The 111,679-nt window shown below is 66.1% G+C and carries 112 protein-coding genes and 2 tRNA genes (2 of these 114 only partly in view); 48 read left to right on the top strand and 66 right to left on the bottom strand.

The genetic code is table 11. From position 1 onward, the window contains the following. Together DT069_RS12055 and DT069_RS12060 are read left to right on the top strand one after the other, a co-directional pair. Positions 1–14 carry the 3' end of a porin gene (locus DT069_RS12055; protein WP_119460555.1) on the top strand. It extends 1,057 nt beyond the left edge of the window, so 14 of the gene's 1,071 nt are visible here — the last part of the coding sequence; its start codon lies beyond the left edge, outside the window; its stop codon occupies positions 12–14. A gap of 115 nt (positions 15–129) precedes the next feature. After that, positions 130–825, top strand: coding sequence for a YggS family pyridoxal phosphate-dependent enzyme (locus tag DT069_RS12060; RefSeq protein ID WP_119460556.1), 696 nt, complete (start codon positions 130–132; stop codon positions 823–825). Between the two features lie 46 nt (positions 826–871). On the opposite strand, the gene DT069_RS12065 is transcribed toward DT069_RS12060, so the two are convergent. Next, positions 872–1,390, bottom strand: coding sequence for a L,D-transpeptidase family protein (locus DT069_RS12065; protein WP_119460557.1), 519 nt, complete (start codon positions 1,388–1,390; stop codon positions 872–874). A gap of 12 nt (positions 1,391–1,402) precedes the next feature. Continuing rightward, a complete protein-coding gene (gene ribA / locus DT069_RS12070; protein WP_425450181.1) occupies positions 1,403–2,515 on the bottom strand; it encodes a GTP cyclohydrolase II in 1,113 nt (370 codons plus the stop codon). Between the two features lie 332 nt (positions 2,516–2,847). On the opposite strand from ribA, the gene DT069_RS12075 reads away from it, so the two are divergent. Further along, positions 2,848–3,537 (top strand): response regulator transcription factor, encoded by a 690-nt coding sequence (locus tag DT069_RS12075; protein ID WP_119460559.1) that lies wholly within the window; start codon positions 2,848–2,850, stop codon positions 3,535–3,537. Here DT069_RS12075 and DT069_RS12080 read toward each other — a convergent pair. Further along, entirely contained in the window at positions 3,519–4,736 is a 1,218-nt protein-coding gene (locus DT069_RS12080) for an MFS transporter (protein WP_119460560.1), read from the bottom strand. The genes DT069_RS12075 and DT069_RS12080 overlap by 19 nt on opposite strands. Positions 4,737–4,871: 135 nt before the next feature. Between DT069_RS12080 and DT069_RS12085 the strand changes: the two genes are divergently transcribed. Together DT069_RS12085 and DT069_RS12090 are read left to right on the top strand one after the other, a co-directional pair. Continuing rightward, positions 4,872–5,705, top strand: coding sequence for an MBL fold metallo-hydrolase (locus DT069_RS12085; protein WP_425450182.1), 834 nt, complete (start codon positions 4,872–4,874; stop codon positions 5,703–5,705). A gap of 122 nt (positions 5,706–5,827) precedes the next feature. Continuing rightward, positions 5,828–7,189: an adenylate/guanylate cyclase domain-containing protein gene (locus DT069_RS12090; RefSeq protein WP_425450183.1), complete on the top strand. Its 1,362-nt coding sequence runs from the start codon at positions 5,828–5,830 to the stop codon at positions 7,187–7,189. 37 nt (positions 7,190–7,226) lie between these two features. Here DT069_RS12090 and DT069_RS12095 read toward each other — a convergent pair whose 3' ends face one another. From DT069_RS12095 to DT069_RS12150, 12 genes are all read right to left on the bottom strand, one after another. Beyond that, on the bottom strand, positions 7,227–7,799 hold the full coding sequence (locus tag DT069_RS12095) for a hypothetical protein (protein ID WP_162913156.1): 573 nt from the start codon (positions 7,797–7,799) through the stop codon (positions 7,227–7,229). A gap of 234 nt (positions 7,800–8,033) precedes the next feature. Beyond that, a complete protein-coding gene (locus DT069_RS12100) occupies positions 8,034–9,221 on the bottom strand; it encodes an ABC transporter permease (RefSeq protein ID WP_119460563.1) in 1,188 nt (395 codons plus the stop codon). Continuing rightward, a complete protein-coding gene (locus tag DT069_RS12105; RefSeq protein WP_119460564.1) occupies positions 9,221–10,219 on the bottom strand; it encodes an ABC transporter permease in 999 nt (332 codons plus the stop codon). Before DT069_RS12105 ends, DT069_RS12100 begins: the two co-directional genes overlap by 1 nt. A 55-nt stretch (positions 10,220–10,274) precedes the next feature. Beyond that, a complete protein-coding gene (locus DT069_RS12110) occupies positions 10,275–12,269 on the bottom strand; it encodes an ABC transporter substrate-binding protein (protein ID WP_425450184.1) in 1,995 nt (664 codons plus the stop codon). After that, positions 12,266–14,155 carry an ABC transporter ATP-binding protein gene (locus tag DT069_RS12115; protein WP_119460755.1) on the bottom strand — a complete coding sequence of 630 codons (1,890 nt, stop codon included), beginning with the start codon at positions 14,153–14,155 and terminating at the stop codon, positions 12,266–12,268. The genes DT069_RS12110 and DT069_RS12115 overlap by 4 nt, the downstream gene beginning before the upstream one ends. After that, a complete protein-coding gene (locus tag DT069_RS12120; protein WP_119460566.1) occupies positions 14,152–14,697 on the bottom strand; it encodes a hypothetical protein in 546 nt (181 codons plus the stop codon). Before DT069_RS12120 ends, DT069_RS12115 begins: the two co-directional genes overlap by 4 nt. Continuing rightward, positions 14,694–15,515 carry a polysaccharide deacetylase family protein gene (locus DT069_RS12125; RefSeq protein WP_425450185.1) on the bottom strand — a complete coding sequence of 274 codons (822 nt, stop codon included), beginning with the start codon at positions 15,513–15,515 and terminating at the stop codon, positions 14,694–14,696. The genes DT069_RS12120 and DT069_RS12125 overlap by 4 nt, the downstream gene beginning before the upstream one ends. Beyond that, a complete protein-coding gene (locus DT069_RS12130; RefSeq protein ID WP_119460567.1) occupies positions 15,512–16,744 on the bottom strand; it encodes a glycosyltransferase family protein in 1,233 nt (410 codons plus the stop codon). The genes DT069_RS12125 and DT069_RS12130 overlap by 4 nt, the downstream gene beginning before the upstream one ends. Further along, entirely contained in the window at positions 16,741–17,364 is a 624-nt protein-coding gene (locus DT069_RS12135) for a histidine phosphatase family protein (RefSeq protein WP_119460568.1), read from the bottom strand. Before DT069_RS12135 ends, DT069_RS12130 begins: the two co-directional genes overlap by 4 nt. After that, complete coding sequence (locus DT069_RS12140; RefSeq protein WP_119460569.1) at positions 17,361–18,509, bottom strand: glycosyltransferase family 4 protein; 1,149 nt, start codon at positions 18,507–18,509, stop codon at positions 17,361–17,363. Before DT069_RS12140 ends, DT069_RS12135 begins: the two co-directional genes overlap by 4 nt. Next, positions 18,500–19,774: a glycosyltransferase gene (locus DT069_RS12145; protein ID WP_119460570.1), complete on the bottom strand. Its 1,275-nt coding sequence runs from the start codon at positions 19,772–19,774 to the stop codon at positions 18,500–18,502. The genes DT069_RS12140 and DT069_RS12145 overlap by 10 nt, the downstream gene beginning before the upstream one ends. A 9-nt stretch (positions 19,775–19,783) precedes the next feature. Next, entirely contained in the window at positions 19,784–21,007 is a 1,224-nt protein-coding gene (locus DT069_RS12150; RefSeq protein WP_119460571.1) for a glycosyltransferase family protein, read from the bottom strand. Between the two features lie 196 nt (positions 21,008–21,203). On the opposite strand from DT069_RS12150, the gene DT069_RS12155 reads away from it, so the two are divergent. Genes DT069_RS12155 through DT069_RS12165 form a run of 3 tightly spaced genes read left to right on the top strand, consistent with a single transcriptional unit; the run spans position 21,204 to position 24,890 of the window. Next, entirely contained in the window at positions 21,204–23,915 is a 2,712-nt protein-coding gene (locus DT069_RS12155) for an ABC transporter transmembrane domain-containing protein (RefSeq protein ID WP_119460572.1), read from the top strand. A 13-nt stretch (positions 23,916–23,928) separates the two neighbouring features. Further along, a complete protein-coding gene (locus tag DT069_RS12160) occupies positions 23,929–24,384 on the top strand; it encodes a cyclic nucleotide-binding domain-containing protein (RefSeq protein WP_119460573.1) in 456 nt (151 codons plus the stop codon). Between the two features lie 17 nt (positions 24,385–24,401). Continuing rightward, positions 24,402–24,890 (top strand): class I SAM-dependent methyltransferase, encoded by a 489-nt coding sequence (locus DT069_RS12165; protein WP_119460574.1) that lies wholly within the window; start codon positions 24,402–24,404, stop codon positions 24,888–24,890. Between the two features lie 115 nt (positions 24,891–25,005). Here DT069_RS12165 and DT069_RS12170 read toward each other — a convergent pair whose 3' ends face one another. Then, positions 25,006–25,794 (bottom strand): exodeoxyribonuclease III, encoded by a 789-nt coding sequence (locus tag DT069_RS12170; protein WP_162913176.1) that lies wholly within the window; start codon positions 25,792–25,794, stop codon positions 25,006–25,008. 470 nt (positions 25,795–26,264) lie between these two features. Then, positions 26,265–27,053 (bottom strand): gamma-glutamyl-gamma-aminobutyrate hydrolase family protein, encoded by a 789-nt coding sequence (locus DT069_RS12175; RefSeq protein ID WP_119460576.1) that lies wholly within the window; start codon positions 27,051–27,053, stop codon positions 26,265–26,267. 133 nt (positions 27,054–27,186) lie between these two features. Here DT069_RS12175 and DT069_RS12180 point away from each other — a divergent pair, with 133 nt between their 5' ends. Further along, the gene (locus DT069_RS12180; protein WP_425450186.1) at positions 27,187–28,002 is read left to right on the top strand and encodes a sterol desaturase family protein; all 816 of its coding nucleotides are present in this window, start codon (positions 27,187–27,189) and stop codon (positions 28,000–28,002) included. A gap of 11 nt (positions 28,003–28,013) precedes the next feature. Here the strand turns inward: DT069_RS12180 and DT069_RS12185 are convergent, their stop codons facing one another. The 5 genes from DT069_RS12185 to DT069_RS12205 all read right to left on the bottom strand — a co-directional run bounded on the left by DT069_RS12185 (position 28,014) and on the right by DT069_RS12205 (position 34,247). Continuing rightward, on the bottom strand, positions 28,014–28,688 hold the full coding sequence (locus tag DT069_RS12185) for a LolA family protein (protein ID WP_119460577.1): 675 nt from the start codon (positions 28,686–28,688) through the stop codon (positions 28,014–28,016). A gap of 6 nt (positions 28,689–28,694) precedes the next feature. Further along, positions 28,695–31,112: an FtsK/SpoIIIE family DNA translocase gene (locus tag DT069_RS12190; RefSeq protein WP_119460578.1), complete on the bottom strand. Its 2,418-nt coding sequence runs from the start codon at positions 31,110–31,112 to the stop codon at positions 28,695–28,697. Beyond that, positions 31,109–32,377 (bottom strand): aminotransferase class I/II-fold pyridoxal phosphate-dependent enzyme, encoded by a 1,269-nt coding sequence (locus tag DT069_RS12195; RefSeq protein ID WP_119460579.1) that lies wholly within the window; start codon positions 32,375–32,377, stop codon positions 31,109–31,111. The genes DT069_RS12190 and DT069_RS12195 overlap by 4 nt, the downstream gene beginning before the upstream one ends. A gap of 198 nt (positions 32,378–32,575) precedes the next feature. Then, entirely contained in the window at positions 32,576–33,898 is a 1,323-nt protein-coding gene (locus DT069_RS12200; protein ID WP_119460580.1) for an ammonium transporter family protein, read from the bottom strand. Positions 33,899–33,908: 10 nt separating this feature from the next. Beyond that, positions 33,909–34,247: a P-II family nitrogen regulator gene (locus DT069_RS12205; protein WP_119460581.1), complete on the bottom strand. Its 339-nt coding sequence runs from the start codon at positions 34,245–34,247 to the stop codon at positions 33,909–33,911. 277 nt (positions 34,248–34,524) lie between these two features. On the opposite strand from DT069_RS12205, the gene DT069_RS12215 reads away from it, so the two are divergent. Further along, the gene (locus DT069_RS12215; protein ID WP_119460758.1) at positions 34,525–35,826 is read left to right on the top strand and encodes a UbiH/UbiF/VisC/COQ6 family ubiquinone biosynthesis hydroxylase; all 1,302 of its coding nucleotides are present in this window, start codon (positions 34,525–34,527) and stop codon (positions 35,824–35,826) included. Between the two features lie 126 nt (positions 35,827–35,952). Further along, on the top strand, positions 35,953–36,504 hold the full coding sequence (locus DT069_RS12220; protein ID WP_119460583.1) for a phasin family protein: 552 nt from the start codon (positions 35,953–35,955) through the stop codon (positions 36,502–36,504). Between the two features lie 49 nt (positions 36,505–36,553). On the opposite strand, the gene DT069_RS12225 is transcribed toward DT069_RS12220, so the two are convergent. The 6 genes from DT069_RS12225 to DT069_RS12250 all read right to left on the bottom strand — a co-directional run bounded on the left by DT069_RS12225 (position 36,554) and on the right by DT069_RS12250 (position 39,995). Continuing rightward, positions 36,554–36,976: a thioesterase family protein gene (locus tag DT069_RS12225; RefSeq protein ID WP_119460584.1), complete on the bottom strand. Its 423-nt coding sequence runs from the start codon at positions 36,974–36,976 to the stop codon at positions 36,554–36,556. A 109-nt stretch (positions 36,977–37,085) separates the two neighbouring features. After that, positions 37,086–37,493, bottom strand: a complete 408-nt coding sequence (locus DT069_RS12230; protein ID WP_119460585.1) for a gamma-butyrobetaine hydroxylase family protein — start codon at positions 37,491–37,493, stop codon at positions 37,086–37,088. Positions 37,494–37,514: 21 nt separating this feature from the next. After that, positions 37,515–37,709 (bottom strand): Trm112 family protein, encoded by a 195-nt coding sequence (locus DT069_RS12235; RefSeq protein WP_119460586.1) that lies wholly within the window; start codon positions 37,707–37,709, stop codon positions 37,515–37,517. A gap of 47 nt (positions 37,710–37,756) precedes the next feature. Further along, the gene (locus DT069_RS12240; RefSeq protein WP_119460587.1) at positions 37,757–38,419 is read right to left on the bottom strand and encodes an LON peptidase substrate-binding domain-containing protein; all 663 of its coding nucleotides are present in this window, start codon (positions 38,417–38,419) and stop codon (positions 37,757–37,759) included. Between the two features lie 7 nt (positions 38,420–38,426). Next, positions 38,427–39,374: a thioredoxin gene (gene trxA / locus DT069_RS12245; RefSeq protein ID WP_425450187.1), complete on the bottom strand. Its 948-nt coding sequence runs from the start codon at positions 39,372–39,374 to the stop codon at positions 38,427–38,429. An 87-nt stretch (positions 39,375–39,461) separates the two neighbouring features. Continuing rightward, a complete protein-coding gene (locus tag DT069_RS12250; RefSeq protein ID WP_119460759.1) occupies positions 39,462–39,995 on the bottom strand; it encodes a prolyl-tRNA synthetase associated domain-containing protein in 534 nt (177 codons plus the stop codon). A gap of 164 nt (positions 39,996–40,159) precedes the next feature. Between DT069_RS12250 and DT069_RS12255 the strand changes: the two genes are divergently transcribed. Beyond that, positions 40,160–40,234 (top strand) — tRNA-Gly (locus DT069_RS12255). A 53-nt stretch (positions 40,235–40,287) separates the two neighbouring features. Here DT069_RS12255 and DT069_RS12260 read toward each other — a convergent pair. Further along, positions 40,288–41,013, bottom strand: coding sequence for a class I SAM-dependent methyltransferase (locus DT069_RS12260; protein ID WP_425450188.1), 726 nt, complete (start codon positions 41,011–41,013; stop codon positions 40,288–40,290). A 170-nt stretch (positions 41,014–41,183) separates the two neighbouring features. Between DT069_RS12260 and DT069_RS12265 the strand changes: the two genes are divergently transcribed. From DT069_RS12265 to DT069_RS12275, 3 genes are all read left to right on the top strand, one after another. Beyond that, positions 41,184–41,510 carry a hypothetical protein gene (locus DT069_RS12265; protein WP_119460589.1) on the top strand — a complete coding sequence of 109 codons (327 nt, stop codon included), beginning with the start codon at positions 41,184–41,186 and terminating at the stop codon, positions 41,508–41,510. Between the two features lie 218 nt (positions 41,511–41,728). After that, entirely contained in the window at positions 41,729–42,004 is a 276-nt protein-coding gene (locus tag DT069_RS12270) for a hypothetical protein (protein ID WP_119460590.1), read from the top strand. 75 nt (positions 42,005–42,079) lie between these two features. After that, positions 42,080–42,304, top strand: coding sequence for a hypothetical protein (locus DT069_RS12275; RefSeq protein WP_119460591.1), 225 nt, complete (start codon positions 42,080–42,082; stop codon positions 42,302–42,304). Position 42,305: 1 nt separating this feature from the next. Here the strand turns inward: DT069_RS12275 and DT069_RS12280 are convergent, their stop codons facing one another. Both DT069_RS12280 and DT069_RS12285 read right to left on the bottom strand, forming a co-directional pair. Continuing rightward, complete coding sequence (locus DT069_RS12280) at positions 42,306–42,755, bottom strand: DUF2383 domain-containing protein (RefSeq protein WP_119460592.1); 450 nt, start codon at positions 42,753–42,755, stop codon at positions 42,306–42,308. Positions 42,756–42,876: 121 nt separating this feature from the next. Then, positions 42,877–43,242 carry a hypothetical protein gene (locus DT069_RS12285; RefSeq protein ID WP_119460593.1) on the bottom strand — a complete coding sequence of 122 codons (366 nt, stop codon included), beginning with the start codon at positions 43,240–43,242 and terminating at the stop codon, positions 42,877–42,879. A gap of 275 nt (positions 43,243–43,517) precedes the next feature. On the opposite strand from DT069_RS12285, the gene DT069_RS12290 reads away from it, so the two are divergent. Continuing rightward, positions 43,518–48,395, top strand: coding sequence for an NAD-glutamate dehydrogenase (locus tag DT069_RS12290; protein ID WP_119460594.1), 4,878 nt, complete (start codon positions 43,518–43,520; stop codon positions 48,393–48,395). Here the strand turns inward: DT069_RS12290 and DT069_RS12295 are convergent, their stop codons facing one another. Continuing rightward, positions 48,396–48,710, bottom strand: a complete 315-nt coding sequence (locus DT069_RS12295) for a YbjQ family protein (protein ID WP_119460761.1) — start codon at positions 48,708–48,710, stop codon at positions 48,396–48,398. A gap of 139 nt (positions 48,711–48,849) precedes the next feature. On the opposite strand from DT069_RS12295, the gene DT069_RS12300 reads away from it, so the two are divergent. Then, positions 48,850–50,124, top strand: coding sequence for an MFS transporter (locus DT069_RS12300; RefSeq protein ID WP_119460595.1), 1,275 nt, complete (start codon positions 48,850–48,852; stop codon positions 50,122–50,124). Here DT069_RS12300 and purH read toward each other — a convergent pair. The 4 genes from purH to DT069_RS12320 all read right to left on the bottom strand — a co-directional run bounded on the left by purH (position 50,121) and on the right by DT069_RS12320 (position 55,878). After that, positions 50,121–51,731: a bifunctional phosphoribosylaminoimidazolecarboxamide formyltransferase/IMP cyclohydrolase gene (gene purH / locus DT069_RS12305; protein ID WP_119460596.1), complete on the bottom strand. Its 1,611-nt coding sequence runs from the start codon at positions 51,729–51,731 to the stop codon at positions 50,121–50,123. The two genes, DT069_RS12300 and purH, sit on opposite strands and share 4 nt — an antisense overlap. 13 nt (positions 51,732–51,744) lie before the next feature. After that, positions 51,745–53,730 (bottom strand): polysaccharide biosynthesis protein, encoded by a 1,986-nt coding sequence (locus DT069_RS12310; RefSeq protein ID WP_119460597.1) that lies wholly within the window; start codon positions 53,728–53,730, stop codon positions 51,745–51,747. Positions 53,731–53,838: 108 nt separating this feature from the next. Beyond that, a complete protein-coding gene (locus DT069_RS12315) occupies positions 53,839–54,846 on the bottom strand; it encodes an MraY family glycosyltransferase (RefSeq protein WP_119460598.1) in 1,008 nt (335 codons plus the stop codon). A 63-nt stretch (positions 54,847–54,909) separates the two neighbouring features. After that, positions 54,910–55,878, bottom strand: coding sequence for a C45 family autoproteolytic acyltransferase/hydrolase (locus tag DT069_RS12320; RefSeq protein ID WP_119460762.1), 969 nt, complete (start codon positions 55,876–55,878; stop codon positions 54,910–54,912). 144 nt (positions 55,879–56,022) lie between these two features. Between DT069_RS12320 and DT069_RS12325 the strand changes: the two genes are divergently transcribed. Together DT069_RS12325 and DT069_RS12330 are read left to right on the top strand one after the other, a co-directional pair. Beyond that, on the top strand, positions 56,023–57,402 hold the full coding sequence (locus DT069_RS12325) for a nucleotide sugar dehydrogenase (protein ID WP_425450189.1): 1,380 nt from the start codon (positions 56,023–56,025) through the stop codon (positions 57,400–57,402). A 41-nt stretch (positions 57,403–57,443) separates the two neighbouring features. After that, positions 57,444–58,601, top strand: coding sequence for a benzoate/H(+) symporter BenE family transporter (locus tag DT069_RS12330; protein ID WP_119460600.1), 1,158 nt, complete (start codon positions 57,444–57,446; stop codon positions 58,599–58,601). Between the two features lie 31 nt (positions 58,602–58,632). Here DT069_RS12330 and DT069_RS12335 read toward each other — a convergent pair whose 3' ends face one another. Then, the gene (locus DT069_RS12335; RefSeq protein ID WP_119460601.1) at positions 58,633–60,387 is read right to left on the bottom strand and encodes a heparinase II/III family protein; all 1,755 of its coding nucleotides are present in this window, start codon (positions 60,385–60,387) and stop codon (positions 58,633–58,635) included. After that, positions 60,384–61,079: a ribulose-phosphate 3-epimerase gene (gene rpe, locus DT069_RS12340; protein ID WP_119460602.1), complete on the bottom strand. Its 696-nt coding sequence runs from the start codon at positions 61,077–61,079 to the stop codon at positions 60,384–60,386. Before rpe ends, DT069_RS12335 begins: the two co-directional genes overlap by 4 nt. Before the next feature lie 240 nt (positions 61,080–61,319). Between rpe and DT069_RS12345 the strand changes: the two genes are divergently transcribed. Further along, on the top strand, positions 61,320–61,958 hold the full coding sequence (locus tag DT069_RS12345; protein WP_119460603.1) for an MBL fold metallo-hydrolase: 639 nt from the start codon (positions 61,320–61,322) through the stop codon (positions 61,956–61,958). Between the two features lie 19 nt (positions 61,959–61,977). Here DT069_RS12345 and DT069_RS12350 read toward each other — a convergent pair whose 3' ends face one another. Both DT069_RS12350 and htpX read right to left on the bottom strand, forming a co-directional pair. Further along, positions 61,978–63,288 carry an RsmB/NOP family class I SAM-dependent RNA methyltransferase gene (locus tag DT069_RS12350; protein ID WP_119460604.1) on the bottom strand — a complete coding sequence of 437 codons (1,311 nt, stop codon included), beginning with the start codon at positions 63,286–63,288 and terminating at the stop codon, positions 61,978–61,980. Between the two features lie 84 nt (positions 63,289–63,372). Continuing rightward, positions 63,373–64,278 carry a zinc metalloprotease HtpX gene (gene htpX / locus DT069_RS12355; protein WP_119460605.1) on the bottom strand — a complete coding sequence of 302 codons (906 nt, stop codon included), beginning with the start codon at positions 64,276–64,278 and terminating at the stop codon, positions 63,373–63,375. A gap of 74 nt (positions 64,279–64,352) precedes the next feature. On the opposite strand from htpX, the gene DT069_RS12360 reads away from it, so the two are divergent. After that, entirely contained in the window at positions 64,353–64,550 is a 198-nt protein-coding gene (locus DT069_RS12360; RefSeq protein ID WP_162913158.1) for a DUF1674 domain-containing protein, read from the top strand. A gap of 169 nt (positions 64,551–64,719) precedes the next feature. Here DT069_RS12360 and DT069_RS12365 read toward each other — a convergent pair whose 3' ends face one another. Further along, positions 64,720–65,433, bottom strand: a complete 714-nt coding sequence (locus DT069_RS12365; RefSeq protein WP_119460607.1) for a pyridoxamine 5'-phosphate oxidase family protein — start codon at positions 65,431–65,433, stop codon at positions 64,720–64,722. Positions 65,434–65,522: 89 nt separating this feature from the next. Here DT069_RS12365 and pdxR point away from each other — a divergent pair, with 89 nt between their 5' ends. Both pdxR and DT069_RS12375 read left to right on the top strand, forming a co-directional pair. Continuing rightward, positions 65,523–67,043, top strand: coding sequence for a MocR-like pyridoxine biosynthesis transcription factor PdxR (gene pdxR / locus DT069_RS12370; RefSeq protein ID WP_119460608.1), 1,521 nt, complete (start codon positions 65,523–65,525; stop codon positions 67,041–67,043). Between the two features lie 86 nt (positions 67,044–67,129). Continuing rightward, positions 67,130–68,236: an ABC transporter substrate-binding protein gene (locus DT069_RS12375; RefSeq protein WP_119460609.1), complete on the top strand. Its 1,107-nt coding sequence runs from the start codon at positions 67,130–67,132 to the stop codon at positions 68,234–68,236. A gap of 97 nt (positions 68,237–68,333) precedes the next feature. Here the strand turns inward: DT069_RS12375 and acs are convergent, their stop codons facing one another. Beyond that, positions 68,334–70,271: an acetate--CoA ligase gene (gene acs / locus DT069_RS12380; RefSeq protein WP_119460610.1), complete on the bottom strand. Its 1,938-nt coding sequence runs from the start codon at positions 70,269–70,271 to the stop codon at positions 68,334–68,336. A 372-nt stretch (positions 70,272–70,643) separates the two neighbouring features. On the opposite strand from acs, the gene DT069_RS12385 reads away from it, so the two are divergent. The 3 genes from DT069_RS12385 to DT069_RS12395 all read left to right on the top strand — a co-directional run bounded on the left by DT069_RS12385 (position 70,644) and on the right by DT069_RS12395 (position 74,874). Then, positions 70,644–71,225: a hypothetical protein gene (locus tag DT069_RS12385; protein WP_425450190.1), complete on the top strand. Its 582-nt coding sequence runs from the start codon at positions 70,644–70,646 to the stop codon at positions 71,223–71,225. An 89-nt stretch (positions 71,226–71,314) separates the two neighbouring features. Next, positions 71,315–73,006 (top strand): methyl-accepting chemotaxis protein, encoded by a 1,692-nt coding sequence (locus DT069_RS24945; protein WP_119460611.1) that lies wholly within the window; start codon positions 71,315–71,317, stop codon positions 73,004–73,006. Between the two features lie 188 nt (positions 73,007–73,194). Then, positions 73,195–74,874, top strand: a complete 1,680-nt coding sequence (locus DT069_RS12395) for a methyl-accepting chemotaxis protein (protein WP_425450191.1) — start codon at positions 73,195–73,197, stop codon at positions 74,872–74,874. Between the two features lie 9 nt (positions 74,875–74,883). Here DT069_RS12395 and DT069_RS12400 read toward each other — a convergent pair whose 3' ends face one another. From DT069_RS12400 to DT069_RS12415, 4 genes are all read right to left on the bottom strand, one after another. Next, positions 74,884–75,231, bottom strand: a complete 348-nt coding sequence (locus tag DT069_RS12400; protein ID WP_119460612.1) for a Rieske (2Fe-2S) protein — start codon at positions 75,229–75,231, stop codon at positions 74,884–74,886. After that, positions 75,228–75,641 carry an EVE domain-containing protein gene (locus tag DT069_RS12405; protein WP_119460613.1) on the bottom strand — a complete coding sequence of 138 codons (414 nt, stop codon included), beginning with the start codon at positions 75,639–75,641 and terminating at the stop codon, positions 75,228–75,230. Before DT069_RS12405 ends, DT069_RS12400 begins: the two co-directional genes overlap by 4 nt. A 36-nt stretch (positions 75,642–75,677) precedes the next feature. After that, positions 75,678–75,953, bottom strand: a complete 276-nt coding sequence (locus DT069_RS12410; RefSeq protein WP_119460614.1) for a YciI family protein — start codon at positions 75,951–75,953, stop codon at positions 75,678–75,680. A 70-nt stretch (positions 75,954–76,023) separates the two neighbouring features. Further along, positions 76,024–76,536, bottom strand: coding sequence for a winged helix-turn-helix transcriptional regulator (locus tag DT069_RS12415; protein WP_119460615.1), 513 nt, complete (start codon positions 76,534–76,536; stop codon positions 76,024–76,026). 92 nt (positions 76,537–76,628) lie between these two features. On the opposite strand from DT069_RS12415, the gene DT069_RS12420 reads away from it, so the two are divergent. The 8 genes from DT069_RS12420 (at position 76,629) to DT069_RS12455 (ending at position 83,987) form a co-directional block, all read left to right on the top strand. After that, a complete protein-coding gene (locus tag DT069_RS12420; RefSeq protein WP_119460616.1) occupies positions 76,629–77,102 on the top strand; it encodes an SRPBCC family protein in 474 nt (157 codons plus the stop codon). Between the two features lie 40 nt (positions 77,103–77,142). Next, positions 77,143–77,790: a glutathione S-transferase family protein gene (locus tag DT069_RS12425; protein ID WP_119460617.1), complete on the top strand. Its 648-nt coding sequence runs from the start codon at positions 77,143–77,145 to the stop codon at positions 77,788–77,790. A 12-nt stretch (positions 77,791–77,802) separates the two neighbouring features. Further along, entirely contained in the window at positions 77,803–78,165 is a 363-nt protein-coding gene (locus DT069_RS12430) for a nuclear transport factor 2 family protein (protein WP_119460618.1), read from the top strand. A gap of 29 nt (positions 78,166–78,194) precedes the next feature. Then, positions 78,195–79,394: a serine hydrolase domain-containing protein gene (locus DT069_RS12435; RefSeq protein ID WP_119460619.1), complete on the top strand. Its 1,200-nt coding sequence runs from the start codon at positions 78,195–78,197 to the stop codon at positions 79,392–79,394. Between the two features lie 161 nt (positions 79,395–79,555). After that, positions 79,556–79,975 carry a YciI family protein gene (locus DT069_RS12440; protein WP_425450192.1) on the top strand — a complete coding sequence of 140 codons (420 nt, stop codon included), beginning with the start codon at positions 79,556–79,558 and terminating at the stop codon, positions 79,973–79,975. Between the two features lie 73 nt (positions 79,976–80,048). Beyond that, positions 80,049–81,332 (top strand): RNA polymerase sigma factor, encoded by a 1,284-nt coding sequence (locus DT069_RS12445; protein WP_119460621.1) that lies wholly within the window; start codon positions 80,049–80,051, stop codon positions 81,330–81,332. 308 nt (positions 81,333–81,640) lie between these two features. Beyond that, positions 81,641–83,122 (top strand): SulP family inorganic anion transporter, encoded by a 1,482-nt coding sequence (locus tag DT069_RS12450; RefSeq protein WP_119460622.1) that lies wholly within the window; start codon positions 81,641–81,643, stop codon positions 83,120–83,122. 13 nt (positions 83,123–83,135) lie between these two features. Beyond that, a complete protein-coding gene (locus DT069_RS12455) occupies positions 83,136–83,987 on the top strand; it encodes a universal stress protein (RefSeq protein ID WP_119460623.1) in 852 nt (283 codons plus the stop codon). Positions 83,988–84,163: 176 nt separating this feature from the next. Here the strand turns inward: DT069_RS12455 and DT069_RS12460 are convergent, their stop codons facing one another. Beyond that, complete coding sequence (locus tag DT069_RS12460) at positions 84,164–84,643, bottom strand: anthrone oxygenase family protein (RefSeq protein WP_119460624.1); 480 nt, start codon at positions 84,641–84,643, stop codon at positions 84,164–84,166. A 2-nt stretch (positions 84,644–84,645) separates the two neighbouring features. Then, positions 84,646–85,494: an NAD(P)H-binding protein gene (locus DT069_RS12465; RefSeq protein ID WP_425450193.1), complete on the bottom strand. Its 849-nt coding sequence runs from the start codon at positions 85,492–85,494 to the stop codon at positions 84,646–84,648. A gap of 109 nt (positions 85,495–85,603) precedes the next feature. Between DT069_RS12465 and DT069_RS12470 the strand changes: the two genes are divergently transcribed. Continuing rightward, complete coding sequence (locus tag DT069_RS12470; RefSeq protein WP_119460625.1) at positions 85,604–86,284, top strand: TetR/AcrR family transcriptional regulator; 681 nt, start codon at positions 85,604–85,606, stop codon at positions 86,282–86,284. A gap of 44 nt (positions 86,285–86,328) precedes the next feature. Here DT069_RS12470 and DT069_RS12475 read toward each other — a convergent pair whose 3' ends face one another. The 3 genes from DT069_RS12475 to tsaD all read right to left on the bottom strand — a co-directional run bounded on the left by DT069_RS12475 (position 86,329) and on the right by tsaD (position 89,447). Then, entirely contained in the window at positions 86,329–87,219 is an 891-nt protein-coding gene (locus tag DT069_RS12475) for a pirin family protein (RefSeq protein ID WP_119460626.1), read from the bottom strand. 111 nt (positions 87,220–87,330) lie between these two features. Next, positions 87,331–88,359 carry an NAD(P)H-dependent glycerol-3-phosphate dehydrogenase gene (locus DT069_RS12480; RefSeq protein WP_119460627.1) on the bottom strand — a complete coding sequence of 343 codons (1,029 nt, stop codon included), beginning with the start codon at positions 88,357–88,359 and terminating at the stop codon, positions 87,331–87,333. After that, positions 88,356–89,447 carry a tRNA (adenosine(37)-N6)-threonylcarbamoyltransferase complex transferase subunit TsaD gene (gene tsaD / locus DT069_RS12485; protein WP_119460628.1) on the bottom strand — a complete coding sequence of 364 codons (1,092 nt, stop codon included), beginning with the start codon at positions 89,445–89,447 and terminating at the stop codon, positions 88,356–88,358. The genes DT069_RS12480 and tsaD overlap by 4 nt, the downstream gene beginning before the upstream one ends. 108 nt (positions 89,448–89,555) lie before the next feature. Here tsaD and hemC point away from each other — a divergent pair, with 108 nt between their 5' ends. From hemC to DT069_RS12505, 4 genes are all read left to right on the top strand, one after another. Then, a complete protein-coding gene (gene hemC, locus DT069_RS12490; protein ID WP_119460629.1) occupies positions 89,556–90,515 on the top strand; it encodes a hydroxymethylbilane synthase in 960 nt (319 codons plus the stop codon). A 4-nt stretch (positions 90,516–90,519) separates the two neighbouring features. Continuing rightward, the gene (locus DT069_RS24630) at positions 90,520–92,700 is read left to right on the top strand and encodes a uroporphyrinogen-III synthase (protein WP_162913159.1); all 2,181 of its coding nucleotides are present in this window, start codon (positions 90,520–90,522) and stop codon (positions 92,698–92,700) included. Next, on the top strand, positions 92,697–94,250 hold the full coding sequence (locus DT069_RS12500; protein ID WP_119460630.1) for a heme biosynthesis protein HemY: 1,554 nt from the start codon (positions 92,697–92,699) through the stop codon (positions 94,248–94,250). Before DT069_RS24630 ends, DT069_RS12500 begins: the two co-directional genes overlap by 4 nt. 71 nt (positions 94,251–94,321) lie before the next feature. Next, positions 94,322–94,396, top strand: a tRNA-Thr gene (locus tag DT069_RS12505). 121 nt (positions 94,397–94,517) lie between these two features. Here the strand turns inward: DT069_RS12505 and DT069_RS12510 are convergent. Together DT069_RS12510 and DT069_RS12515 are read right to left on the bottom strand one after the other, a co-directional pair. Then, positions 94,518–94,820, bottom strand: coding sequence for a hypothetical protein (locus DT069_RS12510; protein ID WP_119460631.1), 303 nt, complete (start codon positions 94,818–94,820; stop codon positions 94,518–94,520). Between the two features lie 3 nt (positions 94,821–94,823). Further along, positions 94,824–95,096, bottom strand: coding sequence for a hypothetical protein (locus tag DT069_RS12515; RefSeq protein ID WP_119460632.1), 273 nt, complete (start codon positions 95,094–95,096; stop codon positions 94,824–94,826). 51 nt (positions 95,097–95,147) lie between these two features. Here DT069_RS12515 and DT069_RS12520 point away from each other — a divergent pair, with 51 nt between their 5' ends. Together DT069_RS12520 and DT069_RS12525 are read left to right on the top strand one after the other, a co-directional pair. Beyond that, a complete protein-coding gene (locus DT069_RS12520) occupies positions 95,148–95,414 on the top strand; it encodes a hypothetical protein (protein ID WP_119460633.1) in 267 nt (88 codons plus the stop codon). Next, a complete protein-coding gene (locus tag DT069_RS12525) occupies positions 95,411–95,614 on the top strand; it encodes a hypothetical protein (protein WP_162913160.1) in 204 nt (67 codons plus the stop codon). Before DT069_RS12520 ends, DT069_RS12525 begins: the two co-directional genes overlap by 4 nt. Here the strand turns inward: DT069_RS12525 and DT069_RS12530 are convergent. Further along, a complete protein-coding gene (locus DT069_RS12530; RefSeq protein WP_162913161.1) occupies positions 95,611–95,946 on the bottom strand; it encodes a hypothetical protein in 336 nt (111 codons plus the stop codon). The genes DT069_RS12525 and DT069_RS12530 overlap by 4 nt on opposite strands. Before the next feature lie 105 nt (positions 95,947–96,051). On the opposite strand from DT069_RS12530, the gene DT069_RS12535 reads away from it, so the two are divergent. The 3 genes from DT069_RS12535 to DT069_RS24635 are packed head-to-tail and all read left to right on the top strand — an operon-like array spanning position 96,052 to position 97,743. Continuing rightward, entirely contained in the window at positions 96,052–96,786 is a 735-nt protein-coding gene (locus DT069_RS12535) for an SOS response-associated peptidase (protein WP_425450194.1), read from the top strand. A gap of 7 nt (positions 96,787–96,793) precedes the next feature. Continuing rightward, a complete protein-coding gene (locus tag DT069_RS12540; RefSeq protein WP_162913162.1) occupies positions 96,794–97,207 on the top strand; it encodes a thermonuclease family protein in 414 nt (137 codons plus the stop codon). A 59-nt stretch (positions 97,208–97,266) separates the two neighbouring features. After that, positions 97,267–97,743 (top strand): hypothetical protein, encoded by a 477-nt coding sequence (locus tag DT069_RS24635; protein ID WP_162913163.1) that lies wholly within the window; start codon positions 97,267–97,269, stop codon positions 97,741–97,743. A 52-nt stretch (positions 97,744–97,795) separates the two neighbouring features. Here DT069_RS24635 and DT069_RS12545 read toward each other — a convergent pair whose 3' ends face one another. The 7 genes from DT069_RS12545 to DT069_RS12575 form a co-directional block, all read right to left on the bottom strand. Continuing rightward, entirely contained in the window at positions 97,796–98,263 is a 468-nt protein-coding gene (locus DT069_RS12545) for a hypothetical protein (RefSeq protein ID WP_119460637.1), read from the bottom strand. Further along, a complete protein-coding gene (locus DT069_RS12550) occupies positions 98,260–99,003 on the bottom strand; it encodes a hypothetical protein (protein ID WP_162913164.1) in 744 nt (247 codons plus the stop codon). Before DT069_RS12550 ends, DT069_RS12545 begins: the two co-directional genes overlap by 4 nt. Before the next feature lie 562 nt (positions 99,004–99,565). Further along, positions 99,566–99,847, bottom strand: coding sequence for a hypothetical protein (locus DT069_RS12555; protein WP_162913165.1), 282 nt, complete (start codon positions 99,845–99,847; stop codon positions 99,566–99,568). 3 nt (positions 99,848–99,850) lie between these two features. Next, positions 99,851–100,420, bottom strand: a complete 570-nt coding sequence (locus tag DT069_RS12560) for a hypothetical protein (protein WP_119460640.1) — start codon at positions 100,418–100,420, stop codon at positions 99,851–99,853. A 130-nt stretch (positions 100,421–100,550) separates the two neighbouring features. Continuing rightward, a complete protein-coding gene (locus DT069_RS12565) occupies positions 100,551–101,228 on the bottom strand; it encodes a hypothetical protein (RefSeq protein WP_119460641.1) in 678 nt (225 codons plus the stop codon). After that, the gene (locus tag DT069_RS12570; RefSeq protein WP_119460642.1) at positions 101,225–101,704 is read right to left on the bottom strand and encodes a hypothetical protein; all 480 of its coding nucleotides are present in this window, start codon (positions 101,702–101,704) and stop codon (positions 101,225–101,227) included. Before DT069_RS12570 ends, DT069_RS12565 begins: the two co-directional genes overlap by 4 nt. 10 nt (positions 101,705–101,714) lie before the next feature. Further along, positions 101,715–103,220 carry a hypothetical protein gene (locus tag DT069_RS12575; protein WP_162913166.1) on the bottom strand — a complete coding sequence of 502 codons (1,506 nt, stop codon included), beginning with the start codon at positions 103,218–103,220 and terminating at the stop codon, positions 101,715–101,717. Positions 103,221–103,532: 312 nt separating this feature from the next. Here DT069_RS12575 and DT069_RS12580 point away from each other — a divergent pair, with 312 nt between their 5' ends. Together DT069_RS12580 and DT069_RS12585 are read left to right on the top strand one after the other, a co-directional pair. Beyond that, positions 103,533–103,976 carry a hypothetical protein gene (locus DT069_RS12580; protein WP_162913167.1) on the top strand — a complete coding sequence of 148 codons (444 nt, stop codon included), beginning with the start codon at positions 103,533–103,535 and terminating at the stop codon, positions 103,974–103,976. Positions 103,977–104,052: 76 nt separating this feature from the next. Beyond that, on the top strand, positions 104,053–104,475 hold the full coding sequence (locus DT069_RS12585) for a hypothetical protein (protein ID WP_119460645.1): 423 nt from the start codon (positions 104,053–104,055) through the stop codon (positions 104,473–104,475). Positions 104,476–104,602: 127 nt separating this feature from the next. On the opposite strand, the gene DT069_RS24950 is transcribed toward DT069_RS12585, so the two are convergent. Beyond that, positions 104,603–104,992: a helix-turn-helix transcriptional regulator gene (locus tag DT069_RS24950; RefSeq protein WP_425450195.1), complete on the bottom strand. Its 390-nt coding sequence runs from the start codon at positions 104,990–104,992 to the stop codon at positions 104,603–104,605. Between the two features lie 445 nt (positions 104,993–105,437). On the opposite strand from DT069_RS24950, the gene DT069_RS24955 reads away from it, so the two are divergent. After that, positions 105,438–105,776 carry an HGGxSTG domain-containing protein gene (locus tag DT069_RS24955; protein ID WP_119460646.1) on the top strand — a complete coding sequence of 113 codons (339 nt, stop codon included), beginning with the start codon at positions 105,438–105,440 and terminating at the stop codon, positions 105,774–105,776. A gap of 42 nt (positions 105,777–105,818) precedes the next feature. On the opposite strand, the gene DT069_RS12600 is transcribed toward DT069_RS24955, so the two are convergent. The 4 genes from DT069_RS12600 to DT069_RS12615 all read right to left on the bottom strand — a co-directional run bounded on the left by DT069_RS12600 (position 105,819) and on the right by DT069_RS12615 (position 110,448). Then, entirely contained in the window at positions 105,819–107,825 is a 2,007-nt protein-coding gene (locus DT069_RS12600) for an AAA family ATPase (protein WP_119460647.1), read from the bottom strand. A 453-nt stretch (positions 107,826–108,278) separates the two neighbouring features. Continuing rightward, on the bottom strand, positions 108,279–108,503 hold the full coding sequence (locus DT069_RS12605) for a helix-turn-helix transcriptional regulator (protein ID WP_119460648.1): 225 nt from the start codon (positions 108,501–108,503) through the stop codon (positions 108,279–108,281). A 54-nt stretch (positions 108,504–108,557) separates the two neighbouring features. Continuing rightward, positions 108,558–109,148, bottom strand: coding sequence for a hypothetical protein (locus tag DT069_RS12610; protein ID WP_162913168.1), 591 nt, complete (start codon positions 109,146–109,148; stop codon positions 108,558–108,560). Continuing rightward, positions 109,141–110,448 carry a tyrosine-type recombinase/integrase gene (locus DT069_RS12615; protein ID WP_119460650.1) on the bottom strand — a complete coding sequence of 436 codons (1,308 nt, stop codon included), beginning with the start codon at positions 110,446–110,448 and terminating at the stop codon, positions 109,141–109,143. The genes DT069_RS12610 and DT069_RS12615 overlap by 8 nt, the downstream gene beginning before the upstream one ends. A 422-nt stretch (positions 110,449–110,870) precedes the next feature. On the opposite strand from DT069_RS12615, the gene DT069_RS12625 reads away from it, so the two are divergent. Continuing rightward, positions 110,871–111,679 carry the start of a methyl-accepting chemotaxis protein gene (locus DT069_RS12625; RefSeq protein WP_119460651.1) on the top strand. The gene runs 1,240 nt beyond the window's last position, so only the first 809 of its 2,049 coding nucleotides appear in the window; its start codon is at positions 110,871–110,873; the stop codon falls past the right edge of the window.

Raw genomic sequence — 111,679 nt, forward strand, 5'->3', positions numbered from 1 at the left:
GGCTCTCGTTCTAACTCGCGTTCTCAGCCTCTCGGAACGGGGAGAGCGGTCTGCCGCTCTCCCCTTTTCTTTATGGCCGGCCCGCAACGGGTCTTGCGCTTCCGGCGCGCCCGTTCGAGAGTCCCGCCCATGATCTCGCCCGCTCCCTCCTCCACCGACATCGCCGGACGGCTCGGTGACATCCAGGCGCGGATCGCCGCGGCGGCGCGCGCCGTCGGCCGTGCGCCGGACTCCGTCACGCTGGTGGCCGTCGGCAAGACCCACCCGGCCGAGGCCATCCTCGCGGCGATGGACGTCGGGCAGCGGGTCTTCGGCGAGAACCGGGTTCAGGAGGCTCAGCGGAAATGGCCGCCGCTGCGGGCGCGCTGTCCCGACAGCCGCCTCCATCTGATCGGCCCGCTGCAGACCAACAAGGTGGCCGACGCGCTCGCGCTCTTCGATGTGATCGAGACGGTCGACCGGCCGAAGCTGGCCCGCGCTCTCGGCGCCGCGATGGCGAAATCGGACTGCCGGCCGGCCTGCTACATCCAGGTGAATACCGGCGAGGAGCCGCAGAAGGCCGGCATACTTCCCGCCGAGGCCGACGGCTTCATCGCGCTCTGCCGCGACGAGATCGGCCTTCCCGTCCAGGGCCTGATGTGCATTCCCCCCATCGCCGAGGAACCCGCCCCGCATTTCGCCCTGCTGGCGGAGATCGCCCGCCGCCACGACCTGCCGGTCCTCAGCATGGGCATGAGCGGCGATTTCGAAACGGCGGTGCGCCTCGGCGCGACGCATGTCCGGATCGGCACCGCCATTTTCGGCGAGCGTCCGCCGCAATCCTGAGCAACTCGGTCAGACGGAACCGTAGGGGCAGATTTGAAACCCGCCCCTATACCGGCGGTTCGATACAGATGCAATCTCCGTCCCTGGCGTCGGCCAGCACCGCCAGAAGGTCCGGCAGCGCCAGGCCGACGCATCCCTCTGTCGGCCCGCGATCCGGCCGCGCCAGATGCAGGAAGACCGCGCTGCCCCAGCCCGGGATCACCGGATCGTCATTATGGCCGAGGACGACAACGATGTCGTAGAGCGCATCGTCCCGCCACATCCGCTCATGCCGCCCCGCAAAAGGCAGCTTGATCGGGCGGTTATAGGCGGGATCGGCCGGATCGTCGCACCAGCCGTCATCGGCCGCGATCGCCTCGACCGGCAATCCGGTCTCTGGCCGGGCCATCCGGTCCGGGCGATACAGCACCCGCCGCAGGAGAAAGCGGCCGGTCGGCGTCGCGCCGTCGCCTTCCCGCTTGTCCGTGCGGATGCCCGCCCGACCCAGGGTGCAGCGAAAGGACCGGCCGCCCCACAGGGCGCGCCCTTCGGTGGCGCCGCTCGTTCCAGAAATCTGCAGATCCATGACGTTTCGGTATCAGAACAAATGGCCGAACTTGGTGGCCTTGGTCCGAAGATAGCGGTCATTATGGCCGTTGGCCGGAAAGACGTGCGGCACCCGCTCCACGACGCTGATCCCGCATCGCGCAAGGCCGGTGACCTTCTCCGGATTGTTCGTCATCAGCCGGACCTGATGAAAGCCGAGCCGCCGCAGCATCTCCGCCGCCGGCAGATAGATCCGCTCGTCGGCATCGAACCCAAGCTGCTGGTTCGCCTCGAAGGTATCGGCACCCTGATCCTGCAGCTGATAGGCCCGCAGCTTGTTGACCAGGCCGATGCCCCGCCCCTCCTGCGCCAGATAGAGCAGCAATCCGCTGCCCTGGCGCGCAATCTCGGCGATTGCGCCGCGAAGCTGATCGCCGCAGTCGCAGCGCAGGCTGCCCAGCAGATCGCCGGTGAAGCATTCGGAATGAAGCCGGGTCAGCACCGGCGCATCGGGCGCGGGCGTGCCGATGACGATGGCGAGATGCTCGACACCGCCGTCGCCCGGCCGGAAGGCGACGATGCGCGTATTCTCCGCATCGGCAAGTGGCACCTGCGCCTCGCCGACCGCCTGCAGGCTGTGCGCCGCGGCGGTTTCATAGGCCGCGATCTCCCGCGCGGACACGCTGAGCAGGTCCCGTGGCGGTGCCCCGTCGAAGGGGCTGATCACCGCCGCGGGAAGCAGCCGGGCAAGCTTGGTCAGCTCGACCGCCGCCTTCGCAATGCCGCGGGCGGCGGGCGGGATCTCGGCCCAATCCGGCAATGGCGCGTCACCCGGGACGTCAACCGTCGGATCGGCCAGTTGCCGCAGCCGGCCCGCCGTCACCGCATCCTCCAACGCCAGCAGGACGATTCCTGCCACCCCGTCCCCCGCTTCAAGGCCCAGGCCCGCGGCGCGCTGCGCCGTCACGGCCAGGATCGGGATTTCCCGAGACAGCGCCTTCAGGTGGAGAAGGCTTTCGTCGCTCACCGTTTCGGCGGCCTGGACCAGCATCGCTGTCCCGTCCTGATGAACCAGGATGGTCCCGCCCCGGCGCAGTTCGGCCGTGGCGCGGTCGACGGCGACAAGAAGGGCCGCCTCCGAAACGACCGTTTCCGAGGGCGACACTCTAAGCTCCGCAAGTGATTCAGGCATGATCTACGACGTTCAAGAGGGCGTGACTCCGGCACCGCGCCGGCGCATTAGGCCCACCCCATGGCGGCAGGTCAAGCAAACGCTTGCGGTGCCCAGTGGCGGTCCGCGGGGTCGGCTTCAGGCTTCATGTGGTGTGTGCCCCGCACGCTGAAAAGCCTGCAGCCATCGCGGGGACCGGTACGCCGGACAACGGGGGCGGCGCTTGCGCCGGAATCGGACCGGTGTTATGTCCACGCCAACGGATCCGGTGACTCCGAGAGCCACGCCGTGACCCTGTCCGCCCGCTTCGCCAAGCCGAGAGAAACGTGACGACCGGCAAGAAGATTCTCCTGGTCGATGACGACGAGACGCTCCGCCAATCCCTGGCCGAGCAGCTGCGGCTCTATGAGGAGTTCGGCATCGCCGAGGCGGCGACCGGCGCCGAGGCGCTGGACCGGGTCAAGCAGGGGCATTTCGACGCCGTTCTCCTCGATGTCGGCCTGCCGGACATGGATGGGCGCGAGGTCTGCCGGCTGATGCGGCGCGGCGGCCTCGGCGCCCCGGTGATCATGCTGACCGCTGCCGACACAGAAGCCGACGCGATCCTCGGCCTCGATTCCGGCGCGACCGACTACGTCACCAAGCCGTTCCGCCTGAACCTGCTCCTCGCCCGGCTCCGCGCCCAGTTGCGCCAGTACGAACAGAGCGACGATGCCGTCTTCACCATCGGCCCCTACAGCTTCCGGCCGGGCAGCAAGCTCCTGGTCGATCCGGCGACCCGGCGCAAGATCCGCCTGACCGAGAAGGAGACGGCGATCCTGAAATATCTCTACCGCGCCGGCGACCGGGCGATTGGCCGGGATACGCTGCTGGGCGAGGTCTGGGGCTACAACGCCGAGGTCACGACCCATACGCTCGAGACCCACGTCTACCGGCTGCGCCAGAAGATCGAGCGCGACCCCTCCGCGGCGACGATCCTGGTAACCGAGCCGGGCGGCTATCGGCTGGTGCCGTAACCCCTTCGCTGCCGGCAGAAATAAAGTGCCGCCGCGGCCGCGATCGTGGTCGCCGCCCCGAAGATCGGCACCGATGCCATCCAGGATCCCGCCTGCTCATAGATCTGGGCCAGCAGGACGGGTCCGATCAGCACGCCGATATTGCGTCCGGTCATCACCACCGCGAAGGCCTGCGGCCCCGCCCGCCGGCTGCCGAGAATCGCGCTCGGCAGCGCGAAGAGACAGCTCGGCGTGATCCCCGCCCCGATGCCGTAGACGACCAGCGAGGCGATGCCCGCCACGACTCCCGTCGTCAGCGGCGCCAGCCACCATAGCGCGGCCTGCGACAGCAGCGCGCCCAGCAGCAGCGGCCCGAGCGGAACGCCGGCCCGCAGCGCGAGCCCGGTCAGCAGGTTCACAATCAACAGAATGACGATCGGAAGCATATAACCGGCGATCGCCCAGACCTCCGAAAGGCCGTGCGCCTCCACCAGATATTGCGGCAGCCAGGTCATGTAGGCGAAATACTGGCTCGACCACAGCATGAAGATGCCCGCCGCAAGAATCAGCCCGATACGGTCGGCCGGCGACAAGGCCGCCGCTGCGCGATCCGATGCCGCGCCGCTCGGCCCTCCGCTGGGCCACGGCTCCAACCGGCCGACCCGCGTCAGGTGCCGGGTCCAGAGCGCCATGCCGACGGTGCCGAGCAGCCCCACCGCCCAGAGCCATTGCCAACCGCCGAACGCCAGCGCCGCCGGCGCGACCAGCGTGGCCGTCACCTGCCCGATCGGAATCCAGGCGGCGGTCAGGGCGGCGACCAGCGGAAGATTACGCGGGCTGGCGCTCAGATTGGCGAAAATCGGCCCGCAGATCGCGCAGATCGCGTAGGCGATGCCTTCGAGACTCCGCGTCGCCAGCATCACGCCGCCGTCGGGCGGGGCCAGAAGGGTCAGCAGATTGGCGCCGATCAGCAGGGTGAAGGCCAGATAGATGAACGGCGCCGCACCGTACCGCTGCATCAGCCCGCCGAGCGGCAACGACAGCAGAAGCCCGGCCGCGGCATAAACCGACATGAACGTTCCGGCTAGGAAATGATCATAGCCATAGAGCTGCAGCAGCGTCGGCAGAACCGGCGGCAGCTTGAATTGCTGATAGGCGACCAGCGCCGCCAGGCAGATGCCGAAGGCAACCACCGTCCAATCGGTGCGTACACAGCTCATCGGTAGTGTTTTGGTAACCCCCTGGCCCCAAGCTTGGTTGGACCGGACCCGGCTGTCGAGAAACTTCGGTTCCGCTGTAGAAGCCGCATCTATATCCTATTTCCAATCCGTGGGGCGGCAGAACGGGAGCGGTGGGTGCCTCGGACCAGTGATTTTTCCGTGCGCTTCTGGGGCGTGCGCGGCAGCATCGCCTGCCCGGGCATCGACTATGCGCGCTATGGCGGCAACACCTCCTGCGTCGAAGTGCGCTGCGGCGATCATCTCCTGATCTTCGACGGCGGAACCGGCCTGCGCCCGCTCGGCCTGCAGCTCAAGGACCGCGAGCCGCTGAACGCCGACCTGTTCTTTACCCACAGCCATTTCGATCATATCGCCGGCATTCCGTTCTTCGCGTCCCTGTTCAGCGCCTCCAACCGGTTCCGCATGTGGGCCGGCCATCTGCGGCCGCAGCGCACGCTGCGCCAGGTGCTCTGCTCGATGATGATCGAGCCGCTGTTTCCCGTGCCGATCGACATCTTCGCCGCCCAGACCACCTATCACGATTTCGTGGCCGGCGAGACGCTCCGGCCCCATCCCGACGTGTCGCTGCGCACCGCTCCGCTCAACCATCCGAACGGCGCGACCGGATACCGGATCGAGCATGGCGGCAAGGCCGTCTGCTACGTGACCGATACCGAACATGTCGTCGGCCAGCCCGATCAGAACATCCTGGGTCTGATCGCGGGCGCCGACATCGTGATCTATGACGGCACCTACACCGACGAGGAGTTCCCGCGCTTCGCCTCCTGGGGTCACTCCACGTGGCAGGAGGGCGTTCGTCTCGCCGATGCCGCCGGTGCCGGACGGCTCGTGATCTTCCACCATGATCCGTCGCATGACGACGCTTTCATGGACCGCGTCGCGGCCGAGGCCGAACGAGCGCGCCCCGGCACCATCGTCGCGCGCGAAGGGCTGACTCTGACTCCGTGATAAGATCGACTGCGCGCCGCTCACCCGGAAATGAACGGCGCCGTCTCGATCCCGGCTTATAATGATCGCCCTCACCCCCACCCTCTCCCGCAAACGGGAGAGGGTGGCGCCGAAGGCGCCGGGTGAGGGTCGCGCAACGGATCGAGGGAGGCCTGACGCTGAAGCGGGATACGGCCGCGGAGATGCTGCCCGCCCGGGTGCGCACGGCGATCCGGACGCAGGAGGATCAGACGGAACGGCTGATCGGCTGGATCCAGCTCGCCGTGATGACGACCTTCGCCGTCCTCTATCTGATCTCGCCCAAGACCGATAGCGCGCACGACACCTTCCGGCCGGTGCCCTGGGTGCTCGGCCTGTATTTTCTCTTCACCGGCCTGCGCCTCGTCCTCGCCTATCGCATCAGCCTGCCGGGCTGGTTCCTGGTTCTGTCGGTCGCCATCGACATGGGCCTGTTGTTCGCGCTGATCTGGAGCTTTCACCTGCAGTACGAGCAGCCGGCCTCCTTCTATCTGAAGGCGCCGACCTTGCTTTATGTCTTCATCTTCATCGCGCTACGGGCGCTTCGCTTCGAGGCGCGCTTCGTACTGACCGCCGGCTTGGTCGCCGCGGCCGGGTGGATGGCGCTGGTCGCCTATGTCGTGCTGGTCGAGCCGGACAACCCGATGATCACCCGCAACTATGTCGAATATCTGACCTCGAACTCGGTGCTGCTCGGCGCGGAGTTCGACAAGATCGTGTCGATCCTCCTGGTGACGGCAATTCTCGCGGTGGCGATCCGGCGCAGCCGTCGCCTGCTCGTCCGCTCGGTGACTGAGGGCATGGCGGCGCGCGAGCTCTCGCGCTTCTTCGCGCCCGAGGTCGCGCAGAAGATCGCGCGCGCCGATCAACAGGTCCGGGCCGGCGCCGGCGAGGCGCGCGACGCCGCGATCCTCAATCTCGATCTGCGCGGCTTCACCAAGCTGGCCGAGACTCTGCCGCCGGATGCGGTGGTGGCGACCCTCGGCGCCTATCAGGCGCGCATGTTGCCGATCATCCGGCGTCATGGCGGCAGCATCGACAAGTTCCTCGGCGACGGCATCATGGCGACCTTCGGTGCCGCCGCGCCAAGCGAGAGCTATGCCGCCGATGGGCTCCGGGCGATGGACGCGCTGATGGCGGAGGCGGCGGCCTGGGCGGCGGAGCGCGCCGCCGCCGGCGAGCCATCGGTGCCGGTGAACGGCGCGCTGGCCACGGGCCGCATCGTTTTCGGCGCCGTCGGCGACCCGTCCCGTCTGGAATATACGGTGATCGGCAACGCGGTGAACCTCTCGGCCAAGCTCGAGAAGCACAATAAGGCACTCGGCCTCCGCGCAGTCACCACCGCCGCAGCCTACGAGCTGGCGCTGGCCCAAGGCTACGCGCCACCGTCGCCGCGCGAACGGTTGCCGGGGCAGACGGTCGACGGCATCGGCGAACCAATCGACCTCTTAGTGCTGGCACGCTGAACCGTCGTTGCTCGCTGCCAGCGGCCCTGCAGTCCGATTATACGGCCTTTCGCCGGCCGAGGAACGCGATGCCGACGAGACCAGCAGCCAGAAGCATAAGAGACGGCGGTCCGGGCACGGGCGTCGGCCCCGAAACGAGGTGCCATTCGCCCTCCACGGGACAGGGTTCGAACCAGCAGCCAAGCTCCGCGTTGTCCGAACCATATTCGCCACTCCAAAGCCCGGATGGCTGCGAGTCGAGGAAAATCGCCTCCGTACCATCCAGCCACACGGCAGCGAAACTCCCCGTCATCGATGTACCGGCAAATTGCAGATCAAGATGGATTAGAAGCGTATACGGGAAGGCCGGATCGTCGGGGCAGATGGAAACCGGGTTTCCATCCGCGGCAAACCCAAGCAAATCGTTCACGAAGCAGGCCAGCATCGGCTCCGTGCCCGGCGTCCGAAAGAAGCCGGCTTGATAAATGGAGTCGCTGATCTCCATGCTCAGCGTGATGCCGTCGAAGTCGCCGCCGGGGTCGCTGACCGTGTAATCGGTGGTGGTGAACTCGTAGATCACGCTCGCTTGCACTGGCCCGGCCAGAAACAGGAAAACAAGCGCCGTCAGCAACTTTGACATATCGTCCTCCCGGTACGCGCCCCGAGAGAGCGATGCAGATATTGTGCCGAAACTGCAATGTTCGCAGGAATCAGCCTCTTAAGTGCGGCCTTGAGACTGCCTCTGGCTCGAGCGTTAAGAAACCTTAACAGAATGGAATGGTGCAGCAGCAATTGTTCCACACCCGACACGGACTATGTCGCTTCCGACTTTGCTCTTCAGAATCCCTCTGCCGAGTTCTGTTCCCTACCGATACGGGTCCGCCGCGTCGCGCAGGCCGTCGCCGACGAAGTTGAAGGCCAGCACCACGATCAGCACTGGCAGCACGGGGAGCATCAGCCACGGGTAGAGCGCGACGACGTTGATGTTCTGCGCCTCGCCCAGCAGCACCCCCCAGCTCGTGATCGGCGGTCTTAGCCCCAGGCCCAGGAAGCTCAGCGCGGTCTCGCCGAGAATCATGCTCGGCACCGCCAGCGTGACCGAGGCGATCAGATGGCTGGTGAAGCCCGGCAGCAGATGCCGGCCGATGATACGCCGCGGCCGCGCGCCCATGAGCCGGGCGGCGAGGCAGTAATCCTCCTCGCGCAGCGCCAGCAGCTTCGAGCGGACGGCGCGGGCGAGTCCCGTCCAGTCAAGCAGGCCCAGGATTATTGTGATGCCGAAATAGATCAGCAGCGGGCTCCAGGTTACCGGCAGGATCGCCGACAGGGCCAGCCATAGCGGCACGTTCGGGACCGACCGGAAGATCTCGATCACCCGCTGGCTCAGATTGTCGACCCAGCCGCCGTAATAACCGGCGAGGCCGCCGATCACCACGCCGAGGATAAAAGTCACCGCGACGCCCAGCAGCCCGATGGTTAGCGAGATCCGGGCGCCATAGAGGATCCGCGAGAGCATGTCGCGGCCCAGCCTGTCGGTGCCGAGCAGGAACAGGGTGCCGCCCTGCGCCGGGCAGGCCAGATGGAAACGGCTCTCGAACAGCCCCCAGAACTCGTAGGCGTCGCCGGTGCAGAAGAAGCGGATTGGCTGGACCTGCGCCGGGTCCGGCGTGTATTCGCGCTTCAGGTTCTCCATGTTCAGCCGATAGCGATAGCCATAGACGAACGGCCCGACGAACTCGCCCTTGTGGAACAGATGGAGTTGCTGCGGCGGGGCGAAGATGAACTCGATATTGCGCGTGTGCAGGTCGTAGGGCGCGAGGACCTCGCTGATCAGGATCGAGGCGTACATCGCCAGCAGGATGACGCCGGAGACGACGGCGACCCGGTGGCGGCGGAACCGCCACCACATGATCCGCCATTGCGACGCCATGTAATAGCGCTCCTGCTCGGGTGAGAGCTGCTCGGTCACGCCCGGGTCGAACGGCTCGTCGGAGGCCCAGTGCGGGATCGGCTCCCGTGCCGGCTGGCTGATCGAGACGTCCGAGGGTCCCATCACCGTCCTGCCCCGCCGCCCAGCCGGATCCGCGGGTCGAGCACCGCCAAGGCCAGATCCGACAGGAAGACCCCGGCCACCGTCAGCAACGCCAGGAACATCAGGAACGACCCGGCGAGGTACATGTCCTGGCTCCGCAGTGCGTCGAGCAGCATCGGACCCGTCGTCGGCAGCGACAGCACCACCGACACGATCACCGCGCCGGACACCACCTCGGGCAGCAAAGTGCCGATGTCGGCGACGAACGGGTTGAGCGCCACCCGCAGCGGATATTTGACGAGAAGCCGCCCCGGCGGCAGGCCCTTCGCCCGGCCGGTCACGACATATTGCTTCTGCAGCTCGTCCAGCAGGTTGGCGCGCAGCCGGCGGATCATGCCGGCTGTGCCGGCGGTGCCGATCACGATCACCGGGATCCAGAGATGCTCCAGCACCGACCAGGCCTTCGCCCAGCTCCAGGGCGCGTCGATATAGACCGGGTCCATCAGCCCGCCGATCGAGATGCCGAAATAGACGTTGGCGAAATAGAGCAGCACCAGCGCCAGCAGGAAGCTCGGCGTCGCCAGCCCGAGATATCCCAGGAAGGTCAGGCCGTAGTCGCCGAGGCTGTATTGATGGGTCGCCGAGTAGATGCCGATCGGGAACGATACGATCCAGATGAAGGCGATCGTCGCGGCCGAGACGATGATGGTGAGCAGCAGCCGGTCGCCGACCACCTCGTTCACCGGCAGGCCATATTCAAAGGAATAGCCCATGTCGCCCTGCAGCAGGGCGGCGATCCACCGGATATATTGGATATGTAACGGCTGATCGAGGCCGTACTGAGCCCGCAGATACGCGATCTTCCCCGGGTCCACCGCCTCGCCCTGGCTCTGCAGCTCGGCCATATAGGTCGAAAGATAATCGCCCGGCGGCGCCTGGATGATCAGGAAAATCAAAGCACTGATCACCAACAGCGTCGGGATCATGATGAACAGCCGATGCATCACGTAGCCGAACATCGCGTGCGGTCCTCTCCCGATCAGGCGCTGCCCGACGCCGCGCTCATGTTCATGCTCATGGCGTCGACGCCGTCGCCGTCTGGTCCGGCGCCGCGAACCAGAAACTGTCCGGCTTGTACATCCCGAAATGCGCTCCCGGGTCCCAGCTATAGATCGCCGTCTCCGGCACGTTGCGCAGTTGGTTGTTGATGACGACGGGCTGCGGCACGCCGGCGACCGTGCCGATGGTGAAGACCTGCTCGGCCTGGATGCGCAGCATCTCGTCCCAGATCGCGGCGCGCTCGGTCTTGCTCTTGGCATCGCGCCAGGCCTCCAGAAGCGCCATCAGCCTGATCGCCTCGGGCATGTCGACCGGCTCGCCGGCCTCGCCGCCGGTTTCGATATACTGCCCCCATTTCGGCCACTGCAGCTGCTGCTGGCTGGTCGGCGCCAGTTCCCGCGGCGCCATGTCCGGCATCGGCAGGCCGTTCTCGAGGCCCGACCAGACCGACATGACGGTCTCGCCGGCGAAGATGCGGTTGCGGAACACCTCGCGCTGCGACGGCTTGGTATAGAGCCGGATGCCGACCTCGCGCCAGCTGTCGCGGATCAGCTCCAGCACGTCCGCCTCTTCCGTGACCAGACCCGCCGTCTCGACGATGATGTCGAGCGGCCGCCCGTCCGGCATCAGGCGGATGCCGTCGTCGTCGCGCGCGGTCAGACCGATCCCGTCGAGCAGCGCGTTAGCCCGCTCGAGGTTGAACTCCGCCCAGGCGGTCCGGTATTCCCGCCGGTATAGCGGGCTCTGCTCCAGAACGGTATTCCCCCCTTCCTTCGCCAGGCCGTAATAGATCACCTGGTTGATCTCGCGCCGGTTGATGGCCAGCGACAGCGCCCGCCGGAACCGTACGTCGCGAAGCAGCGCCCGCCACTGTGGGTTGTTCACGTTCAGGTTGGGATAGAGCGCGAGCTGCGAACCGGTCGCGCTGTCCCACAGCCGGACCTCGTAATCGCCGCGTTCCTCCCCCTCCTTCAGGAAGGTGTAGTTGTCGAACTGCAGTTCCCGCGCCTGCAGATCGGCCTCGCCGGCCCCTGTCTTTGCCGGGATGATACCGGAGTCGACTATCTGGAAAATGACTTTGTCGATATAGGGGAGCTGCCGCCCCTCGGGATCGACGCGGTGGTAATAGGGGTTGCGGGCGAAGACGAAGCGCTGGGAGGGCGGTTTCGTCGTCAGCATCCACGGCTCGAGCGTCGGCAGCTCCGGATTGTTGTTCTTGTAGAGGCCGTCCTTCTTGTTGTGCAGCGCCGCCCAGTTGCGCTGGCTCGTGGCAGCCACTTTCTTCGCCAGCGCCTCCGGGTCGGCATAGTCGGCATGGAGCGTCTTGAGGTAACGGCTCGGCGCGAAGATATAGAGTGGGCTGGCGCCGGCCAGCGCCGGCAGGAAGTCGGGGTTCGGCTGCGACCAGCTATAGCGGACGGTTGTCTCGTCGATGATCTCCACTTTGGGCGGCTCCCCGTCGACCAGCAGAAGCTGCGGCGGGCCCATTGGCGACAGCGCCTCGTTGTTCGCCATATCTTCCCAGTAATAGCGGAAGTCCTCGGTAGTGAAGGGAGCGCCGTCCGACCATTTGTGGCCCGGCCGCAGATGGAAGGTGAAGATGCGCCCCTCTTCCACCTCGAAGCTTTCGAGGATGTCGGCGACGAGGGTCAGGTCGGGCTCATAGGCGACGAGGCGGGCATAGCCATAGACCACCATCATCTTGGTGTCCTTGGCCGATCCCATCAGCATGGTCATGGTCCCGCCGTGCCGCCCCAGCGACTGCCCTGGCCAGTCCATCGCCGCGACCGCGGGCGGGTTCGGCAGCCGCTTCTCGATCGACAGCAGCGCGCCTCCGGCGACCTGCGTCGCCAGCATCGGCGGCTCGATGAACCGCTCCGGAACCTCGATCGGCCGCTCGACGACCTGTGCGTTCGACGGCGGCGCGAGTCCCCCGAGGGATAGCAGAGCGAGGGACAGCAGGGCGAGCATTGTCGCGGCCCGGACGAAGGCTGCGGCTATGCGCCTCACGATGCCAGCTCCAGGGCTGCGGCGCCGTCGCTCGCCCGCACGTAATGGCCATCGCCGAGATGGATCAGCTTGGGCCGCGCCGCGCCGTCGATGGTGAAGGGCGCCGGCCAGCATGACGGGCTCGACGCCTTGTCCGCCATCAGCCGATCGAAATCCAGCGGGTGATCCGGGTCCGGCTCGGGCACGGCGGCGAGCAGCGCCCGCGTATAGGGGTGCACAGGATCGCGGAACAGAAGCGCCCGGGGCGCCACCTCGACCAGACGGCCGGCGCACATCACCGCAATGCGATCGGCGATGTAGTCGACGACCGCCAGATTGTGCGAGATGAACAGATAGGTCAGCCCCAGCTTGTCCTGCAGATCCTTCAGCAGATTCAGGATCTGCGCCTGGATCGAGACGTCCAGCGCGGAAACCGGCTCGTCGCAGATCAAAAGGTCAGGCTTGAGGGCCAGCGCCCGCGCGATGCCGATGCGCTGGCGCTGGCCGCCTGAAAAGCTGTGCGGGTATCGTTTCAGGCTGCGGACGTCGAGGCCGACCAGCTCGATCAGCTCCTTGACCATTTCCCGGCGCCACGCCGCATCGCCGATCCGATGAATCACCAGCGGCTCGCTGACGATGTCGAAGACGGTCATGCGCGGGTTGAGCGAGCTGAACGGGTCCTGGAAGATGAACTGGACCTTCCGGCGGAAGCGCATCAAGTCGTCGGAGCCGATCCGGAGAACGTCGACGATGCGGCCGCGGTCGTTGAAGCGGATTTCTCCGCTGTCCGGCTTAAGCGCGCGCAGAATGATCTTGCTCACGGTCGTCTTGCCGCAGCCGCTCTCCCCGACCAGGCCGAGGCATTCGCCGCGGCGGATGTCGAAGCTCACATCATCGACCGCGAGGAGCCCGCGTGTCGATCGGCTGTTGAGGAAGCCGCCCTTGCGAAGCCCGTAGCGCTTGCTGACGTCGCGGACGGACAGCAGCGGCCCCGCCGCGTCGCCGCCCTGCGGCCAGGGCTCCTTGGAAACCAGAAGCTGCCCGCTCGTGCTCGAGATCTCCCGGATCGGCACCAGCCGCTCGCCGGGTTCCATGTCGAAGCGGGGAACCGCGCGCAGCAGCGCCTGCAGGTAGGGATGTTCGGGCCGATGAAAGATGTCCTTGAGCGGACCGCTCTCGACCACCTTGCCGCGATAGAGGACGACCACCTCCTCGGCCAGGTTGGCGACCACGCCAAGATCATGCGTGATCATCAGGACCGCCATGGTCAGCTCGGCCTGCAGGTCGCGAACCAGTTTCAGGATCTGCGCCTGAATCGTCACGTCCAGCGCCGTCGTCGGCTCGTCGGCGATCAGCAGCGCCGGATGGCAGATCAGCGCCATCGCGATCATCGCCCGCTGGCGCAAGCCCCCCGACAGCTCGAACGGATAGATCCTCAATGCCCGGGCCGGGTCGGGGAAACCGACCAGCCGCAGCATCTCGATGACGAGTTCCCGTCCCTCGGCCGCTCCCGCTCGGCGATGCAGGTGCAGCGCCTCCTCGATCTGGTTGCCGACGGTGTGGATCGGCGACAGCGAGGTCATCGGCTCCTGAAAGATGATCGAAATCCGGCCCCCGCGGATCGCCCGCATCGCCGCGCCGTCCGGCGGCAGGGCGGCGATATCGATGACGCTGCCGGGTTGCGCCGGATCGGCGAACAGGATCTGCCCGCCCCGGATCTGCGCGGCGCGCGGGAGAATGCCCATGATCGCTTGGCTGATCACGGACTTGCCGGAGCCGGACTCGCCGACCAGCGCGACAGTGCCGCCGACGGGCACGCGGAACGACACGCCGCGCACCGCCTCGATGACGCCCTCCTCCAGATCGAAGGCAATGGCCAGGTCGCGAATGGCCAGAAGATCGTTCACCGCCCAGCGCCTGTCGAGTGATCGGCCGATCCGCCCGCCGAACCCCACTCGAGGGCCGAAGACTCGTCGATCGGAAAGCCCATCATGGCGAAGTTGGCGCGCGTCGTCTCGCTGAGCGCCAGGCGGTTGCGCCGCGCGGCCTCCGCCGCCCGCGCAAGAATGGCTTCAAACCCGTTCAAGCTCGACTCCACGACGATGCTACGCCTTCCGGATTTCAGCTTCAACGTCATCCAGCCCCGGTCCCGCGTTCGGCGCGTGGAGTAATATCGGAGCGTGATCGCCTCGATCTCGTTCCAAGCCAACGGGCGCTCCTGGCCCGGACGGCTCGATACGGATTGCTCCGTCACCGCCACGCGAGTCCATTGCCGCAGGACCGTCCGTATCGTGAACAGCGCGAAGAGCGCCGTCAATCCAGCGAAAATGAATGCCACGATCGACATCGACGCCACCAGGATCAGCCCGCCGGCACCGATCGCGATGCCGAGAATGCCGCGGGCATAATCCGGCATCAGGCTGCTCATGGGATAGCGGTGGATGCTCATGCGGTATGGGCCCACGCAGTTCGGTCCGGGTCGAACAGCTCGAACACATCCAGCCAGCGCGCGGCCGGATGGGCTGCGACCCTGGCGATGAAGGCGGCGATGAAAGCCCAGCTCGCCTGATCGTGGACAAGATGATGGGTCAGCAGGCCTGTTGGCTCGTCCCGAATCGGCGCGTCCGGGGCGGTTTCGCCCCGCCGCCGCGCCGCTAGATGACGGACGGCGAGCGCCAGCGCCGCAGCTTCGCCGACGAAGCCGCGGCCGTTCCGCCAGTCGATGATGTCGATGTGGGTGTCGATGACCGCGAGTCCTCCCGGCGTTGCCCCCGCCTTGCCGCCATAGGTCGACAGGCCGGTGAAGCCCAGACCGGGCAGCGCCGGGATCAATGCAGGATCGATACGATTCCAGGGTGGCACCAGAACGGGCAAGAATTGCGCCCCGAACAAGACGCGCAGCCGATCCTGGCCCTGGCTCAACGTCGCTGTCACCTCGGCCGCCGTCCGATGCGCGCCCAGCTCGGCCTTCTTCTCGCCCGCCGGGGCATGGTTCCAGTGCGTGTAGCCGTGCTGAAGAACGGCCCGACCGGGATGCTCGCGCAGCGTGTCGGCCAGCGCCGGCCCGGTCTCCGCCGGAATTACCGCCAGCGCGAGCGGCACCGCCTCCGCCGCGGCAAGCCCAAGGAGGCGATCCAGCGCAGCGCTCGGCCCGACCGCGTCATCGTCGCGCCACCAGAAGGTGGCGGTCCGCCCGGCGGCGGCCCAGGCGGCGAGCTCGCGATCCAGATCCGTCCAATCCGTCTCTGCTGCCGATGCTCTGTTCATTCCCGTAGACGACCTCCGTTCGGCGCATGCCGCTGAGCCGGTTGTCCTTCCCCCGCCCGTGCCGCCAGTGCCGCGACCAGCCGCGCCGTCCCGGCGGCGCCCCCGAGATCGATATCGCCGAGATTAATGCCGCCGGGTCGCGCCGGCGCGCGCTCGAGCGCCGCATCGACGGCCGCAGCCAAGGATTCCGGAGTCAGCCGCGCCTCGTCGACCACCGCGCAGAGGTCCCGATCCGCCAGAAGACGCGCCCGCAGCGCCTGTTCGGTTTCCTGGCCGCCGGCGAAGGGCACGATGACGGCAGGCGCCCCCGCGCAAAGCAGCTCCATCACCGTGTTGTATCCGCCCTGCGATATTGACAGGCGACAATTCCTTAGTAAGTCCTGGAAATCGTGTCGGAATCGCTCGATAACAACCCCCCCGACATCCCCCGGCGGCAGCGCGGCAGTCAACTCGACCACGGCCTGCGCGGGCATGTTGGTTCCGGTAATCAGGCGCCAGCGCGCCGCCGCCAGTCGGCTCAGCGGGCGCGCCGCGAGGGCCGTCCGCAGCAGTGTCTCGCCGACGGCGCCGCCACCGGCCGATACCAGGACCTCGCCTCTACCGTTGTCGCCGCTCGGCGTCGATGGCTGCTCGTTCACCACATAGCCGGTATAGCACAGCAGGTCGTCGATCTCGGCCGCGGCGCCGAAGGTCTCCTCGAACCGGACCAGGCGCGGATCGCCATGGACCAGGATCCGATCGAAATACCGCCGCGCGACGGCCACCGTCTCCGCGAGGCGCGCCGGGTCCTTCTTGGCGACCAGGATGTCCCGCACCGACGAGACACAGGCCGGCCGCGGCCGTCTTTGCCTCGCCGCCTCGAGCAGCGGCAGCAGCTCGAAGCGGAACTGACGACGGCCGAAGGGAAAGAGTTCGACCAGGAGAAGCTGGGGCTCGATCCGAGTGAAGGCGTCGAGCAGGGCAGCGCGCCGATCGGCCTTCCAGGCGTCGTCGACCGGCCGGCCCTCCACATCGACGAGGCCGGAGAACGCTGCGTCGGCTGCCAGCGCGGGCGGAAGCTGCACCAGCTCGGCGCCGCCGAGGTCGAGTCCGGTGACGGGAACGCCGCCCGAAACGAAGAAGACGTCGAGCCCCTCCGCCTGAAGGGCGCGTGCGATCGCGGCGGCCCGATGCAGATGGCCGATGCCGAGAAGATGCTGGACGTAAAAGAAGATCCGGTGCTGCGTCATGGCGCGCGCACCGGCAGGTTCATCGCCTGGACGGTCGGATCGCCCGCTGGCGAAAGCGTGAACAGATGCAGCGCCGGATCGATCAGACGGACCGGCGGCTTGCCGACCATCGGCCAACCGGTGGCAAGCGCATAGAGCGCCCGGACCACGCCACGGTGGGTGACGGCGATGCTGTCGCGCCCCGCCGCGCCGCGCTCCGCCAGCCATGGGCGAAGCCGCGCCTGGACGTCGCGGGGACTCTCACCTTCCGGTGGCTGAAAATCCAGCCCGCGCGCTTCCTCGCGCGCCATCGCGGGGCCGAGCGTCGCGCGCAGCTCGGCCAGGGTCCGCCCCTCCCACGCGCCGAAGCTCATCTCGATCAGGCGCGGTTCCAGCCGCACGGCCGGGTCATCGGCCTCCCCAGGGGCCCCCACCGGCTGGCCGCGAAGGAGCGCCGCGGTTTCCCGGCAGCGGCGCAGCGGGCTGGAAAACCAGTCGAAGCCGGACAGTGCCACGGGCAGGCGCCAAGCTCGCACCGCCGCCGCGCCGGCTACGCTGAGGCAGGTATCATGCCGACCCTGGAGGCGCCGTGCTTCGGTCCAGGCCGTCGCGCCGTGGCGAATGACGGCGAGGCGGGTCACGATTCCGCCTCCACCCGGGCCGCTACGCGGCGGATCGTCTCGTTGAGGAAACTGGCGGCCGACGCGATATCGTGCTCCGCCGCGACCCGCTCCGCCGCCGCGGCACCCAGGCCCCTGCGGCGGACGGAATCATCGAGAAGCTGGCGGACCGCATTGGCGAAGGCACCGGCGTCGCCGGGAGCTGTCAGCAGCCCCGTCACGCCGTCGGCGACGATGGCGGGCACGCCGCCGAAGCGGCCGGCGACCACCGGCAGGCCCGCCGCCTGCGCCTCCAGCAGGGTCATGCCATAGGCCTCGTTGACCGCCGGCCAGACATGGAGGTCGGCGGCGGCATAGAGGTCGGGCAGGTCCTCCGGTGGCCTCGCGCCGAGAAAGCGGATCCGATCCTCTCCCAGTTCGGAGAAGGCCGCTTCGACCGCCGGCCGCGCCGCGCCGTCGCCGACGACCAGAAGATGCCAAGGCGACGCGGCGACGCTGCCAAGCGATTCGGCCAGCAGTCGATAGGAGGCAAGCTTGTCGCCGGGCCGCATCATCGCCACCGTCAACAGCCATGGCTGCCGCGGGTCGAGGCGCCACTGCCCCGCCAGGCGATCGCGGGCCGCCTCGCGCCGCCCAGCCGAGGCGAAGGCGGCGCATTCGAGGAAGGGCTTCAGGGAGACAAGTCGCTTCTGTTCCGTAACGAGCTCCAGCCCGGCGCGATCCGCCGGGTTCAGGGTGAAGATCGCGTCGGCGCGCCGGATCGCCGCGACCACCGCTTCATGCCCCATCGCCCAAGGGCCGCATGCCCGTTTCGGCGCATGCGATGCCTCCGCGACTAGGTAGGGGATGTCGAGCGCGTCCGCCACGGGCGGCCCGAGCCAGTCCGGCGCCTTGTAATAAAGGTGATAGGTGAACCAGGCTTCCGGCCTCTCCGCCACCGACCGGGTCCGATAGCGGCGGATCAGGCCGTCCGCGGCGCGGCGGCCCAGTTCCGCGATCTCCACCTGCCGCGCCGGATGGCTGGCGCGGCTGCGCAGCCGATGCGCCAGCTCCACTTGGTGGCCGGCATGCGACAGGGCCGCCATCAGCAGCAGCGCCATATGCCTGTCGCCGGACGGAACGGGATGTGTCGGCGGCTTCAGCGGCGCATAGAATGCTAGGCGCAAGGCCGGATCCCCATCACGGCGGCATCATTCGTTCCGGTTCCGAAACGCGCGGCCAGCTCGTCGATGCCGCCGGCCATGTCGAATTGCCGGCGAACGCGGTCGTGCCCGGCATTGCCAAGCGCCTCGCGGCGACCCGGGTCGGCGATCAGTTCCGCCAGCGCAACGGCCAGCGCGGCGGTGTCGCCGGGCGCGACGAGGACGCCGGTCACGCCGTCGATCACCAGCTCCGGCACTGCCGAGACGCGGGTCGAAACCACGGTCAGCCGCTGACTCTGCGCCTCCATCAGTACGTTCGGCAGGCCGTCGCGGTCGCCGTCGGCGGCGATCCGGCTGGCCAGAACGAACAGATCGGCCTTTTGATAGTGGTCCAGAACGACCTCCTGGGGCTGTGCGCCCAGCCAGTCGATCCGGTCGGCGAGGCCCAGCGCCGCGGCACGCCGTCGCAGCGAACCGAGCAGCGGTCCGCCGCCGATGTGGACAAGCCGCCAGCACAGTCCGGCGGGCAGGCGCGCGAGCGTCTCGAGAAGATCGTCATAGCCCTTCTTCTCGACCGCCCGTCCGACCGAAAGGAGGATCACCGGGTCGGCCGGATCGCCGCCGTCGCGCTGAACGCGGCCGGCGGTCGGACGCGGCGCGACGAACCGCTCGAAATCGAGGCCGTGATAGACGAGCGCAACGCGACGCTGATCTGGAGCCAGGGCCGCCAGATGCGCCTGCCCGGCGGCGGTGCAGGTGACGACCCAATCCGCCGCCGCCAGCTTCTCCCGCTTCTCCCAATCGGGCGTGGTCCAGATGTCCTTGGCATGCGCGGAGCAGCTCCAGGGCAGCCCGGTCAGCAGGGCGGCATAGCGTGCGACCGAGGCGGGCGTATGCAGGAAATGCGCATACAGCCGGACGGCTTCGGCCGGCATTTCGTCGGCGAGCACCAGCGCTTGCCCGAACCGCCGGACGCGGTTCGCCGTCCGGTCGCGTGCGATGTCCCTGCGCCACGCCGCCCATGCCGCGCGATAGCCCGGGCGGCGGCGCTGCCGCCACCAGGCGCGCAAGACCCGCAACGGCTCCTGATAGAGATATTCGGGAAGATACGAGACCGGCGCCCGAATCTCGCGATGCACCGGATGAACCGCCCGATCCGTCGGGTGCCGCAAGGAGGCGATGCGGATATCGAGACCGCGCCGCTCCAACGCCCGGATCTCTTGGGCGATGAATGTCTCGGAGAGCCGCGGATACCCCTTTAGGACGAAAAGGACGGTCGGGCCGGTCAACGGGATAGCTCAGCGCGCTTTGCGCCCGGCCAGCTGCAGGCGCGGCCGTCGACCATAATCGAGCCATTGGTCGGCCAGGCGGCCAAGATTGGTCTCGCCGTCGAGGAGGCCGGGGATCACCACGTCCGAAGGGCGGTTCTGCTGCGGCAAATCTCGCAGCGCGGTGGCCATCTTATGCGCATCGTTCTTGCCGCTCTCCGGCAGCATTCGCACCAGCCCCAGCTCGGCGGCGCGCGCCGCCCGGATGAACTGCTCCATGCGCGGCGTGGTACGCGGCACGATCAACGCCCGCTTGTCGAAGGACAGGATCTCGCAGAAGGTGTTGTAGCCGCCCATCGCCACTACCCCGGCGGCGCGGGCCATCAGGGTCTCGATCTGGGCATCGAACGTGATTGCCTCGACCTTGTCGAGGCAAGATGCCCGCGCCAAGAATTCCGCCTGTCGCTGCGATTGCATGAAGGGTCCCAGCACAAGCAGTGCCGGATAGGGCATGGCGGGATCGGTTTCATAGGCGCGCAGGACCCAGTCGATCACGTCGTCGCCGTCACCGCCGCCGCCGGTGGTGACCAGCAGGAACGGTTCCTCGATCTTCTGCAGCGGCGTGCCCGGCGTCGCATGCGGCAGCTTGCGCGGCAGATAGCCGGTGAAGGTCATCTTCTTGCGCACCGACCGGGGCAGCTCGATACCACCCAGCGGATCGCAGATCTGAGGCAGGCCGTAGACCCAGATGTCGTCGAACAGGTCGCGCAGGGCCGGGATCACCTTCTTGCGCGCCCATTCCGGCGCCAGATGGCTCGGCTCGTCCATCACATCGCGCAGGCCGAGGATTAGCGGCACTCCGCGATCCTTCAGCATCATCAAGGTGTCCTGCACCTCGCCCCGCAGGCCGAGAGGCTCCTTGTCGACGATGAACAGGTCCGGATCGAAGATGTCCGCGGTGTGACGGATGATGGAGGCCCGCATCGCCAGCGTCTGATCGATATCGATCGGCAGGCTGAGCGGCGTGTAGTCGCCATTACGAAGCTTGATCACGCCGGGAATGCGGACGAAATCGACGCGGGTACGGAAGTCGAAGCTGCCGATGATCGGCGAGCCGCTGAGGATCAGGACCGACAGGTCCTTGTCGTGCTCGACCAGGGCATGCGCGATCGCCCGGCATCTGCGCAGATGGCCGAGGCCGAAGGTGTCATGACTATAGATAAGAACGCGACCCGGTTTCCGGATGTCGGTCATCGTCGGCTGCCGCCTTGGCCGGTTTTCCCCGGGCCGGTTTGTCGAATGCCCCTGCGCCGGACTATGCCACAGCCCGCCAAGCACAGAAAAGCAAAGATTCCGTGAACGCTGCCGCCCATTCTCCCTCGGAGGGAACTGGGTTATGGTGGTCGTCGGGTGAAGACCCAACATAAGGCGCCTCTCGCCTCTGCGGATCATGGAATCCAATCTGTTCAGATATATTCTCCGGCACAGCCGCAAGGAGCAGATCGGCATCCTGCTGATCGTCGTGCTTTCGCAGGTCTTCTATTTCCTGTCGCTGGACCTGCCCCGGCTGATCATCGACCGGGCGATTCAGGGGCAAGGCTTCGAGAGCGCCGACGACACCACGCGCTTCCTGAATGTCGAGCTGCCGGTACCGGACTTCCTGTCCGGGCCGGGACAGGACGGGCGATGGACGCTGTTCGAGGGCTTCGAGCTCGAGCGCGTCCCCTACCTGGTGGCACTCAGCCTGATCTTCCTTCTGCTCGTCTTCATCAACGGGCTGTTCAAGTTCGTCATCAACACCCGCAAGGGGCAGCTCGGCGAGCGGATGCTGCGCCGGCTTCGCTACACGCTGTTCGACCGTGTCCTGCGCTCGCCGCAATCGCATCTGCGCAAGATGAAGCAGGCCGAGATCGCGACGATGATCAAGGACGAGGTCGAACCGCTCGGCGGCTTCATCGGCGATGCCTTTGTACAGCCGGTCTTCCTCGGCGGACAGGCGCTGACGGCGCTGATCTTCATTCTGGTGCAAAGCGTCTGGCTCGGCCTGATCACCATCGCCGTGCTACTGCTGCAGGCCGTCATCATCCCACGGCTGCGTGTGCGAATTCTGCAGCTGGCCAAGCAGCGGCAGCTCACGGCGCGGCAGCTCGCCGGGCGGGTCGCCGAGATCGTCGACGGCTCGGCGGAGATCCACATCCACGACACCTCGAACCTGGAGCGCGCCGACATCGCCCAGCGGCTCGGCCGCATCTACCGCATCCGCTTCGACCTCTATCAGTGGAAGTTCGCAGTCAAGTTCCTGAACAACCTGCTGGCCCAGGTCACGCCGTTCCTGTTCTATCTCGTCGGCGGCTATCTGGCGATCACCGGCCGTCTCGAGATCGGTAGCCTCGTCGCGGTGATCGCGGCCTACAAGGACTTGCCCGGGCCGGTCAAGGAACTGATCGACTGGGACCAGCAGCGCCAGGACGTGCAGATCAAATACGAGCAGGTGATCGAGCAGTTCAGCCCTTCGACCCTGCTTCCGGCAAGGCTCCAGGATCCGAACGCCGACGCCGGAGAACCGCTCGCCGGTTCCGTCACCGTTTCGAATCTGTCGCTGACCGAGGAAGGGGTGGGCAAGGTGCTGGATGGCGTCAGCTTCGCCTTCGATCTCACGGAGCATGTCGGCGTCGTCGGCCCGCCCGGGCATGGCAAGGAAATACTGGCGCTCGTTCTGGCCCGCCTCGTGGAGCCGACCGGCGGCACGGTCTCGATCGGCGGCCGTAATCTCGTGAGCCTGCCGGAAGCCGTGACCGGGCGCCGTATGTCCTATGCCGGGCAGGACCCCTATCTGTTTCCGGGCAGCCTTCGCGACAACCTACTCTACGGCCTGAAGCACCGGCCGCTGGTCGCGCCGGACTATGACGAAGAAACGCAACGGCGGCAAAGGGCCTATGCCGCCGAAGCGCGGCGCGCGGGCAATCCGGAGTTCGATTTCGCCGCCGACTGGATCGACTATCAGGCCGTCGAGGCGAGCGGGCCGGAGGCGCTCGACGCGTCGCTGATCGAAACCCTGCATCTTGTCGAGCTCAACGACGACGCCTATCAGTTCGGCTTGCGCGGAACGATCCAGCCGGATCGCGAGCCCGATCTGGCGGCAAGACTCATCACGGCCCGCGGCGATCTGCGCAGCCGGCTGGCCGACCAGTCCTGCACGGGCCTATTCGAGCCCTTCGACCGGAAGCGCTACAACCGCAACATGTCGGTCGCCGAGAATATCCTGTTCGGGACCCCGCTCGGCGACCGGTTCGACACCGAGCAGATCGCCCGGAACGCCTACCTCCGGTCGGTCCTGGAGCGGGTCGGGCTGATCGGCGATCTGCTCGAGATGGGCCGGCGGATCGCCGAAACGATGGTCGAGCTGTTCGCGGACCTGCCGCCGGGCCATCCCTTCTTCGAGCAATTCAGCTTTATCGGTTCCGACGATCTGCCGGACTTCCGCGCCTTGCTGGCCCGGATCGACAAAGAGGGGCTTGGCAGTCTGGACACCGCCGACCGGGCGAGGCTGATCGGCCTCTCTTTCCCCTATGTCGAGGCGCGGCATCGCCTCGCCCTGATCGATCCGGTAATGGAGGAGCGTATCCTGGTCGCCCGCCGAGCCTTCGCCCGGCACCTCCCGGACTCGCTCCGCGATGCCGTCGAATTCTATGATGAGACGCGCTACAACAGCGCCGCCACGCTGCAAGACAACATCCTGTTCGGCCGCGTCGTCTACGGCCAGGCGCAGGCCCAGGCGCATATCGGGGCGCTGATCGCCGAGGTGGTGGATGCGCATGACCTGCGGCCGGCCATTCTCAGGGTCGGGCTCGGATTCCAGGTCGGGAACGGCGGCAAGCGGCTGACGCCGACGCAGCGCCAGAAGCTCGGTCTCGGACGGGCCCTGGTCAAGCGCCCGGATTTCCTCATCGTGAACGAAGCGACCGCGGCGCTCGACGGCGCCGCGCAACTCCGCATGGCCGACAATATTCTGGCCGCCTGTCGCGGCCGCGGCGTGCTTTGGGTTCTGCATCGCGACGATCTGGCGGAGAAGTTCGATCGCGTCCTTACCCTGCGCCACGGCCGGCTGTTCGAGGATAGCCGCCGAGAGACGACCGGCCGCCTGGTCGCCGCGGGACATTAGAGGAGACTGAGTCGTGAGCCTCAACGAAGAAGTCGAACTGCTCCGCCGCATTCCAATGTTCGCGAAGATCGATCCGCCGAAGCTGAAGCTGCTCGCCTTCGCCAGCGAGCGGCTCACCTTCGAGGCCGATCAGGAGCTGTTCCGGCAAGGCGACATGGCGGATGCCGCCTATATCATCATCGACGGCACGGCCGAGGTGCTCATCGATACGCCGAGAGGGCCGCTGCAGGTGGCGACGCTCGGCATCAACGACTTCGTCGGCGAGATCGGCATCATTTGCGACGTGCCGCGCACGGCGACGGTCCGGGCAACCACCCGGCTGACGACGCTGAGGATCACGAAGGATCTCTTCTTTCGAATGATCACCGACTTTCCGGCGATGGCGGTTGAGATCATGCGGGTCCTCGCCCACCGGCTCGAACATACGACCCAGCAACTGCGCGAGGTCTCGACCGGATCTGCGCCTTAGAAGGAGGTCGACGGCCAATGAGCCGTCTCGACAGCTTCATCCGCCGCCTGGAGGCGCAGCGCGCCTGCCTCGACCACGCGGCCGACCTGATTCGGGACCTGCCGGGGCGGATCCTGGAGATCGGACTCGGAAACGGCCGAACCTACGACCATCTGCGGAAGCTGCTGCCCGATCGCGAGATCTTCGTCTTCGACCGGCAGATCGCCGCCCATCCCGACTGCATTCCCCCGGCCGGCTATTTCCTTCCCGGCGACCTGCGGGAGACGCTTCCCATCGCGGCCCAGCTATTCGGGCCGACCGCGGCGCTGATCCATGCCGATATCGGGACGGGCGATGTCGCGGCCAACCGCCAGCTTGCCGCTGCGCTCGGACCGACCGTGGCGCGGTTACTCATGCCCGGCGGGGTCGCCGTCAGCGATCAACCGATGCCGTGCCTCGCGGCCTTGCCTCTGCCCTCCGGCGTCGCCGTCGGGCGTTATCATCTCTATCGCTCCGCCACGGCCTGATCCGATCACATCGAACCAATGTAATCGGATCAGGCCCTATTCCATGAAATAGAGGGCGATTTACCGATCAGGTTGATCCAACCTAATCGGATCGCACTCTAGGCCAAGCCGCAAGTCATTCCAGGTCGACAACGACAGGCACGTGATCCGACGGCGTGTCCCAGCCGCGCGCCTCGCGGACCACCTCGGCGGCATGCAGCGCAGGTGCCAGCGCCGGCGTCACCCAGACATGGTCGAGGCGGCGGCCTCGGTCGGAGGTCTCCCACTCGCGTGCCCGGTAGCTCCACCAGCTATATAGCCGTTCCGTAGGCGGAATGAAATGCCGCACGGCATCAACCCAGCCGAGCGACGCCTGCAAATCCGCCATCCGCGCGACCTCTACCGGCGTGTGGCTAACGACGTTGAGAAGCTGCTTGTGCGACCAGACGTCGGTTTCCAGCGGCGCCACATTCAGGTCGCCGAGAAGCAGCAGTTTGTCCTGCGGTGTCCGATTGGCCGTGAACCATTGGGTCATTTCGTCAAAGAAACGGAGCTTGTGCTCGAACTTCGGATTCTGTTCCGGGTCCGGAATGTCGCCGCCGGCCGGGACATAGAAATCATGCAGCTCCAGCCCGCCGGGAAGCCGGACGATGGCGTGGCGGCAATCCGCGCGACCGCACCATCCCTTGGTTTCCTGATGGTCGAAAGGGACACGCGACAGGACGGCCACGCCGTTATAGCTCTTCATCCCATGCGGCAGGATATGGCGATAGCCGAGCTCGACCAGCCGGTCGAGCGGGAAGTCGCCATCCTGAACCTTGGTCTCCTGTAAACAGAGAACATCGGGCGAATGGCTGGCGACGAACCGGGCGATGTTGTCGAGGCGTAGGCGAACCGAGTTCACGTTCCAGGTTGCGATGCGCAGGCTCATCGTGTCCTCTCGCCGCACGCGCAATCGTATCGGACCCGAAAAGAGTCAGTCATGAGAGCTCCCCCTGCGATGATCCGGCGCCGGCTATCGTTGCGCCATGGCAACAACCCATCCGCGCCGGATCGGATAGTGCCGAACCGGATGACGAAAGGCGGTTATAACCGAAGAATGCGGGAATGGCACGGCGGAACGCCGCTTCTCGAATCCTGTTGGAAAATCTTTGAAGTTCAGTGCCTTGCCGGTCCAGAGAGGCGAACGCCCGGCCAGGGGGGGACCGGGCGTTCTCAGTTCCTCTCGGAGCCTGGCAGTGGTAGGGGAGGCCACCCCAGGCGATCATAGCCGTTGCGGCCACGACCACTGTCAAGAATAAAATTGGTAGCCTGTTAAGGCAATTTCAATCGTCTCGCCGAGAATCTTTTATGCATCGCCGACAAGCGACACATCTGCTGATCGCATGGCCTGGCTCAGGCGGCCTTCTCGCCCCGCCGGGCCGCCCGCAACCGCGCCCGTTCCCGCGCGGCGGCGCCGAACGCGGCGAACAGGGCGCGGGAGACAGGGTTCTCCAGCACCCGATATTCCGGGTGCCACTGCACTCCAAGGGCGAAGCTCTTCGCCGTCACGACGCGGACCGCCTCGACTACGCCGTCCGGCGCCACGCCCTCGACCACAAGCCCGTCCGCAAGACGGTCGATGCCCTGCCAATGCAGCGAATTGACCTCAATCCGTGTGCTCCCGACAAGCTTCGCGATCAGCCCATCCGGCGTCAGCGACACCGTGTGCTGCGGACCATATTTCTCCTCATAGGGCACGTCTTGCGGCGCGCGATGGTCCAGTCGGCCCTCGCGGACATGAAGCTGCTGCTCCAGCGTCCCGCCAAGCGCGACGTTCAACTCCTGGAGTCCTCGGCAGACCGCGAAGATTGGCAAGCCGGCGGTCAACGCCGCGCGAATCAGCGGCAGAGTCGTCGCGTCCCGCGCCGGATCCTGCGGGCTTGCCGGCCGGTCCTGAGGGCCATCGTAAAGATGCGCCGCCACGTTGGACAGGCTGCCCGTGACGAACAGACCGTCGAGGCGTTCCACAAGGTCGGGAATATCATAGCTTTCGCCTAATGCCGGGATCATCACCGGCAGCCCCCCGGCCCCCAGCGCCACCGCTGCGACATATTTCTCGCCGACCGAATGAAACGATGCCCCCTCCACCTGCTTGACACAGGCCGAAACGCCGATCAGCGGCGAGTCTCTCTCGATCTTCATGATATCCTTCCGTCAGAATCCCCCAGCGAATGTGGCGATTTGCCGCGATTCTGGCAAGAGGCGGCCTCCGACCCCGAATCCCCCGGCCTCGAATCCATTGGCGGGCCGGCCACCGGCTGCCATATTCCCTTTCATGATGGCTTCCGTCGAGTTCTTGCTCGCTTATAAGGGCCTGGTCGTCGGCGCCTGTCTCCTACTGCTGTTCGCAGGCGAACGGCTGCTGCCGGCCGCGCCACCGCCGGAGCCCGGGCCCGGCGAGCCGCCCGGCGGTTTCCGCCGCCTCGCCCGTAATGGCGGCCTCTGGTTGATCAATCTGGGGCTATCGCCGCTGATTGTGGTTCCGGTTTCCGCCTGGGCGGCGGCCAACAGCCTCGGCTTCCGGCCCGACTGGTGGAGCGGCTGGCCGGGCCTGGTCCTGGACGTCGTTCTGCTCGATCTCCTGATCTATTGGTGGCACCGCTTCAATCACGAGCTGCCGTTCCTCTGGCGCTTCCACCAGGTCCATCACCTCGACCGGTTCCTCGACTCCAGCTCGGCCCTCCGGTTCCATTTCGGGGAGGTGCTGCTGTCCGCCGTCGCGCGGGCCGCCGTCATCGTCGTTCTCGGGATTCCGCTGCTCTCGGTGCTGGTGTTCGAGACGCTGCTGCTGTGCGCCACGATCTTCCACCATTCGAACCTGCGGCTAGCGCCGGGGCTGGAGTGCCGGCTGGCGAAGGTCGTGATCACCCCGTCGATCCACTGGGTGCATCATCACGCGATCCGGTCGGATACGGACTCCAACTACGGCACGCTGTTCAGCGTCTGGGATCCTCTGTTCCGCTCGCGGAGCGCCACGGCGCGTCGGCCGGACATGAAGATCGGCGTCGAGGGCCGCGCGGAACGATCCTTGCCGCAATTGCTGCTGCAGCCGTTCCGCCGGCGTTCGCTGCGCCCCCTCACGGCGAACTAGGCTATCAGCAACTAAAAGCGCCCGCTCTGCCGCCGTGTCCGCGGTGTGGCGAACAGCGCGTTCGCCAGCGGCGCGCCATAGCTCACATTCTCGAGAGTGATATGGACGTCCCGGCCCCGGGCGTCGGTGATCGTCCACTGGCGGAGCTCCAGCGGGTCCTCGCTGAAGACCAGCTCGACCGAGCCCGCATCCCGGTTGTCGCTTTGATACATGTCGACGCGCAGCACACCCGGTCCACGCTCGACGTCGGTGACCGTGATGTCGTCGGTCAAGTCGATCGGATCGCGCAGCAGGAACCAGGCCGGCGTCGAGCGCAGCGGCACCTGCGACAGCTGATCGAGCTCGGAATCGTAATAGCTGACGAGCGTGCCATCGGCGACCAGCAGGACCGGAACCGGCGGCTCGTACTCCACGCGCATCTGTCCGGGGCGGCGGAGATAGATCGTCCCGTAAGCCACGCTGCCGTCCTCGGCGACTTGATTGAAGCGTGCACGCAGGGTGTCGATACCGTTGAGGTAACGCTCGACCCGCGCCAGGTCCGCCCGGTCCGTCTCGGTCAAGGCCGCGGCGGCCGTCCGGGCGCCGACCGGGATCAAAACCGCTCCGAAGGCCATGAGCCCGGCGGTACTGGTGAGATTGCGGAGGATCCGCCTCCGGCTGAACGCTGTCCTGATGCTGTTCGACATTCTCTCCTACTCGATGTCGTCGATGTTCCGCCCCAGGACCTCGCGCTTGCCGACATGGTTGGCCCCGCTGACGACGCCCTCCTTCTCCATCCGCTCGATGAGCCGGGCGGCGCGGTTGTAGCCGATCTGCAGGTGGCGCTGAACGAAGCTCGTCGACGCCTTGCGCTCCCGGCAGACCAGGGCCACGGCCTGATCGTACAGCGCATCGCCGCTGCCACCGCCATCCAGGCCCAGATCCCCGCCCTTCTCCTCGTCGTCGCGGGTGACCTCCTCTATATAGGTCGGCTCGCCCTGCCGTTTAAGGAATTGCACCACCGACTCGACTTCGTTGTCGCCGACGAAGGGGCCGTGGATGCGGGTGATGCGGCCGCCATTCGCCATGTACAGCATGTCGCCCTGGCCGAGCAGCTGCTCGGCCCCGGTTTCGCCCAGGATCGTGCGGCTGTCGATCTTCGAGGTCACATGAAAGCTGACCCGGGTCGGGAAGTTCGCCTTGATCGTGCCGGTGATGACGTCGACCGACGGGCGCTGCGTCGCCATGATGATGTGGATCCCGGCGGCGCGCGCCATCTGCGCCAGGCGCTGGATCGCCGCCTCGATGTCCTTGCCGGCGACCAGCATCAGGTCGGCCATCTCGTCGACGACGACGACGATGAAGGGCAGCGGCTCGAGGTCGAACGGCTCCTCCTCATAGATCGGGCTGCCCGTCTCGGGATCGAACCCGGTCTGCACCCGCCGAGTCAGGATCTCGCCGGCTTCGCGCGCCTGGGCCGCCCTTGCGTTGTAGCCCTCGACATTGCGCACCCCCAGCTTTGACATCGCGCGATAGCGCTCCTCCATCTCCCGCACCACCCATTTCAGCGCCACGATCGCCTTGCGCGGCTCCGTGACCACCGGGGTCAGAAGGTGCGGGATGCCGTCATAGACCGACAGCTCGAGCATCTTCGGGTCGATCATGATGAACTTGCATTTGTCGGGCGGCAGCCGATAGATCAGCGACAGGATCATCGTATTGATCGCGACCGACTTGCCGGATCCGGTCGTGCCCGCGATCAGGAGATGCGGCATCCGCGCGAGGTCGACGATGATCGGTGCCCCGCCGATATCCTTGCCGAGGACGAGCGCGAGCTTCGCCGCCGTCCGCTCGTAAGCCTCGTCGGCCAGCAGCTCGCGGAGATAGACGGTCTCGCGCCGCCGGTTGGGCAGCTCGATGCCGATCACGCTGCGGCCGGGCACCACCGCGACGCGCACCGACACCGCGCTCATCGAGCGGGCGACATCGTCGGCGAGGCCGACCACCCGGCTCGTCTTGGTGCCGGGCGCCGGCTCCAGCTCATAGAGCGTCACCACCGGGCCGGGCCTGACCTTGACGATCTGGCCCTTGACGCCGAAGTCCTCCAGCACCGATTCGAGCAGCCGCGCGTTCTTCTCGAGCGACTCCTCATTGACCCGCTGTGCGCCGCGCGTCGTCGGCTGCTCCAGCAGTTCTAGCGGCGGCAGGGCGTAATCGTCGCCGGGGAGCAGGTCCAGCGTTGCTTGGTTGCTGGCGGCGCGCCGGCTCGCCTTCGCCTTGGGCTTCTTGACTTCGACGCGCGGGGCGGAAGCCTGCCGGCCGCCGGAGGCGGTGAGCGGCGGCGTCGGGATGTCGATCGGCGCCGCCTGACCGGGTTCGTCGAGCTGCGGCTCGAGCCGGTCCCTCCCGCCGGACTTTCCGCTGAGCCGCTGCTGCCGGCGCAGAGCCGCCCCCGCGCGATCGCCACTACGCCGCAGCATTCCGTAAACCCGGGCGACGCTCCGGCCGGCGCCTTCGACCACGCCGGCCGTTCCGCGACCGAAGGCGAGATAGTCGAGCCACGGGATGCCGAGGGTGAAGAACAGCAGCGCCAGGGCGACGACCGCGCCGGCAAGCCCGATCGGCGTCGTGCCCGTCCCCAGCAGACCCAACAGCCCGGCATCCCCCTGCGGGCCATACAGCAGCAGGGCTCCGGCCGATCCGCCGAAGCCCGTGGCGGCCGGCCAGTTGTCCGTCGCCGGCACCGGGGTCAGCGCGATGGCGGCGGCCAGGATCGCCGCCGGCAGAAGCGCCAGGCGTAGCCAGCCGCGGCCGATCCGATAGTGGCGCAGCAGCCGCCAGCCCCAGGCAAGCAGGCCGATCGGCAGCACGAGGCTAGCGAGCCCGACGCTCTGCAGCGCCAGGTCGGCGGTGTAGGCGCCTGGCAAGCCCAGAAGATTCCGGACCGGCCCGTCCACGGCCTTGTTCAACGACGGATCGGCCGAATCGAAGGTCGCCAGCGCTAGCAAGAAGGCCAGCGCTGCTAGAATCAGACAACCGCCGGCCACCTCGGTCGCCCGTCGGCTCAGGAAGGCCTTCGTTCCCGCCGGGAAGATGGTCATCCGGCCAAAGATGCCGCTGGAGTCGCTCATGCCTTATCCCCAAACGCTACAGTGTGGGCACTGCCCCCCTCGGCCGCGATCGGCGCATCATCCAGCACCGCGACGAGGCGGCGAAGCCCCTCGGCGGTGGTCGCGGCATCATAGACCAGGGCGACGCGGATGTAACGGTCGCCCGGCCCACGATTCCCTCCCTCGGTACTATCGGGCCGCGCCATATAGGCGCCCGGCAGGACGCGAACTCCCGCCTCGGCCCAAAGCCGCCGCGCCGCCGCCTCCCCGTCACCGACATCCAGCCACAGGAAGAAACCGCCGGCCGGTCTGACGAAGCCGAAGCGGTCGCCGAGAATCTCGGCCGCCACCGCGAAATTCTCGCGATAGCGGGCGCGCCCGGCCTCGACATGGGCCTCGTCGCGCCACAGCGCGGCCGAGGCGGCGAGCACCGGCAACGGCGGCGCCACGCCGCCGAAATTGACGAGCTGCGCCTGCCGCTGGACGAGGCGCGGGTCGCCGGCGACGAAGCCGGACCGCAGCCCTGCGGCGCCCGAGCGCTTCGACAGCGAGTGGAACACCATCACATTCGTCAGATCGCCACCCAGCGCCGCGCAGGCTTCGAGCGCTCCCGGTGGCGGCGCCTCGGTATAGGTCTCGGCATAGCATTCGTCGAAGGCGACGACGAAATCATGACGGCGCCCCAGCTCGATCCAGCACTGCAGATAGGCCAGATCCGCCACCGCGCCCTGCGGATTGGCCGGCGAGCAGACATAGGCGAGCGCCGTTCGGTCGAGCAGATCGCGGTCGAGCGCGTCGAGATCGGGCAGGAAGCCGGTTTCCCGTGTCGCCGGCAGAAACACCGGCTCCGCCCCCGCGACCGCCGCCGCGCCGGCATAGACGTGATAGAACGGGTTCGGCATCAGCACCGCCGGGCGGACTCCGTTGCCACGCGCTTCCGGCACCGCCGACAGCGCGATCATGAACAGCGCCTCGCGCGATCCGGCGGCCGGCAGCAGATGGCGGTCCGGGTCGATCAGGCCCGCCGGCAGCCGGTATCGGCGCATCAGCCACTCGCCGACCGCGGCGCGGAAGTCCGGCGTGCCGACCGCCGGGGGATAGCGCGACCATGAGCCCGCGTGGCGGTCCAGCTCCGTGTGCAGGATCGGCGGCGGCGCATTCTGCGGCTCGCCGACCGAGAACAGAAGCGGCGCGCCGGACCCGCCGGGCGTCAAATCCTGCAGCAGCGCGTTCAGCCGGGTGAAGGGATGAAATCTGAGAAGCGGCTCGAGCCGATCAATCAGCATCCATCACACCGCCGGGGGCGACTGAAGGAACGACTCGGGACGAAAAACTGGTACAAAGCATAAACAGGTTCTATCGGTCCTGTGGCCGGAACACAAGATCGCGCGCCGAGAGACGTTTCGGCGCGGCGGATCTCTAAGAAAAAACGGCCCGAAAGGCAAGCCGCCTTTCGGGCCGGAGGCCTGGAGGAAGGGGGGGGCTCAGATCATCTGAGAGCCACGGCCGAACTCGGGATAGGCCTCGAGCCCCAGCTCAGCCTGGTCGAGGCCGATCATTTCCGCCTCCTCGCTGCAGCGGATGCCGATGGTGGCCTTCAGCACCGCCCAGACAATCGCGGTGGCCGCCGCGACGAACGCGCCGATCGCGACTACGCCGGTCAGCTGGGTCAGGAACCCGGCATCTGGATTGCTGAGCGGCACGGCCAGCGTCCCCCAAATCCCGCAGACCAGATGCACGGAGATCGCGCCGACGACGTCGTCGATCCGCAACCGATCGAACATCGGAACCGCGAGCACCACGAGCGCGCCGCCCACTGCGCCGATCGCGATCGCCAGGGGCAGGCTGGGCGTATCCGGCCCGGCGGTGATCGAAACCAGCCCGGCGATGGCGCCGTTCAGAGCCATCGTCAGGTCCACCTTCCCATGCAAGATCTGGGTGAGCGCCATCGCCGCCACGACACCGCCGGCGGCGGCCATGTTGGTGTTGACATAGATCGTGGCGATGGCGATCACGTCCGCCGCCGACCCCAGGGCGAGCTGCGAACCGCCATTGAAGCCGAACCAGCCGAGCCACAGGATGAAGGTGCCGAGCGTCGCCAGGGGCAGGTTGGCGCCGGGCATGGGATTGATGTGGCCGCCTGCCGTGTACTTGCCCTTGCGGGCGCCGAGCAGGATCGCGCCGGTGAGCGCCGCCCAGCCGCCGACGGAATGGACGATGGTCGAGCCGGCGAAGTCCACGAAGCCCAGTTCGGCGAGCCAGCCGCCGCCCCATTGCCAGGATCCGGCGATCGGATAGATGAAGCCTGACAGCAGGGCGGTGAAAAGGAGGAACGGCCAGAGCCTGATACGCTCCGCAAGCGCGCCGGATACGATCGAGGCGGTGGTTGCCACGAAGACCATCTGAAAGAACCAGTCCGAGGCGGCGGCATAGCCGCCGCTGAAATCGCCGGCGAGGGCCGCCGCGTCGTCGGCGCTCCAGAAACCGAGGCTGCCGATGACGCCGCCATCGACTCCGGCATAGAGCAGGTTGTAGCCGGTCAGATAGAACAGGATGCCGGCGATGCCGTAGAGGGCGATGTTCTTCAGGCAGATCGCCGCGGTGTTCTTCGTCCGCACCAGTCCGGATTCGAGCATGGCGAAGCCGGCGGCCATGAACATGACCAGAAAGCCATGCACCAGGAAGGAGAACGAGTTCAGGATGAACGCCGTTTCCTCAGCAACCTGCGCCTGCGCCGGTGCTGTCGTCCCCAGGCCGACAGCGCCGATCGCTGCGGCCGCAATCCAGAGTTTCCGTGTGAACGCCATCCCGTTTCTCCTACAAAGCGGCTTCGTCGATTTCGCCGGTGCGCACTCGCACCGCGTGCATGAGGTCGAGAACGAAGATCTTGCCGTCGCCGATGCGGCCGGTTGCCGCGGCGGCCTGAATTGCTTCGACCACGCGGTCGGCCAGACTGTCGGGGACCGCGATGTGCAGCATCACCTTCGGCAGGAAATGCACCCGATATTCGGTGCCGCGATAGATCTCGGTCTGCCCGCGTTGCCGGCCGAAGCCCTTCACCTCGCTGACGGTGACGCCATGCACCCCGACGGCGATCAGGGCATCCCGGACCTCGTCGAGCTTGAACGGCTTCACGATCGCCAGGATCAGCTTCATGTCCTGCACTCCCTGCTGCCGCGCCGCGGCGTCCTCGTTCCGCTCGCCGGCGTTTCAAGAACCGTGCCGCTTCCGGCGCGACGGGCGATTCGGGCCGCCGCCGCGGCAGAAAGGCGGGGTTTCATGCGATTCCGCGGATGCGTCGACTGTCAGTCTCAGCGGCCGGATTGCCTATTTCGCAGGCAGAAATGTTGCTTCGCACAATTTTTATGCACACCCGGTTCTGCTGGATGGACTTCGACTGGACAAGCTCGCGCGCGGCTAGGATGCTATGCGGATGGTCACGAACCCGGAACAACACGATCTCATCCAAACGGTGACGGCCGACGTCGCCATTATCGGCGGCGGCATGGTCGGGATGACGCTCGCCGTCGCCCTCGCCGATGCCGGGATCGCGGTCGCCCTGGTCGATGCGCAGGCCGCGCCGGAACGGACGGCGACGAGCTATGACGGCCGCAGCTCGGCGATCGCCTTCGGTTCGCAGCAGGTCCTGGCCGGCATCGGCGTCTGGCCGGGGATGGCGGCGGAAGCGCAGCCGATTCTCGATATCCGCGTCTCTGATGGCGATGCCCGGGGCCGCACCTCGCGCCTCTTCCTCCATTACGACCATCGGGACCTCGCCGGTGGTGACGCCGATGCGCCGCCCTTCGGCCATATCATCGAGAATCAGGTGATCCGTCGGGCGCTGCTCGACCGGCTCGCCGCCCTCCCCACCGCTCGCCATCTGGCGCCGGCCCGCATCGCCGGACTGGCGCGCACCGCCGGCGGCGTCCGCGTCGCGCTGTCGCCGAATCCCACCGGCGTGACGGAGATCGCCGCCACTCTCGCCATCGGCGCCGACGGCCAAGGCTCACCGGTCAGAGCCCTGGCGGGGATCCGGGTGACGGATTGGAGCTACCCGCAGACCGGTATCGTCTGCACGGTGGCGCATGAGAAACCGCATCATGGCGTCGCGCACGAGCATTTCCTGCCCTCCGGCCCGTTCGCCATGCTGCCGATGGTCCCTGACCAGGAGGGCCGAAACCGGTCGTCCATCGTCTGGACGGAGCGGCGCGCCCCGGCACGGACGATGATGGCGCTGGACGCGGACGCGTTCGCGGCGGAGATCGAGCATCGCTTCGGCGATTCGCTGGGTCGGCTACGGCCCGTCGGCGGCCGCTGGGCCTATCCGCTTCGTCTGCTGCATGCGGAGCGCTATGCCGACGACCGGCTGGCGCTCGTCGGCGACGCGGCGCATGCGATCCATCCGATCGCCGGCCAGGGGCTGAATCTCGGCCTCCGGGACGTGGCGGCATTGGCCGAGGCGCTCGTCGATGCGCGCCGGCTTGGGCTTGACATCGGTGCGGCTGACGTGCTCGAGCGCTATGAGCGCTGGCGGCGGTTCGACACACTCGTGCTGATGGCCGTGACCGATGGCCTGAACCGCCTGTTCTCGAACGATCTGCTGCCGCTCCGCTTGGCCCGGGACCTCGGGCTGGCGGCGGTCAACCGGCTGCCGTCGCTGAAGCGGGTGCTGATGCGCCATGCGATGGGGACCGCCGGTGAGTTGCCGCGACTGGTACGCGGCGAGCCGCTCTAGCTATTTAGCTATTTGGCGCTGCACGGCCACGCTGGAACCAGGTTCTGTCGCCCGGTGTTCGCTCCGGTTCGGCAATGCGCCGAACGCTCCAGCAGACGAAGCTCCTGTGGAAAGGAAATATGAAGAATGGCCGCAAGGACCGCGCAACGGGCTGCCAAGATCGCGGGCGACGTCTGGTCGTCGAACACGCTGGCGACGCAGACGGCCCTCGATCTCTGGGCAATGACGACGGCCGGCCTGGCGACGATCGGCTATCGCCTGCCGATGATCGCGCAAGCGCTGGCGACGCCGGGTGATGCCGACCATCGCGAGCTTCACCGAATGGGCTTCGAAAAGCTGGAGGCCGCGACCGATTCAGGGCAGGCGCTGGCGCGCGGCTGGACGGCGATGCAGCGCTCCCTGACCGATGGGATGATTGATCAGACGCGTCTGGCGACCCGGTGTTTCGCTGCCGTGCTGCATTGCCGTACCACCGGCCAAGCCGCTGCAACCCAGCAGCGCTATGCCCAGGCAAGCATCGAGTCCGGGTTTGCGGTCGGGATACGGCTCACCGAACTGACGGTCCGCATGACGGCCACGGCGCTCGACCCACTGCACAGCCGTGCGACGAAGAACGCCCGCCGTCTGGCGCGGGCGGCCGCCCGCGCGGAGCGCGCGGCACCGATCGCCGCCGCTTGAGCAGAATGTCGCGGCATTGGTTCTTCAGGGCGCCGGCAATTGCCGCCGTCTAGCTGCTATGTCTGGGGCGCGCCCGGGGCTTGCTCTTAGTCGCCAAACGCTGATCGAGCCGGCGGAGATCGACGGCCATTCTCTCGTGAGTGCCGCACCCGATCTCTTCGGTCTCGTCGCTCGCGGTCACTTTAAATTCGATTCGCCGCCCCTCGACCTTGGTCACCTCGGCCTCGGCACGCACCTGATGTCCGACGGGTGTTGCCGCGAGATGCCGCACGTCGACCGCTGTGCCGACCGCGCTTTCATCGGTGTCCAGGAACGGGCGGATCGCGTTGAGCGCCGCATTCTCCATCATCATGATCATGACCGGCGTCGCCAGAACGGGCGGGAGCATCGCGTCCTTGAACTGGTTGGCAAGATGCTCGGGTGCGACAGCCAGCGTAAACGTTCCCTTGGCTCCCAGCGGTATCGGGCGCATGCGGTTCCCTCCGGTCTCGCCTTTGCTCGATGAGCGGGCGTGCTTGCCGACGGTCTGCGGGTTCCCCCGGTTCGAAGCAGGCCCAGAGCACGATCCGAGATATCGGCGATCAGCGGCGCTTCGGCTCGCGCGACAGGCCGCGTTCCTCCAGCGCTTTCAGATAGGCCTCCCAGAGCTCCGTCTGCCGCTCGCCGAGTTGGTAGAGATAGGCCCAGGAATAGATGCCAGTGTCGTGCAGGTCGTCGAAGCGAATCCGGATCGCGTAATTGCCGACCGGCTCGATGCCGAGAATGCCGACATGGGCGCGGCCAGGGACGAGCTGCTTCTGGCCGGGTCCATGGCCCTGAACCTCGGCCGACGGGCTCTCGACCCGCAGCAGCTCGGCGGGATAACGGTAGGTGACGCCGTTGTCGAAATCGATCTCCAGCACCTTCTCCGCCTGCTTCAGGCGAACCTCGGTCGGCCAGTGCGCGGCGCCGAACGGCTTCTCCGATCCGCTGTCCGAGTCCGTGCTCATGAATCCGTGCTCATCGGTCGATCAGGGCGTTTCGTCGAGCGGCCGGGCCTCGTCGATCAGCATGATCGGGATGCCGTCGCGGATGGGATAAGCGAGCCCGGCCTGCCGGCTGATCAGCTCCTGCGCCTCGGCATCGTAGATCAGCGCCCCTTTGGTCACCGGACAGACCAGAATCTCCAGCAGCTTCGGATCGACCGTACTTCTCCGTTCACTCATCACACCCCCAGATCCCGTCCACGGATTACACCGGGAAACAACCGAACTCAGTGACGCAACACATCACTCGCGGCGCTGTTCAGCACCGCCATCTCCATCAGCGCGGTCATCTTGCGACAGCGCTCGGTCAGGTCCGGCGATTCGAGCAGCGCCTGCTTCTCGCTCGGCTCGAACGGGCAGATCATCGCGAGCGAGGTGACGAGCTTCTCGTCGGCCGTCTCCTCGATCGCTTCCCAATCGACGGCGAGGCTCTGCAGCGCGAAGTAGGCCTTCAGCGCATTGCACAGCCGGGTCCGGTCGATCACGGCCTTCGCCTCCGCCTCCAGATCCGCCCGATAGGGCTCGAAGCGCGGCACCACCCGCCGATAGCCGCGATGGAGCGGCAGTTCCTCGGCCACGTCGAACCGGCAGAGCCCGGTCAGCGTGATCAAATAGCGCCCGTCGTCCGTCTCGGCGAAGGAGGTGATCCGCCCGGCGCAGCCGGTCGGGTAGACCGGCGGCGACGCGGCGTCGGAGTCGGACGCCGTCGGCTGGATCATGCCGATGATCCGCTCGCCGGCAAGCGCATCGGACGTCATGTCGAGATAGCGCGGCTCAAAGATGTTGAGCGGCAGCTTGCCTCCGGGCAGCAGCAGAACGCCCGCGAGCGGAAAGATCGGCAGCGTGGCCGGCAGATCGTCGAAGCGCGGGTCGAAAGGCCCCCGACTCATCGGAAACTCATGAGAACATGAGGGATGACAGCCGGCGCCGCGCCGACAGAGTCAGCGGGTCCGTCGGCCCGAGGGCCTCGAACAGCTTGACCAGCTGCTTGCGGGCCGCCTGATCGTTCCAGTTGCGGTCGCGCCGGAACAGCTCGAGCAGCTCGTCCACCGCCGTCTCCTGTTCGCCCTGGGCATAGAGCGCCACCGCCAGGTCGTAGCGCGCCTGATGATCGTTCGAGTTCTGCCGCAGGCGTTCGGCCAGTTCGGCCGACGCGCCGGAGGCCGCCGAGGCCTGCTCGGCCAGTTCGAGCGCGGTGCGCGCGGCCTGGACGTCGGCATTGCCCGCCTGGTCGGCTGGAACGCGGTCCAGCACCTGCTTCGCCATCTCGATATCGCCGGCCTGCAGATAGCAGCGGGTAAGCCCGGCCGCGGCCGGGGCGTTCTCCGAATCATGTGCCAGGACCTGACCGAACAGCGCGCTCGCCGTCCCGGTGTCGCCGGCCTCCAGCGCCGCCTTCGCCTGCTCCAGCGCCTGTTCGACTGGTGAGGGACCGGCCGCGCCGCCCGCCGCCTGCATGAGCCGCTGGACGAAGCTCTTGATCTGGCTCTCCGGCAGGGCGCCGACGAAGCCGTCGACGGGGCGGCCCTGATAGAAGGCATAAACCGCCGGAATCGACTGGATGCGCATCTGCGCTGCCAGCTCCTGGTTCTCGTCGATATTGACCTTGACCATGTGGACCGCGCCCTTGGCCTCGCGCACCGCCTTTTCCAGCGCCGGGCCGAGCTGCTTGCACGGGCCGCACCAGGGCGCCCAGAAATCGACGATGATGGGCGTCTGGGCCGAGGCGTCGATGACGTCGGCCATGAACTGCTCGGTATTGGTATCCTTGACGAGATCGCCGCCCGCCTGGCTCGTGCCCGGCGCGGTCATGCCGATGACTTGGTCCATGTCGATGTCTTTCATTCGAAAAAGCCTAATGCGTGATACATGGCGCGGGGGCGCCGTGCTGGCAAGTCTTGCGGGCTCTCCGGGGCCCAAGCCCTGCCGCGTTCAGGCGGTCGGGGGCGGCTCCGAAAAATCGAGAAGCCGCGGCTCGTGGCCGCAGGCGGCGAGGAAGATCAGCAGGTCGCCCGGTGCGATCGCCGTCGTCCGGTCGTTGGTCAGCGGATGACAGTTCATCGGGTCGAGCGCGAGCAGCGCCTTGTCGATCGCCACCCGCACGGCGCCGTCGCGGTCGTTGATGATCGCGAAGGGCGTCACCGCACCGGGCACGACGCCCAGATAGGTCATCAGCCGGTCCGGGCTGCCGAACGACAGCCGCCCGGCGCCCAGCCGCGCGCCCAGCTCCTTGAGGTCGATCGCCTGGTCCTCCTCCGCGACGACCAGCCACATCTCGCCCTTCTTGTTGCGCAGGAACAGGTTCTTGATATGCCCGCCCGGCAGCGTGCCGCGCAGCGCCTTCGCCTCCTCGACGGTGAAGACGGGCGGGTGCTCCACGGTGCTGGTGCGGATGCCGAGTTCGTCGAGCCGGGCGAACAGATCGGCGGCAGTAGCAGGCGTGCGGGCGGCTGTGACATCAGACATGCCCGGCACCATAGCCAAGGCGCGCCTGTTCCCTCAACCCCGAAGGATGGGCTTCCGCCGATGCGCGGTCCGCTTAACTGTGCTTGCAAATGCCGAAGCCATGGGTATTATCGGCGCCCGCGCGAGGGGCGCTGTTCAAGCCCTGGGCGCGCTTACCCATCCAAGCGGGCGTAGCTCAGGGGTAGAGCACAACCTTGCCAAGGTTGGGGTCGAGGGTTCGAATCCCTTCGCCCGCTCCAATTTCTCTCGGGGTCCATTCCGGACAAATCAATTACGGCTGCAACGGGGCGCCCTAGTCCCGGCGATCCCTCGCGACGAACAGGGCGGCACAGCCGACGATATCGATCTCGACGGATCGGAATCGCTGATCCAGCGCTGCCCGCAGGGCCTGAACGCTGTCGGCTTCGTTCGAGAATATGCCTTTCCGATTGTACGCCCGCATAAGGACGCGCGCGGCGGTGGAGCGTACAACGCCGATCCGCAAGAGCGTTGCGCCGAATATCACGCCGCCGGGCTGCAGCAGCGGCGCCAGATTGTCGAACACAACGGCCTTCTGCGCGATGCTGCCGGGCAGGCAGTGCAAGAGGTAGGTCAGCGCGATGGATTGGAATGCCGGAGCCTCGACGGCAACCGGTTTCAGGACGTCCGCTCGGAACTGCTCCGGCCGGTATCGCGCGATCCGACGCGATGCTGCCGCAAGCGAGCTCGGATTGAGATCCATCAGGCCGATTCGCGGCGCCAGACTCGGAAAGCGGCAGCGGTCGAGATACCAGCCGGTCCCGACGCCGACATCGAGGTGATTGTCGGTCACATACTGGTCGTAAAGCCGCAGGATGCGTCGGGTCGGACAGCGCCAGACCAAGGGGTTGGACAGCCCGAGGACGACCAGGTCGTAAAGCGCCAGGGTGGTCGGCGAGTAGATGGCTTGGCCCGCATAGGCCGGTTCGTGACGGCAGCCAGAGGTCCTCCGAGGCCCCTGATGTTCCGCTTCATCGACGTTTCGGCTTCTGATTGTCATCTGCCTTCTCATGACCGAAAGGACTTGGCCATGCAATGCCGAATGCCGTCGGACGGTCCAGCGCCGCTTGTCGCCGACTCGATTCCGCGCCGCCATTTGGAACCGACCCGGGGCTCTCGTGTTCCCAATCTTGGGTTCGGGAGCTGGGGACATTTTTGAGGAGGTTGGTGATGTTGAAGCTACTGTCGAGTGCAGCGGTTGCCCTGGTTCTGACGATTCCGGGCTGGGCGCAGGCGGCCGGCGAGTCCGACGCGACCGAGAAATCGAAGGTCGAGACTGGCAGCAGCGCAAGCGGCGAGATGAGCACCGGGACGGACGGCACGGCCGCTGCGGACACGAACACCGACGAGGAACTCAATCCGGAACAGGACGGCGACACGGCCGCGACTGATGAGGAGATCCCAGAAGTCTCCGAATCGCAGCCGGGCACGATCACCGGCGAGGACGTCCAGGTCGACGAGGACCAGCCGGATGCCGGTTCCGGCACGACCGACTAGCGGTCGGGCACCAGCAACCCGACCGGTGGAGGGCTGCTCCGGCGACAAGCAGGGGCAGCCCTCCCTCTCATAGTGAGACGCGGCGCGCCGACAAAGAGCTGGCGCGGCTGTCTGCCGGATCGTCGTTCGAATGTCCGCTTGGGAATTGTCCGCTCGGAACCTTGCCGTCCCGACGGGCGTTCCTTCTTTCAAGACTGTCCCAACAGCGCGCGGGATCGATGATGACAGGCTGCACCCTCATTGCACCGCTTCAGGCGTGCGATATCGTACGCGCCGCAGATCTGATGATCGGCAGGTATGGCCGTGACGCCGGCGCTCGCGCGGCGCGGCGCGTCCACCATCTGGAACGTCAGGGCCAGCGAACGGCGGCTGTGATCTGGGTGCGCATCGGCGAGGCTATCGAAACCGCACGGCGGATCGGCGAGACGCCCTGCGCACCGGATGTCATGCGCGATGGGCTGAGCCTTCAGACGCGGACCACGCACCGGCAGTAGGCGGTGCCGTCAAAAGACGGCTGCAACCGGCAGGAGCGGCGGCTTGCGGTCCCGGATCGTTGGGGAGGGCGCCGGATGGAGCCTCGACAGGAAGCCGCGCTCTACAGCCGCGATGTCTGGCTGCTCGCCGACCGGCTGATCGCCTGCCATGGCGCGACGGCCGCGATCCACGCTGCCGAACGCGCACAGACCCTCCTTGAAGAGAAGGAGATCTGCGCCGCTCTGTTCTGGCGTCAGACGATGAACGCAATACGCGACTGGTACCGCCCCGATCCGGGACCGCGCGAGCGACTCCATTAAATCAAAGCCGGTTAATGGCTTCTTCGATCCAGCTGCGGTGTCGGCGCTCATCGCAGAGATTGCGCTGCAGGACTTCGTTCGCGGCGGGCGTCTTGCTGCCGTGCCGGACGGCGCGCTCATAGGCGGTGTTGGTGTCGTCCTCGTTGGTCTTCATCGCCCTCAGGACCGCCTTGTCGCCGATCAGGTCCGCCAGCAGCACCTTGCCGGTCGTCAGCATCGATTTGGCGTCGCCCGCAGTGGCCGGCGTGCCGCCGAGGTCTCTGACGATCGCCGCCACCTCGCGCGTGTGCCGCTCATGGTCGGCCTGGAAAGCACGGAGCTGCTCCGCGTCGCTGCGCCTTTCCAGCCGGTCGACCGCCGCCTCATAGGCATCGATCGCATCGAAATCGAGCCGGATCAAGTTGTTCAACATGTCGATGAAGTCGGTTTCCGTTCCGACCGTCGTGACCATCGGTTGCCTCCAGCGCGCCGCTCGCCCCTTCCCGTGAACGCCCCACCTTGCCGGCAGTTCCCCCAAGAGGAGAGATGCTCGCGCTATCGGTCCGAGGAGACTGTGTCGGGTGCGGCTTCGATCAGGGTTGGACGACGGTCTCGTACAGGAGAAGCGCCGCCAGCAGCAACAGGCCGAGACAGGTCGTACGAATGATGTGGGTCGAACCGTTGCCCGTCGTCATCAGCGGGCGCCAGTGGGTATCCCGTCGCCGCTGCGCGGAACCACGCCGCCCGGAGCTCCGCCGTTCAGGGCCGGCGAAGATCGCGACATAATATCGTCCCCAGGGAGTGGGCAGGCCGAACTCCAGGTCGATCCGGTGGCGCTCCCGCTCGTGGCCCTGGCCGGCGGCGACGCGGATCGCCGCCTGCTGCGCCGGACTCAGCCCATCGCGGATCTCCGGCGGCAGGCGGCGCAGGAACAATTCGCCGCGGACCTCGTTCATCATCTCGACAGGGCTCCCTGCTCGCTGTCGGCGTTTCCGCGCCACGTCGGTACCGCTCGCATCATTCGTCCCAAACGCTGACGGCGGGATGCGAGCGCGCTTGTTTCCTGCTTATCATCGCCGCCGTTAAGAACCGCTTTATCGGCGGTGGCGTACCGGTCCTTCTACCAATCCTCGTACCGGTTCTTGTGTTAATCGGCCGATGGGGTAGCTTTGGTGGAAACGGCAGGCGGTCGGAATGGCGGGGGCCGCGCCCGCCCGGCTGAAGGGGAGACGAGATGCCGCTGAAGGCAGAGAAGATGAAGTCGGAGCTGATCGAGCGGGTGCTGCATGAGGTCGGCAGCCGGCTCGAGCGGGACCGGGCGAATGATATCGAACGGTTCATCCGCCAGTTTTACGCCAACGTGCCGCCGGACGATCTCGTCGGGCACGATCCCGACGACCTGTTCGGCGCGGCGGTATCCCTCTGGAACTTCGGGGCGCAGCGACGGCGCGGCACGGCCAAGGTGCGCGTCTACAACCCGCGGCTCGACGAACATGGCTGGCACAGCCCACACACAGTCGTCGAGATCGTCAATGACGATATGCCGTTCCTGGTCGATTCGGTGACGGCCGAGTTGAACCGGCGCGACCTCACCGTCTATCTCGTCATCCATCCGATCGTTCCGACGCAACGCGACGATGCCGGCCGTCTTCTCGGATTGGGCAACGCGAATGCCGCCGGTGGGGCGCCCGGTGGAGCACCCGGTGGGGCACCCGGGGGAGTCGCCGGCGAATCCTTCATGCAGGTCTGGATCAACGAGCAGTCGTCGGCCGAGAAGCTCGAAGGAATCCGCACGGCACTGGAGGGCGTGCTTGCCGACGTCCGCGTCGCCGTCGCGGACTGGCAGAAGATGCGCGACCGGGTGAGCGAGGTTCTCGCCGGGCTCGAGGCCGCGCCACCGCCGCTGCCGGAGGAGGAGATCGCCGAAGCGGCCGCCTTCCTCCAGTGGCTGAACGCCGATCATTTCACCTATCTCGGCTATCGCGAATACGACCTCTCCGGCGAGGGTGAGGCGGCAACGCTGTCGATCCGCGCAGGCAGCGGGCTCGGTATTCTACGCGACGACCGCGCCTCGATTTTCGACGGACTGCGGAACTTCGCGAAGCTGCCGCCGGAGGTTCGGCATTTCCTGCGGCAGTCACGACTGCTGATGGTGACCAAGGCGAACCGCCGGGCCACCGTTCACCGACCGATGCATATGGACACGATCGGCGTCAAGAAGTTCGACGAGGCCGGCCGGGTGGTCGGCGAGCGGTTGTTCGTCGGGCTCCTGACCTCCACGGCCTACAACCGCAGCTCTCGCGAGATTCCCCTGCTGCGCCGCAAGGTCGCGAACATCATCGCCCGCGCCGGCTTCGCGCCGTCGAGCCATGACGGCAAGGCGCTGACGCATATTCTCGAGACCTACCCGCGCGACGAGTTGTTCCAGATCTCCGAGGACGAGCTGCTCGAAACCGCGCTCGGTATCCTGCATCTGCAGGAACGCCAGCGGATCGCGCTGTTCACCCGCCGCGATCCGTTCGAGCGGTTCGTCTCCTGCCTCGTGTTCCTGCCGCGCGACCGCTACAACACGGATCTTCGGCTGCGCATCCAGGACATCCTGGCGCGCGCCTATAACGGCCGCGCGACCGCTTTCTTCACGCATATGGGGGACGGCCCGCTGGTCCGGCTGCATATCGTCGTGATGACGACGCCGGGCGCGATCCCCGACGTCGATCCGGCCGAGATCGAGCAGCGGCTGGTCGAGGTCGGCCGGTCCTGGGCCGATCATCTGCAGGACGCGCTGATCGAGGCGAAGGGCGAGGAGCAGGGGCTGCTGGCGCTGCGACGTTATGCCACCGCCTTCCCGATCGCCTATCAGGAGCGGTTCAGCGCGCACGCCGCCATCTTCGACATCGATCGGCTCGAGGAGGCGCTGGCGACCGACTCGATGACCATGAACCTGTTCCGGCCGGTCGAGGCGCCGGCGAACGAAATCCGGCTGAAGATCTACAATGTCGGCGGCCTGATCCCGCTGTCCGACGTCCTGCCGGTGCTCGAGCATATGGGGCTCAAGGTCGTCAGTGAGCTGCCCTACACCGTGCATCTGGCCGACCAGGACCGGACGCTGTGGATTCATGACTTCGCCATGGTGACGCCCGACGGCGCCGAGATCGACGTCGGCGCGGTCAAAGACAAGTTCCACGAGGCCTATGCTCGCAGCTGGTTCGGCGAGATGGAGGATGACGGCTTCAACCGCCTGGTGCTGCGCGCCGGTCTCGACTGGCGCGACGTGACGGTGATCCGGGCCTACAGCCGGTTCCTGCGCCAGGCCGGAATTCCCTTCAGCCTGGCCTATATGGAAGAAACCCTGGCCGACAACTGGCAGATCGCGAAGCTGCTGATCGATCTGTTCCGCACGCTGCTCGATCCCGCCAATCGCGGCGGCGCCGAGGCCCGCGCCGCCGCCATCGTCGCGGAGATCGAGAAGGGGCTCGATGCTGTCTCGAGCCTGGATGAGGACCGCATCCTGCGGCGATTCCTCAATCTCATCCAATCGACCCTGCGCACCAACTTCTTCCAGCGTGCCGCGGACGGCAAGTACAAGCCTTATCTGTCGCTGAAGTTCGATTCGCAGGCGATCGAGGATCTGCCGCTGCCGCGGCCGATGTTCGAGATCTTCGTCTACAGCCCGCGCGTCGAGGCCATCCATCTGCGCGGCGGCAAGGTGGCGCGCGGCGGCATTCGCTGGTCCGACCGGCGCGAGGATTTCCGCACCGAGGTTCTGGGCCTGATGAAGGCGCAGACGGTGAAGAACGCCGTCATCGTGCCGGTCGGCTCGAAGGGCGGCTTCGTCGTCAAGCGTCCCCTAACCGGCGGCAGTCGCGAGGCGCTGATGGCGGAGGTGGTCGCCTGCTATCAGACGATGATGCGCGGCCTGCTCGACCTGACCGACAATCTGGTCGGCGGCGTCGTCGTCCCGCCGCCTGAGCTGGTGCGCCGCGACGAGGATGACCCCTATCTGGTGGTCGCGGCCGACAAAGGCACGGCGACCTTCTCCGACATCGCCAACGGCATCGCCGAGGAGTACGGCTTCTGGCTCGGCGACGCCTTCGCTTCGGGCGGCTCGGCGGGCTATGACCATAAGAAGATGGGCATCACCGCGCGCGGCGCCTGGGAATCCGTCAAGCGGCACTTCCGCGAGATCGGGACGGACATCCAGACCCAGGACGTCACGGCGGTCGGCGTCGGCGACATGTCCGGCGACGTCTTCGGCAACGGCATGCTGCTGTCCCGGCACATCCGGCTGCTCGGCGCCTTCAATCACCTGCACATCTTCGTCGATCCGAATCCCGATGCCGAAACCGGCTGGCAGGAGCGCAAGCGGCTGTTCGATCTGCCGCGCTCGGCCTGGACCGATTACGACCCCGCGCTCATCTCGGCCGGCGGCGGCGTCTTCGACCGCAAGGCGAAGGCGATCAAGCTCACCCCGGAGATTCGGCAATGCTTCGGGATCGACCGCGACAGCGTGACGCCGAACGAACTGATCCGCGCAATCCTTCGCGCGCCCGTCGACCTGCTCTGGCTGGGCGGCATCGGCACCTATGTGAAGGCGAGCAGCGAAAGCCAGGCCGAGGCCGGCGATCGGAGCAACGACGCGGTGCGCGTCGACGGCGCCGAGCTGCGCTGCAAGGTGGTCGGCGAGGGGGCAAATCTCGGTTTCACCCAACGCGGCCGCATCGAGTACGCGCTTCAAGGCGGCCGGATCAACACCGATGCGATCGACAACTCGGCCGGCGTCGACTGCTCCGACCACGAGGTCAACATCAAGATTCCGCTCAACGAAGCGATGTCGGCCGGCGACATGACGCGCAAGCAGCGCGACAAGCTGCTGGAGGCGATGACCGAGGAGGTCGCGGCGCTGGTCCTGCGCCACAACTACCTGCAAAGCCAAGCGATCAGCGTCATCAAGGCGCAGGACTGGCTGCTGCTCGACCAGCAGGGCCGGTTCATGCGGGCGTTGGAGCGGGCGGACAAGCTCAACCGCGCCCTCGAGTTCCTGCCCAATGACGAGACCCTGTCCGAGCGCCTCGTGGCGCGGCAGGGGCTGACGCGCCCCGAGCTGGCGGTCCTGCTCGCCTATTCGAAGATCGCGCTCTATGAGGAGCTGCTGCCGTCGGACCTGCCCGACGATCCCCAGCTCGGCGACGATCTGATGCAGTACTTTCCCGCCCCGCTGCGCGAGACTTACGCCGAAGCCATCGCCGGGCATCGCCTGCGCCGGGAGATCATCGCGACGGTGGTGACGAACAGTCTGGTCAACCGCGTCGGTCCCACCTTCGTTCACGCGATGAAGGAGAAGACCGGCATGACCGCCTCCGACATCACCCGCGCCTATGCGATCACCCGCGGCACGTTCGAGTTGCGGCAGCTCTGGTCGGAGATCCAGGCGCTCGACACCCTCGTGCCGGCGCAGGTGCAGATCGCAATGCTGGTCGAGATCAACGCGGTAGCGGAGCGCGGCACTTTGTGGTTCCTGCGCACCGGCATTCAGCCCCTCGACATCGCCGCCAATATTGCCGCCTGCAGTGCCGGCATCGCCGAGCTTTCCAACTGTCTCGGCGAGATTACGACCGATGCCGACCGCGAGGCGATCGCGCAGCGGACGGAAGCCTATGTCGAGGACGGCGTGCCCGAGGCTCTGGCCCGTCGCGTCACCAGCCTGCATCTGCTACCCCCCGGGCTGGACATCGTGCGGATCGCCCAGGCGGCTGCCCTCTCCGTCACCGAAGTCGGGCGCACCTATTTCGCGGTCGGCGAGCGCTTCGGGTTCGACTGGCTGCGCGGCGCGGCCGCGAGCGTCGGCGCCAGCGACAATCACTGGCAGCGCATGGCGGTCGCCGCGATCGTTGAGGATCTCTACGGCCATCAGAAGGAGCTGACCCAGCGGGTTATGGAATCGGCCAATGGCGCGGCGGCCGGAAACGGCGCGATCGGGGCCTGGGTCGATCAGCGCGGAACCGCGGTCCATCGGATGGAATCGCTGTTCGCCGATCTGCGCCAAGCCGGCAGCATCGACCTGTCGATGCTGGCCGTCGCCGACCGTCAGCTGCGGAGCTTGATCAGCGGGTAGTTATGCGACCCGAACCGCGGTGCCGGTGGCGCTGACCATCAGCATGCTCTCACCGACCGCCTCGTAATCGAGATCGACGCCGACGATGGCGTTGGCGCCGAGCTGCTCGGTCTCGGCGATCATGTCGTCCAGCGCCGCCTGCTTGGCGGCGCGCAACGCCTTTTCATAGCCGCCGGCCCGGCCGCCGATGACATCGCGGACCCGCGCGAAGACATCGCGGAACATGTTGGCGCCGACGATCGCGTCGCCGCTGACGATTCCGTAATGGGTTTCGATCATCTTGCCTTCGATAGACGGCGTCGTCACAGTCAGCACGGCCAATCCTCCTGTTTGATTCGGTTGCGGATGTTAATGCCTGGGGTGATTTTCATGCGAGTCGGACCTCGTCCTTCGGCAGGCTCAGGACGAGGGACGTCCTCATGGTGAGCCTGTCGAACCATGTGTTTGTCGAAGCATGAGGGCCGAAGCCGGATCTCCCGGCCCCCTGGCGCTGGCGTCCTGGTGCGTCTTCGACTGGGCCAACTCCGCCTTTCCGACGGTCATCACGACCTTCCTGTTCAGCGCCTATTTCATCGGCTATGTCGCTGACGATCCGGTCACCGGCACTGCCCTCTGGGGCCAGATGGCGAGCCTCGCCGGGCTGGCCATCGCCATCGCCAGCCCGGTGCTGGGCGGCATCGCCGACCAGGGCGGCCGCCGCAAGCCGTGGCTGGCCATGTTCGGTCTTCTCTCCGTTCTCGCCACCGCCGCGCTCTGGTTCGTGCGGCCCGAGCCGGAGGACGTCGTCTTCGCCCTCGTCGTCGCCGGGATCGCCACCTTCGCCTTCGAGCTCGCTTCCGTCTTCTACAACGCGATGCTGCCGGACCTCGTGCCGAACGACCGGCTCGGCCGTCTCTCCGGCTGGGGCTGGGGGCTCGGCTATGCCGGCGGACTCGCCTGCCTGGTGCTCGGTCTCCTCATCTTCGTCCAGCCGGAGCAGGCGCCCTTCGGACTCGACAAGGACACGGCCGAGCATGTCCGCGCCGTAGCGCCGCTGGTCGCGGTCTGGTTCGCCGTCTTCGCGCTGCCGCTGTTCCTGTTCACGCCCGACCGACCGGGAACGGCCATGCCTCCCGCCTTGGCGGTCCGGAACGGGCTGTCCTCGCTGGCCCACACGCTGCGCCAGCTTCCGCGGCATCGCAACGTCGCGAAGTTCCTGATCGCCAAGATGATCTATATCGACGGGCTCAACACGCTCTTCGCCTTCGGCGGGATCTATGCGGCGGGCAGCTTCGGCATGTCGCTTCAGGAGGTAATGGTCTTCGGCATCCTGCTGAACGTCACCGCCGGCCTCGGCGCCGCGCTGTTCGCCTGGGTCGATGACTGGATCGGCGCGAAGCCAACGATCGTGATCGCGCTCATCGCGATGAGTGCGCTCGGTGCGGCCATCCTCCTGGTCGAGAGCAAGGCGGCGTTCTATGCGTTCGGGCTCGGCATTGGCATCTTCGTCGGCCCGACGCAGGCCGCCAGCCGCTCGCTGATGGCACGGCTCGCGCCGCCGGATCTGCGCACGGAGTTCTTCGGGCTCTATGCCTTCGCCGGCAAGGCCACCGCCTTCCTCGGCCCTGCCGTGCTCGGCTGGGCCACCTTCGCCTTCGACAGCCAGCGCGCCGGCATGGCGACCATCCTGCCGTTCTTCGTCGTCGGCCTGTTGCTGCTCCTCTCGGTGAGAGAGCCGCGCTCCGATTAATGCCGGAAGTGCCGCATCCCGGTGAAGACCATCGCGAGGCCGGCGGCGTCGGCGGCGGCGATCACTTCCTCGTCGCGTAAGGAGCCGCCGGGCTGGATCACGGCGGTAGCACCCGCTTCCGCCGCCGCGATCAGCCCGTCGGCGAAGGGGAAGAAGGCGTCCGAGGCGACGACGGAGCCTTTCGCGAGACTGTCGGACTGGCCCGCGGCTGTCGCCGCGGCTTGCGCCTTCCAGGCGGCGATCCGGGCGGAGTCGACGCGGCTCATCTGGCCGGCGCCGATGCCGACGGTGGCGCCGTCGCGGGCATAGACGATCGCGTTCGACTTCACATGCTTCGCCACGGTGAAGGCGAACAGCAGATCGGCGCGCTCCCGCTCGCTCGGCGCGCGCTTCGTCACGACCTTCAGCGCTGTCGGATCGACCCGCCCGTTGTCGCGGCCCTGCAGCAGATAGCCGCCGGTCAGCGAGCGCACCGTCACGCCGGGCGCGGTCGGATCGGGCATGCCGCCCGACTCCAGGAGGCGCAGGTTCTTCTTGCCGGCCAGAAGCTCGCGCGCCCCGGCGCTCACTCCCGGCGCGATCACCACCTCGGCGAACAGGCTCGCGAGCGCTTCGGCCGTCGCCGCGTCAAGCGGCCGGTTGACGGCGATGATGCCGCCATAGGCGCTGACCGGGTCGCAGGCCAGCGCGCGCGCATAGGCCTCGGCCAGGCTGTCGGCGACCGCGACGCCGCAGGGGTTCGCATGCTTGATGATCGCGACCGCCGGGCGGTCGAACTCGGCCACCAGCTCGAACGCCGCGTCGGTGTCGTTCAGATTGTTGAAGCTGAGTTCCTTGCCTTGAAGCTGGGTCGCCGTGCCGACGCCAGGCCGCCGGCCGCCCGGCTCGCTCGCCGCATAGAACGCGGCCTGCTGATGCGGGTTCTCGCCGTAGCGCAGCATCTGCCGGCGAACGCCGGTGAAGGCCAGCCGCTGCGGGAAGGTCTCGCCCTCCTGCCCGGCCATCCCCTCCTGGGCCATCCATCGGGCGATCGCTGCGTCATAGGCGGCGGTACGGGCGAAGGCGGCGGCGGCCAGGCAGCGGCGCAGGGCCATGGTCGTCATGCCGCCTTGTTCCCGCATCTCGGCCATCACCGTGTCATAGTCCGCCGGGTCGGTGACCACGGTCACGAAAGGGTGGTTCTTCGCCGCCGCACGGATCAGGGCCGGTCCGCCGATATCGATGTTCTCGATACATGTTTCCCGATCCTTGCCGGCGGCGACCGTCGCCTCGAAGGGGTAGAGATTGACGACCACGAGATCGATCGCGGCGATGTCGTGCTCGGCCATGGCGGTCTCATGGTCGGCGCGGTCGCGGCGGGCCAGGATGCCGCCATGAATCGTCGGATGCAGCGTCTTCACGCGGCCGTCCATGATCTCCGGGAAGCCGGTGTGGTCGGAGACCTCGGTGACCGGAATGCCGGCCTCGCGAAGTTCGCGCGCCGATCCGCCGGTCGACAGGATCTCGATACTGCTTTCGGCGAGAAACCGGCCGAGGGGGACGAGCCCCGTCTTGTCGGAAACTGAAATCAGGGCGCGGGCGATCGGTTGCGGCTCTATTACGCTCATCGGTATCCTCGAATCAGGAAGCGGCGGCAGCCGGGAGCGCCGTCGCCGTCGTCTCATACTCTGGAACGAGGCGTTGCAGAAGAGACAGCACCTGCTCGCCCCGGCTGGCAGCCGCCGCCTCCGCCAGCTCGTCGAGCGCGCTGCGCAGAAGCTTCCAGTCGGCGGTGCGCGGACCGGCGAGCAGGATTCCGGGCAGCGGCGTCGGTGCCAGCGCCTCGCCGGCGTGGAACAGCTCCTCGGTCAGCTTCTCGCCCGGCCGCAGGCCAATGAACCGGATCTCGACGTCGATCTCCGGCTGCTTGCCCGAGAGACGGATCATCTGCCGCGCCAGATCGAGCACCTTCACGGGCTCGCCCATGTCGAGCACGAAGATCTTGCCGCTGTCCGGCGTGCCGGTCACACCGGTCACAAGGCCGCTTCCCAAGGCCGTGGCCTGCAGGACGAGCTCCACGGCCTCGCGGGTCGTCATGAAATAGCGCATCATCTCGGGGTGGGTGACGGTCAGCGGCCCGCCCTCGGCGAGCTGCTGCTGGAACAGCGGGACGACCGATCCCGTCGAGCCCAGGACGTTGCCGAACCGCACCGTGATATAGCGCGTTCCGCCACGCTGCGTCTCGCCCGACGACCGTTCTGAGCGCGACCGCTCGGCGATGTCGAGCGCCTGGCAGTAGCTCTCGGCCAGCCGCTTGGTCGCACCCAGCACGCTGGTCGGGTTGACGGCTTTATCGGTCGAGATCAGCACCATCGCGGCGACGCCCGTGGCGCGGCAGGACTCGGCGACGTTGCAGGTTCCCATCACATTGGTCAGGGTCGTCTCCGCCGGGTTCAGCTCGGCCATCGGCACATGCTTCAGCGCCGCCGCGTGGAAGACCAGATCGGGACGTTCGGCAAGCATGACCTGATCGATGCGCACGCGGTTGCGGATATCGGCTAGGATCGCGCTGCTGCTCAGCGCCGGCCGGCGCTGGCGCAGGTCCCGGTCGATCTCGTAAAGCAGAAACTCGGCATGGTCGAGCAGCGTGATATGGGCCGGCTCGAACCCGGCGATCTGACGGACCAGTTCGCTGCCGATCGACCCGCCCGCACCGGTCACGAGGACGCGGCGGCCGGCCACCAGACGCCGCATCGGCTCGCGGTCGAGCACGGTTCGCGGGCGGCCGAGCAGATCCTCGACGGCGACGGGCTTCATCTGCAGCGGAGTCTCGGCGCCGTCCCCGTTCTTCAGTTCAGTCAGTCGCGGCAGCCGGGCGAGCGTCATGCCGTTCGCCTCGGCCAGATCCAGCAGGTGCCGAAGCTGTTCCGGCTCGATCGTCGGTCTGGTGATGACGAAGCGCTGCGGCATTCGGCCGCTGCGGCGCAGGGAGTCGATCACCGACTGTGCCGAAGCCAGGCTGCCGGCGACGGCGACACCGTGGATGCATTGACCGATGCGGCTGGCCTTGTCGCCGATGATGCCGACGACCTGAAACGGCGCCGTCCTGTCGCGCGCCATCTCGCGAATGAAGGATTCTGCGGGATGGCCGGCGCCGATCAGCAGGACGGGAACGCGCATCGGATCGCCGCGCTCCAGCACATGCGTCAGATTGCCGTCCTTGACGATCCGGTAGATGAAGCGAGGCGCCCCCAGCAGGAACATCAGGACGAACCAATTGATCACCAGGACCGAACGCGGCATCGCCTCGAGGCGCGTAACCAGGAACATGAGCGGCAGGAAGATCAGGATCGTCAGCGTCACCGCCCGGCTGATCGCGAGCAGGTCGTTCATCGAGGCATAGCGCCAGACGCCGCGATACAGGCCCATCCACCAGAAGACGGTGACTGCAACGGTGGTGAATATCACCGTGCCGATCAGCAGGGACTCGCCGGCATAGTCCAGCATCTCGCCGCCGAGCCGAAGCTGCAGCGACAGGAGGAACGATGCCGCAGCCATGAACGCGTCGTGCAGGAAGGCGATCTCGGCACGTGCCGAAAGCGTCGGAAACTTGATTCTACGGCCCATCCTGTGCCCTCTGACTGCGCAAGACGATAACACAGCGACTCCGATGCGCCATCACCCTGTCGATTCCGGCGAGCTCGAGCGTAATGGGGCACCGGTTCGCCGTTCGGGTCATGATGCCGCTTCTGCCCGTCGTTCCCGCGACAGATAGCGCAGCAGCAGCGCGACCGTCGCCGCGGCGCCGAGAACGCCGGCGACAGGCTCGCCGCGCGCCGCGCCGAGCGCGAGCAGGATCAGCACGAGGTTGGCGATCAGCACCGCGCGCATCACTTGGGCGTGGCCGAGGCCGTTTCGCACCGCCTGTTGATAGAAATGTTGCGCGTGCGGCTCGAAGATCCGTTCGCCGCGCGACAGGCGGCGCAGCAGCGTCCAGGTCGCGTCGGTCAGATAATAGGCGGGAAGGATCAGCGCGACCGCCCAAGCGCCGGACGCGGAAACCTCCAGCAGCAGCCAGCCCAACAGATAGCCGAGCGGCACGCTGCCGACATCGCCGAGGAACAGCTTCGCCGGCGGCCAGTTCCAGAGCAGGAAGCCGATCGCGGCGGCGGCGAGGGTAAGGCCGAGCGGCGCGGCGGCACCCGGCCAGCTGGTGATCAGGGCGATCAGCGCCACCCCGCCGCCTATGCATGCGGCTTCCGTCCCCGCCATGCCGTCGATCCCGTCCATGAAATTGAACAGGTTGACGAACCAGAGCCAGAGGAGCGCCGCGGCGAGGTGATCGAGCCACAGCGGGAGATAGCCCTGAAAGACGGGCTCTGCCCCGCCCATCATGGCGAGGCCGAGGATTACCGCCACAAGCTGCGCGGCGAAACGCACCGCAGGCCCGAGCCGGCGCAAATCGTCGATCCAGGAGACGGCGGCGAGCAACAGCGCCCCGACCAGAACGGCGGCGAGCGCCGGCGACGCATCGGTCCCCAAGGCGATGATCGTCCAGGCGGGCAGCAGGATTCCGATCACCGCGAGACCGCCGCCGCGCGGCGTCGGGACCGCATGATTGCTGCGATGGTTGGGATGATCGAGAATCGCGTGACGGCGCAGCAGTCGCAGGACCAGGCCGGTGGTCATGCCGGTCGCTGCAAGCACGATCAGAAAAGCGACGGCGAGCCATGTCCAAGTCATGGGGTCGTTATAATTGCCATCGACGGCAAGTTCTAGAATCCGTTCCCAAAATGGCCCGTCGAATCAGACGGGAAGCGCCCGCGCACTTTCCTCGAAGATGTCGAACGATTGCGCCCACGCAGGTCGGCCGGGCCAAAGATATTCGAGCGTGCCTTGCGCAGCATAGTATATCGCCGTGTAAAGCGTACCGAGCCCTTCGAGATAATCCGTGCGATAGAGCGGCGGTCGATGGAAGGCTTCCACGAACGCCTTCACGGAGGTGCCCGGAGCGGTAAGCAGGGATTCAAGGGCTGCTGCCCGCTGAAGCGTTTGATTGAACCGGGCGGCCTCCGGCCATTCCACCGCGCACTGGTGATTGGTCGTAATCGGGAGGCGACGGACGATGGTCTCGCGGTCCGGAGACAGATACACCACGACGTAGTCTCCGCTGCGGTCGAGGATCAGGACGTTCTGTACCATCGCACAAGGCAGCCGTCGCAGTGCGGAAACCGCCTCGGCCGTCGTAGCGCAGCATTCCAAGACGTAGCGCAGAAGGATCGGGATGCCGAACCCGTCGCCATGGGCTTGCCGTCCGCCGAAGGTAAGGGCCACCACCAAGCCGGCTTCGTTCATGCCATCAAGGACACCGGACAACGCCTCCGATGTCGCCACGACACGTCCGTGATGCCCGACCCAGCGGCTTAAGAGCACCGTTCCCTCGAAGAAGGAGGGCGTGAAGTCATAGTTCCGGACCAGTATCGGCTCGGCGGTCGGCGCGACGGCAATGCTGCATCCGGTGATGACAGAAGGCGGCCGGTACTGACTGAGGAACCGCCACGCAATCTCGTCCTCGCCGGACAAGGCGGAGAGTTGCTCGAACACGGGCAACAATTCCGGCATGTGGGTGCGCAACGCGCCGCGGCACTCGGCAAAGCTCGGTCTTGCGTCGAGAGCATCGCGCAGATACCACGCGCGATAGCGCGGCCATAGCGTTGTGAAACGCTGCTGCCATTTGACGCTTGGCACGGCCTCGCTGATGGCGGTCAGTTCCATGGCGCGATTCTGGGCGGTTGCGCTTGCCGTCATTAGAGCAGACCGAAACCCCTGCCGCCAAGGCGCGCCAAGAGTCGCGAGCGCGGTTGACTTCACCGGACGGCTGGGGGAAAGAAGGCAGCCAGATTGTCGAGGCCGCGTTTCATGAACACTACTGTCCGCCCTTCTGCCACAATGAGTGACGCCGGGAACGATACCAGCGCCGACACCACAGCGATTGCTGTGATCGGCCTCGGCTATGTCGGATTGCCGTTGGCCGTCGCCGCGGCACAGTCGGAAAACGGGCCGGTCGTTGGCTACGACATCAATGCGGAGCGCGTCGCGGCGCTGAAGGCGGGCCTTGACCACACCGGACAGGTGGACGAGGCGACGCTGAAGTCCTGCGGGCTCGTTTTGACCGACGATCCGGCGAGCCTGATCGGCGCGGGCCTTTATATCGTCACCGTGCCGACACCCGTCGATGCGGCGAAGCAGCCGGATCTTCGGCCCCTGCAGGCCGCTTGCCAGACGGTGGGCGAGGTGCTCGGCCGCGCGCCGGTCGGTGCGATGGCGCCGATCGTCGTTTTTGAAAGCACCGTCTATCCGGGCGTGACCGAAGAGATCTGCGGGCCCGCGCTCGAAGCCGCGTCAGGTCTTCGGGCGGGCCGCGACTTCTTCCTCGGCTACTCGCCGGAGCGGATCAATCCGGGCGACCGATTCCATACGATCGATCGCATCATCAAAGTCGTGGCCGGGCAGACCCCGGAGGTTGCCGACCGGCTCGCCGCGCTGTACGGCCGCATCACGTGCGCCGGCGTCTATGTCGCGCGCGATATTCGCACCGCGGAGGCGGCGAAGGTGATCGAGAACGCCCAGCGCGACATCAACATCGCCTTCATCAACGAGGTCGCGATGATCTTCGGTCGCCTCGGCCTCTCGGTCTATGACGTGCTCGAGGCGGCGCGGACGAAGTGGAACTTCCTCGATTTCCGCCCTGGCCTTGTCGGCGGCCACTGCATCGGCGTGGATCCGTTCTATCTCGCCCATTGCGCCCAGGCGCTCGGCCATGATCCCGAGATCATTCTCGCCGGCCGCCGGATCAATGACGGCATGGGCGATTATCTGGCCGGGTGGATCGCCAACCATGTCGCGAGCCTGAGGCCGCGACCGGGCCGAACGCCGCGAACGCTCGTGCTCGGCGTCACCTTCAAGGAGAATCTGCCCGATCTCCGGAACTCGAAGGTGATCGATCTGGTGCATGGGCTGATGGAGCGCGGCCATGCGGTCGACGTCCATGACAGCTGGGCCGACCCGGCGGAGGCCGCCGCGATCTATGATCTCACGCTGCGGCCGACGCTGCCGGAATCAGGCGCTCCCGATGGCGGTTACGACTGCATCGTCGGTGCCGTTGCGCACGACGCCTATCGCGCCTTCACGACCGAGACCTTCGCCGCCCTCTTGCGGCCCGGCGGCGGCATCGCCGACATCAAGGGGATATGGCGCGATGTCGAGCTGCCCGCGGGACTGCACCGCTGGCAGCTTTAGGCAGCGTTCCGCTCGGCGCTTCGATGAAGAAGTGTCGGTGAATGTCGGTTGTGATGTCCGCCATTGTCGCGGCGCTTGTCGGTTTCGGCGGAACGGTGGCGCTCATCGTCGCCGCGGCGCAGGCGGTCGGCGCCGATATGGCGCAAACCTCGTCCTGGGTCGCGGCGCTATGTCTCGCCATCGCAGCGACGAGCGGATATCTCAGCCTTCGCCATCGCATTCCCATCATCGCGGCTTGGTCGACGCCGGGCGCGGCGCTGATCGCCGCCTCGGCCGGGGGCATCGCCTTTGATGCGGCGGTCGGCGCGTTTCTCTTCTCCGGCACGCTGATCGTCCTCACGGCCGCGTTCCGGCCGATCGGCGATCTCATCGCCCGCATCCCGACCTCCGTCGCCGCCGCCATGCTGGCCGGCGTGTTGCTCCGGTTCGTCATCGCCGTCTTCGAGGGCGTGCAGACGGCGCCGGAACTGGTGCTGCCGCTCGTCGGCCTCTTCCTCGTCGTGCGGCTCGTCAGCCCATCCGCCGCCGTTCTGACGGTCCTGGGCATCGGTGTGCTTCTGGCGTTCTCGCTCGGCCTTACCGGGCCGCTGCCGAGCGACGCCGCGCTGTCGACGCTCGCCTTCGTCACGCCCGTCTTCGAGCCGTCCGCCCTGATCGGCCTGGGGCTTCCGCTGTTCCTGGTGACGATGGCGTCGCAGAACCTGCCCGGCTTCGCGGTGCTGCGCGCGGCCGGCTATCCCGTTCCGTCGCGCTCCATTCTCGCCGCCACCGGAATCGCATCAGTCGTGACGTCGCCGTTCGGCGCCCACACCAGCAACCTCGCCGCGATCACCGCATCCATCTGTACCGGCCCCGACGCCCATCCGGACAAGGAGAAGCGGTGGCGCACCGGTCCGGTATATGCGCTCTGCTATGTCGCGCTTGCGGGCTTCGGCGCGTCGCTGGTCGCCCTGTTCGAAGCCATGCCGGCCGCCCTGATCACCACGGTCGCGGGCACTGCGCTGGTCGGGCCGCTGGTGGGCGCGATGGGTTCGGCCCTGGCGGAGGAGAAGGAGCGCTTCGCCGCCGTTCTCACTCTTGCCGTCACGGCCTCCGGCCTCTCCATTCTCGGGATCGGCTCCGCATTCTGGGGGCTCGTCGCCGGCTTGGCCGCGCTGGGTTTGGACGCCATGCTGCGGCGGGCGAGATCCGCGGCCTGAAGTCTGGTGCGTGCGACCGGCTGCGCTGGCGTCAGCGCCCCTCGCGCGTCAACGCCCACTTGACCGAGCCGTCCCGCGCGGTGCTGGCGATCACGATCTGCTGAGTGCGCCGGATCTCGCCACGTTGCCCGAGATAGATACTCTCGGCGAGGCTCAGCTCGTGATCGGCCGCGCGCATCCGCCATCCAGTTCCGCTAGGCAGTCGCAGAAGCGCGGTCTGTCCGTTCTGGCTGACGGACGCTTGAACCTGCGGGTGAAGATGGAAGCGGATCGCGAGCGGCAGGGCGCCGCCGCTTCCACCCTTGGCCGCGCCTTTCGCGACAAGCTGGTCCTCGCCGCGCACGTCGTCGCCGGCTGCGGCGAGGAACAGGCGCCGGCGATGGATTACGCCGAAGCTCTCGGCATAGCCGTCGTGACTCATGTCGAGCCAGATATTGCCTTCGGCCTCTTCGCGCCGGCAGGTGACCGACCGCGGGCGCCGCGCGAGTCCGGCCTCCGGCAGGATCGTGCTCGAGTTGGTGTCGGCGACCACCAGCGTCGAATGCGCGGCGGTGCTGCGCTGCGCCAGCCGCCAGCCGCCATCGCCCGGATGGGCGCCGCAATTGACGATCAGCCGCTCGCGACCGACGCTCATCTCGAAGCTCAGCGTCCCCGCATGGGCATGGGTATCGAAGCCGGGCGGCGGCGGCGCGCCGCTGTCGACGAGAAGGACGGCGCGGTTGGCGGCAAGGCGCTGAAACCCGCTCTGCGGCGCCTGCATCATCTCGGCCGGTTTGGCGTTGGCCCGCGACAGGGCCATCTCGACCTGCCAGCCTTCCTCCTCGTTGCTGTCGTTGAACAGCGGCAGCCCGCCGTCGCCATGCTGGAACAGCCGCAGCATCGCCGCCATGCCCTCGATCGCTATCGGCAAGCCAGCGGGTTGCGGCCGGCCGGCGGTGCTGAAGGCTGCGCGAAGATCGACCAGATGGCGCAGCACGGCCAGATGCAGCGACGGGCTGCGCTCGATGTGGCCGCCATCGGCGAGGATCTGTCGCGGCAGTTCCCGCTCCAGCAATTGTCGGCCGCGGGTCAGCCAGACCTCGCCGCGCGGCAGCGCCAGGCCGGCATAGATCAGCCCCTTGACCGCGATCAGCAGCGCGGCCCCGGTCAGCCCGGCCGGCAGCACACGCGCCAGATGGCCCGCCTGCTGCCCGGCGCTGACCAGGAAGCGGCCGCGGAAGGCGGCGTCCGCGCTGGGCCCATAGAACTCGTACTGCGCAAGCCAGGCGGCGAGGCGCTGCCCGATGATATCAGGCCTCCAGACCAGCGGACTCCAGCGGCTGTTGTCCTCGATCCACTGGCCGACGAGGTTGCGGGCGGTGCGGCGGCCGGCGTCGCCGCCGACCGCGCGAAGATCGCGCAGCCAAGTGAAGCCGTGCAGCGCCGCCAGCCATTGTGGCGAGGCGCCGGTGGGCAGCCAGAACGGCGCAGGCTCTTGAATCGTGTGTCCGGCGAAGGTGAAGACGCCCTGGGTCAGGGCGCTGCCGCGCGCCGCATTGCCCGGCCATGGATCGGGACCGGTGCTGTGCACCGATCCCGTCGGACGGGCGCGGAGGGTGAAGCGGTAGAGCCGGCTCCGGTACAGCGGGGCCTTCAGGTCGTAGAAGGTGCGCTTGAGCGCGAGGCCCGGCGGTAGGGCGAAGAGTCCCCGCAAGCGCGGCGATCGAACGATCGAGGATTTACGACCACCCCCAGTCCGCTGGTCCGTCCCCGGGTCGCTCCCCTGGCCGCTCCCCTGGCCGCTCATGGGCTCCCGTGTGCGTTCCCACGGCGCAGCCGGCGGATATTCTCCGCATAGGCTGCCGCGCCGCCGCTGAAGGTCGCGGTGCCGGCGACCAGGACATCGGCGCCCGCAGCGATGGCAAGCGGCGCCGTCTCGACATTGATGCCGCCATCCACCTCGAGGTCGATCCGCCGGCCTGGTTCGGCAGCGCAGATCGAATCGATCCGCTGGCGCAGGGCGCGAATCTTATCGAGCTGGCCGGCGATGAATTGCTGGCCGCCGAAGCCGGGATTGACGCTCATCACCAGAACCAGGTCCAAATCGGGCAGGATCGGCTCCACCGCCGTGATCGGCGTCGCCGGATTGAGCGAGACGCCGGCGCGCTTGCCAAGCGACTTGATCAGTTGAACCGTGCGGTGCAGATGCGGCCCGGCCTCCGGATGAACAGTGATGATGTCGGCGCCGGCGGCGGCGAAGTCCGCGATATAGGGATCGACCGGTGCGATCATCAGATGCACGTCGAACGGCAGTTCGCTGTGCGGCCGCAGCGCCTTGACGACCGCCGGGCCGATCGTGATGTTCGGCACGAAGTGGCCGTCCATCACGTCGATATGGATGTAGTCGGCCTCGGCGGCGGTGACCGCCCGCAACTCGTCGCCGAGACGGGCGAAGTCCGCCGACAGGATCGACGGCGCAATTCGAACAGGCTGCTGCATCGCACTTTCCTAACAGGTCGGCGCTTTTCTGGAAAGGGTGAGAAAAGTCCCGTCCCAGCCCTCCGAAGTGCCCAGCGAAAATGCGGCAAATGGCGGCCGACGCATGATGCAGCCATTGGGCTGATCGCGTTTGCCTATGTCGTTTGCCCATGTCGTTTCCGGATTCATTTCTCGCTTGACCTCAAGTTAAGTTGAGGTCGTATCACTCGCGCTCCTCAGCTTGCAATCTAGGAGCGCGCCATGAAGCAGATATATCCCGACTTGTGGCAGACGGATCCGGAGCATCCGTTCCCCGGATCTCCCCGGGTATCGACGCACGCCTATCTTCTCCTGCGGAACGGGGGCAATGTCCTGTTCTATAGCTCCGGACATTCGGACGACTATCGGCGCATCCAGGCGCTGGGCGGGATCACGCACCAGTATCTGAGCCACAAGGACGAGGCCGGGCCTCCCCTGGTCCGCATCAAGCAGATGTTCGGCTCCAAGCTGTGCTGCCACCGGCTCGAGGAAAAGGCCGTGAGTGAAGCCTCTCCAGTGGATCTGGCCTTCGAGAAACGCGAGATTCACCTGGGCGACATCGAGGTCATACCCACTCCCGGCCACACTCCGGGAAGCACCTGCTTCCTCTTCAAGTCGCCCCACGGAAAGAGCTATCTCTTCACGGGCGATACGATCTACCGAAACGACGAGCCCTGGGAAAACGGATTTCTGTCCGGGGTGAGCAGCAAGTCCGATCTGAAGAAAAGCCTCGAATTGCTGCGCGGCTTGGAGCCGGACGTCGTCATTTCCAGCGCGTCGATCGGCCCCTTTCCCTTCACGGAGATGTCGGCCGGCGAATGGCAAGCGGCGGTGGACGAGGCCCTTCGCCCGTTGTCCTAAGGCAGGCGTCGTCCGCAGCTCAGCGCCGTCGCAACCGTGCGGCGTAGAAACCGGCGAGGCCGCCACGGTCGGCGAGGTGGCAGGGCAGGCTGCGCAGCTCGCCCTGCTGGGTCAGCAGCTCCGCGAGCCCGCCGACCTCCGCAGGCTCGATCGGCGACCGCTCGACCGGCGCGTCGGACGCGAGCAGGGTCGCGATCCGCTCCGACCCCTCCTCGGGCTGCAGCGAGCAGACGCAATAGACGAGCGTGCCGCCCGATGCCGTCATCGCGACCGCCGCGGCGAGCAGCCGGTCCTGCAGCGGGACCAGCTTTCGCATGTCCTGCGGACTCTTCAGCCATGGCACATCGGGATGGCGGCGGATCGTGCCGGTGGCGGTGCAGGGCGCGTCGAGCAGCACCGCGTCGGCCGGTGTCTCGGGACGCCAGCCGGCGGCGTCCGCCGTCACGGTCTCGGCGGCAAGGCTGAGGCGGGACAGGTTCTCCGTCAGCCGCGCGAGCCGATTGGCCGACCGGTCGACAGCGGTGACTTGGGCGCCCGCCGCGGCGAGCTGCGCCGTCTTGCCGCCGGGCGCGGCACAGAGGTCGATAACCCGCTTGCCCGCGACGGGGCCGAGAAACCGCGCCGGCAGCGCGGCGGCGGCATCTTGCACCCACCAGGCGCCTGCGTCGAATCCCGGCAGCGCCTCGACCGGCCCGGCCGTCGCCCGGCGCAGGCTGCCGGTCGGCAGCGGCACGGCATCCAGCCGCTCCGCCCACGGTGTCGGATCGCCCTTCACGGTGATGTCGAGCGGCGGCTCCTCGAGATGCGCCGCGGCGATCGCTGCCGCGGTCGCATCGCCATAGGCCGCGACCCAGGAGTCCCACAGCCAGTCGGGTGTATTGACCCGGAGATCTGCTTCGGCCGCCAGCAGCGCCTCGCCCTCGCGGTCAAGGCGGCGGAGCACCGCATTGACCAGCCCCTTGAAGCCCGCCTCGCCGCCGAGCCCGGCCGCCAGCGCGACGGTGCTGTCGACGGCGGCGTGCGGCGGCGTGCGCAGGAACAGGAGCTGACAGGCGCCGAGCCGCAGCAGATCCTGAATGGCGGCGGCCCGGCGCGGCAGCGGGCGCTCCAGGCAGCGGCCGAGGATGCGGTCGATCTGCCCCAGCCGGCGCAAGGTCGTCGCCGTCAGCAGCCGAACGAATGCGCGGTCGCGCCCGGCGAGCCGGGTCAGTTCCGGATGATCGGCCAGCGTCTCGTCGAACGGGCGTCGGCGGCGGAGGACGGCCTGAAGCAGATCGAGCGCAACTGCGCGGGGCGCGAGCACGGCGGGATGGTCGGGCGAGGCAGACATGCCGCTTTATGGCGCAAGACGGCTGGCGGGTTCAGTGAAATTCGTGCCGAGCCCGAAATTTTGTTGCGAACGCCGGAGAGGCTATCAGCCCCACGGGCTCCGCCGTCCCCCTGCCGCCGGCACGGAACCCATCGTCCTGCGCGCCGCGCCCTGCATCGTCCGGGCGATGTCGCGCAGTCGCTGGACCCGGCTCTCGGTGCTGGGATGCGTCGAGAACAGGCCGTCGATCGCGTGGGCGTGCAGCGGATTGATAATGAACATATGCGCGGTCGCCGGGTTCGCCTCGGCCTGATGATTATCGATCCTGCGGGCGCTGCCCTGGATCTTTTCGAGCGCCGAGGCGAGCGAGAGCGGCTGGCCGCTGATCTCGGCGCCCTCTTGGTCCGCGCCGTATTCGCGCGTCCGGCTGATCGCCATCTGCACCAGCATCGCCGCCAGCGGCGCCAGGATCGCGACCAGCAGCGTGCCGATCAGGCCCAGCGGGTTGTTGCGGTTGCCGCCGAAGAAGAAGGCGAAGTTCGCCAGCATGCCGATCGCGCCGGCCAGCGTCGCGGTCACCGTCATGGTCAGCGTGTCGCGGTTCTTCACATGTGCAAGCTCATGCGCCATCACCCCGGCGACCTCGTCCTGGTTCAGGCGCCGCAGCAGGCCGGTCGTCGCGGCGACGGCCGCGTTCTCCGGGTTGCGCCCGGTGGCGAAGGCGTTCGGCTGGTCGTTCTCGATCAGATAGACGCGCGGCATCGGCAGGTTCGCTTTTCGCGCGAGGTCCTGGATCAGGCCGTAGAACTGCGGCGCCGTCCCGGCATCGACCTCGCGCGCGTTGTACATGCGCAGCACCACCTTGTCGGAGTTCCAATAGGCGAAGGCGTTCATCGCGACGGCGATGCCGAACGCGATCACCATGCCACCGGTGCCGCCGATCAGATAGCCGACGGCGAGGAACAGGCCGGTCATCGCAGCAAGAAGCAGGGCGGTGCGGGCGTAGTTCATGGCGTTATCTCAGGAAGATAGGGAGCGAGCCGCCTTCTTAGGTGGGCCCGCCGCCTCGGGCGTCAAGTCTTGGCATGCGACGTCTTTCCGCCCATATTTCCTTTATGTCGAAGCAGGACAATAATGTGCCGAACGCCGACGCCGATCAGGCTGAGACGATCAAGCCAACCCAGCCGAAGACGCAGCGCCCCAAGGAGATCGGGGGCCCGAAGGGGCCCGAGCCGACCCGCTACGGCGATTGGGAGAAGGATGGCCGCTGCGTCGACTTCTGAGCGGATCGCGCGCGCCACCAGTCCTTCTCCGCCCCTCTAATTGTCATTGCCGGACCTGCCCTCGAACTTGCTCCGAGGGTTGACTCAGCAATACATGGAGCCGCGGCACGATGGATGCCCGGATCAAGTCCGGGCATCACAAAGGAGTAGGTGGGACGGCTGAGGCTGATCAGGTCGAGTAGGACTCTTCCGTCGGCGCTGCAGACTCTCCGAGCACCGTTTCGAACTTGGCACCCGGCGCATAGGCGGCGAGCCCATCCGGCCAGACTACTCCCGGCGCGAGGCGTGGATCGGCGAGCGCCGGATCGACGATCGTGCGGATCGGGACCACGCCGGCCCAGCAGGGCAGGGCGTAATCCTCCTCGTCGTCGACCGGCGGGCCGGTCCGGACCTTGGCGGAAGCCTCCTCGATCACCATCGACAGCACCGTCGTTGCCTTCAGCTCCTGCGCGGTGTTCGGTCGGATCTCCGCCCGGCGGCCCGGATAGAGGCGGTCGACGAAGGCGTCGAGTGCCGCCGCCTTCTCCACCGGGTCGTCGACCTTATGCGCCGTGCCGAACGCCATGACCGAGCGGTAATTGAGCGAATGGTGGAACCCCGACCGGGCCAGCACCAGCCCGTCGAGATGCGCCACCGTCAGGCAGACGGGCAAGCCGGCCGACTGAGCACGCAGCATGCGGCTCGCCGACGAGCCGTGCCAATAAAGCCGGTCGCCCTCGCGCCAGAAGGCGGTGGGCGTCACATAGGGCTGGCCGTCGATGACATAGCCGACATGGCAGAGCAGGGCGGCGTCGAGGATGGCAAAGACCGCCTCGCGATCGTAATGCGCGCGCTTCGGCAGCCGCTTCACCCGCGATCTCGCGGTGGGAGAAAAGGCGTTCATGGGAGTCTCCACTGTTTCCGGCCTCCCTGCTAGCGGCTAAAGTGGCTCCTCGGAAAGGGCCGTTTCCGGTAATTTCATGGAGCCACTTCATGGGTGCTCTTAGGCGCCGTCGCGACGGCCGGACGCCGCTTCTGTCGTTGCATCTCGATTCGGCGGCCGCCATGCCGCTCCACCGCCAGCTCTATGCCGAGATCCGCGACATGATCCTGCAGGGCCGGCTGGCGCCGGGCCTGCGCCTGCCGTCCAGCCGGACCTTGTCGCAGGACCTTCGGATATCCCGGAACACCGTTCTTCTGGGCCTCGAGCAGCTCTGGAGCGAGGGCTATGTCGAGGGCCGGACGGGGGCCGGCACCTTCGTCTCGCAAACGCTTCCCGACGGCCTGCTTGCGGCGCGCACGACGATGAGGCCGGTGGGCGACCCATTGGGCGGCCGGGGGGACGGCAAGCGACAGGGACCGGGGCCGTCCGAACGCGGCCTCCGGCTGGCTGCCGGGCCGGCGCGACGCCTGCGGCCGGCGCCGGCCTTCGCGCCCGGCCTGCCGGACTGCAGCGACTTTCCGTTCGATCTGTGGGCGCGGCTTCTGGCGAAAGCTTGGCGCCGGCCACCCCCGCATCTCTTCGCCGCCGCGGACTCGGCGGGCTACCGCCCGCTTCGCGCGGCAATCGCCGACTATCTGCGCGTCGTGCGCGCGGTCCGCTGCGAGGCCGAGCAGGTGATCGTCCTATCGGGGATCCGCCAGGCGGTGGACCTCGTCGCCCGCGTGCTGCTCGATCCGGACGATATCGCCTGGATGGAGGAGCCGGGCTATCCCGGCATCCGCGCGGCCCTGTCGGCGGCGGGCGCCCGGATCCGCGCGATGCCGGTAGACGCCGAAGGGCTATGCCTCGACGACGGCGGAACGGAGAGCGCCGCGCGTCTGGTCTGTGTTGCGCCCTCGCATCAGTATCCGCTCGGCGTCACGATGAGCCTGCCGCGCCGGCTGGACCTGCTCGATTGGGCGCGGCGTGCCGATGCCTGGATTCTGGAAGACGATTACGACAGCGAGTTCCGCTATGCCGGGCGGCCGCTCAGCGCGCTGCAGGGGCTCGATGCGGACGGCCGTGTGCTCTACGCCGGAAGCTTCTCCAAGGTTCTCTTCCCGTCGCTGCGCATCGGCTATCTGATCGTGCCGCCGCCCCTCGTGGAGACGTTCCGGAGGGCGCGGGCGGCTCTCGACGATCACGCCTCGACAACGGCGCAGCCGGCCCTCGCCGAGTTTATGGCCGCCGGCCACTTCGCCGCGCATGTCCGCCGCATGCGCAAGCGCTACGAAACGCGGCAGCAGGCGCTGCTTGCCGCCGCTCGCCACCTGAGGGGACTGCTGACGCTCGCGCCCGACCCGGCGGGCATGCATCTCGTCGCCGATCTCGGCCCCGATCTCGCCGGCCGGGTGACCGACCGGGCGGCCTCCGCCGCGGCCGGGGCCGCCGGCCTCGTCGCACCACCGCTCTCCGACTACTTCGCCGGCCCGCCGATGCGCCAGGGGCTGCTGCTCGGCTACGCGGCGGTGCCGGAGACGGAAATGGAGCCGGCGGTCCGACGCCTCGCCGCCGCGCTGGGGGCGCTATGAAGCTCCGGGGGAGCCTCAAGCGGCGTTGCGATCGCAACGCCGCGGTTTCATAGTTAGCGACAACATCATATTGAGGGAGGGTGACGATGACGATCGGCGACTTCAGGGACCGGCTGGCTTCGGGCGCGATCAGCCGGCGCGAGATCAATCGCGCGCTCGCGGGTTTCGGCCTCGCGCTCGCGGCGATGCCGCTGGGCCGCCGGGCCGCGCTTGCCGCGGAGGAGGCGACCTTTCTCACCTGGTCCGGCTACGACGTGCCCGAGATGTACGAGACCTATACCGAGAAATACGGTGCGGCTCCCAACGTCACGCTGTTCGGCGACGATGAGGAGGGCCTCCAGAAGGTCCGGGCCGGATTCACCGTCGACGTCTCCCACCCCTGCTACAGCGGCATCGACCGCTGGCGCGATTCCGGCGTGACGCAGCCGGTGGACACGTCGCGTCTGAAGAACTGGCCGGACGTCCTGCCCGCCCTGCAAACCATCAAGGGCCTGGCGGTCGAGGGCAAGCAGTGGCTGATCCCGATCGACTGGGGCAACACTTCGATCATCTATCGGCCGGATCTCGTCGAGATCGAGGAGGAATCCTGGAGCCTGATGTGGGACGAGCGCTACAAGGACCGGCTCGCCGCATCGTCAGCAACCGAGGACGCCGCGATTCCGGGCGCGCTCTATATGGGCGCCGCTGATCCCTACAACCTGACCGAGGCCGAGCTCGAGAAGCTGCGCGAGGTGCTGACCGAGCAGCGGTCCCTGATCCGCTTCTATTCCAGCGATCCCGGCACGATCGAGCAGTCCCTGGCCTCGGGCGAGATCGTTGCCGCCGTGGGCTGGAACAGCTCTTACACGCAGCTGAAGAAGCAGGGTGTGCCGGTGAAGTTCATGGTTCCGAAGGAAGGGATCATCACCTGGATCTGCGGCGCCGTGCTGATGAAGGACGCGCCGAACGTCGACAAGGCCTACGATCTCATTGACGCGCTGATCGCGCCCAGCACCGGCGTCTACATGATCACCGAGTTTGGCTATGGCCATTCGAACGCCAAGGCCTATGAGCTGGCCGGCCCCGAGGCGCTCGATGCGGCTGGCATTCCGGAGAATCCGGGCGAGATGCTCAAGAACGCAATGCTCAGCGTCGATATGAAGAACAAGCAGGAGATCGAGCGCATGCTCGTCGAAGTCCGGTCGGGATTCTAAACCGGTTTGTGAAATTCGGCTCCTTGTCCCTCTCCTGACGGGAGAGGGGCAAGGGGCATCCGATCATGGTCCGCGCGATCCCCGGCTGGCCGCCAGGTCACCGGTTCATCCGATTATCGACCAGATCGCTGACCACCCTAGGATCGGCGAGGGTCGAGATGTCGCCGAGGTTCGAGGAGTCGTTCTCGGCGATCTTGCGCAGGATCCGGCGCATGATCTTGCCCGACCGCGTCTTCGGCAGGCCCGGTGCCCATTGGATCAGGTCCGGCGCGGCGATCGGGCCGATCTCCTTGCGGACCCAGTGGCCCAGTTCCTTCCGAAGATCCTCCGAGGGCTCCTCGTCGGCGAGCAGCGTCACATAGGCATAGATCCCCTGACCCTTGATGTCGTGCGGATAGCCCACGACCGCGGCTTCGGCCACCTTCGGATGGGCGACGAGCGCGCTTTCCACCTCCGCGGTGCCCAGCCGGTGGCCCGAGACGTTGAGCACGTCGTCGACGCGGCCGGTGATCCAGTAGTAGCCGTCGGCGTCGCGACGGCAGCCGTCGCCGGTGAAATACTTCCCCGGGAAGGCCGAGAAGTAGGTCTCGGCGAACCGCTTGTGGTCGCCATAGACGGTGCGCATCTGGCCCGGCCAGGAGTCGGCGATGCAGAGGTTGCCCTCGGCCTCGCCCTCCACTGCTTTGCCGTCGCCGTCGACAATCACCGGGCGGATGCCGAAGAACGGTCGCGTCGCCGAGCCGGGCTTCAGCGGCGTCGCGCCCGGCAGCGGCGCGATCAGGATGCCGCCGGTTTCCGTCTGCCACCAGGTGTCGACCACCGGGCAGCGGCCGTCGCCGACCATGTTGTAGTACCACAGCCAGGCCTCGGGGTTGATCGGCTCGCCCACCGTGCCGAGGAGGCGCAGCGAATCGCGCTTGGTCTTCTTCACCGGCTCTGCCCCTTCGCGCATCAGGGCACGGATCGCCGTCGGCGCGGTGTAGAAGATGTTCACCTTGTGCTTGTCGCAGACCTGCCAGAAGCGCGAGAAGTCGGGATAGTTCGGCACGCCTTCGAACATCAGCGTGGTTGCGCCGTTGGCGAGCGGCCCGTAGAGAATATAGCTGTGGCCGGTGACCCAGCCGACATCGGCGGTGCACCAATAGATGTCGCCGTCATGGTAATCGAAGACATATTGGTGGGTCATCGCGGTGAATACCATGTAGCCGCCGGTCGTGTGCAGCACCCCCTTCGGTTTGCCGGTCGAGCCGGAGGTATAGAGGATGAACAGCGGGTCCTCCGCATTCATTTCCTCCGGCGGGCAGTCCGGTGAGGCCGCCGCGCAGATCTCGTGGTACCAGAGGTCGCGCCCGTCCACCCAGTTGATCTTGCCGCCGGTGCGGCGGACCACGATGCAGGTCTGCACGCCGGGGCATTTCGCCAGCGCCTCGTCGGTGTTGGCCTTCAGCGGAATCGCCCGGCCGCCGCGCAGGCCCTCGTCCGCGGTGATGATGCAGTTCGACTCGCAGTCCTGAATGCGGCCGATCAGGCTCTCGGGCGAGAAGCCGCCGAACACCACGGAATGGATAGCGCCGATGCGCGCGCAGGCCAGCATTGCATAGGCGGCTTCCGGGATCATCGGCATGTAGATCGTGACGCGGTCGCCCCGCTTGATGCCGCGCGCCTTGAGCGCGTTGGCCAGGCGGCAGACATTCTCATGCAGTTCCCGATAGGTGATATGGCGGTGCTCCGCCGGATCGTCGCCTTCCCACAGGATCGCCGTCTGGTCGGCGCGCGTCGCCAGATGCCGGTCGATGCAGTTGGCGGCGGCGTTCAGCGTGCCGTCCTCGTACCAGCGGATCCGGACCTCGCCCGTGAAGTCGACGTTCTTCACTGTCTTATAGGGCTTGATCCAGGTGATGCGTCGGCCGTGCTCGCCCCAGAAGGCGTCCGGATCGGTCACCGACTGCTCGTACATCCGGAAATAGCCCGCTTCGTCGACCAATGCGGCTTTGGCGACCGCATCCGGTACCGGGAAAATCGTCGGCGTGGTCATGGCGATCTCGACCTCTCCCTCATTCCATTTGTTCTTGTCGCCGGCGGACCGTCTGGCAGCGCCCGCATTACCCGGCGATTATTGACGCAAATGCGACGCGGAACAAGCCGGAGGGGCCAAGCCACCTCTGCACCTCATCGGCGCAAATGATTGTCGAGTCCAGACTTAGCGTCCGGCACGCTATCCTAGATGACGCGGTGGCATCGGTTAAGGTAAGAATGTTATTAAGTCTTGTTTAAGACTATCCGATTACTTTAGCAAAATCCGATCGATTCAGACCGCTTAAGCGGCGCACGCGTCGGTCGCTGGAGAGTGCTTCGAAGTGGCCGGATTTCGGTGCGGCCATACTGATCGAACTGGGAGCTCTGCATAATGTCGAAATACTGTCCTCATCTTGTCGCCCTCGCCCTCGCTTTTTTCGCGTTCCCGGTTGCGGCCCAGGATATTGCGGGTCCGGCCCGCGCCCTGGTCGAGGCCGAAATCAAGGGCTGGCTTGAAGATCCTCTCGTGATCGACGCGCTCAAGGCGCAGAACGCCAAGCATGCGTCGCTGACGCAGGCCGATATCGACGCCATGGACCAGCAGTGGCGCGCGGAAACCGGCGCTTCATCGCGGCCGATGATCGACGCCGTGCTGGGGAGTCCGCTGTCGCACCACTTGGCGACGCTCCGCGAGAATGGCCAAGGCCTCTATACCGAGATCTTCGTGATGGACAACAAGGGCCTCAATGTTGGCCAGAGCGACGTCTCCTCCGACTACTGGCAGGGTGACGAGGCGAAGTGGAAGAAGTCCTATCTGGCCGGTCCGGGCGCGATCCATATCGGCGAGATCGAGCAGGACGAGTCGACCCAGATGTTCCAGTCGCAGATCAGCCTTCCAGTCGTCGATCCGGCGACGAACGCCGTGATCGGCGCGATGACCGTGGGTGTCAATGTGGACCTGCTGACGCAGTAGCCCCCGGAATTGGCTCCGGGAGTTCACCCGGAACTTCACCCGGGGACTCCAGGGTGGCGCGCGCCGCATCCCTGCTGAGGAGGATCAGGATGGCTACTCGGCTCGAAGGCAACCTGACTGCACCGAAGCGCATCATGAAAGCCCGATGGACCGTGGGCCGCAAAGTGGTCCTTCTGGTTGCGGTCTGCGTCACCGCCGGCTTCGCCGGAATGATGGCGCTGCAGCTTTCGAATCAGCGCGCCAATCTTACCGCCAGCGCGGTGGATAACGGCAAGGCGATCGTGAAGCTGCTCGCTTCGCAGGTCGCGGGCGGGGTGAAGTGGAAGAAGGTCGAGGCAATCGAGGGTGCCTACGCCGACTTTGCGGCCGACGACGGCTCCGACCTGGCGTCGCTGGCGGTGTTCGACGCGGCCGGCGCGCTGATGTCGCGTTTCGATCGAGAGGGCGGGCCGAGATTCGACTTCGCCGCCCTCCTGGACGAGGCCGAGCCGGCGCTCGCGGCCGGCACCGTTCCGATCCATCAGACCGGCGCGCATCTGGTGATGATGGCGCCGGTCGGATGGGGCGCCGGACAGGGCGCCGAGGGGGGGCGGCTCGGCACCTTCGCGATCGCCTGGAGCAATGAGGGCCTCAACCGGAAGATCGCCCATGAGATGTATGCGCAGACCGGTCTCGCGGGCGCCGTGCTCGTCGCGCTGATCAGCCTGCTGACCGTCGCGTTGAACCGCATCCTCTCAAAGCCCCTCGGGTCCATGACGGGCGCAATGGAGCGCCTCGCCGAGGGCGATCATGGCGTTGCGATACCGGCTCTCGACCGGCGCGACGACATCGGCGCGATGGCGTCGGCGGTTCAGGTGTTCAAGGACAACGCGATCGAGATGGAGCGCCTCAAGGCCGAGCAGGCGGACGAGGAGCGGCGCGCTGCGGAAGCGAAGCGGCAACTGATGTCGGACCTCGCCGACGGGTTCTCGCGCAGCATCGGCAGCGTCGTCGAGGTGGTCTCGACCACGGCGCAGGATGTCCAGGCGACCGCGACGGCGATGTCGGCCGCGGCCGACCAGGCGGCGCGGCAATCGACGGCCGTGCTGTCGGCGGCGGAGGAGACTTCCGCCAATGTCGAGACGGTGGCGAGCGCGGCCGAGCAGCTGACCGGCTCCGTCGGCGAGATCAGCCGGCAGGTCGCCAAATCGACGGAGATCGCCGGCAAGGCGGTGGCCGGCGCCGAACACGCCAACGATCAGGTAAAGGGCTTGGCCGAGGCCGGGCAGAAGATCGGCGAGGTGGTGCGGCTGATCACCGATATCGCCGAGCAGACCAACCTGCTCGCGCTCAACGCCACGATCGAGGCGGCGCGCGCCGGCGAGGCCGGCAAGGGCTTCGCCGTCGTCGCCAGCGAGGTGAAGTCGTTGGCGACCCAGACGGCGCAGGCGACCGAGGAGATCAGCGCGCAGATCGCCGCGATCCAGGCCGCCACCGGCGATGCCGTAACCGCGATCGGCGCGATCGGCGCGACGATCCAGGAGATCGCCGAGATCGCCACCACCATCGCCGGCGCGGTCGAGGAGCAGGGCGCGGCGACACAGGAGATCGCCCGCAATGTCCAGCAGGCGGCTGCCGGCACGCGCGACGTCTCCGGCAACATCGCCGGCGTCAGCTCGGCGACGGGCGAAACGGGCGAGGCCGCCAGCCGGATGCTCACCGCCTCCGACCAGCTCACAGAGCAGTCCGGCCGGCTGAGCCGAGAGGTCGAGAAGTTCCTGCAGCAGGTCCGCACGGCCTGATCGGCCGTCCGGCCGACACCGTCTGGCGAACGCTCGGAGCGACGCCTTTGGGTCGCGTCGATCGCCGCCCGGCTTTTGCGCGCTTTGTCTTGTGCAGCGGCTATAAGTCTTCATTAAACGTTTCTCTTTAAGCGTACAGACGAAGGACCTGGGAAATCAGTCTGAACGCTTGCGGGCAAGGGATAATAATGAAGACTCTTTCTATCCGGCAGAAATTCTATTGCTTTGGCGCCTTGGCCATTATCCTGCTGGTCGGCGTTGGGCTGATCGGGTTTTGGGGGATGTCGCGCCAGACCGCGACATTGTCCGATGTGGTCGTCACCGCGACGGCGCTTCGCAATCACCTCGAATCGGACATGATGCATGACGCCCTGCGCGGCGACGTTCTGGCGGCGCTACGTGCCGGTCCCGAGGCGAGCAAAGCGGAACAGCAGGCTGTGCGCCGGTCGTTCGACGAGCATGTCGCGCTTTTCCGCGACCGTGTGGCTGCGAATCAGGCCCTCGATCTGAGCAGTCAGGTGGATGCCGCGCTCCAGGAGGTGGGGCCAAAGCTGGACACCTATATCGCGAGCGCGGAGTCGATCATCACGCTTGCCTTCGACAACATGGCCGGGGCGGAATCGTCGCTTCCCGCCTTCATCGGCAGCTTCGAGAACCTCGAGGGCGCCATGGCGGCCGTCAGCGACGTCATCGAGAATACCGCCCAGGAGGCCGAGCGGTCGGCGAACGGTACGGCGGACCGTGCAAAGTCCGCCCTTGCCGTCACCGGCCTTCTCGCCGTCGTGGCGTTCGGCGGGCTCTCGGTCGCGATGATCGGCGCGATCGTCAAGCCGATCCGGCGGATGACGGCGGCGATGGGCATTCTGGCCCAGGGCGATACCGCGGTGGAGATTCCGGCCCGCGACCGCGGCGACGAGATCGGCCAGATGGCCGGCGCCATGCAGGTCTTCAAGGATAACGCGATCGAAGCCGCGAGGCTGGCGGCGCAGGAGGCCGAAGAGCAGGCGGCGAAGGAACGCCGTGCGGTGCTTCTGGAAGAGCTGATCGGCAACTTTCATGCGAGCATCGGCGGAGTCGTGGCGACGCTGTCGCAGGCGGCGGCGGAGCTGGAGACGGCCGCGACGACGATGTCCAGCTTGGCGGAGGAGACCGGCCGGCAATCGACCGCGGTCGCGGCGGCGGCCGAGCAGACCTCCGCCAATGTCCAGACGGTGGCGAGTGCCGCCGAGGAGCTGTCGTCGTCGGTGGTCGAGGTCGGCCGGCAGGTGTCGAAGTCGACGGGAATCGCCACCCAGGCGGTCGACGAGGCGACGCGCACGAACAGCGACGTCAAAGGCCTCGCCGAGGCGGCGCAGAAGGTCGGGGACGTCGTGAAGCTGATCAACGATATCGCCGAGCAGACCAACCTGCTTGCGCTCAACGCCACGATCGAAGCGGCGCGCGCGGGCGAGGCCGGCAAGGGCTTTGCGGTAGTCGCCAGCGAGGTGAAGTCGCTGGCGAACCAGACGGCGCAGGCAACCGAGGAAATCGCCGGGCAGATCGCGGCGATTCAGACCGCGACCAACGGCGCCGTGACGGCCATCGGCGGCATCGGCGCCACGATCGGCCAGATCGCGGAGATCACCACGACGATCGCCAGCGCCGTGGAGGAGCAGGGCGCGGCGACGCAGGAGATCGCTCGCAACGCGCAGCAGGCCGCGGTCGGAACGACGGACGTGTCGGGCACGATCACCGGCGTCAATGCCGCAGCCGGCGAGACCGGCAAGGCGGCGGGCCAGGTTCTCGCGGCCTCGGGGCAGCTCGCCCGGCAATCGGAGACGCTCCGTGCCGAAGTCGACCGATTCCTGGAACAGGTGCGCGCGGCGTAAGAGGTGCCGCTACGGCTCCATCACGATCTCATCGCCGCGGAGTCTCAACTCGACCTGCGTCAGCGATGCGCCGGCGCAGGGTCCGGCGACGCAATAGCCGTCTTCGATGCGGAACAGCGCGCCATGAGTGGCGCAGAGGACATGTCGGCCGTCCGCCGACAGGAAGCGGTTCGGCACCCAGTCGAGCGGCGATCTCAGATGCGGGCAGGAATTGACGTAGCCGATGACGCGGCCGTTCCGCCGGAGCAGGAAGATCTCCTGCGGACCGTCTGAGGTCTCGACGGAGAAACCCTTCGTCTCGCCCTCTGCAAGATCGCCGAGGCGACAGATCGGCCGACCCGTCGCCGCCGCGCTCATGGCTTCACGCCGCCCATCTCGCAGATCAGCCGCCAGGATTTGTCGTCGATCGGCATCACCGACAGACGCGACTGGCGAATCAGCGGCAACTCGGCGAACTTTGGCTCGGCCTTGATCTCGGCCAACGTCACGGGCCGCTTGAACGGCTTGACCGGTTTGACGTCGACCATGCCGAAGCGACCGCTCTCGTCTGTATGGTCGGGATAGTACTCCTTCACCACCTCGACGATGCCGACCACCGCCAGCCCTTCGTTCGAATGGTAGAAGAAAGCCCGGTCGCCGCGCTTCATCGCCTTCAGATTGTTCGAGGCCTGATAGTTCCGCACCCCGTTCCAGAAGGTCTGGCCATCGGCCACCAGCTGATCCCAGGAATATTTGAACGGTTCGGACTTCACCAGCCAGTACGCCATTCCCCCCCCTCGCTTCCTTCAGTACTTCCTTCAGCTCTACGGCAGCACCTTCTTCCAGGGCGTGACAGTCACGCTCTGGAACAGCCCGGCCTTGCCGTAGGGATCGCCGGCGACGAAGGCCTCGGCCTCGCTGCGCGAGGCGAATGCCATCAGCAGCAGGCTGCCGATCATGCCGCCGTCTTCGTTCAGCAATGGCCCTGCGACGACGACCCGGTCGGCGAAGCCCTTGAGATAGGCGAGATGGGCATCGCGGTTCTGCGCCCGCACCGCAGCCTGCCCCGGCTTGTCGAGGCAATAGATCATGAACTGCATCGCGCTGTTCCTCCCCTGAATGCGCGGCAGCCTAGCCGATCGGATCCGGAGGATCCAGCGGTGCGGCGGGTCATCTCTTCTTGCGTTTGGCGACAACCGCTTCGTATGCGGCCTGCAGCCTGGCGGCGACGGAAGCTCCGGATTTCGATCGGCGATCCTTCGGTATGCCCAGATGCGCCTCGCGCAACTCGGACATGAACTCGTCCCACAAGGCAGGCCCGCCATCCTCCAGCAATTGGGCGCGTATACCAAGCTCCTGGGTCACCGGAAGGTATTTACGTCCCCAGACCGCCATCTGGGCAAGGATCGGCAGTAGCTCGATACCCTGTTCCGTGAGGCTATAGACCGCCTTCTGCTTATGGCTCGGGTCGTCGGCCTTGGTGATGATCCCCTGCTCGACCAGCGTCCGAAGCCGGTCTGCCAGGATGTTGGAGGAGATTCCTTCCTCCGACTTCAGCAGCAGTTCCCGAAAATGCCGCCTGCCGCCGAAGATCATGTCTCGAATGATCAGCAGGCTCCATTTGTCGCCAACCACTTCCAGCGTGAGATTGATCGGGCAACCCGACCGGTGTTCGTTGCTCATCCGCCACCTCGAGAAAACCGGTTGCAGAATCGCACCAGTGATCCTAGAATGCAACTGGTTGTACAATGCAATCAGTTGGGAGGGAGAACGCCATGGACGAACGATCCGTAACGCACGCCACCTTCGTCATCGAACGCCCCTATGACGCGTCGCCGGCGCGGGTATTCGCCGCGTTCGCAGATCCGGTGGTCAAGCGGCGCTGGTTTGTGGAGGGCGAAGGCTGGAAAGTCGACGAGTTCGAGGTCGATTTCCGGGTCGGCGGGTATGAGCGGAGCCGTTTCCGCTATAAGGAAGGGCCGGTCATTCGCAACGATACGGTCTACCAGGACATCGTGCCGGACCGGCGCGTCATCATCGCCTACAGCATGACGATCGGCGACACCAGGATCTCCGCCTCGCTGGCGACGGTAGAGTTCAAGCTCGAAGGGTCTGGGACACGGCTTGTCTATACCGAGCAGGGCGCATTCCTGGACGGTGCCGACAAGCCGGCCGATCGCGAGGCGGGTTGCCGCATGCTGCTTGAGGCGCTAGATGCGGAGCTTAAACGCGTCCCTGCGAGCGCCTGAAACGCTCAACCGATCGATCCGGAAACGAAAGGCCCCCCGCATGTCTCTCACGCTCTATTTCCATCCGCTTTCGTCCTTCTGCCAGAAGGTGCTCGTCGCCTTGTATGAAAACGGCACGCCTTTCGAGCCGCAGATCGTCGATCTCGGCGACGAGACCTCCCGCGCGGACTTCAAGAAGATCTGGCCCATCGGCAAATTCCCCGTACTGCGTGACGAGGCGAAGGATCAGACAATTCCCGAATCGGGCATCATCATCGAGTACTTGGCACAGCATTATCCGGGCAGGACGCAGTTCCTTCCCGCGGATGCGGACCTCGCCTGGCAGACACGCCTGCGCGACCGCTTCTATGACCTGTATGTGAACGTGCCGATGCAGAAAGTCGTCACCGACAGGCTGCGTCCGGCGGGAAAGAATGATCCGCACGGCGTGGAGGAAGCGAAGACGCTGCTGCAGACCGCCTATGGTCTGATCGAGCAGGAAATGGGAACGAGAACCTGGGCGATCGGCGAGGAATTCACTATGGCCGACTGTGCTGCGGCGCCGGCGCTGTTCTACGCCAACATGGTGATGCCCCTCGGCGACACGCACCGGAACGCGGCGGCCTATCTGGGCCGCCTGATGGAACGCCCGTCCTTCGCCCAGACACTTGAGGAAGCGAAACCTTACCTCGCGCTCATGCCGAAATAGGAAGATTTCAACATGCCTGCCCGAAGCAAGGCGGACAGCGTCCGCAGCCTTTTCGCCGCCTACAAATCGAAGGAGCGGGAGATCGTCGAAGAGCTGCTGACCGACGACTTCACCTTTACCAGCCCCTATGACGACGCGATCGACAAGGCCGCCTATTTCGAAACATGCTGGCCGAACAGCGACCGCATCCAGACGCACATCCTCGAGAGAATCTGCGAGGACGGCGCCGGCGTCTTCGTGCTCTACAAGTGTCTTCTCAATGACGGAAAGGAATTCCGCAACACGGAGCTTTTCACCTTCGACGGAGACAGGATCAGGAAGATCGAGGTCTATTTCGGCGCCGCTTACAAAGACGGCGCCTTCGTCAGGCAATAATGAGAAGACGGCTGCGGAGGGAGGGTCACATGTCACCGGGCGGTCTCTCCAGGGCGCGGCTCGGCCGCATGAAGGATGTCATGGCCGGCCATGTCGAGTGCGGCGGCGTATCCGGTCTCGTCACGCTGGTCAGCCGGCGGGGCGAAACGCATGTCGATGCGATCGGCAGAAAGGCGGTCGGCGGCGATCCGATGCGGCGCGACACGATCTTCCGCATCGCCTCGATGACCAAGCCGGTTGCGGCCGTGGCGGCGATGATCCTGGTGGAGGAATGCAGGCTGCGGCTGGACGAGCCGGTGGATCGGCTGCTGCCCGAGCTCACCGATCGCCGGGTTCTGAAGCGGCTCGACGGGCCGCTCGACGAAACCGAGCCGGCGAACCGGGCGATCACCCTGCGCGACCTGCTGACCCTGCGCATGGGCTTCGGTCACATCATGAAGCCGGGCGCTTACCCGATCCAGAAGGCCGCCGGCGATCGGCACATCCTCTCGGGTCCGCCGAAGCCGCAAACCCGGCCCGACCCGGACGAGTGGATCCGCCGCGTCGGAGCGCTGCCGCTGATGCATCAGCCCGGCGAGGCATGGATGTACGACCTGGGCCTGGACGTGCTGGGCGTGCTGATCGCGCGCGCCGCGGATCAGCCGCTGGAGACATTCTTCCGCGAACGCATCTTCGAGCCGCTCGGTATGAAGGACACCGGCTTCAGCCTGCCGGCCGAAAAGCTCGACCGGCTGGCGACCTGCTATCAGACCGACCCGGAAACCGGGATGCTCGAGATCTATGACGGTATCGATGACAGCCAATGGAGCCGCCCGCCCGCATTCCCGTCCGCCGCCGGCGGGCTGGTCTCGACCATCGACGACTATCTCGCTTTCGGCCGGATGATGCTGAATAACGGCAAGCACGGGCGCGAGCAGATTTTATCGCGGCCTTCGGTCGAGCTCATGACGACCGATCAGTTGACGGCCGAGCAGAAGGCGTGCGCCCGCATCTTCCTCGGCGACAACCGCGGCTGGGGATTCGGCCTCTCCATCGTCACCTGGCGCAACGACCTGTCGGCTGTTCCCGGACGCTTCGGCTGGGACGGCGGCCTGGGTACGTCCTGGGCGTCGGACCCGAAGGAGGATATGGTCGCAATCCTGCTGACCCAAAGCGCCTGGACCTCTCCCAGCCCTCCAGGCATCTATCACGATTTCTGGACCTCGGCCTATCAGGCGATCGACGACTGATTCGGGCGGTTCGCGGCCCCGCCGAAAAAAGATCGTCCGGCCTGTCGATTTCGCGGAGCCTCGTTCGACGTGACAGGAGAGCCAGGGCTCATATCCGGTCGAGACCGTCCGGATGCTCGGCTCCGAGCCCGAAACCGAAAGGAGTTCCGACGATGCGATTCATGATGCTGATGATCCCCAAGGGGTACGAGACGGCAGAACCGGGCACCATGCCGGATGCCAAAGCCGTTGCCGCGATGATGAAGTACAACGAATCCCTTCAGAAGGCGGGCGTGCTGCTCGCGCTGGATGGCCTCCACCCGCCTTCGATGGGCGCGCGCGTCTCGTTCTCCGGAGGCAAGCCCAAGGTGACCGACGGGCCCTTCGCCGAGGCGAAGGAAGTCCTCGGCGGCTACTGGATGATTCAGGTGAAGTCGAAGGAAGAGGCGATCGAATGGGCGTCACGCTGCCCCGCTTCGGATAACGAAATGATCGAGATTCGCCAGGTGTGTGAATTCTCCGAGTTCCCGGCCGACGTCCAGGAGGCCGCGAGCAAGTTTCCCGAGATGCAGGCGCAGGCCGGGCAGCGCAAGGGGTCGTGACCAAGGGGGTGTGACGCCGTCGCGACGCGCCTCGGCTTGCACCGACGAGGTGATGATGGTGTGATCGGTAGCCGTGGCGGCTACCGATACCCATCGCACCATCGACGCGGTCTGGCGGATCGAGTCGGCGAAGCTCATCGCCGGTCTCGCGCGGATCGTGCGCGACGTCGGTCTTGCCGAGGAACTCGCGCAGGATGCTCTCGTCGCCGCCCTCAAGCAGTGGCCGGAGGCGGGCATCCCGCGCAACCCGGGCGCCTGGCTCATGGCCACCGCGAAGCATCGTGCGATAGACCGCCTGCGCCGGAACAAGCGGCTCGCGCGCAAGCTAGAGGAGCTTGGTCACGAACTCGATATCGAGGGAGCGGGGGCGGCGCCGGATCTCGATGCGGCCCTCGACGACGATGTCGGCGACGACCTCCTGCGCCTCATCTTCACGGCCTGTCATCCGGTCCTCTCTTCCGAGGCGCGCGTCGCACTCACGCTCCGCCTGCTCGGCGGTCTGACGACGGCGGAGATCGCGCGGGCGTTCCTCGTCTCCGAGCCAACCGTCGAACAGCGCATCATCAGGGCCAAGCGGATGCTGGCCGAGGCACGCATCCCCTTCGAGGTTCCGCGCGGGGAAGAACGCGCCGCTCGCCTGTCGTCAGTGCTCGAGGTCCTCTACCTCATCTTCAACGAGGGCTACGCGGCGACCAGCGGGGACGACTGGATGCGGCCCCAGCTCTGCGAGGAAGCGCTCCGTCTCGGCCGTATCCTGGCCGGGCTCGCCCCGAAGGAGCCGGAGGTCCACGGCCTCGTCGCGCTCATGGAAATCCAGGCGTCGCGCTTCGGCGCGCGAACCGGGCCGTCGGGAGAGCCCGTGCTTCTGCTCGACCAGAACCGCGCACGCTGGGATGAGCTCCTCATCCGCCGCGGCCTCGCCGCGCTCCAGCGTGCCGAGGCGCAGGCCAGAGGACTTGGGCAGCCGCTCGGCCCCTACACATTGCAGGCCGCGATCGCCGCTTGTCACGCACGGGCGCGTACGGCCGAGGAGACGGAGTGGCCGCACATCGCGGCGCTCTACGAGGTTCTCGCCCAACTCACGCCATCACCCGTCGTGGAGCTCAATCGTGCGGTCGCGCTGGCGATGGCGTTCGGTCCGGCAGTGGGCCTCGAGCTCGCCGATGCGCTGGCCTCCGAGCCCTTGCTCGAGAACTACCATCTCTTGCCCAGCGTGCGCGGCGATTTCCTCGCAAAGCTCGGCCGCTTCGACGAGGCCCGTGCGGCGTTCGAGCGCGCGGCAGCGCTCACACGCAATGCCCGCGAGCGCGCGCTGCTCCTCGATCGCGCCGCCGCGTGCGGATCGGCGGCGGTGTAGCTGCGGTGACGAATGCGACGAGTGAGGGTTGCGAGCGTGGACTCCGAAAGGGGCTTGCCATCCTGAATCGACTCCGACATAAAGGGATTGCTGCACTGCAGCAAAATCAATTCGAGGAAGGCCGGCCCCGAACCGATGTGAAGCATCTCGCCAAAAACGTCTGACGTTTCGTGCCGGCGCTCCTGCGTCTCCGGCACGGCGATTTGCCGGAGCTTCGTGCTCCTCCCGCCTTCTGAGTCTCTTCATTTCCTTTCAGCCTTCCCGGAGGCGCGCATACCCGCGCGACCCGGACCGGAGTTCCTGCCTTCATGACGCTTTCCAGAATTCGCGACGAATGGTTCGGCAACATCCGCGGCGACCTGCTCGCAGGACTGGTCGTGGCGCTCGCCCTCATCCCCGAAGCGATCGCCTTCTCGATCATCGCGGGGGTCGATCCCAAGGTCGGCCTTTATGCCTCGTTCTCGATCGCCGTGATCATCGCCTTCGCCGGCGGGCGTCCCGGAATGATCTCCGCCGCGACGGCCGCGACGGCAGTCCTGATGATCACGCTGGTCAAGGACCACGGGCTGCAATATTTGCTGGTCGCCACGGTCCTGGCGGGCATCCTTCAGGTCATCGCGGGGCTTTTTCGCCTGGGCGACGTCATGCGTTTCGTCTCGCGCTCGGTGATCACGGGGTTCGTCAATGCGCTCGCCATCCTGATCTTCATGGCGCAGATCCCCGAACTCGTCGGGGTGCCGTGGCTTACCTATGTGATGGTGGTCGGCGGGCTCGCGATCATTTATCTTTTTCCTCATCTGACCAAGGCGGTTCCCTCGCCGCTGGTCTGCATCATCGTGCTGACGGCGGTGTCGATCTATTTCGGACTCGATCTGAGGAGGGTCGGCGACATGGGTGAGCTGCCGTCCACGCTGCCGGTCTTCCTGTTGCCGGACGTTCCGCTCAACTTCGAAACCTTGATGATCGTGTTTCCCTATTCGGCGGCCGTCGCGGTCGTCGGCCTGCTCGAATCTCTGATGACCGCATCGATCGTGGACGAGCTGACCGATACGCCGAGCGACAAGAACCGCGAATGCATGGGCCAAGGCGTGGCGAATGTCGCAACGGGCTTCCTGGGCGGCATGGCCGGCTGCGCCATGATCGGTCAATCGGTCATCAACATCAAATCCGGCGGCCGCGGCAGGCTTTCGACTTTCGCTGCCGGCGCGTTCCTGCTTTTCCTGATCGTCGTTCTCGGGGACTGGGTCAGCGTCATCCCGATGGCGGCCCTCGTGGCGATCATGATCATGGTTTCGATCGGGACCTTCTCTTGGGCTTCCATCAGGAACCTTCGCGATCATCCGAGGCAGTCGAGCACGGTCATGCTGGGTACGGTGGTGGCGGTGGTTGTGACCCACAACCTTGCGATTGGAGTGCTCATTGGTGTTCTCCTATCCGGCCTGTTCTTCGCCTGGAAGGTAGCCCAGATCTTCCGAGTCTCTTCGACATTGTCGGAGGACCAGAAGGAACGATCCTATGTCGTCGAAGGCCAAGTCTTCTTCGCTTCGGCCGAAACCTTCATCAAATCCTTCGACTTCAAGGAGGTGATCGAACGCGTGCGGATCGATGTCGGCCGCTCCCATATCTGGGATTTGACCGGGGTGGCGGCACTGGACACGGTCGTCCTCAAGTTCCGTCGCGAAGGCACGGACGTCAGCCTTATCGGACTGAACGAAGCGAGCGCGACCCTCGTCGACAAGCTCGCCATCCACGACAAGCCCGGCGCATTCGAACGCCTGATGGATCATTAAGGAAGGATGGGGCATGCCCAAGATACTCGCACTGATCGACGGGTCCATATACGCGCAGAGCGTCTGCGGCCTCTGCGCTTGGGCGGCGACGCGGTTAAACCTTCCTGTTGAGATCGCACACGTTCTCGGCCGCCGCAGCATCTCCAGTGGTTTCGACTTGAGCGGCAGCCTGGAATTCGACGCAAGGGCGGAGCTGCTCAAGGAGCTGGCCGACCTCGACGAACAGCATGGAAAGCTCGCCCAGCAAAAAGGCCGCGCCGTGCTTGAGGGCGCAAAGGAACTCGTTATGTCATCCGGCGTTGCGAATGTTTCGACGAAACTCCGCAATGGCGACCTTCTCGAAACGCTCTCCGATCTCGAGGCCGATGCCGAGATCGTCGTCATCGGGAAAAGGGGCGAGGCCGCCGACTTCGCCAAGCTGCATCTCGGCTCCAATCTCGAGCGCGTCGTCCGGTCCTCGAAGAAGCCCGTCCTCGTCGCGGCCCGCGCCTACGAGCCGTTCGACAGCTTCCTGATCGCCTATGACGGCGGGAAGAGCGCCAACCGCGCCGTCGAGTATGTGGCGGACAGTCCGCTCCTGAGGAGAATGAAGTGTCATATCCTGTCCGTGGGAGCAGAAACGCCGGAGAACCACTCACGCGTTCAGGCTCCGGCAATGGTCTTGCAGAAGGCGGGGTTCATGGTGGAGACCATTTTGATCAATGGCGAACCCGAAGAGGTGATCGGTTCGAAAGTGGAGACGGAAAACATCGGTCTGCTGGTGATGGGAGCCTACGGCCATTCGCGCATCCGCAGCCTCGTGATCGGCAGTACGACGACAGCAATGGTGCGCCGTTGCAAGATTCCGGTCTTGATGTTCCGCTGATCCCAGATACGGGTTCTGCCATGGACAAAGAGGCTTGTACGAGACCGGTCGAACTCGACCGGCAGAGCGGCGGCTGCATATCCCGCTAACTGGATTGCGTCCACGAACAACGCTGCTGGCAGATCGCGGATTCGACGCGGACCCCGCCTGAACACGGACTCTCACCATTCGCGCGGCTAACACAGCGCCATGATGAATGATGCCGCCGCCGCGAGTGACGCGGCCGTCCGCGCATGGTTCCAGGCCGTCCAGGCGTCTAGGTACCAGGTCCACAGGCTGGCGCCGTCGGCGCTGTCCGGTTCGACAGCCGCCAGCGCATTGTTCAGCGGCACGTTGAACAGGATCGTCACCAGAATGGTGCCGACGAGATAGAGCAGGCCGCCGGCGAGCAGGTAAATCGCGCCGGGTTCGGTCCAGTTGAAAAGCGAGAAGACCGCGAGGACGGCGCAGGCCGCGGCTGTTCCGAAGAACGCCGCGAAGAACAATGCATTGAGCACGGCGATATTGATGGATTGCATGGCCGCAATGCCTTGCGCCGAGGGCAGGCGGGCGAGGGCGGTCATCACGAAGGCCGAAAAGGCGAAGAACAGCCCGGCCACCAACCCAGAGCCGAGGGCCGAGAGAAAGACCAGGACGAAAAGCAGGTGGTCGACCATCTCTAACCGCCCCAGACGCCGGTGGTGGCGGCCTCTCGCGCATAGTCGGCGAAGTCACGCGGCTCCCGGCCCAGCGCGCGCCGGACGCCGTCTGCCAGGTGGGAGTTGCGGCCGTCCAGGACTTCGGTGAACAGCTCGGTCAGCAACGCCAAAAACTTGGGCGGCGTGTCCTGCTGCGCCAGCATGGACGTGAACCGCTCCCGGGAGATTTGCACATACCGGACATCCCGGCCGCTCGCCTTGGCGATTTCCTCGATCGCCTCCGCGAAGGTGAGCAACCGGGGGCCGGTCAACTCGTAGAGCTGGCCGATGTGCCTGTCCTCCGTCAGCGCTGCGACCGCGACGTCGGCGATGTCGTCGGTGTCGATGAACGGCTCTGTCACGGACCCGACCGGGAGCACGACCTCGCCGCCGAGCACCCCCTCCAGCAGGAAGCTCTCGCTGAAGTTCTGGCAGAACCAGCTCGCTCGCAGAATCGTCCAGTCGGCACCGGATTCCCGCAGCGCCTGCTCGCTGCGCTGGGCTCCTTCCTCGCCCCGGCCGGACAGCAGCACCAGCCGCCGGACTCCGCTCTTCACCGCTAGCTCGGCGAACGAACGGATCGCGGCGGCGGCCTCCGGCATCGCCAAGTCCGGGTAGTAGGTGATGTACGCCGCCCTGACGTTCCGCAGCACGGGCGCCCAGGTGGCCCGATCCTCCCAGTCGAAGGGCGGCTCGCCGGTGCGGGAACCGAGCCGTACCGGCAAGCCGCGCGCCGTGAGCCGCTCGACCACCCGGCGCCCGGTCTTGCCGTTGCCGCCAAGGACCAATGTCGGTTTCTCCCCGCGCACGTTTTCTCCCATATCGATCATGACCGTCTCCTAATATGAGGATATCTCACATTTGCTAATGTGATAAATCCTCATATTTTGTAAGTCAACCAGAACCGCCTGGCAGAATCGTCCCGATGAAGGAGAGTCCATGAACCGACCTGCCGTGCCCGCTCCCGCCGAAGACCTGCCATCCTCGCCGCGCCGCGCACCCGTCCAGCGCCGCAGCCGCGAGCGGGTGGAGCGCATGCTCACCGCCGCAGCCACCCTGATCGCGGAGGGGGGCAGCGATGCCATGCGGATGAGCGACGTGGCTGAAATGGCGGGCGTGTCGATCGGCTCGCTCTACCAGTATTTTCCCGACAAGGGCGCGATCATCCGCACGCTTGCCGAGCGCTACAACGCGCAGGGGCGGGCCTGCATCGCGGCCGCGCTTGCCGATGTGCGCGATATGGACGGCCTGCGCGAAGCTTTCGCCGGGCTCATAGACACCTACTACGCGATGTTCCTGGCTGAGCCCGTGATGCGCGACATCTGGTCGGGTACCCAGGCCGACAAGGCGCTCCGGGACATCGACTTGGCCGACAGCCGGGCAAACGGGGCCGTGCTGGCCGAGGTGCTGGCGCGCCTGCGGCCGAGCGCCGACCCAGCCGCGCTCGCCACCTCCGCCTTTTTGACGATGCAACTCGGCGAGGCGACGGTGCGGCTCGCCATTTCGGTGGACCGCGCCGAGGGCGACGCGCTCATCGCCGCCTTCAAGCGCATGGTACTGAGGGAACTCTGCCCGGATGAGGAAAGGGCCCGGGGTCGCTCCCGGGCCCCAGATTGCTGACGATAGTAGTGTTCGATTAGACCGTCAGAAAACCGCGCCTGCTCTCAGAATCGACCGGCGCGGAAGTCGGTGATGGCCTGGCGGATCTCGTCCTGGCTGTTCATGACGAAGGGGCCGTATCGGGCGACGGGCTCGCCGAGCGGCCGGCCGGCCACCAGGAGCAGGCGCACGGCCGCCGCTTCGGCCCGCAGCTCGACCCGGTCGCCGGTGCCCAGAACGGCGAGCTCGCCGCGGGCGACCTGCCGATCCGCTTCGGGCGGCCCGATCCGCGCAGTGCCGTCATAGACGAAAACGAAGGCCGCGTGATCCTGGGGCAGCGCATGGCTGAAGGCCGCACCCGCCGGCAGCGCGACGTCGAGATAGGTCGGCTCGGTCGCGACTGCGCACACCGGTCCCTCGACCGAACCCACGCGGCCGGCGATCACCTTGACCTGCACGCCGCCGTCGGCCTCCAGGACGGGGATCGACTCCGGGTCGATGTCCTGGTAGCGCGGCGCCGTCATCTTGTCCCGCGCCGGCAGATTGACCCAGAGCTGGAACCCCCACAGCAGGCCGTTCTCCTGCTCCGGCATCTCCGAATGGACGATGCCGCGCCCGGCCGTCATCCATTGCACGCTGCCGGGCCGCAGCAGCCCGACATTGCCCTTGTTGTCGCCATGCCGCATGCGGCCGGCCAGCATGTAGGTGACCGTCTCGAAGCCGCGATGCGGGTGATCGGGAAAGCCGGCGAGATAGTCCGCCGCATCCTCCGAGCGGAACTCGTCGAGCATCAGGAAAGGATCCAGCTCGGGCAGGTCCACCGTGCCGATCACGCGCGTGAGCCGGACGCCGGCGCCGTCGCTCGCCGGCTGTCCGCGCACAAGCTTGACAACCTGCCGGCCGGTCCCGCCAGGCGTCGTCCGAACCCCCTCCGTCTCGCCTTGCACTTGGCCCATGGTCGAAATCCTTTGTGCCGATATCATCAAAGTCGAGAGGTGTGCCTGCTTCGACCGGAAGGGAAGAGAGGCTTTGCGAACGCAGTGTTCGTGGCTATCGAACAATCCGTCCTAATCTGCGCCGCGCTCTGTCGCCTCGGCGCGGAAGGGGCGGGCGAGCAGGCCGGCGATCGTCTCGTTGATATCGGCGCCACGATGCAGGATCGCGTTCACCGCCGCGGCGATTGGCATGTCGACGCCGAGGCGCTCGGCGAGTTGCGTCACCGAGGCCGCGGTGAAGACGCCCTCCGCGACCGAGCGTCGCCCGTCGAGGATATCGGCCAGCGGACGCCCTTCGCCGAGCGCGATGCCGAGCGAAAGATTGCGCGATTGCGGGCCGCTGCAGGTGAGGGTCAGGTCGCCGAGGCCCGACAGTCCCATCAGGGTCGCCTCGCGCGCGCCCTTCGCCAGGCCGAGCCGCACCATCTCCGCTAGGCCGCGGGTGATCAGGGCCGCCCGCGCATTGTCGCCGAGCCGCCGTCCGATCAGGATGCCGCAGGCGATCGCGATCACGTTCTTGACCGCGCCGCCGATCTCGGCGCCGACCGGGTCGTCGGACAGATAGGGGCGGAAATGCGGGGTGCCGATCGCCTCGACCAGCCGGCGGCCGAGCACCGGATCCGCTGCCGCGACGGTGACCGCCGTCGGCAGGTCCCGCGCCACCTCGGCGGCGAAGGTCGGGCCGGACAGCACCGCGACCGGCCGGCCGGGCAGGGTCTCGGCGACCACCTCGCTCATCAGCCGGCCCGTCTCCTGCTCGACGCCCTTGGCGCAGAGGACGATCGGCGTTCCGTCCGGCAGGGACGGGGCCAGCGCGCCAGTGACGGCGCGGAGATGCTGCGCCGGCGGCACCAGGAGCAGCGCGTCGGCCTCGCCCGCCGCAGCGAGGTCCGCCGTCGCCGCGATCCCCGGGTCGAGCGAGACGTCAGGAAGGAACAGCGGGTTCTCGTGATCCTTGTTGATGGCGGCCGCCACCTCGGCCTCATGCGCCCAGAGCAGGACCGCGCGGCCCGCCCGCCGGGTCACGCTCGCCAGCGCCGTACCCCAAGCGCCCGCGCCGATGACGCCTATCGTTCGTATGTCATTGATGTTCGATGTCATGCCTTCACCCCGGCGCCGGTTGCCTTCGGCGCGGCCGGATCGAGCGGCCAGCGCGGCCGCGGCGCAAAGTCGAGATCGTCGCGGCCGCCCTGGCGCAGCCGCTCGAGCCCGGCCCAGGCGATCATCGCCGCATTGTCGGTGCAGAGCCGGAGCGGCGGTGCAACGAGGCGCAGGCCCCCTGCGGCCGCGACCTGCTCCAGCCGCGCCCGTAGCGTCCGGTTGGCGGCAACCCCTCCGGCGACGACGAGCGCCGTTGGCCGCGCCGTGGGGGCCGGTCCGTCCGCATGCACCAGCCGGATCGCGTTCGCCGTCCGGTCGGCGAGACAGTCCGCCACGGCCGTTTGGAAGGCGGCCGCCAGCGCGTCGCGATCGCGGTCGGAGAGCCGGCCGTCCGGCGCGGCGGCGGTGATCGCCGCGACCCGTTGCCGCAGGGCGGTCTTCAGGCCGGAGAAGGAGAAATCGCAGCCTGGCCTACCGACCATCGGCCGCGGGAGGCTGAACCGGTCGCCGTCATGCTCGGTCGCCCGGGCCGCCGCCTGCTCCACGGCCGGCCCGCCGGGATAGCCCAGCCCCACCAGCTTGGCGGCCTTGTCGAACGCCTCACCGGCCGCATCGTCCACCGTGGTGCCGAGCCGCCGATAGCGGCCGACGCCCTCGACCATCAGAAGCTGGCAATGGCCGCCGGAGACCAGCAGGAGGAGATAGGGAAAGGCGAGGTCGTCGGTCAGCCGCACCGTGAGCGCGTGCCCCTCGAGATGATTCACCGCGACGAAAGGCAGGCCGCGCACCGCTGCGATCGCCTTCGCCGTCATCACGCCGACGATGATGCCGCCGATCAGCCCCGGCCCGCCGGTCACCGCGACGCCGTCGATCTGGTCGAAGCCAAGATCCGCCTCGGCCATGGCCCGGCGGATCAGCCCGTCGAGATGATCGAGATGGCTGCGCGCCGCGATCTCCGGCACCACGCCGCCATAGGGCCGATGCTCCGCCAGCTGCGACAGCACCAGGTCGGCGCGCACATGGCGGCGGTCATCGACGAGGGCGACGGCGGTCTCGTCGCAACTGGTTTCGATACCGAGAACGATCATGCGGCGTGAATGTAATGCCTCCGCTCCCCGAGCGCTACGGCGCAGGTGCCGTAACCTTGGCGACGCAGACCGTGGACAGGTCGCGACGGAGGCTCTAAAGGTTGGGGTATGACAACGGAACCGACCCCCCGCGACCGCCCTTTGCGCATCGGCACGCGCGGCAGTCCGCTGGCCCTGGCGCAGGCCCGCGAGGTGCGCGAGCGCCTGATCGCCGCGCATGCGGATCTGGCGGCGCCGGGCGCAGTGGAGATCGTCCCGATCAAGACGACAGGCGACAGAGTCCAGGATCGGCCGCTGTCCCAGGTCGGCGGCAAGGGCGTCTTCACCAAGGAGATCGAGGAGGCGCTGCTCGACGGGCGCATCGATTTCGCCGTCCATTCGATGAAGGACATGCCGACCTTTTTGCCGGACGGGCTCGCGATCACCTGCCTGTTGCCGCGCGAGGATCCCCGCGACGCGCTCTTCGCGCGCGAGGGCGACAGCCTCGCGACGCTGCCGGCCGGGGCCGTGGTCGGCACCGCCTCGCTGCGCCGGCAGGCGCAGGTGCTGGCGCTCCGGCCCGACCTTCGCGTCGTGAATTTCCGCGGCAATGTCGGCTCGCGCCTGAGAAAGCTCGAGGCCGGCGAGGTCGATGCGACGCTGCTCGCGCTCGCCGGCCTGCGCCGCCTGGGACTGGCGCATGAGGCGACGGCCGTGCTGGAGACCGAGGAGATGCTGCCGGCGGTGGCGCAGGGCGCGATCGGCATCGAGACCCGCGCCGACGACGCGGCCGTTCTGGCGCGGCTGACCCCGCTCAACGACCGGGCCACCGCCATCTGCGTCGCCGCGGAACGCGGCTGCCTTGCCGAGCTCGACGGATCCTGCCACACGCCCATCGCCGCGCTCGCCGAGCTCGATCCGGACGGAACCGCCTTGCGGCTGCGGGCGTTGATCGCCTTGCCCGACGGCAGCGTCGTCCATCGCGACGAGCGGCGGGGGACCGCCGACCGGGCAGCGGAGCTTGGCCGGACGGCGGGTGCGGCCCTGAAGGCAAAGGCGGAACCCGCGTTCTTCCAGGCAATGGCGTAACTCCATGGTATTGCGAGCCCTTATCACCCGACCCGAAGCGGATGCGGCGCCGGTCGCCGAAGCCTTGCGCGCGCGCGGCCTCGAGACGACTGTCGAACCCCTGCTGACCATCCGGCCGCTGCCGGACGCGCCCCTCGACCTCGAAGGCGTACAGGCACTCCTTTTCACCAGCGCGAACGGGGTACGCGCCCTGGCGGTGCATTCCACGGCTGGGCATTCCGAGATACCCGATCTGCCGGTCTTCGCCGTCGGCGACGCCACGGCCGAAGCCGCCCGGGCGGTTGGCTTCGAGCGGGTCGAGAGCGCCGCCGGCGATGTGGACGATCTCGCCCGGCTGGTCCGCGATCGGCTCGATCCGGCCGCCGGGCCGCTGCTCCATGTCGCCGGCACCGTCACGGCGGGCGATCTCGCCGGCGATCTCGGCGAGGCGGGCTTCGAGCTGCGCCGCGCCGTGCTCTATGAGGCGGAGCCGGTGGACCGGCTGTCTCCGGCGGTGACGGAGGCGCTTGCCGACGGGGCGTTCGACCTTGTGCTGTTCTTCTCGCCCCGAACCGCGTGCAGCTTCGTCGAGCTGGTGCGCCGCCCTGCGGGAGTAGACACGGATCCGGACTTGGCCGAGCGGCTGGCCGCCGGCTGCGGCAAGGCCGAAGCGCTCTGCCTCAGCGCCGCGGTGGCGGAGGCGGCGGACGACCTGCCCTGGCGTCAGGTTCGCACGGCCGAGCGGCCGGACCTGCCGAGCATGCTGAAGCTGGTAGACGTCGCCATGGCGGCGCCGGCCGAGACGGCGACCGAGGCGGTCGCCCAGGAAGATCGTCGGGAAGAGACCCGGGAGGACATGCCGGCCGCCGAGTCCGAACCGGCGATCTCCGAACGGGCAGATGCGCCGGACCCCGACTCGACTGCGCCGCAGAAGCCGACGGCAGCCGAGCCGTCGCGGTCGGCGAACGGGCCTTGGGCGGGTCCCGGCGGCCCGGCGCCCTTGCCGCAGCGGCGGGGCTCGGCTGTAGCATTGGCAGCGCTCGTGGCGGCGCTCATCGCCGTGGCGGCGGTTCTGACGCAGCCCTGGTGGTCGTCCAGACTCGGCCTGTCGGCACCGCCGCAGGATGTCGCGGGCGCGGAGCGCCTTGCAGAGGCCGAGCAGCGGCTGTCCGCGCTGGACGGCCGGCTCGATCGGATCGACGGCACGCTCGACGGCCTCGGCGCGCAGCTTACCGAACTTGGCGACAGCCTTGCCGCCCTGAGCGAAAAGGGGGAAGCCGCGGTCGAACCGACTCTGCCGCCGGCGGTCGAGGCCCTGCCGGGACGGCTCGACAAGCTGGAGCGGCAGATCGCCGATCTCGCCGCCGCGATGCAGCAGCCGCCTCCGCCGGCACCGCAGACGATCACCGCGCTCGACGATCTGCGGGCGCAGACGGAACAGCTCCGGACCGGCCTGTCCGAGGTGCGCGAGCAGATCGCGGTCGCGCCGCAGCTCCGCGAGCAGATCGCCGCGCAGGAGGCAACGGCCGCCCATCGCGCCGAGACGGCGGCGCTGATGCTGGCCGCCGGCCAGCTGCGCGCGGCCCTCGCCGGCGATCAGCCCTTCGCCGAAGACTTGGCGGCGCTGCGCGAGCTCGCCGGCGACCGGCCGGGCTTCGCCGAGACGATCGAGCCGCTGGCCGCATATGCCGAGACCGGCATCCCGACGCTGCCGGACCTGCAGGCGACGTTCCACGAGACGGCCCGCGCCGTCACGCAGGCCAGCCAGTCGGAAGGGCTGGCGGAGAGCCTGGGCACCGACCCGGACTCGCAGGGCTGGGTCGACAGGACGATCGCGCGCCTGTCCTCGCTGGTGACGGTGCGGCCGGTCGGCGACGCGGTGGAGGGCGAGGGGCCCGCGGCACGGGTCGCCCGGGCCGAGGCGCGGCTGGAGGCCGGCGATCTCGAGGCCGCCGTCGCGGAGCTATCGAACCTGACCGGGGCGCCGGCCGAGGCCGCCGCCGACTGGCTCACGCAGGCGCGGGCGCGGCTCGCCGCCGACGCGGCCGCCGCGAAGCTTCAGACCACCCTGGTCCGAGGCCTGGCGCAGCAGGCCGCGGCGCAGCACGAGACGCAAGGCGATGGTGCCACCATGCCGCCGGAGGCCGTTCCCTCTCCGGAGCCGCCCCCTGAGCCGGCACCCACGACCGGCGGAGGCGCGTCATGACGGTCCGGCGCGCGCTTCTCTATTTCATCAAGCTGGCGATCCTCGTCGCCGCGGCGGTCTGGCTCGCCGAGCGGCCGGGGACCGTGTCGCTCGACTGGCTCGGCTACCGCATCGAAACCTCGGTCGGCCTGCTGCTCGTCGCGATCCTGCTGCTCGCCGTCCTTGCCGCCTTCCTGTTCGAGCTGTGGCGGCTGCTGTGGCGGGCGCCGCGGTGGTTCGGTCGCGCGCGGGCCGAGCGGCGGCGCCACAAGGGCTATCGCGCGCTGACCCAGGGCATGGTGGCGGTGGCGGCCGGCGACGCCGACGAGGCGAAGCGCCAGGCCCGGCGCGCCCACCAATATCTGCAGGAGCCGCCTTTGACCCTGCTGCTGGCGGCACAGGCGGCGCAGCTCAACGGCGACGAGACGGCGGCGCAGCGCTACTTCACCGCGATGCTGGACCGGCCCGGCACCCGCTTCCTGGGGCTGCGCGGGCTGCTCACCCAGGCCCTGCGCAAGGGCGACGAGGACGAGGCCCGGCGCCTCGCCGAGCAGGCGCAGGACGAGCGGCCGGGAACCGGCTGGGCGCTGACCACGCTCCTCGACCTGCAGCGCCGCGCCGGCGACTGGGCCGCGGCCGAGGAGACGCTGCGCGCCGCCACCAAGCACAAGGCGATCGAGCCCGCGGCGGGGCGGCGGATGCGGGCGGTGGTGCTGACCGAACGCGCCCGCGGCGCCCTGGCCCAAGGACCGGCATCGGGACCGGCACAGGCGTCCGACCAGGAGTCAGTCACGGCCGACAAGCCTCAGCCGGTGGCACCCGACGAAGCGATCGCGCTCGCCCGGCAGGCGGTCGATCTCGCGCCCGACCTGGTGCCGGCCCGCGCCCTGCTGGCGATGCTCCTCTCCAAGGTCGGCAAGCGACGCCGGGCGGCGAAGGTGGTCGAGCAGGGCTGGGCCCGGACACCGCACCCGAATCTCGCCGCCGCCTACGCCGCGGTCGAGCCGACGGAGAGCCCGGTCGCCCGCGTCCGCCGGTTCGAGGCGCTGGCCGCGCTCAATCCCGGTCATCGCGAAAGCCATCTGGCGCTGGCGGAAGCGGCGCTCGCGGCCCAGCTCTGGGGTCAGGCGCGCAGCCATCTTGAGAAGGCGATGGAACTCGATTCCGGCGTCGCGCCCTCAGCGCGGGTCTGCCGCCTGATGGCCCGACTGGAGGAGGGCGAGCATGGCGAGGCCGCCGCCCGCCGCTGGCTCGTCGCCGCGGCGGAGGCCGAATCCGACCCGGCCTGGACCTGCCAGACCTGCGGCACGCCGACGGCCGAGTGGCGGGCGCTCTGCCCGCAATGCGGCGCCTTCGACAGCCTGCAATGGCGTGCCGCCCCGCGCCCCGCCACCCTGGTGCTGGAAGCCACCGGCGAGGGGACAGGCGAGTCGACTGGCCGGGCCCTGGTGCCGACCGAAACCGCCGCCGCGGCCAACGGCAATGGCTACGGCCGCAGCGCACCGCCGACCGGCACCGCGCGAACCATCTTGAGCGGCGCGCCCGTTGACGCGGCGCGCCTGGTGAACTAGGTTCCGGCCGCGCCCTATCTCATAGATGTGCGGAGGTGGTCCCTAATGGCCCACCCGCCATCCCGACCGGCGCCGTTGTAGCTCAGGGGTAGAGCAACTGATTCGTAATCAGTAGGTCGGAGGTTCGAATCCTCTCAACGGCACCAGCTCTTTCAATTGCTTAGCGTAAAGCTAAGATTGGCGCTTCAGCCAGTCGCCCGCTATAGGCAACGCCATAGGCATCAAAGCGGCGATCTCTGTTCAAGAAGGAAACCGTCAGAGCGGTAGTCACCCGCCCGCGATCACCTTGAGCAGTTCTTCATACTCGATCGGGGCCCAGGTGATGAATGGTTTGGTCCCCGCCATGTCCTCCGGCGTGATCTCGTGGCAGAGCGCGAACGGGACGCCGACTGGGATCCGCATGGCCCGCGTGTTCGGGCAATAGATCTCCCACTCGAGGAAATCGCCGACGATGTCGCGAATCGCCGCCGGCGGCCCAAGGAAGCCGACGATCGGCGCCTCGCCCGCGACGCTGCGATCCCGGTAGACCTCGAGCCCGTCCGGCCGTGTCTCGGCCCGGTAGATGTCCACGTCTCATCCCTCCAGCGGCAGCGACTTCTGCCGTAGATAATCCTGCAGCTCGTCGAGGAAGACGAACCAGACCAGCACGTTCCGACTGTCGCAGGCCGTGCAGCGCAGCTTGCTGTGGACCCTATGGACGGGAAGGTACGGCCCGACATACCGCTCAACGGTCTCCGGCGGCAAGACGGCCTGATGATCGCAGCGCAGGCACTTCACCGCGAAGCCCAGGCCATCGCGGACCGCGTTAGAAACGTAATGGCCATACCACCGGCGCTCCCTTGCCATGAGAACATTAGGGGAACATAATCCTGTCGAAGTCAATGGCGGCGGCAACCGATGGCCCGGTACTACAACCCCCGAAAACATGAGGCGGAGAAGCGCTTCCCGCACAGGGTCGATATCCTGGTGCCGCCGCGCATCGGCCTGGGAAACCGCCTGAACGAGATGATCGCTTGGTGCCGGACCAACATGGCGGAGGGCTTCTGGGATCACCATGGCCACCGCGACAAGCTGGTGCCCGGAACGGTGCCGAACGACTATGCCCGGTTCTATTTCATGAACGAGGAGGACGCGAAGCTGTTCGCGTGGGTGTGGAGGTCGTGATTTCCGACATCGACATTTGGCGCGCTGCGCAGGCGATGGTGAAACAGTACGGAGCCGATGCGTCTGTGCAAGCCGTTATGCGCGCCGATCAACTGCTCGACGCGGGTGACGTCGAAGGCCAAGCGACCTGGAAGCGGATCTTGCAGGCGATCAGGCAACTACAGGCAGAGAATGCCCCGCCGGGAACGGTGGCGAACTAGTTGCAGAACAGCTGATTGCCGATCTGTTGGCAGCTTGTTCCGTTCGATCCGTAAGTTTGGTTCCCGAATCTCTGCCAGGAGTTACCCTGATTGTCGTACGTGGTGTTCCCGAACTGCTGGTATACCGACCCGTCCGACCCATAGGTTTGGTTGCCGAACTGCTGCCAGGAATTGCCCTGGTTATCGTACGTGGTGTTCCCGAATTGCTGAAAGTTCTGGCCGTTACTGCAATAGGTTTGATTGCCGATGGTCTGGCAGCTGACCTGAGCCGATGCCGGTACGGAGAACGCAAGCAAAGCGGCCACACTTAAGATACAGCGAAATCCCGTCATGATGCCCCCCGGCCGTAAATGAGAACCCGTCGCGTCTACTCTTGCACACTCAACGAGAACCTGTCCTCTGGAATAGATGGTTAACGGTCTCACAGTACGTGGCTGTTGGCTTCGCGCTCACTGCGCTATTCTGTTGCGATGTGCGGTCGCTTCACTCACTTCCTGACCTGGCGGGAGATCGTCGCCCTCTATCGGATCACCGAGCCATCGGCCGAGAACGCGCCGAACCTGCAGCCGCGCTACAACATGGCGCCGACGCAGGAAGCCCCCGTGGTCCGTCACAACCCGGAAACCGGCGGGCGCAGTCTCGATCTGCTGCGCTGGGGCCTTATTCCTCATTGGGCGAAGGACGCGATGATCGGCAACAAGCTGATCAACGCCCGTGCGGAGGGAATCGACACCAAGCCGTCGTTCCGGTCGGCCTTCGCCAAGCGGCGCTGCTTGATACCAACCAGCGGCTTCTATGAGTGGAAGCGCGAAGGGACGAAGAAACAACCCTACGCGATCGCCCTGAAGGGCGGCGAGCCCATGAGCTTCGCCGGCCTCTGGGAAAACTGGAAGACGCCGGAAGGCGAGTGGCTCCGGACATTCACGATCATCACGACCGAGGCGAACGAGTTCCTGGCGCCGATCCACAATCGGATGCCGGTGATCCTGCATCCGACGGCGCACACGCTCTGGCTCGGCGAGACGCCGGCCAAGCCGGAGACGCTGAAAGAACTGCTCAAGCCCTATCCGGCGGACCAGGTGGAAGCCTGGCCCGTCTCGACGCGCGTGAACAACGTGCGCAATGAGCAGGCGGATCTCTGGGACCGGCTGGAACCGCGGAACTCGGCTTGAGCACGCTGTGATCCGCCTCGCCCTCCTGTTCTGCCTCCTCGCCGGCCCAGCGCTGGCCCAGAGCCTGACGGTCCCGGCCGAGGTCACGCGCATCGTGGACGCGGACACGCTGGACGTGCTGGCGACGCCCTGGCCCGGCATGACGATCGCAGCCCGCGTCAGGCTGCTGGACGTGAACGCGCCGGAAACCTATCGGCCGCAATGCGAAGCCGAGCGCGACCTAGCCCGGCTGGCGACGGCCTTTGTGCGATCGAGAATCGGCGATAGGGTGTGGCTCGCCGACGTGCAGCCGGAGCGCGACAGCTTCGGCCGGGTGCTGGCGCGGGTCGTGACGTCGGAGGGAGATTTGGGAAATGCACTGCTGAACGCAGGACTCGCGCGGCCAGAACGGCGCGGCTATGAGGAGGGGTGGTGCGACTGAGCCCGAAGCAGATGGATTGCGCTAGCTGTGCGCTTAGGCCCTAAGGTGGGACCCCAACGATGTCAGACTGGCAAGCAATCACTGGTGTATCAACAGCTATCACCGCAGTCGCCGCAAGTGTCGCTGCCTTATTCGCTGGATTTAGTTTGTGGCTCGCAGTACGGAATCCGAAGCCATTAATCGAGGCTCGCGCCTACGGAAAAGGCCGCGACCTAACGGAAGTAGAGCTCACGATTGAGAATAGGGCTGCCCACTTTCTGAAACTCGCCAAGGTTGCTGTGGAAGCACGCAATGATGTGGGCATTGCTCGACGCGAGTCTTCGCACCGTCTGGAAGGGATTGTCGCCGCCATGAGGGCGCGACGAAACACGGTGGAGGCGGAGATCAATCGTGAGCTGCCGCCGCGCGAGCGCAGCCGCGAATTTATCTACTTGGTCGCTGAGTCAAAGGGGCAGGTACGCCTAGCCATTTACACGGTACGTCTAACAAACCCGGGTCGTTTGAAGAAGTCGACCGTAACTGTAGACCTGATATAGGCACTTTCTAGGGGTGCAGGATTCCCTTCCGTAAATTTGTTGGACCAGAATCTCAAGGCGCAACCAGAGCTCGCTGCACAAGTGGTTTTAGCTCCGAAGAATATTGCTTGAGCACTCTGTCGACAGCCTCGAAACTTCGCGATCTTATTCTTGGATTCTTCTCCTTATAGTGGTTCATGCCTTTCTCTACTATATCAATCACAAGATCATAGTTGGTAGTAAGTGCGTTTATTTGCGGAAGTTCATCTAAAGCAATTTCAACTTTATATAACCGTTCACTAAATTTTCCAAGCAGAAGAGAAACAGCCCCGTCCGTGGGCCTTTCGACTGTCGGTTCGTCATCGCCAAGGTAGTCAAAGACTAGGCGCATAATCCGCTTTTCCTTGTCAAAGTCGGCATAAGTGCTTTGGGGTACATCGAACAAAGACAGCATCACCTTGACCGTGACATTATGATCAGTCTCGGTTACAGCCCGATTAACATCTTTCTGCTTTATATTTATCCGATTTCCCGTATTCATTTTGCTTTCTCCAACATCTGCCCGATAAATTTTATCGTCAGTGTAAAGTTGGCGACTAGATCGGATGTAACGCCCTGCTCGTCACGGCTGTCGAGCACCAAGATACCCCATGCTTTATTGTCGACCTCAATAGGTATCGCGCCAATTGAACGCGGTAGTGGGCGGCTGCGTTCCAGATAGTCCTTTATGATCGGCTCCGGGCAGTATGTTCCTTCTGCATATTGTTTTATCTTTCTCCTGCTCGATTGAGCCGATATCGCTGGAAGCTTATCTACGACGATCACGCAATTGCTCGCCCAGGCCCGCCCGGCAACGCCTTCCGCTTCGCCCCCATTGTCGGGGACCAGAAAAACCGCTCGAGTGTTTTGCGAGGTCCTCCCAGAACGCAACATAGGCACCAGCCAACCGCTCCAGGGGTATCGCCCTCTGCGCCAAGGCCACCGCCCATTGGTCATCGGAGTTCTCAGGCACCAATACCACTTCTTGTACTTGAACAAGGTAACGCGGTGGTGATCCTTGATATGGTGCTGGAAGCCGGGATATGCGACAGCTTGAAACTCGTCCAGCAGAGCTTGGAGCTTGTCCCATATCCATGGATCTCCCTGCCGCCGGAGAAACCATCCAATTATCGCGGCCGTTCCAAGCGCTGCCCAAATCAGAAGCGAGTACTTCTGCAGCCATGCTATTGACGTAGCAAATGCCGCAGGCCACTTCTCGTATGTGCTCGATTCTACGCTCATTATGGCGCCAAAGCCAATGACGCAGGAGCCACTTATGAGGTCCAGAGTGTTACCAACCCAATAAGTGAAGCGTTGCCATCTGTTCCTTTGAATCATTCTCGGTGCCGCCGAACCCAAGTTGTGGTGCTAGGTAACACAAAGGGGTAAGCGGCGCTCGCATCGGCCAGAACCGTTCGGTAGTAAGCCCCCCCGGACAGCTATCCAGAGTACAAAAGCTTAAGGTAAATGTCACTTCTCGCATTAGTAACAGAGGTCCCCTTACAGTGCTGGTGGGTTTGCGATATTATATAGCTATTTTTCGGTAGCCAGCCTGAACTCCGCCACACAGCTTGCCCCCGCTGGCAGTCTCGCTACCAAACAGCGTGTCATACCGCCAAGCGGTCGGCCGCCGCGCCCCGTGAGTCGCGCGTCCTGTATTCGTCCATTGGAGAAACACGGAGCACGCCAGCCCTCGAGCGCAGGCAGCGGCATAGAAACACCCGATGCAGGGCGCCGGCTCGCCAAGGTCGGGCAGCTTCTTTTTCGGCCGCTGCTTGGCGTTTATCTCAGCCACATTCATTGATCAGTCAAACGGGTCAGGGCTCGCTGGGCGCTGCGCTAGCCATCCCACCGAGTCCGCCAGGATGAGCTTGCCCAGCAAGGCGCCGCTCAGCCGGCGGGTGGCAGCCAGGCGGACGTCGAACGGCGCTTCCGGATCCTCGGATACCATGGCGAGCGCAATTCCCAGGTCGCGCCCGTCCACCTCGACCATGGCGGCGTTCACCCGCGCAACAAGCTCTTTTGTTGTTGCCGTGATGCTACCCCTCGGCCGGCCGGCTCCGGGGCGGGTGCCTCCGCGTGACATGGATTAGCCCTCCTTTCGTTCAGTCTGCTCCGGCGCCGGCAGCAGCGCCGCCCAACCGTTGACCAACTTGTCCGGGAAAGCGGTCGACTGGAATCCGTGATCGCGCAAGTGATAGCCGACGACCGCGGGCAGAGAGCCCCATGCATCGAACATCTGGTCCCGCAACAGCTTCGATTCCGCCAAGCCGAGAACGTCGTTTCGGATCCCGGTCGCCTCCTCGAGCGTGCTGACAACCTGCTGAACCTGAGCGTCCAGCCTCTTCGCGACTCCCTGCAGTTGCGCCAAGCCGGCGTTCACCCGCCGTCGGCGCTCCCCGATCTCCAGGTTCGCTAGTTCGACGTCCCGCTCGGTCTGCTTGTCGATCGCCCCCTGACGGGCAGCCTGAACGTCCGCAAGCCGCGCCTGTGCGGCCGCCAGATCCTTGCGGTGCTTTGCCAACGCGGCCTTAGCCTTGCTGGCGGATTCCCCCTCTTCTGTCTCGGCCGGTAGCGCCACAGTTCGGATAAGGCCCTCGATGATGCTGATCTGGTGTCGGATTGAGTCTTCGCGTTCGCTCAGAAGGTCGAGGGTCATGGTCCAATCCTTTTCGATTATGGCGGACACGGCCGCCCGGGTTGTTTTAATGAGGGTCGCGGGCGCAGCTGTTGTGGCGCGTGTTGCTCGCCTGACTGTTTCGAGGATGCCCGCCATGGCTCTGCGCCCTCTATTTCCGGCCGGCGTAGCGGGTGGCCTGTCGCTCGGCGTGGTTGATGATCTGTGCGACGACCGACGCGGCGTTGCCGGCGCCGCTGTCCTCCAAATAGTCGATAAATTCCGGGTGCTTCTTTCCGACCTGGCGCACGAAATCTCTGGCCAGATCGAGCTTTTCATTGAGCTTCGCGCCGTACATTTTCTCGAGAAGGACGTTCTGCTTCTGCGCCCAGATTTTCCGCGTCGGCTCATTCATCGTCTGCCAAAGGTCGTCGACCTTGGCGGCCTCGGAGGCGATATGATTCCCGATCGCCTTGGGCAGCTCGGCGGTTGCGAGCCAGGAGCGGACGGTCGTATCCACCTGCATGAGCTGTTCGTTGGTGAGGGTTTCACCCAGGCTCGATGCGATGCTGCTGAAATTCGGAGTTTCGAACTCGGCTGCCTGCGCGATCGGGAAAAACTTGTCCACCTCGGCGGCTTCCACGCTCATGGCCTCGGCCGACTTGGCGGGGTCGGGCTCGGCGAAACCCGGAGGTGCGGCTGGCGTCTGCTTCTGCTGCGCCAGTTGGTCCGGGTGCGTCCCGGCATCGCGCAGCCAGCCGTCCATCATCTGAACCTGCTCGGGGGTGAAGCCGCTTCCTCCGCCGGATGCGGCGTCGGGCCCGGGAGCGCCGGAAGGTGCGTCGGTCATGGTGTCGAAGTCCTTTCACGAATGGTCACGGGTAGGTCGGCGAGTTGGGCGGGGCGAAGGTGCTCCCGATCGGCCGTTACAGTTTGGGGCGGGAGGTAAATGTCGACGCTCGCTGCGGAGAACTCGACGATCTGGCCAAGCTTGCCGCTGTCCGGAAACCGCACCCGCGTTCCAAGCTCGATCAGGCCGCCACGGTTAGCGGCGAAGGGTTCGCCGATCAGTTCCCCGTTCTCGTCGAGCCAACGGACATAAAAGCCGGTGAAATCCTTCACCCGGCCGACCCGCTCGCCGTCAGGCCCTCGCACGACAACCCACACGCCGGGGCGGACCTGGCCTAGATCGTCCACTAGGGGCGGCAGCGAGGCCGGGCTAGGCAGGGTGTGCCGTTGGCGGCGTAGCAGCCGGTTCAGCCAGCCGCGACGTTTGGGCTTCTTCGACTTAGGCGACAGGCGATCGACGTGGAGACTTCCGGCCATTCTGTGCGCCTCATCCAACCCGCCAAATGCGGACTTCGCTGTAGACTTCGACGACGCCGAAGCTGGAAGCTGCGCCGAAGCCGCCGGTTGAAGTCGTCTCGCATTGGTGCTGCAACTCGAAAACCTTCTCGGCCGTGATGGTGAACCGCCCCGCAACAACGGAGCGGGTAACGTGCGTCGTCCCGGCCGGGCTGTCGTTGCGCTCGCTGGTCCCGATGATCGTGTCCGTGCTGTCGGTGACGTTCCGCCATTTTGCCTTGTGAAGTCCGATCGCGCCGCCCCCGCTATGCGACGGGGCGGTAGCCTCGATGTCGTAGGTTCCGGCCGGCAGGGTGATCTGGTTGGCGGCCAACGACGCACCGATGACCTCGTTCGTCTTGACCACGTTCAAGTCGCGCGTCTGCCACGCGCCGGCCGTGAAATCGCCGCCAGCCGTGCCGCTGGCCTTCTCATCACGGACATGCAGAAGTTGCGGGTTGCCGGTGAACTCCGACGTGTAGCTTGTGCAGCGCCAATCGCCGGCGGCATACTCGACAAATTCGGCCTCGTCGCCCGCGACCGTCGTGATGTTGTTGCCGCCGGGCAGGACAAGATCGGTCGCGTGGTGCGTCAGGGTCAGTACGCCGTCGAAATGCAGTTTGACGACGGTGCCGACGCCCTTGGTCCCGATGCTGGTAATCGCGGTCGTGCCGGTGACGTCGAAATAGTTGCCGTCGCCCAGGGTGAGCGCAGCGGCCGAAGCCACGTCTTCGCCCTTGGCCCAGCTCTGCGTCTTCGTGAAGGTGTTGGCGCCTGTAAAGACGTTGTCGTCACCCGTCCCGGCTGCCTCGAGTGTGGCCCTGGCCGTCGCAGCATCGGCGTCATCAATCAGGCTCTCCCCGAAAGCGGAGACGGGGATCGAGCTGTCGCCGGTCGGCCCGGAGGAGGCGATCGGCTCGCCGGCCGCGTCGTAGGCGGCATACTTGCTGGCGCGATCGGCTTGGGGTGGCAGCGTCATATCGACGGTCGGATCGCCGTCGGGGGCATGCAGCGATCGGGTGATGAGTTCGCGGGTCCGCTGAGCGATGAGGGTCAGCTTATCGACGTTGGCCTCCAGCGTATCGGCCGGGAGGGTGCCGTTGGTCACGTAATCCACGGTCTGCGTCATGGCAGGATCGCGATATATCACGACCCTTGTGCCGGTCGGGGGTGCCACAACGAAGGTCACGCTGCCGCCCTCTGGAAGGCCGGCGCCCGCTACCGAGAAATCGGAGTCGATGACCTGTTCATCTTGGACGCCATCGCTATCGACCAGCAAGACTTTAAGATCCCCGCTGGCCGTGAACGGGTAGGGAAAACCAAAGTTTGTCGTGGCCCCATTGCCGTTGTAGCCCTTGCGGTTGATCTCGCTACTGACCGTCATCGTCGCGCCCTCCGGCCGATACCTTTGATTCTGCTTCACTAAATAATGCTTCGCGCTTAACTGCGCAAGTATTTGAAATTTTTCACGTTTGTAAAATTGCGAAGAACGCAACATTCTAGATGGCTAGTATTCGAGCCACCCTTTGTTTTCTGGAGGAAGTTCATTCGCAGAAAAAAGTTGTGCGGCCACGCGCGCGAGGGGCGGACCTTGATCGGTGGGATTCTCGTGCTCGCTTGGGAGGGAGTGCCACCCGGGGCGGGCCAACAGCAGACAGGCGGCCCGGGGCGGTTCACTACTCGTGAACGATTTTAACCAATTGTGTAAACGACTCGGTCGGCGGAGCCGTCTACTGTAAGGGCGACCGGGCGGGATGCGCCAACATCCCAACCCGGTCTAATCACAACCTCACTGGAAGGAGTGAAGGCCGTGACTGATGCAATTAATACCACGGATGCCACTACCTGCATTGTGGTTCCATTTCCCAAACGTTACCAAGACAGCGAAACCGAGATTGCCGACACCTGGCGAGCCTGGATCGCTGAGGCGGATATCCTGAGGGACCTGTACCAAGAGCAGTGGACTCGCGAAGACGCAGATCTCGATGAGAGAGTTACAACACTCGAACTCAGCGCCGACGCAAAGGCGCAGCGGATCCTGGATGCCGAATCTTCGGGGGCGATCACTCAGGCGGCCAGGATCCACATGGCGCTAGAGCACGCCGAACCGCGCTGCGACCTCAGCGACTATGGTATAGCGCCTCTCGCTGCATGTCTCCGGGACTTGCTGCCACTTTTGCCGGACGACATGGCCGAGCGGCTCGAGCCACTCACCGCGGAGAACGGCAAGGTTGACGCCGCTCTTGAGGCGTAGGTAAGCGCCTGCTGCCCTCGTGACAGCCATGATGGGGAGGCGCTAGGCTGGTTCCAACCTCTGAGAGGAATACCCAATGCGCCTCCTCTTGATTGCTGTGGTTGCAAGTGCGGCCTGTTTCACAAGTGCGGCTAAAGCCGAATGCGATTGGATCGAGAAGGCCCAGTCCTCAGATTTCGCGGCCGTCCTAGATTCGGTGATCTGTCTCAAAGATCCGGCTGCAGCTGAGTGTGATCGAACGGAGGCGGAAGCGTCGGATTTTAACGGCGAACGTGAGCGTCGAATCGACGCGTTGTCGATGTCTAATGACTCAAAGCAGGCCCTTCGGGACGGTAAAATCTGGGTCGGCGCTAACTCAGAAATGGCTTGTCTGGCGTGGGGGCGCCCTCGATCAGTTAACCGCACAACAACAGCCCACGGCGTTCGCGAACAGTGGGTCTACGGAAGCGGGAGCTATCTCTATTTTGACGACGGCTCTCTCACTGCCATTCAAAACTAGATCGTCTTTGATTGCCTGTAGAAGGCAATTCCGTCAGTGCTGCGCCGAAAATTCGCACGGGTCCCACTACGCTGTGGCTCAAGGCGAATCGGCGGCTCCCGGCCACCCGGTACCCGGTACCTCGGGACTACTTGGCGGGCCCGGGCTTCGGCTTGTCGACCGTGCTCTGTCTGCGGTTATCTCGCTCCCAAGCCAAAACATCCTCGAGCCGATAAAGGATCTCCTTCCCGATCTTGATGAACTTCGGCCCCTTGCCCTGCACACGCCAGTTGCACAACGTCACTTTGTGGCAGTGCCACCTGGCCGCGAGCTCGGTGGAGGTGAGAATGTCACTGTTGGCCGCAGGGGCTTCACCGGCGGTCAAGGCTAAGGCTTCGGCAACGCGACGCGCGTGGTCCTCAGTGGCCAAGGTGAGGGCTTTGACGATGTGACGTGCAATAGCCTCGGCCGTCTCGCCAGGTTTAATGAATGCGAGTTGCCTTGCGAGATCCATATGCTTTGAATCTTCTGCCTTCATTCGATCGACACTCCGTTGCTGAAGGATTCCCGGCGCCTCGCCGAAACTCGGCTCAACGAAGCCATGTGTAAACGTCTATTTTCGCTCTTGGGTTGTGTGCGCCTGATTAGCAATCAGGTGCTTTGATGCTGCCGAATGCTTGAAATCCAGGCGTTTATCTCTTCTGCCCTCGGTCTCTGGTAGCTTATTGGTAGCGGAGCGGCGACAAAAGGCCGCATCCGATCGGCGGCCCGGTCGCGCTGCCTATCAGATGCCTATCTGACGCGGATGAACCGCACGGCCCGACTAAATTCATTTCAGACGAGTGACTTAGGGTCTGATTAGTCGCTGACTAGATATCAGCCGGTCCTGTTCTTCGCGCGCTTTCAGCAGTACAATGACGGCCGGCGGCTATTACTCCAATGCGCGCGCACGCGATTCGCTTGTGCTCAGACACATTTGTCGAATGACGAACAACCAAGATCAGCAGCTGGCAAAGACGAAAGCCTATCTGGAAGGTCAGGTAATCGAGGCATTCCGGATTGAGGCCTTTGTCGCGCGGTGGCAGGCCGGCAAACACGCCAAAGCCTGGCGAGTGGTCCGCCATCCTGTGTGCGGCGCCAAGCGAAAGAAGGGCGGTCGCTGCCTGATGCGACCGGCCGCAGAGAACGGTCGTTGCAAATACCACGGCGGCCTATCAACTGGCGCCAGGACTGCGGAGGGCAGGGCCAGAATCGCCGAGGCCCAGCGACGGCGGTGGCTACGGTGGCGAGCTGAATGCGACGCCATCGATCCGTTCTCCTAGGTTTTCCACGCGCCACGGGCGGGTCCGGACAGACGGACACCCTTATAGGGGGGTGTCCGTGTCCGTCCGGGGCTGGACAGGCGGACAAAAGGTGTTTGTCCGGGCCTGTCCGGCTTTGTCCGGGATCCAGGCCCGATCTTCCCAAACCTTTATAAAGCCTTCACTTTGTAGCCCTTGCATGGCGCGCTGTATGGCCCGGCGTTTGTTGTCCGGATTGCTCGAATCCGCGATGAATTCCGCCTCGCAGAACTCGCGCCAAACCTCCGTCCGGACAAACCTGTTTTGTCCGGGAATCGGGTCGTTCTTTTGCGGCGTTTCGCCTTTTTCGTCGATGGCTCGGATCAGCAGTCGGTATGCCTGCAACTTCTGGCCTTTCGGCAGCCGGCGCATACTCGCCGCGGGCGCATTGCCGAGGTGGCGGACAACACAGGACGTTATTTCGTCGCCGTCCTCGTCCAAGCCGAGCTGCACCACGTCCAGGTCGAAGGCGAAGGCGTCCCCTTCGTGGCCATCCTTCTGCTTCACCACGGTCGCGCTACGCCCGGCCTCAGTCCGTGCAACTTCGACCACGGTATCCGCGGCACCTAGAAGGGAGCTATGTCCGCGAGGGCCTTTGCCGGGCTCTTTGCCGGTATGGTGGACGATGCAGACATGCACACCGAGCGTTTCCCGGATCCGATCGCAGTTCCGGATGAAGGCGGTCATGTCCTCCGGGCCATTCTCGTCACCGCCGGCCAACACCCGGCTTAGGGTGTCGATCACCACTAGACGGAGCTCTACCCCTGACGGTCGCTGCGCCTTGATGGTGTCAATCAACGGCTGCGTGTCGGCCTTCGGGTCCAGGAGGTTCAATGCGGTCGGCACAAGGGCGAAAGGGACGCCTGTAGCGCCCTCGGGAAGGTGTCGCCTCCGGAATGCCTCGATGCGCCTTACAAAGCCCTGCTGCCCCTCCGCGGCGACATAGACCACGGCGCCGCCCTTCACCTTCCGGTCACGCCAGGGCCGGCTCATGGCAACGTGCATGGATAGATCGAAAGCACAGAAGGATTTGCCGCAGGCTGGCGGCCCGTGGATCTCGGATAGCCCGCCGGCGGTTAGCAGCCCTTTGACGAGATAATCCGACTTCTGCCGGAACTTGACGTCCGCAAACCATGTGAACGGAATGCAGTGCGGTTTGCTCTTTGCTGGCGTCGGTTGCTCGATAGGACCGAATTGCGCGACAGGATGGTCGCAGCCGATCGGCTCCTTTCTGTATTGGTAGCTGTTCGCCACCTTTTGCGCCAACTCGTCAGGATCCCATGGCGGCTCGCATCGCGGGTTGTACTGCTTGAGCATCAAATCCAAACACATCGGCTCGGATATTCCGAAGTCGCCGACTCGATTAGCGACATTTACCGTGGTCATATCGCCGTGCTGGCCCTGTAGCGCCGCGGGGGCGTCGATCCGCAGAAAGTGAACTGCACGGTCGACCGCGCCGCGATCGTCCAGTATTTCGATTGCCTGCTGGGTGGCGCTCCGCTCCCGCGGTCGGCCGAGATGCTGTTTGATCTTGTCCGGCAGCGTGACGGGTGGGATGCCCCGCACAAGCCTGTAGGCCCCGTCCGATCGCACGCTGCCAGGCGCCACAATGAAGGCGCCGTCGGAACGGATGTCCAGCCCGGGGGCTAAGTCTTCAACGCTGCTCGCCACTGGTTCATCGACGACAAATACCAGATGGCGGCCGCTGCTCGGGGTGCGGCTCTCCCACGTCTCGGGGAGCTCGCCCAATTCCGCTATGGATTGCTCGCCCGCCTTGCCGGCCTTGACGTCAATGTCGATGGCACAGAGGGCACGACCGTCCCCAAACCGGCCGGTGAAAATCCCTATGTTTCTGTCAGGAGCGGCGGACCACCATGCGTGGATAATGTCAGCGTCACGCGTGGATTTCTGCTGCCACCCCTTTTCCCATGGAATCCACTTTTCTGATCGACGGCTGAACCGCAGCGGGAACACCCAGAAGCCAGCATCAGCCAGCGACAAGGCCCATTCGAGCTTACACTTGTCGCCCATGGCTCACCCCCTCGCGCCGGCGATCGGAGGCGGCGGGAAATCGCCGTGGACTATTGCCCATAGCCGCTCGAAAGCGAGACCAGCCGTCTCCTCATCGTCGGGCTTATCGTCGCGTATCCAAATTGGCATCCAGCATAGGCTGCCGTTAGAAAGGCGGCGGATGACGATAGCCGGACTGAACCATGGGCCCGGCTGGCATCGTTCATCGAACAATGCCCGCTCGAGGGCGCCGGCGGGGCGCACCCGGTGGTTACGATCACGGTGTGTTTCGAACCACAGCCTGTCGCCCGCGCGAAGCGGATCTTGGCAGGCATCTTCGATTGCTTGAGCAGTATTCACAGCACACCTCACGGACTCGCATTGAATTCCGGAGGCACCTAGGCTAGGTTCTGAGTTGTACAGATTTCACAGATCACCTAGCCCGCCGGTGCCTGCCGGCGGGTTTTTCTTTGGCTAGGCGGCCTGCAGGCTGGTCTGCTTTTCGAGCCAATCTGCGATCTGGCTAGCGCGCCAGTAATTGCGGCCGTTAATCTTGACCGGATGGGGGAATTGTCCGCGCTGTAGCCGGCGCCAGAGAGTTGCCTCGCAAATATCGCCCGTCAGCTGGCGGACTTTACGGCTCGGCACGAGTCGATCCGGTAGGGATGTGTCGTATTCGGTGCGGGAAACGTCAGCCATCTTGCCCTCGCTATGGAATTGAAAAGCAAGGGCATGCTCCCTTCAGCAAGGGCGCTATAAAACAGGGGGTTTAGGCGCTTTCTTTCCGAGCTCGGCTAGGGTCTCCAACAGCGCTTGCGCCGCGACCTCGCCCTGCGATCGAGCGCCCTGCAGGGCATCCCGGTATATCTGCTGTGCCTCTTTGCCCTGACGGCCCTGGAGCAGCTTAGAGCGCCATTCCTGGAGAGCACGCGGCAGCGGTACATCTGCTCGTGACTTGGCGGGCAACGGAATATCGCTGCTCCTCAGCACGCGTGCGACCTTATCGGCGGCCTCATTCTCGTTCGCTCCGGCCTCCATCAGTACCGAAATGGCCGCGCTGGCGACGGCGAGATTCAAACGCAGGCGGAGTGACGCCGACGGGCGCTTGCCACTCTTTGGTGCAGTGAGCAGCGGGGACTGATTGCCGCATTGGACGTCGACGACGGCGCCCGCTAGCGCCAACAACGGGACGACTTCTTCGGCCATTTGGTGGGCGTGTAGGAAGTCGATGACAGCGCTCAATGCTAGGCCCATTGCCTCTCGGCTGGCGACCGGATCACCTTCGCCTGGGAACTGCTGCCGCGCATGCTGCAGTGCTGCTTGAAGCCTCGCAAGTTCACTCACTGGTAGCACCCACTGCCGGCCGGAGCTCGACGATGTTGGTCTGCGGCAGCCTGCCCAATAGCTTGTCGATATGGTTGGCCCATGCCTCAAGGGCCCGGCGCTTCTCCGTCAGATAAAGCGCGCGATTGTAGTTCCCGGCCACGCCGGCCTTGTGACCGCTGATGTGGTTGAGAACGGCCTCCACGATGTGCGGCTGGATGCCAAGATCTTCATGCATCCGCGTCGAAACGGTGCGGCGCAGATCGTGCAGCGTCCAGTGTGGTATGGCCTCAGATATGCCGGCCTTCGTCCGTCTTTCCGCGATGAAGGTATCGACCCGTTCTTTCGGTTTGCTGAGACCACTGACGTATGTCTCACCGGTGGTCGTGAATACAAAAGGACTGTCTTCCACTCGCGTGACGGCTTTGAGGATTTCCACGGCTTGTGGCACCAGCGGCACAATGTGCCGCAAATCGTTCTTAGTCCGCTCCCCGGGTATCTCCCAAACCGGATTATCGCCCTCCAAGCTCCGGAACTCATCCCAGCGTGCGCCCGACACTTCGTCGCGCCGCTGGCCCGTCAGGAGCAGCAGCTTGAATAGCGGTCCGAACAACCCGGTTTCGGCTTCAAATGCGGCCCATACCTCGGGGATTTCAGCATTCGACAAGACTCGCTCACGCCGGTTGTCCTTACTCGGCTGCTTCACCCGGTCTGTTGGCGCCGCGGAGATGACGTCCCGCTCGACGCACCAATTGAAGAAGCGCCGCAAGTACGCCAGCGTGCGATTGGCGGCGATCGGGGATCCGCGGTCCACGATCGTGTCCAGCAGATCATGGACGTCTCGCTTGCCGATGCTCGAGATTGGCTTGTCGCGCCACGCTGCGACATCGGCGCCTTTCAACGTGCGCTCATATTCCCGCAGGGTCTTTGCCTCTAAGCCCTTGCGTTTGACGTACTTCGCCAGGAAGTCATCAGCCAGAACATCGAACGTGTTGCGGCTCTCATCCTCAAGGCGTGCCTTGTCGGCCTTGAGTGCATCCCTCGGGTTCTTGCCTTCGCTGGCGAGCCGAAGGGCGTCCTTTGCCTTCTGCCGTGCATCGGCGAGCGATAGGGCAGGGTATCGGCCAAGAGTGACGCGAGTGGGAGTCCATTTGCCTTTACTGAGGGCGCGTGGCTGAACAACCCAAGCCTTCGTACCATTGTAGCTGACCCGCAACCCGAATGAGCCGAGATGCTGATCCCAGTAATCGACCTGGCGCGCTTCTCTGGTCGGCGGCTTAATCCGCTGCACAGCGGCGTCCGTCAGCTTCACTCTGGGCATCTGAGGCTCCCCTAGGCATCCATAGGCAACGGGAAAAGCCTGACATAGAGGGATGCCTATTGCAAGGAAGTGAAAAGTCAATTTGCCCTTACATATTGGAAAAACGCCATATCTTCTGATCTGGTGCACTGATGTGAAAAGGCGAGAAATGGATAATGCACTGATTCGTAATCAGTAGGTCGGAGGTTCAAATCCTCTCAACGGCACCATCTTTTCGATATTGAAGGTTCAGAAGCCTGCCCCTGCAATCGCTGTGACCGAACCCGCCGTCCTCTCATTAAGGGCGGCTTTCTCGTTTCTGGCCGGAACCGAGGGATGCCATGCGAGACTTTGCTTCGTCGGCACGGCAAGCATCAGAACTCTTTAACTTATGAGGGTTAGCTAATTCCTGACGCGATCCAGTCAGGACAGGTGGACCCGCAATGTTAGAGGGCATCGGGACAGGAGCCGGTTTCTTCGGCTTCTTCGGCAATCTCAAGACCAGCATCAAGATTTATGCCGGCTTCGGTGCGGTGCTGGCGCTGTTGCTGGTGCTCGCGGCTCTCTCCTGGTTCGGTAGCCGGCAGTCCCAGGAGAATCTCGCGGCCTATTCCGGCGAGGCGCAGATTGCGCTGCTGAGCGCGCAGGCCGACTCCGCGCTCGTGGAGTCCCGTTTGGCGGTCGCCCGGTTCATGGCGCTGGGATCGGCCGACGAGGCCGCCGCCTTCGAGGTCCACCTCGCCGAACTGAAGCGCCGGTTCGGCGAGGCGAAAGAGCTGGTGGTGCTGGCCGACACCCGCAAGGCGGTCGACGAGATCATGACTTTCCTGGATCAGTACGCCGCCGGCTTCGAACGGCTCGTCGCCCTGCGCGCCCGCCAGGACGAGCTCACGCAGACGATCCTCGAGGATACCGGCATCGCCGCCCGTCGCGTTATCGCGGAGATCGGCGAGCAGGAGGCGGCCTCGCTAAACGTCAAGGGGCAGATCTTCGCCGCAAAAGTCCACGGCGACTTCCTCATGGCCCGGACGACCGCGTCCCGCTTCGTGGCCAGTCACAGGGAAGAGGACCGCGTCAAGGTCATGGATGCCCTCACCAACGTTCAGGCGGATCTCAGGCGGATGCGGCCGGCGCTTATCGCGCCGGGACAAGAGGAGCGGCTGGCGCAGATCAACGATCTGGTTGCGACCTATGTCTCGGGCATGGACGAAATCGCCGAGGTGATCTTCGAAAGCGACGACGTGATCAGTAA

Source organism: Virgifigura deserti (assembly GCA_003576685.1).
Classification (GTDB): Bacteria; Pseudomonadota; Alphaproteobacteria; order Dongiales; family Dongiaceae; genus Virgifigura; species Virgifigura deserti.

Coding starts and splice junctions, on each gene's coding strand:
- DT069_RS12060 (WP_119460556.1), top strand. CDS start 130: ATGATCTCGCCCGCTCCCTCCTCCACCGACATCGCCGGACGGCTCGGT.
- DT069_RS12065 (WP_119460557.1), bottom strand. CDS start 1,390: ATGGATCTGCAGATTTCTGGAACGAGCGGCGCCACCGAAGGGCGCGCC.
- DT069_RS12080 (WP_119460560.1), bottom strand. CDS start 4,736: ATGAGCTGTGTACGCACCGATTGGACGGTGGTTGCCTTCGGCATCTGC.
- DT069_RS12100 (WP_119460563.1), bottom strand. CDS start 9,221: ATGGGACCCTCGGACGTCTCGATCAGCCAGCCGGCACGGGAGCCGATC.
- DT069_RS12105 (WP_119460564.1), bottom strand. CDS start 10,219: ATGTTCGGCTACGTGATGCATCGGCTGTTCATCATGATCCCGACGCTG.
- DT069_RS12120 (WP_119460566.1), bottom strand. CDS start 14,697: ATGAGCATCCACCGCTATCCCATGAGCAGCCTGATGCCGGATTATGCC.
- DT069_RS12125 (WP_425450185.1), bottom strand. CDS start 15,515: ATGAACAGAGCATCGGCAGCAGAGACGGATTGGACGGATCTGGATCGC.
- DT069_RS12130 (WP_119460567.1), bottom strand. CDS start 16,744: ATGACGCAGCACCGGATCTTCTTTTACGTCCAGCATCTTCTCGGCATC.
- DT069_RS12150 (WP_119460571.1), bottom strand. CDS start 21,007: ATGACCGACATCCGGAAACCGGGTCGCGTTCTTATCTATAGTCATGAC.
- DT069_RS12155 (WP_119460572.1), top strand. CDS start 21,204: ATGGAATCCAATCTGTTCAGATATATTCTCCGGCACAGCCGCAAGGAG.
- DT069_RS12165 (WP_119460574.1), top strand. CDS start 24,402: ATGAGCCGTCTCGACAGCTTCATCCGCCGCCTGGAGGCGCAGCGCGCC.
- DT069_RS12175 (WP_119460576.1), bottom strand. CDS start 27,053: ATGAAGATCGAGAGAGACTCGCCGCTGATCGGCGTTTCGGCCTGTGTC.
- DT069_RS12180 (WP_425450186.1), top strand. CDS start 27,187: ATGATGGCTTCCGTCGAGTTCTTGCTCGCTTATAAGGGCCTGGTCGTC.
- DT069_RS12185 (WP_119460577.1), bottom strand. CDS start 28,688: ATGTCGAACAGCATCAGGACAGCGTTCAGCCGGAGGCGGATCCTCCGC.
- DT069_RS12190 (WP_119460578.1), bottom strand. CDS start 31,112: ATGAGCGACTCCAGCGGCATCTTTGGCCGGATGACCATCTTCCCGGCG.
- DT069_RS12195 (WP_119460579.1), bottom strand. CDS start 32,377: ATGCTGATTGATCGGCTCGAGCCGCTTCTCAGATTTCATCCCTTCACC.
- DT069_RS12200 (WP_119460580.1), bottom strand. CDS start 33,898: ATGGCGTTCACACGGAAACTCTGGATTGCGGCCGCAGCGATCGGCGCT.
- DT069_RS12205 (WP_119460581.1), bottom strand. CDS start 34,247: ATGAAGCTGATCCTGGCGATCGTGAAGCCGTTCAAGCTCGACGAGGTC.
- DT069_RS12215 (WP_119460758.1), top strand. CDS start 34,525: ATGGTCACGAACCCGGAACAACACGATCTCATCCAAACGGTGACGGCC.
- DT069_RS12220 (WP_119460583.1), top strand. CDS start 35,953: ATGGCCGCAAGGACCGCGCAACGGGCTGCCAAGATCGCGGGCGACGTC.
- DT069_RS12225 (WP_119460584.1), bottom strand. CDS start 36,976: ATGCGCCCGATACCGCTGGGAGCCAAGGGAACGTTTACGCTGGCTGTC.
- DT069_RS12230 (WP_119460585.1), bottom strand. CDS start 37,493: ATGAGCACGGACTCGGACAGCGGATCGGAGAAGCCGTTCGGCGCCGCG.
- DT069_RS12235 (WP_119460586.1), bottom strand. CDS start 37,709: ATGAGTGAACGGAGAAGTACGGTCGATCCGAAGCTGCTGGAGATTCTG.
- DT069_RS12240 (WP_119460587.1), bottom strand. CDS start 38,419: ATGAGTCGGGGGCCTTTCGACCCGCGCTTCGACGATCTGCCGGCCACG.
- trxA (WP_425450187.1), bottom strand. CDS start 39,374: ATGAAAGACATCGACATGGACCAAGTCATCGGCATGACCGCGCCGGGC.
- DT069_RS12250 (WP_119460759.1), bottom strand. CDS start 39,995: ATGTCTGATGTCACAGCCGCCCGCACGCCTGCTACTGCCGCCGATCTG.
- DT069_RS12260 (WP_425450188.1), bottom strand. CDS start 41,013: ATGACAATCAGAAGCCGAAACGTCGATGAAGCGGAACATCAGGGGCCT.
- DT069_RS12265 (WP_119460589.1), top strand. CDS start 41,184: ATGTTGAAGCTACTGTCGAGTGCAGCGGTTGCCCTGGTTCTGACGATT.
- DT069_RS12270 (WP_119460590.1), top strand. CDS start 41,729: ATGATGACAGGCTGCACCCTCATTGCACCGCTTCAGGCGTGCGATATC.
- DT069_RS12275 (WP_119460591.1), top strand. CDS start 42,080: ATGGAGCCTCGACAGGAAGCCGCGCTCTACAGCCGCGATGTCTGGCTG.
- DT069_RS12280 (WP_119460592.1), bottom strand. CDS start 42,755: ATGGTCACGACGGTCGGAACGGAAACCGACTTCATCGACATGTTGAAC.
- DT069_RS12285 (WP_119460593.1), bottom strand. CDS start 43,242: ATGATGAACGAGGTCCGCGGCGAATTGTTCCTGCGCCGCCTGCCGCCG.
- DT069_RS12290 (WP_119460594.1), top strand. CDS start 43,518: ATGCCGCTGAAGGCAGAGAAGATGAAGTCGGAGCTGATCGAGCGGGTG.
- DT069_RS12300 (WP_119460595.1), top strand. CDS start 48,850: ATGAGGGCCGAAGCCGGATCTCCCGGCCCCCTGGCGCTGGCGTCCTGG.
- purH (WP_119460596.1), bottom strand. CDS start 51,731: ATGAGCGTAATAGAGCCGCAACCGATCGCCCGCGCCCTGATTTCAGTT.
- DT069_RS12310 (WP_119460597.1), bottom strand. CDS start 53,730: ATGGGCCGTAGAATCAAGTTTCCGACGCTTTCGGCACGTGCCGAGATC.
- DT069_RS12315 (WP_119460598.1), bottom strand. CDS start 54,846: ATGACTTGGACATGGCTCGCCGTCGCTTTTCTGATCGTGCTTGCAGCG.
- DT069_RS12320 (WP_119460762.1), bottom strand. CDS start 55,878: ATGGAACTGACCGCCATCAGCGAGGCCGTGCCAAGCGTCAAATGGCAG.
- DT069_RS12325 (WP_425450189.1), top strand. CDS start 56,023: ATGAACACTACTGTCCGCCCTTCTGCCACAATGAGTGACGCCGGGAAC.
- DT069_RS12330 (WP_119460600.1), top strand. CDS start 57,444: ATGTCGGTTGTGATGTCCGCCATTGTCGCGGCGCTTGTCGGTTTCGGC.
- DT069_RS12335 (WP_119460601.1), bottom strand. CDS start 60,387: ATGAGCGGCCAGGGGAGCGGCCAGGGGAGCGACCCGGGGACGGACCAG.
- rpe (WP_119460602.1), bottom strand. CDS start 61,079: ATGCAGCAGCCTGTTCGAATTGCGCCGTCGATCCTGTCGGCGGACTTC.
- DT069_RS12345 (WP_119460603.1), top strand. CDS start 61,320: ATGAAGCAGATATATCCCGACTTGTGGCAGACGGATCCGGAGCATCCG.
- DT069_RS12350 (WP_119460604.1), bottom strand. CDS start 63,288: ATGTCTGCCTCGCCCGACCATCCCGCCGTGCTCGCGCCCCGCGCAGTT.
- htpX (WP_119460605.1), bottom strand. CDS start 64,278: ATGAACTACGCCCGCACCGCCCTGCTTCTTGCTGCGATGACCGGCCTG.
- DT069_RS12360 (WP_162913158.1), top strand. CDS start 64,353: ATGCGACGTCTTTCCGCCCATATTTCCTTTATGTCGAAGCAGGACAAT.
- DT069_RS12365 (WP_119460607.1), bottom strand. CDS start 65,433: ATGAACGCCTTTTCTCCCACCGCGAGATCGCGGGTGAAGCGGCTGCCG.
- pdxR (WP_119460608.1), top strand. CDS start 65,523: ATGGGTGCTCTTAGGCGCCGTCGCGACGGCCGGACGCCGCTTCTGTCG.
- DT069_RS12375 (WP_119460609.1), top strand. CDS start 67,130: ATGACGATCGGCGACTTCAGGGACCGGCTGGCTTCGGGCGCGATCAGC.
- acs (WP_119460610.1), bottom strand. CDS start 70,271: ATGACCACGCCGACGATTTTCCCGGTACCGGATGCGGTCGCCAAAGCC.
- DT069_RS12385 (WP_425450190.1), top strand. CDS start 70,644: ATGTCGAAATACTGTCCTCATCTTGTCGCCCTCGCCCTCGCTTTTTTC.
- DT069_RS24945 (WP_119460611.1), top strand. CDS start 71,315: ATGGCTACTCGGCTCGAAGGCAACCTGACTGCACCGAAGCGCATCATG.
- DT069_RS12395 (WP_425450191.1), top strand. CDS start 73,195: ATGAAGACTCTTTCTATCCGGCAGAAATTCTATTGCTTTGGCGCCTTG.
- DT069_RS12400 (WP_119460612.1), bottom strand. CDS start 75,231: ATGAGCGCGGCGGCGACGGGTCGGCCGATCTGTCGCCTCGGCGATCTT.
- DT069_RS12405 (WP_119460613.1), bottom strand. CDS start 75,641: ATGGCGTACTGGCTGGTGAAGTCCGAACCGTTCAAATATTCCTGGGAT.
- DT069_RS12410 (WP_119460614.1), bottom strand. CDS start 75,953: ATGCAGTTCATGATCTATTGCCTCGACAAGCCGGGGCAGGCTGCGGTG.
- DT069_RS12415 (WP_119460615.1), bottom strand. CDS start 76,536: ATGAGCAACGAACACCGGTCGGGTTGCCCGATCAATCTCACGCTGGAA.
- DT069_RS12420 (WP_119460616.1), top strand. CDS start 76,629: ATGGACGAACGATCCGTAACGCACGCCACCTTCGTCATCGAACGCCCC.
- DT069_RS12425 (WP_119460617.1), top strand. CDS start 77,143: ATGTCTCTCACGCTCTATTTCCATCCGCTTTCGTCCTTCTGCCAGAAG.
- DT069_RS12430 (WP_119460618.1), top strand. CDS start 77,803: ATGCCTGCCCGAAGCAAGGCGGACAGCGTCCGCAGCCTTTTCGCCGCC.
- DT069_RS12435 (WP_119460619.1), top strand. CDS start 78,195: ATGTCACCGGGCGGTCTCTCCAGGGCGCGGCTCGGCCGCATGAAGGAT.
- DT069_RS12440 (WP_425450192.1), top strand. CDS start 79,556: ATGATGCTGATGATCCCCAAGGGGTACGAGACGGCAGAACCGGGCACC.
- DT069_RS12450 (WP_119460622.1), top strand. CDS start 81,641: ATGACGCTTTCCAGAATTCGCGACGAATGGTTCGGCAACATCCGCGGC.
- DT069_RS12455 (WP_119460623.1), top strand. CDS start 83,136: ATGCCCAAGATACTCGCACTGATCGACGGGTCCATATACGCGCAGAGC.
- DT069_RS12460 (WP_119460624.1), bottom strand. CDS start 84,643: ATGGTCGACCACCTGCTTTTCGTCCTGGTCTTTCTCTCGGCCCTCGGC.
- DT069_RS12465 (WP_425450193.1), bottom strand. CDS start 85,494: ATGATCGATATGGGAGAAAACGTGCGCGGGGAGAAACCGACATTGGTC.
- DT069_RS12470 (WP_119460625.1), top strand. CDS start 85,604: ATGAACCGACCTGCCGTGCCCGCTCCCGCCGAAGACCTGCCATCCTCG.
- DT069_RS12475 (WP_119460626.1), bottom strand. CDS start 87,219: ATGGGCCAAGTGCAAGGCGAGACGGAGGGGGTTCGGACGACGCCTGGC.
- DT069_RS12480 (WP_119460627.1), bottom strand. CDS start 88,359: ATGACATCGAACATCAATGACATACGAACGATAGGCGTCATCGGCGCG.
- tsaD (WP_119460628.1), bottom strand. CDS start 89,447: ATGATCGTTCTCGGTATCGAAACCAGTTGCGACGAGACCGCCGTCGCC.
- hemC (WP_119460629.1), top strand. CDS start 89,556: ATGACAACGGAACCGACCCCCCGCGACCGCCCTTTGCGCATCGGCACG.
- DT069_RS24630 (WP_162913159.1), top strand. CDS start 90,520: ATGGTATTGCGAGCCCTTATCACCCGACCCGAAGCGGATGCGGCGCCG.
- DT069_RS12500 (WP_119460630.1), top strand. CDS start 92,697: ATGACGGTCCGGCGCGCGCTTCTCTATTTCATCAAGCTGGCGATCCTC.
- DT069_RS12515 (WP_119460632.1), bottom strand. CDS start 95,096: ATGGCAAGGGAGCGCCGGTGGTATGGCCATTACGTTTCTAACGCGGTC.
- DT069_RS12520 (WP_119460633.1), top strand. CDS start 95,148: ATGGCCCGGTACTACAACCCCCGAAAACATGAGGCGGAGAAGCGCTTC.
- DT069_RS12530 (WP_162913161.1), bottom strand. CDS start 95,946: ATGACGGGATTTCGCTGTATCTTAAGTGTGGCCGCTTTGCTTGCGTTC.
- DT069_RS24635 (WP_162913163.1), top strand. CDS start 97,267: ATGTCAGACTGGCAAGCAATCACTGGTGTATCAACAGCTATCACCGCA.
- DT069_RS12545 (WP_119460637.1), bottom strand. CDS start 98,263: ATGAATACGGGAAATCGGATAAATATAAAGCAGAAAGATGTTAATCGG.
- DT069_RS12550 (WP_162913164.1), bottom strand. CDS start 99,003: ATGAGCGTAGAATCGAGCACATACGAGAAGTGGCCTGCGGCATTTGCT.
- DT069_RS12555 (WP_162913165.1), bottom strand. CDS start 99,847: ATGTCACGCGGAGGCACCCGCCCCGGAGCCGGCCGGCCGAGGGGTAGC.
- DT069_RS12560 (WP_119460640.1), bottom strand. CDS start 100,420: ATGACCCTCGACCTTCTGAGCGAACGCGAAGACTCAATCCGACACCAG.
- DT069_RS12565 (WP_119460641.1), bottom strand. CDS start 101,228: ATGACCGACGCACCTTCCGGCGCTCCCGGGCCCGACGCCGCATCCGGC.
- DT069_RS12570 (WP_119460642.1), bottom strand. CDS start 101,704: ATGGCCGGAAGTCTCCACGTCGATCGCCTGTCGCCTAAGTCGAAGAAG.
- DT069_RS12575 (WP_162913166.1), bottom strand. CDS start 103,220: ATGTTGCGTTCTTCGCAATTTTACAAACGTGAAAAATTTCAAATACTT.
- DT069_RS12585 (WP_119460645.1), top strand. CDS start 104,053: ATGCGCCTCCTCTTGATTGCTGTGGTTGCAAGTGCGGCCTGTTTCACA.
- DT069_RS24950 (WP_425450195.1), bottom strand. CDS start 104,992: ATGAAGGCAGAAGATTCAAAGCATATGGATCTCGCAAGGCAACTCGCA.
- DT069_RS24955 (WP_119460646.1), top strand. CDS start 105,438: ATGACGAACAACCAAGATCAGCAGCTGGCAAAGACGAAAGCCTATCTG.
- DT069_RS12600 (WP_119460647.1), bottom strand. CDS start 107,825: ATGGGCGACAAGTGTAAGCTCGAATGGGCCTTGTCGCTGGCTGATGCT.
- DT069_RS12605 (WP_119460648.1), bottom strand. CDS start 108,503: ATGGCTGACGTTTCCCGCACCGAATACGACACATCCCTACCGGATCGA.
- DT069_RS12615 (WP_119460650.1), bottom strand. CDS start 110,448: ATGCCCAGAGTGAAGCTGACGGACGCCGCTGTGCAGCGGATTAAGCCG.